Below are 112,984 nucleotides of genomic sequence, written 5' to 3'. Positions count from 1 at the left end.
CAGCGATTCACCGACCATAACCTTTGATATTTTTGCCATGCCAATTTCCTCCAAGACACAATTATGATGTCCACGGACGCTGCAACCGAGCAGGCGCTCGATGGACAGCTATCCTTGTTGGCAGCGTCCGGATTTGCCCGGACCGGTTGGCTAGATAGCCGCGGAAGCACAGCTTCCGCTTTTGGAAGTCAAGCACCAACGCCGCGATTATGCAAGGTGAGGGCGAGGGTGTGGACTAAAAGAGTAGCCACGGTGAGGTCGGCCGAGGTGCCGGGGTTGATGTTGTCGGCCTTCAGCCGGCGGTCGAACTCCATGAGCAGACGAATGCGCGACGGTTCGTCGCCCTCGGCATGGAGCGCCGCCTGAACGGCAACGGCTTCCTGCCGCGCCTGATTTGCGACGTGAACGCCGTGCTTGCGCATCACATGGCTGTCGGGGAAGCCGGCGAGAAACGCCATGTAGACGAACACCGTCGGCCACATGCCGTCTTCTTCACGTGCCAACGCTCCATCCAGCGCGGCGAGCCCGACCCCGAACACGTCGCCGAAACAGTTGCTGTACTGGCGAGCGATCATGTCGCGGTCGGCAGCCTCCCTCATCGCGTCCAGCAAATGGACCTTCGGCTCCTGCCGCACATCGTTGGCGGCTTCTCCGAGGCCGCCTGGCGCGGCCGTGACGATCGCCTCGAACACCGCCTTGGTATCCTGCACGCTCAAAGCCCGAAGCAGCGAATCGAGATTGTCACGCAGTCTGTCACCGCCCATTTCGGCGGCGCATATCAGAGGCCCTGCCAGAAGGATGATTCCGAGATTGGTATTGGTTGCGACCGCCAGTCGTGTCGCGCGCACCGCCTCCAGCATCCGCTGCCCGACCGGCAGACGAGGATCGGTCAGCGGCCCGGAGGAAACCTCCGCACTTGTCATGAACTGGGCGGCGGACATGCCGTGTCCGTCGGCGAACAGATGGACGTTGCCCGGCTTTAGGGCTTCGATCTCCATCCTGCAGGCATTCTTATAGCTGGCCCGGAGGCGTTCACGCGAAAGCGCCAACTTGCCCGCCCTCACGAATTCGCAGGCGCGGCAAAACGGTAGGGCCGCGGTGCGGCGGCCGCCTCGGCGCGATCGGCCAGAAGTTTCAGCAAGGCATCGGCGATTGCTTCGGCGATGTTCACGGCGACCACCGACTGCAATCCCGACCATGCGGGCATGCTGTTCACTTCGAGTATGAACAGATTGCCGTCGTCAGCCCGCACGATGTCCACGCCGGCAAAATCCGCGCCGACCGCGGCTGACGCAGCGACGGCCAGCGATGCCAGTTCCGCCTTGCCATGTTCGGAAACCTGTTCCGGCACGCCACCCCGGTTGACGTTCGTGATCCAGTCGTCGCTGATGCGGCTCATCATCGCCACGGTCTCTCCGGCGCAGACAAACACGCGGAAATCCTGGAAAGGCGGACCGGCACGCGACACATATTGCTGAAGGTAGTAGACGCTGTTCACCTCTTCTGCGGCCGGCAGGTCCGAGAGCGTGCGGATCAGCTTTATGCCGCGGCCTTGCGCCCCGAACAATGGTTTCAGCACCAGCGGGCCCCGCGGAAGCTCTTGCGCCGCGACCTCCTCGGCGACGGCAAGTCCTTCTACGGCAAAGGTGCGTGGCGTAGGCAGGCCGGCATTTTTCAGGAGGAATGTCGTCATCGACTTGTCGACGCAGCGCTCGATCGCCTGCGCGGAATTCCATACGGGAACCGATAGTCTGCTTAACGCGTGCAGCACGCCGAGGCGCCGGGTTACCGCTTCGAACGATCCGGCGGCGATCGAACGGACAAGCACGGCGTCGGGCAGCGTGCCGCCGAAGCCGGGGATCGCAAGTCCGCTCGGGCTGCTGGTATCGAATGCGATCGCCGCCAGCGGCACGGCTGTAACGGCGGCGCCCCCCCGACCAAGTCCTGCCGCCAGGCCGTTGGAGCCGGTGTCCACTTTGTCGCTGACGATCAGGATGCGAGGGAGCATGTGGCCTCTCGGGTGCGGGAATGTCGGCGGCGCGAGCGATTCCACGCCCTCATGGCCGCGTCCGCGGCAGGGCTGCACGAACGGCAGTCGCCGGGCGGGCGAATGACAGACGAATCCCTTTGCACCGCCATGCCCTAGCCGAGACTCCGTTCGAGCATCTTCAGATCACGCCGACCGGCGCGAAACGTATCGCCGGTTTCGATCGCTGTCACGATCACTTCAGCCGGGCTGAACAGCAGCGGGTCGATGGCATAGAAATCGCCCTTGAACCGCGTGAAGATCTCGGCGAAGGGTTGGCCGTAGTCCCGTGAGGCGCTGCTGGGAAGTTTTTCCGCGAGTTTGCCAGCCTCCTTCGCCGATCCTTTGACGAAGAGCTGGACGCTGCCGCCATAGATGATGGCATCGTTGGTTCGGCCCATAGCGGTCAGGAAATCCGGATGGGGGGCGGGGATCGGCGCCGTTCCGATGCCGTCGACAACGTTTTCCAGCGGGAATTTGAGATCGTTGATCTTGTGCAGGGCAACCTCGAGCGCGCGCGCCACGATCTGCACGCCGCCGGCAAGGCTTTGTGTCGGCGCATAGAGGAAGGTGAGCTTTTCCGTCGCCAGTCCAGTTGCCTTGCCCACTTTCTCAACGGTCGCGCGGGGAGGCGGTTCGGCCGTCTCAAGGATAAGCACCGCGGACGATGCGATGTCATGATAGGAAAGTGTCTCGAACAGCGGTTCGACCCGGGCGAGGGCCCGCGCAGGCCCAGATCCCATCGCGAAATAGTCCTGGCCAGACAGGTTCCAGCCCGCATACTGGCTGCCCAGGCAGGCCAGCACCGGCTGCGAAGATCGCGCTTCGACGGTGAACGGCCATTGCTGTGACGCGCGATCCATGAACACCGAAACGCTGCCGAGACCGCCCATCGCAGCCTCAGCCATGCGCATCCCGGCCTCGACGCTGCCGACGGTCTTGGCGCCGGCATCGATCAGGCGCTCGCCCAATGGTCCCCTGGAAACGACGATACGCAGGCGTTCGGCGTCGCCGATCATGCCGTCAACGATGCGCTGTGCATTGTCGTTCAGGAATGCCGAACCGTCTTTCATGTCCGGTCTCCTTCCCATTGGAGTTGCAATTGGCTGGCTTGTCCCTTGATGAGCCGCTTGGTCGATTGGGCGCTCGGACCGCGCGCGAAGACCGTGCAGACAGGGTCGCCGGCAATCAGACGGGTGCCTGCCGACTGTTGGTCCGCTGTCCATTCAGGCCAGGCAATCGACGGAAAGTGAGTGATTGGCGTCGCGGCGTAGGCCACCATCGACGCCATCGAATCGACGAAGCGCGGCAAGCGGAAGACCTGACCCGTCGCGGCGCGCAGATGCGCTTCGATCAATGGCGCGTCAACATCGTCGAAAATGTCGAGGGTGGCGCCCGGCCTCGGATTGATCTCGATGAACGTGTAGCCATCTGGTCCGCGGATCAGATCGGCGCTGCACAATCCAACCAGGCCGGCGCGCCGCGTCAGACTTGAGAGCCAGCCGCCGATGACCGCCGCCTGTCTGCGATCGAATCGTCTCAACCGTACGGCGCCGCCGTAGCGATAGGGCGCTGTGGGGGCGGGAGACGTCCATTGTTGGCTGAAACCCACGAGGTGCGCGGTTTGACCATTGCCGACGAACAGGGCCGAGATGCTGCGACCGGCAACGAAGCGCTGGAAGTAGCGGCCGGCGGTCGGGCTTTCTCCGGCTGCTCGTCTGACGTGTCCGCCGCCGGCGCTGCCCGCGGTCTTGACCACCCAGTTCTCCGGGTCAGGCGGCTGGTCCCATCGCAGTTGCGGATGCGGGATGCCGAGTTCGGCGCAATCATCGGCCAGCAACTGCGGATCCTTGATCCTGCGGATCGCGGCGCCGCCATTGCCGGCGAGCCGAAAGTGTCGCGCGATTTCGTCCACGGTCTCAGGCATCCGCTCAAACCCTGAGCCCAGGACAATGGCGGCCGGCAGGTCGTCGCCAGCCAATCGCCGAAGCGTGTCGATGATGCGCTCGCCGTCGATGCCTCCTTGCAGGTCGCCTGGCAGCATTGTCGCGCGTTCTGCGAGCGCGACGGTGTCCGTATCGCAAAAGAAATCGGCGACCAGCGGACGATAGCCGGCGCGACGCGCGGCGGCGGCCAGCGCCCGGCCTGAAATTGCCGCGATCAAAAGAGATCCGGCGTTACTTGGCAATCTCGCGTGCAAGGGAAAACGCTTCCTGAAAACCGAGCGTGATCGTCTTTTCGGATTCGATCATTCTTTTGAAGAGACCGAATTCGACCTTATATTTGACATTGCCGATGGCAAGCGGACCAATGCCGACAGCTTTTGCCGCATCGAGTGGATCACCATTGGCATTGACGGCCAATCCTTCGATGCCGGCCGGGGGAACGGCATTGACGTCGGCCGCAATAAGCAGGTCATTGCCTTTCAATTGGGCTTTGGAGACCACCTGGACGCCAGCTTTGGCGCAAGCCAGGATAATTTCGTTGGCTTCGACCAGCTTTGTCTTGCGGGCGTCGCTCGATCCGTCAGCCGCATCGACGGTGAGGTGGAACCTGCTTTCGATCTCGGCCGCGATCTGCTTGACCCGTTCGATGCCGTCATGGCCGACAAGTGTGACCCGGGCACCTTCCCCTGCCGCGATGACGGCGGTGCAGAAGCCGACGACGCCGGTGGCGCCGAAAACAGCCACCCTCGCATCCCTGAGCGCACGCTGGAATTTCTTCTCCAGCGCCTTCTCGACCTTGGCCACCATCGCCGCGGCCGTGGTGAACGAGCCGGCTGGATCGGCAAATACCGAAACCTGGAAAGGCGGCACCATCGCCTTCTTCGCGGCGTCGAACATGTCGAGCGCCAACGAGGCATCCTTCCCGGCGATGAAGATGCCGGTGTCGACACCCGCATCCGGCGGGCGTGAAAAGATCGCGTCCTGGACCAGTCCCGTCACTTCGGCCAAGCCCACATCGACATAGGGGACGACGGCGTCGAAACCTGCGTCGAGCGCCATGTTCACGTCGAAGGGGCTCATCTGCTTCAACGGTGTCAGCATGTGCAGGATGTGTTTGCGGGCCATTTCTTGCCTTTCTGCCTGAAACTGAAGCGTCAGCTGCCGACGAGATCCAGCCTGGTTGAACTGATCTTCGCGCCGGAGTTCCTGCCCTTGACGATCTTGACCTCAAGGCCGCCCTCAACTGTCGTCTTCCGAACCGCGTCGACGAACTTGAGTGCGGCGTCCTGCGATGGCGCGAAGGCAAAGCCTGTCGGCCCCCAGGAACTCTGGCCGATGCCGACGGCGCCTGCTTCATTGAGACAGTGGGCCACCATCTCGACCCGCTTCGAGGTGAACACGCCGCCCTGGGCCGGGGCGAAATGGCTGCCGATCAGCATCTGTATCGCGGTGACGGCGGCGCCGAATGCCGGAAGGTCCCGCTCGACCAAAGCCGGCATTATGCCCATCAGCACCCTCCGGCAGATCTCCCCACTGCCTGCCGTTGGGAATGGCGGCAGCGAGCGAAACGCCGCAACCTCGGCTGCTCCATGCAGTCCATGCCCGGAATGGTCGAGGATGAGGAGGACGCGCCACTCTTCCGGAAACGGCAGCCGTGCGACGACCGGAGGCGTTCCGCCGCGGTCGTTCTTGCCGGCGTCGACTATGACGCCGCCGTCTTCGAAACTTGCGATGCCGATGCCGGATCGGCCGCCCCGCTCGAGCAGGTTAGCGTCGCCGGCGATGTCCAGAGGCAGATTGTGGAGCGTGCGCAACGCCGAGGCGACGGCAAGGGCAATCTGCGTGCCGGAGCCCAGACCCGCATGACTGGGGATCGACTGCTCGACCACCAGATGGTGCTGGCCGCGAATGCCGAGATGCTTGCAGAGCGTCGATAGATGCTCGCTGGCGCGGGTGCTCTCGGAGCCTTCGACGATGGTCTCGCTGGACCGCGACAGGGTGACGACGGTTTCGGGTTCGCTCAATGGAAGCCCGACGCTACCGAACCGCCGTCCGGCATCGCCATTGAGATCAAGGAAGCCAAGGTGCAGGCGAGCGGGCACTCGTATGGTAACAGAATTCGACATCTGCCCCCCGATGGGTGCATCATGGATGCATCATGGAAGTTTAGGTGCCCGGTACCATGATAACTGTTTTCGTCGATGGGGCAAGCCAAAGAGAACGCATACGTGTTTGCCGGCTCCGGCGTGTGACAGACCGAGCAATTCGCGGAGGTCGAGATGAACGAGACAGTCAAGGAAAAGGTCTATTCGGAAGCCGAGATCGCCGACCGGCTTGAGAAGGAGCTGCCGAAATGGCGTTATGAAAACGGCTGGATCCGGCGCAAATACAAGACCCACAGCTGGAAATCGACGCTCATGGTCATCAACACGGTTGGTCATCTCGCCGAGGCGGCGTGGCACCATCCTGATATCACCGCCTCCTATGCCTGGGTCGAGGTGCGCCTGACGAATCACGCGGCGAAAGGCATTACCGACAAGGATTTCGAGTTGGCGAAAAAGATCGAGGACGTTGTCCAGTGGCAGCCGGCCAAGGAAGGCGGGGCATTGGAGGGCACTCCACTGACCGATCAACGCTTCGCTTACGTCAAATATGACTAAGCAGGGTCGGAATTTGTTGACGCGTATGAAAACATTCGCTGATCCGCTGCAGGGTGGGGTTCACGGCCAATCCAGTTTCGTCTAGGATCGAGCCGGCACCAGAAAGTAGTTTAGCGAATGGCGGTTGCTTGGATCGGCAACCGGGAAGCGCTGATTGAGCACGCGGCTGCGCATGCCGCGTCGCTATTGTCGTCAAGTCGGTGCCCGGTTTTCAGCTTTGATACGGATATAGATGGCACGAGGGCGGCGATCGCGCTGGCTGAGCGGGCTGGCGCGGCATACGACCATGCCGATGGTGCGGCACTTGCCCGAGAGACCGCGCTTTTTACCGACAAGGGGGCAATGACCGTCGCCCCCGGAGAGACGCGCCGGCGTGCCGATGTCGTGGTGATCGTGGGCGAGCTCCCGCGGATCCATCATGGTCTTGTTGGCGAACTTGCCGGGACGGTTCCCGACCTCTCGACCGGCAACCAGCGCGCGTTCTTCGTGGTAGGCCCAAACGGGATGTCTGTGCCGCCGCTGAACGGCGGACGCAAGGCAACGCAACTTTCCTGTGGCCAAGCTAGCCTCGCCGCCACGCTGGCGGCACTGAGGGCACAGTACAAAGGGCGGCGTACATCGCAACCGGTGTCGAATTTCAATGATTTTGCCAAAGCTCTGGCGTCCGCGCATTTTCCCGTGTTCCTGTTTTCAGGCCACGCCGCCGAAGGCTTGGCATTGGAGATGCTGCAAGGACTGATCGCCGATCTCAATCGCAAATCGCGCGCATCCGGCCTTTATCTGCCGGCGAGCGAAAACGGGTGGGGAAGCGCGCTCGCCTCGGCCTGGATGACAGGTTTTCCGCTGCGCACCGGCTTTGCGCGGGGCCTCCCTGAATTCGATCCCTGGCGCTGCGATGTGGAGCGCATGATCGCTGCCGGCGAAGCTGACCTGCACCTGCGGATCTCCGCCGCAACGGCCCAACTACAGAAAAAAAGGGCACGCATGGCGCTGATTGTGCTGACGAAAACGGAAAAGCCGGTTGCCGGCGCCGCAGTCACCATGGCCATCGGCGAGGCTGGGGTCGATCACGATGCGGTTGTCTACTCCAGCCGCACGGGCTCGCTCAGGTCGATCGATGCGCAAGCGGACTCGCAATTGCCCTCCGCCGCGACGATCATCCGCCTGATCGCTACCCACGCTTTCGCCGAGGCACTGCCATGCTGACGAAAATCGCCGGCGGCGACATCATCGATCCCGTCAACGGCCGTCTCGACAAGGGCGACCTCTGGATCAAGGACGACAAGATCGTTCCGGCGCCGGCGGGAGGGGCGGCCGACCGGACCATCGAAGCCAGCGGCTGCATCGTGATGGCTGGCGCCATCGACATCCACTCCCACATCGGTGGCGGCAATGTGAACACCGCGCGGCTGCTCTTGCCCGAACAGCATGCCGCCCATCAGCTGCGGCCAGCAATGACGCCGCTCTCCAATGCCGGCTGGTCGACGTTCCAGACCGGCTGCCTCTACGCAAAGATGGGCTTTACGACGGTCGTCGAGCCGGCGATGTCGCCGGGAGCGGCGCTGCACACGCATCTCGAACTGGCCGACATCCCGATCATCGACAAAGCGACCCTTGCCATTCTCGGCAATGACGATTTCCTGTTGTCGATGATCCGCGACGACGCCCCCCAGACGATGATCGAGGACTATGTCGCCTGGACGGTCGCTTCGACGCGAGCGCTTGGGGTCAAGGTGATCAACGCCGGTGCGGCGGCCGCCTTCAAGGAGAACGTCCGCACCTTCTCGCTGGATGATGTCGTGCCTTCCTATGGCGTCAGTTCGCGCAAGATCGTCAAGACGCTGCAGGCCGCCGTCGACAGTCTTGGCTTGCCGCATCCCTTGCATGTCCATTGCAACAATCTGGGCAGCCCCGGATCGGCGGATACGGCGGCTGCGACGATTGCAGCGGCGGATGGACTGCCGCTTCATCTCGCCCACCTCCAGTTCTATGGCTATGGCACGGAAGGAAAACGCGGGTTTTCCTCTGCCGCCGCACGGCTTGCCGAACTGGTCAACGCGACGCCGGAAGTCACCATCGATATCGGCCAGGTGATGTTCGGCCAGACGGTCACGGTCTCCTCCGACGTCATGCGGCAGTTTTCGGCGCGTGGCAGCGCACACCCGAAAAAGACCGTCATTCATGACGGTGACGGCAATGGCGGCGGCATCGTGCCCTACAGCTATGGCAAGGACTTCTACGGCACGATGCAGTGGGCGATCGGGCTCGAGCTTTTTCTCCTGATCGACGATCCCTGGCGTGTGTTCTTCACCACCGATCATCCCAACGGTGCACCTTTTACCGCCTATCCGGCGCTGTTCGAACTGCTGATGAGCCGGGAAGCGCGCACCGAAATGGCCGCCGGACTTTCCCTATCCGCCCTGGCGCTCTCTACCCTGGCCGCAATCGACCGCGAATACACGTTCGAGGAAATCGCCATCATGACGCGCGCGGCGCCGGCCAAGCTGCTCGGCTTGACGGATCGAGGCCATCTCGGCGCCGGCGCAACAGCCGACGTCGCTGTCTATCGCAGGGACCGCAGTATCGCCAAAATGCTCGGAGAGGCGGCGTATGTTTTCAAGGATGGCGATCTCGTCGTGCAAGACGGGGAAATCATCCATTACCGCTGGGGCAAGGCATTGAGGCTCAAGCCGCCTGTCGACAAGGCAATGGTGCGACGGCTCGAGGACTATCACCAGCAGCGCTACGGCCTGTCGCTGGACTGGTTCAATTTCCCGGATTCCGCAATTGCGCGCGAACAGCCATTCGGCGAGGTGCCATGCCGAACATGAGCATCAATGGCGTAACGATCGACGATACCTTCGCGGAAGCCTTCGGCATGCGCGCAACCGCCATCGTCATCACCGCGCCGAGCCGGAAATGGGCTCGCCAGGCGGCGATCACAATGACCGGCTTCGCCACCTCCGTGATCGGTTGCGGCTGCGAAGCGGCAATCGATCTCGACCTGCCGCCATCGGCCACACCGGATGGCCGGCCGGGCTGCCGCGTCATGATTTTCGCGATGGGAACGGACGAATTGCAGAAACAACTGCTCAATCGTGTCGGCCAGTGCGTTTTGACCTCGCCGGGTTCCGCCTGCTTTGCCGGGCTGCAGGGCAGCGCCGAGCTCAAGCTCGGTTCGGCACTGCGTTATTTCGGCGACGGCTGGCAAATCTCCAAGAAGATCGGCGATAGGCATTTCTGGCGTATTCCCGTCATGGATGGCGAGTTCCTGTGCGAAGCAACGACCGGACTGACGAAGGAAGCTGTCGGTGGCGGCAATTTCTTTGTCATGGCGCAAAGCAGCGCCAACGCTTTGGCCGCTGCCGAGGCCGCCGTCGGTGCGATCGGCATGGTGCCTGGCGCCATCGTGCCGTTTCCGGGCGGCATTGCCCGTTCGGGTTCCAAGATTGGTGGCAAATACAAAGGCATGATCGCCTCGGCCAACGAAGCCTACGCGCCGACACTGCGCGGCGTCGTCGCGAGTGAACTCGGTCCCGACATCAACGCCGTCCTGGAAATCGTCATCGATGGTGAGACCAATGATGCAGTTGCCGCCGCGATGAAGGCCGGCATTAAGGCTGTCATAGAGCTCGGCCCGAAAAGAGGCGCGGTTCGGATCAGCGCCGGCAATTACGGCGGCAAGCTCGGAAAATTCATCTACTCGCTGAAGGATATGCTGCCATGAAGGCGCTGACCTTCACCCTGGTTGCCGAGCCGCCGGAGCGCCTTGACCTGTCGCCGCTGACGCCGGAGCGGCTGGCCGGGATCGACAGGCGCGACGTTGAAAGAATCCAGATCGGCATGACGAAGCACGGCTCGAAGGTGGGCGACATTTTTCGCGTCGCCGGCAGCGATCCGACAAACATCGTGTTCGAGGGCGGAAGCACGCGCCTCGACCTTGTGGCGCAAGGCATGCGGGGTGGGTCGGTTCGCCTCGTTGGCAATGCCGGCGCCCAGGCCGGGCGCGCTATGCGCGGTGGCAAGCTCACGATCGAAGGCAATGCGGGTCCACACGCCGGCTCCGGCATGCGCGGCGGCAGGCTTGAGATAACGGGCAATGCCGGCGACCACCTCGGTGCGCCGCTCGTCGGGGAACTGGCCGGCATGAACGGCGGTGTTTTGATCGTCAGGGGCAAAGCGGGCGCCTTCGCCGCGGACCGCATGCGGCGCGGCCTGATCGCGGTGCTGAAAGGCTCCGGTGACCATGCAGGCAGCCGTATGATCGCCGGCACCCTGGTGGTGGCCGGTGGCACCGGTGAGATGCCCGGCTATCTGATGCGTCGCGGTTCGATCCTTCTCGATCGCGCGCCGGCACGCATGTCGCCGAGCTTCGTCGAATGCGGCGCACCCGAAAGCGTCTTCGCCGCCATCATCGATCGTTATCTGATCGCCGAGGGCATTTTGAAACGGCCGCTTCTGGGGAGCGCACCGCGCAAATATGGCGGGGATAACGCAGTGCTCGGAATGGGCGAGGTTCTTTTTCCGCGCTGAGATCCGTCGACACAGGAACCATACGATGGCAGGACGCAAGTGCTTGCCGCTGGGGTAGTGGTGGGCCGACCGTCATTCGACCTGCAACGTGGAGAACACATGAAAATCATCTCTCAAACGAAAGCCCATGGCGGCGTGCAGGGCGTCTATTCCCATTTGTCGACGAGTTGCCGTTGCGACATGACTTTTGCCGTTTTCATACCTCCGCAGGCGCGGGAGGCGCCTTGTCCCGTTGTGTGGTATCTCTCAGGCCTGACGTGTACCCACGCCAATGTAATGGACAAGGGCGAGTACAGGCGCATGGCCGCCGAGCTCGGCCTGATCGTCGTTTGTCCCGACACCAGCCCGCGCGGGGCCGACATTCCGGATGAAAAAGACAACTGGCAGTTCGGCTCCGGCGCCGGCTTCTATCTCGATGCGACGCAAGAGCCTTATGCGAAGAACTATCGTATGTATTCCTATGTCGCCGAGGAGTTGCCGGCCCTCATCGCGGCTGAATTTCCAGCCGATATGGCACGCCAGGCAATCTTTGGCCATTCGATGGGCGGGCATGGCGCGCTGACGATTGCCTTGAAGAATCCGCAGCGGTTCAAGAGCTGCTCGGCGTTCGCCCCGATCGCCCAGCCAAGCACCGCCGGCTGGTCGAGACCGGCTTTTGAGAAGTATCTCGGCAAGGATGAGGCCTCGTGGCGAAGCTGCGACGCGACGTCGCTCATCGACGACGGATACCGTTTCCCCGAATTTTTGGTGGATCAGGGAACGTCGGACGGATTTCTTGACGACGGGCTGAGGCCTTGGCTGCTTGAAGCGGCCTGCGCCAAAGCAGGTATTCCGCTAAAGCTGCGGATGCAGGATGGATACGATCACTCGTATCTTTTCATCTCCAGCTTCATGGACGACCATCTGAGATGGCATGCTGAGAGGCTTTGATCTGGGCAGGCCGAAGGCATGGCCAGATGCAAACAAGTTTATTGCGACGCCTTACACTGAGAGCGCCGCGCTTGCCGCCGTCAAACGCTACACATCCCTGGATTGCGAAAATACTGAAAGCACTGGCCAGCCCCGATGAGGTTCCCGACCCACCCTGCGGCTGCTGGGGCGAAATGCCTGATGGCATCCAGTATTTCGAAGTGCCCTTGGGCGAGGGTCGGAAGCTGCTGTTCGTCCGCATCGGCCAGGACGAGCCGCTGTTTGACAAGCAGACGCTAAGGGTGTTGCCGGCGAGTTAGACGCCCGGACCAGAGCCTGATCCGGATCGAGTGGAGGCCTGCCTCTATGCCTCTACGTATTCCGCGAGGCTGACACCCTTGGGCACATCCAGCCCATCGGCTCGCAAACCTTCGATGTGAAAGCGTATTGCATCGCGAATCTCGGTTTCCACTTCAGCCACAGTGGCACCTGTCGCGATGCAGCCGGGTAGGTCCGGCACATAGGCGGAGAAATTATTTCCTGCTTTTTCAATCACCACCGCGTAACGCATGTCATCATTCCTTCAAACCTGACTGCTTGAGGATGCTGTTCAGTGTTCCTGGCGCAACCTCTTCAGACGGCTTGCCAGCCACGGTGACGCGGCCGGCTTTGACTTCATGCTTATATTGGCGATGGCTGCCCTTGGTTGCAACCAGATACCAGCCATCGGCCTCCAGCAGGCGAATGATCTCGCGAACTGTAAGCCGAGGTGGCACTAGATCTCAGCTGCACCCGCTCGTCGAGCCGCACGTGTCGCACTTCTCGCAGGTCCCGTTCCGCACCATGGTAAAATTCTGGCACTCGGAGCAGGAATTGCCAGTGTAGCCCTGGAGCAGCGATTTGGCGCGGCGGTCGTTGGCGAGTTTTTTTGCTTCGGCCGCCTCGACGGCCGCCGCGTCGGTGAACAATCCTGCCGTGGCGTCGGAGGCAGCACCCGCCGCTTCCTCGAAGGCGATGTCCTCGGCCAATTCCTTTGCCCGCTCCTCATAGTCGCGCTTGTAGGCGACCGCTTCGTCGCTGGCGGGTTTCAGCGCCAGCACGTTGGAGCCGGAGAAGGCGGTCGGTGCCGAGCGGGCAGGGGCGCCCGAGGGGGCCGCAAAGCCTTTCGGATCGTTGCCGCTGACGCGCGACACCAGCTTCACCGGCGAGGCGCCACGGGTCAGGCCCTTGGAGACCGCATCGGTCTTGCCTTCGCTGATGCCACGGCCAAGTGCGGTGTTGGAAAAGTCCGACTGGTCGACATGGGCGAGATCGTTGCGGCCGAGGTAGGAGATCGCCAGCTCGCGGAACACGTAGTCGAGGATCGACGTCGCGCTCTTGATGGCGTCATTGCCCTGCACCATGCCGGCCGGCTCGAACTTGGTGAAGGTGAAGGCGTGCACATATTCGTCGAGTGGCACGCCATATTGCAGGCCCAGCGAGATGGCGATGGCGAAGTTGTTGAGAAGGCCACGCAAGGTAGCGCCTTCCTTGTTCATGTCGATGAAGATCTCGCCGAGACGGCCATCGTCATATTCGCCGGTGCGCAGGAAGATGGTGTTGCCACCGATCTTGGCTTTCTGCGTGTAACCCTTGCGGCGGCCGGGCAGCTTTTCCTGCTCGCGCGACACGCGCTCGATGATGCGCTCGACGATCCGCTCGGTGATCTGTGCGGCACGCGCTGCCGCAGGTGCGGCGAGCAGCTGCTCGACGGCTTCATCCTCGTCGTCCTCGCCATCGGCGAGCAGCGAGGAATTGAGCGGCTGCGACAGTTTCGAGCCGTCGCGGTAGAGCGCGTTGGCCTTCAGCGCCAGCTTCCACGACAGCATGTAGGCGCCCTTGGCATCTTCCACCGTCGCATCGTTGGGCATGTTGATGGTCTTCGAGATGGCGCCGGAAATGAAGGGCTGTGCAGCCGCCATCATCTGAATGTGGCTGTTGATCGAAAGCGAGCGCTTGCCGATCTTGCCGCACGGGCTGGCGCAATCGAACACGGCGAGGTGTTCGGCCTTGAGGAAGGGCGCGCCTTCCAGCGTCATCGCACCGCAGACATGGATGTTGGCGGCCTCGATGTCCTTGCGGGAGAAGCCGAGCGCCGGCAGCATCTCGAACGAGAAATCGTTGAGCTGCTCGTCGGTGAAGCCGAACGTCTCCTTCACCCAGTCGACGCCAAGCGTCCACTGGTTGAAGACGAACTTGATGTCGAAGGCCGACTTCAAGGCTGCGTTGAGCGCCGCGATCTTCTCGTCGGTGAAGCCCTTGGCCTTGAGCGCGCCGGGGTTGATCGCGGGCGCCTGGTTGAGGTTGCCGTGGCCGACCGCATAGGCTTCCATTTCGGCGATCTGGGCTTCGGAATAGCCGAGCGTGCGCAGCGCTTCCGGCACGGCGCGGTTGATGATCTTGAAATAGCCGCCGCCGGCCAGCTTCTTGAACTTCACCAGCGCGAAGTCGGGCTCGATGCCGGTGGTGTCGCAATCCATGACCAGGCCGATCGTGCCGGTCGGCGCGATGACGGTCGCCTGCGCGTTGCGGTAGCCATGCTCCTCGCCGAGTTCGATGGCGCGGTCCCAGGCGGCCTTGGCGTGGGTCGCAAGGTCCTGCTGCTTCAGGTCGGAAGCGACGAGCGGCACCGGGTTGACGGCGAGCTTCTCGTAGCCCTGCTTCTCGCCATAGGCGGCACGGCGATGGTTGCGCATGACGCGCAGCATGTTCTGCGCATTGCGGTCGTAGTCGGCGAAGGCGCCGAGTTCGCCGGCCATCTCGGCCGAGGTGGCATAGGCCATGCCGGTCATGATCGCGGTGAGTGCGGCGCAGATCGCGCGGCCTTCATCGGAGTCGTAGGGAATGCCCGACGTCATCAGCAGGCCGCCGATATTGGCATAGCCGAGGCCGAGCGTGCGGTATTCGTAGGACTGCTTGGCGATCTCCTTCGACGGGAACTGCGCCATCATGACCGAGATTTCGAGCACGATGGTCCACAGCCGCACCGTGTGCTCGTAGGCTGCGATGTCGATCGTGCCGTCGGCGTTGCGGTAGGGCAGCAGATTGATCGAGGCGAGATTGCAGGCCGTGTCGTCGAGGAACATGTATTCGGAGCACGGGTTGGACGCCCGGATCGCACCGGCGGAAGCGCAGGTGTGCCAGTCGTTCATCGTCGTGTTGAAATGCAGGCCCGGATCCGCGGACGCCCAGGCGGCATAGCCGATCTTTTCCCAGAGATCCCTGGCCTTCAGCGTCTTCAGCACCTTGCCGTCCTTGCGGGCGGTCAGGTGCCAGTCGGCATCGTCCTCGACGGCGCGCAGGAAATTGTCCTTCAGCGACACCGAATTGTTGGAATTCTGGCCCGAAACCGTGAGGTAGGCGTCCGAATCCCAGTCTGTGTCGTAGGTCTTGAACGACATCGAGCTATAGCCCTGCTTGGCGAACTGGATGACGCGGTAGATGTAGTTCTCCGGCACGGCCGACTTCTTGGCCGCCTTGATCTCGCGCTTCAGCGCGGAGTTGATCGACGGATCGAAGCAGTCGTCGCCATTGCCTTCGCAGTTGACGCAGGCCTTCATGATCGCTTCGAGATGCTTCTTCACGATCTTGGAGCCGGTCACCAGCGAGGCGACCTTCTGCTCTTCATTGACCTTCCAGTCGATGAATTCCTCGATATCGGGGTGGTCGGCGTCGACAATGACCATTTTCGCGGCACGGCGCGTCGTGCCGCCCGACTTGATGGCGCCCGCCGCGCGGTCGCCGATCTTGAGGAAGCTCATCAGGCCCGACGAGCGGCCGCCACCGGACAGTTTTTCGCCTTCGCCGCGCAGCAGCGAGAAGTTGGAGCCGGTGCCGGAGCCGTATTTGAACAGGCGCGCTTCACGCACCCACAGATCCATGATGCCGCCCTCGTTGACGAGGTCGTCCTGTACGCCCTGGATGAAGCAGGCATGCGGCTGCGGATGCTCGTAGGAGGATTTCGACTTGGTCAGCTTGCCGGTGAACGGGTCGACATAGAAGTGGCCCTGGCTCGGGCCGTCGATGCCATAGGCCCAGTGCAGGCCGGTGTTGAACCATTGCGGCGAGTTCGGCGCGACGCGCTGGGTGGCCAGCATGTAGGCAAGCTCGTCACGGAAGGCGCGTGCGTCTTCTTCCGACGCCTTGAAGTAGCCGCCCTTCCAGCCCCAATAGGTCCAGGTGCCGGCAAGGCGGTCGAAGACCTGGCGGGCGTCGATCTCGGAACCGTAGCGCTCGGCTTCCGGCAGCTTGGCGAGTTCCGCCTCATCGGCGACGGAGCGCCACAGGAAGGAGGGGACGTCGTTCTCTTCGATCTTCTTCAGGCGTGCCGGAACACCGGCCTTGCGGAAATATTTCTGTGCCAGGATATCGGCTGCGACCTGGGAGAACTGCGCCGGCACGTCGATATTGTCCAAGCGGAACACCACCGAGCCATCCGGATTCTTGATCTCCGAAAGCGCCTTGCGGAATTCGATCTCCGCATAGGCGGACTGTCCTGGCTTGGTGAAACGACGCTCGATGCGCATTGGTCCGGTCCCTTTTGTCTATATGTAGCGCTTTTCCCCAGGGATTTCTGCCCCCGATGCGAAACGCGCATGTCCGCCGTCTGCCGGCGTTCGAAAACGGCCGGCTCTCCATTTCGCAGCCTCCGCCGGCCCTGCTGGTCAAACTCCTTGCGAAGTGCCTGTCCAACGTGCCGACGAACCCACGGGTCCCTCAAAACTGATTTTTTCCGATTCCCTCGGTCGAGGGAAATTCACACTATCTAGCGTCGAACCTACCTGCAAACACTAAATATAGTATTAACAGACAATTTATTCAAGCCCGACAATTGTCCCTATCGACCCCAACCGCCCCACAGTTCCAACGCTTCCGCCGGCCTCGTAACCAGGCGGAAATGCGAGCAAAACGCACATAATCCGGGAAAAAGACCGGGCTCAGAACTTTCCGGTCGCACTCTCAACAGGAGCGCATGGCCTATAAAAGGCGACTCGTTTTGCGCCGTCAAGGATTCGTTTGCGTAGCTTTTGTGACCCCAACATCTTGTGTGTCACATATGTGGATAACGGGGATAGAATGCGGTGCGGCGATCGCAATTTTGTCGCCACCAGGCAATCCGGACGCGGCAACGATCCAAAGCGTCGTGCCTGAATGGATCAGCCGTAGTGCAGCCTGGGTTTTGGCTCGGTGCCGGTGAACTGCACCCCGATACGGTCATTGCGACGCCAGCGGACCTCACACCGATAGGCAATGCCGTCGAGCGGCACATAGAGAAGGAAGCGATCGGGAACCCGGGCTTCCAGCGGTATCTTCAGTTCGGCTCCGCCTTCGTGTTGATTGCGCAGCGTGCAGCCGACTTCCGAATTCGAAATTCCGGTGATGATCGACCCGCCCTTGAGCACGCGCGGACGATGCTCGCGCTCAGGCTCGTCGGACTCGTTTGGAATTGGATTTGCGGGATTCGCCATCGATCAAAAAATACCAGAGCTGCCGAATCCTACCTTTGATTCCTTAGCAAAGCATTCATGTCGATGCGCGGCAACGCGTGTCCAGCCTTTGCAAGCCAGTCCCATTTTGCAAAGAGCGCGGTGTGGCCGCCCGTCAGGAGAAGCTGTGCGGGTCGGCGCAGAAATAGGCGATGATCTGGCAAAGGTCGGGTTCGTTGACCATGCGCACCGCTTCGCTTGCACGGACCCATTTGCGGGTGCGTGAGCGTTTTTCCTTCCAGCGGTCCGCGACTTTGTCGACATGCAGCGGAAACACCAGGACCTCGCACGGCACTTCTTCGCCGGAAGCCAGCGCCTTGGCGTAGAAGTAACGGCCGGCTTCAAGATGAGAGACACGGCCGCGCAGCCCGGCCTCCTCGCCGGCTTCGCGCGCGGCGGCCTGGCAGAGCGGCTCCCTGGCCTCTGGCCAACCCTTGGGCAAAACCCAACGGCCGGTATCGCGGCTGGTGATCAGCATGATTTCGACGCCGTCTCCCGTGTCGCGCCAGGGCAGGGCGGCAACCTGCAGGCGGCACGGCGCGGTGCCGAAGAGCCGTCGGACCCTTTCGGCCAGATGATTGTGTGTCGTTGGCCTCGTCAACATCGAAGAAGCTAGCCCCAGCCTCCGGAATCGTTTGCCGTCTCACGAATCTTACGGCTAATTGTCGGCAATAAAAGTAAAAAATTTCATTCGCCTGGCCAATTTCCGCCAATAGACGTCGATTTCGCGAAATATCCGGCTCTGCCGGACGTGTTTGCGAAAGCAAATCCATCCCCGGTGCAAGCTGCTGGTCTGTAACAGGGTAGTTGCGAATCAGCCGGCGTGGTCGTCGGCGATCGGCTTCTGGTAGGTGAAGCCCATATCCCACGGGAAATAGATCCAGGTGTCCTGGCTGACTTCGGTGACGAAAGTATCGACCAGCGGCCTGCCTTTCGGCTTGGCATAGACGGTGGCGAAATGCGCCCTGGGCATCATCGCGCGCACGATGCCCGCCGTCTTGCCGGTGTCGGTCAGGTCGTCGATGATCAGCACGCCGGCGCCGTCTTCGGCGAGCAGGGCAGGGGTGATCTCCTTGAGGACCTGCAGCTGCCCCTGGCTGGTATAATCGTGATAGGAGGCGACGCAGACGGTTTCGATGACGCGGATGCCAAGTTCACGCGAGATGATCGCCGCCGGCACCAACCCGCCTCGCGTGATGCAGACGATCGCTTTCCATTGCCCCTTGTTGGCACCGGCAAGCCGCCAGGCGAGTGCGCGAGCGTCGCGATGGAACTGGTCCCAGGAGACCGGAAAGGCTTTTTCGGGAAGGGACATGTCGCGCACTCCACAGCACGCGGGGATCGCGCGCAAGAAAACAGGGGAATGCGCGCGGAATTAGCTGGAAAGCCCCCATCTTGGCAAGAGCAGGGGCCTTGGCAAGGCAAGGGCCAGCGATCGCCGTGGGCTTACCGCGACAGGAAGGCTGCCACCGGCGCGGTGCGCAGCACGCTGCGCGTCACGCCGCCGAACAGAAGCTGGCGCAGCCATGAATGGCTGTAGGCGCCGAGCACCAGCAGATCGGCGCCGGTCTCCGCGATCCTGGTCTGGATGATGTCATCGACCGAACTGCCGCCCGACTGCTGCACCGAGACGCTGACGGTGGCGCCGTGGCGCGACAGCGCCGCCGCGATTTCGGCGCCGGCGGCCTCCGGGCTGTCGTCGAGCGTTTCAGGAGGGTCGATAACCAATATGTCGGTCTTCTCGGCTTCGATGATGAAGGGCAGCGCGTCGAAGGCGGCGCGCGCCGCTTCCTTGCTGCCGTTCCAGGCGAGCAAGACGCGTTTGAAGGTGGTGATCAGCGGACCCTCGTGCGGCACCACCAATACCGGCCGGCCGGCATCGTAGACCAGCGTGTCAACGTCCGCGCTGGAATCGCCGCCCGTTTCGCGCTGCGCTGCTATGATCAGGTCGGCGGCCCGCACGCTCGAAATCCCGGTCAGCGCACTGTCACCCGAAAAGCTCTCCAGGCTTCGCCACTCGAAGGAAAGACCGGAATCCTCGATACGCCTGAGAAACAGCGTCCTCAACTTCTCGGCCCGTTCCCGGTTCATGTCTGCCGAAACCTGCAGGAATTCGGTGTCGGGAAAGCCTGTGGCAGAGGTGTAGGGCACGGGAAGCGTTTCGGCGTGGATGCCGACCAGATGGCTCTGGAACCGGTTGGCGAGCGGAATGGCGCAGTCGAGCACGCGCTCGGCGTCCTGCTCGTTCTGCAGAATGGCGACGATGGTTTTGAATCGCATGACAATCCCTCAGTTCACGAGCTGGCGAACTCGTGCCGGGGAAACGTTGCAGCGTCGTGCTTTGTTCCGGTCTGGACCAGATCAGCCGGGATTGCTGGCGAAGCCGGCGACCATCGCCTCGACATCGGCGCGGGCAGCGTCCAGCGCCTCCTGGCTGCGGGCACGCACGACCAGTTCGGTCCAGAACTTGCCATCGCCATATTTCGGATAGGAGCCGATGATCGTATCGGGATGCGCTTTCTGGATATCACCCAGCGGCCCCCCGATGAGGCCTTCGCCGAACGGGCAGGGCACGGTCGCCGACAGCATCTTTGTGCCGGCCTTCAGCGTCGGCACGACATTGTCGAGCATGGCCTGGAAAATCGACGGCACGCCAGCCATGACGTGGACGTTGCCGATGCGGAAGCCAGGCGCGACCGACACCGGATTGTCGATGAGATCGGCGCCGCGCGGCATCCGTGCCATGCGCTTGCGGGCCTCGGTATATTCGATGCCGCGCGCGGCATAGCTTGCTTCCAGCATCGCATAGGCCCGGGCATCGTATTCGCAAGGCACGCCAAAGGCCTTGGAGATGGAATCGGCCGTGATGTCGTCATGCGTCGGCCCGATGCCGCCGGTGGTGAAAACATAAGTGTAGCGCGCGCGCACGGCGTTCACCGCCGCGATGATCTCGTCTTCCTCGTCCGGGACGATGCGCACTTCCTTCAGGTCGATGCCGATCGCCGTCATGATGTCGGCGAGATGGCCGATGTTCTTGTCCTTGGTGCGGCCGGACAGAATCTCATCGCCGATGACGAGCATGGCGGCGGTCACGATTTCAGGCATGGGAAGCTCCGGCAAGCGAGTGGCCCGGGAAGGCGAGTGGTCTGAGATAGCGCGGCGCGGCGGTGGCCGCAATGTCATCTCCGCGGCGCCGGCTTCCCTGCCCGACTACATGACCGCCGGAGGTGGATGGCTCGGTCGAAGCCAACTCGTTTCCACACCATGTTCTGCGATGACGTGGCGGTCGAGCAAGATCTCGGCCGCATCGACGGGTGCTATGGCAAGGGGCACTTGCCGGAATTCATGGCCCAGGAGCGAACCGCCGCATCCATCGAGCGCATCGCCGGCCGGGCTGATCGGGGCCTCACCTCAGCTTCACGACAATTTCAAGGAACCATTCGGCTGACTACCGGGTTTTATGAGTGTCGCACCAAGGCGGCTAAGATACGGAGTGATTCAATGGTTACAAAACTTCTCGCAGCATCCGTCCTGACGATTGGTCTCGCCACATCGGCGATGGCGCAGTCACTGGACGACAGGTACTCAAACAATCATGACTGGTGGCTGTTCGGTAACAACGACCAGACAACTGTCGACCCCTACACCACGGGAAGCATCAGTGACGGCTCCGGGTTGAACACCCAAGGCAACACCGGCGCTATTGGCCCATGTGCCCACAACACACCAGGCCCGGACGCTAACGCAGGGCAAAACGTCAACGATCAGTATTGCGGCAAATAGCCAGAACGTGATTTCCGAAAAGCGCACGCCGATTTTCCAGAAATCCATGTTCGAGGGCTAGTCCGCAAGGACAGCCGCTGGCCGCTGGCGCGTCCTCTCTCCGGACGGCGCTGCGGTCGGCGCTCCGTCGAACCGCTCCACGTCAACCGCGATACCGAATCAGTCCGAGACTTCTGTCTGCGGCCGGTCGCGGCCGTCGGCCAGTTCCTCATGCCATTTTCCCTCGGCGTCCTCATACTGGATGCCGTCCGTCGCTCCGGCGACCTGCTGCTCGGCCGAGGCGATTTCGGCGGCGCGCAACGCGTCCTGATGCGTCGGAAACGTCTCGGAAAAGGTCGCTCCGACCTTGTAGGCCCACCCGCCGTCATGTTCGACGATCTTGTAAGTCAGCTTCGCCATGAAAAACCTCCGGTTGAAAGGTCCGTCTGCTCAATGCAGTCGGTCGTCGGGCAGTCTGTCGTCGGGCACCAGCACTTCCGATTCCTTGGCGGCTTCAATCAGCGCCCGGCGCGCATCTGCTGTCGAACGATAACCTTCCAGCACTTTGAGGCAAGTGTCGAGGGCATCACGATGGCGCGGGCCGCGATTGAGCGGCCACACCGTCATCAGGCACTCCGCGGCCTCCTGGGCGCTGCGGATGTGGCGATATTTGCCGACGTGGCCAAGTTCGACGACGACCGGCACTTCAAAAGGTTTGTTGTCCATCATGGCCGCAACGCAAAGCAGCCAATTTGGTTGCAACCATGGCCGTCAGCCTGCGCCCAAACGTCTCAGAGGCTGTTTGAAGGCTCTACAGCGCCGTGTCGGGAGCGCGAACCGTTCAGCCCCCCGCCTTCATCCAATGCTGCATCGTGGTCACCGAACGGGCAAGTTGTGGCGCCGGGTGGATTGTCTCGCTGAATGTCGCCGCCGCACGCCACCCCCAGCGCGGATCAGCCAGGAAGGCCCGCGCCAGCGCCACCATGTCGGCGCGGCCCTCGGTGACGATCGCTTCGGCCTGCTTGGGGTCGTCGATCAGGCCGACGGCGCGGGTCGGAATATCAGCGCCCTTGCGCACCGCCTCCGCCAGATGCACCTGATAGCCGGGGCCGGTGGGCAATTTCTGCAACGGCGAATTGCCGCCGCTCGAACAGCAGAGATAGGCAACGCCCTCGTCCTTCAGCGCTTTGGCCACTTCGATCGCGTCCGCCACGTCGAAGCCGCCGTCGACCCAATCCTTCACCGACAGCCTTGCGCCGAGCATCAGCTTTGGCACCGCCTTGCGCACCGCCTTGGTGATTTCGACGGCAAAACGCATGCGGTTTTCCAGCGAGCCACCCCAGCGGTCCGTGCGCTGGTTGGACAAGGGCGACAGGAACTGGAAGATCAAATAGCCATGCGCGGCGTGCAGTTCGAGGAAATCGAAGCCGGCGCGTTCGGCTCGCCTTGCCGCCTCGGCGAAGCGCTCGATCAGCTGTAGGATCTCCTCGTCCTCCAGAGCGTGCGGCACGTTCCAGCCGGTGTCGTAGGGGATGGCCGAGGCGGAGACGGTCTGCCAGGGATCCTCGTTTGGCTTCAGTGGCCCGCCGCCCTCCCACGGCTTGCGGTTCGAAGCCTTGCGGCCGGCATGGGCGAGTTGGGAGCCGAATTTCGTGCCGGGTGCGGCGACGCGTCGTGCAGCGTCCAGCGCGCGGCGGGCGGCCGCTTCATTGTCTTCAGAGTAAAGGCCGAGGCAGCCATGGGTGATACGCCCGCGCCGCTCGACATCGGTCATCTCGACCGTGACCATGCCGGCGCCGGACATTGCGAGGTTCATCCAGTGATGGAGATGCCAGTCGCTGGCAGAGCCGTCCTCGGCGGAATACTGGCACATCGGCGCGACGGCGATGCGGTTGGGGAAGGTGAGGCCGTCGAGAGTGATCGACTGGAAAAGCGACGCTGTCATGAGAAACTCCGGGAGGGTTCGCAGCTATTTAGGCGACCGATGGCGCCTGCGCCAGACACGAGGCGGTGAAAGGGCTTCTGGACCAATCACGGGCGGGATTGCCGAAATGCCGGTTCGCGGCTACGCCTCGGCCAGGCATGTCTCCCAAAAGTGGCTCCGGTTTTGGGAGAACGACAGGCATAAACAGGAGCATGAAGTGCGACGCGCTTCAGCATGGAGACCGGGATGGAAGATCGTATTCGCGTCCGTTCGGAGGAAATCCTCTCCGACGACTGGGCCATCCTGAAGAAGACCGTCCTCGACTACCGCCGGCGCGACGGTCAGTGGGAGACGCAAATCCGCCAGACCTATGATCGCGGCGATGGTGCGGTGATCCTGCCTTACGACCCCTTGCGTTCGACCGTGCTTCTGGTGCGCCAGTTCCGCTATCCCGCTTACGTCACCGGCCACCGCGAGCCGCTGATCGAGGCCTGTGCCGGCCTGTTGGACGAAAACGATCCGGAGACCGCCATCCGCAAGGAAGCCGAGGAAGAGCTGGGTTATCGCTTGAAGGATATCGAGCGGCTGTTTTCGCCCTATATGAGCCCCGGCAGCGTCACCGAACGGCTCTGGTTTTTCATCGGCCGCTATTCACCCGCCGACCGCATCTCGGCCGGCGGCGGCGCGCAAGAAGAGGGCGAGGACATCGAGGTTCTGGAAATGCCGCTCGACGAGGCGCTGGCCGGCATCGCCGATGGCCGTATCGTCGACGCCAAGACCATCATCCTGATCCAGCATCTGAAGCTCAATCCGATGCCTGCCTGAACGGCGCCGGTCCTCCTTCGCCAGGGCTTTCGGGTGGCCCGCCACCCGAAGCTCGAAGGGTGGTGCGGATGAAGGGACTCGAACCCCCACGCCTTTCGGCACTGGAACCTAAATCCAGGGCGTCTACCAGTTCCGCCACATCCGCATGGACCGGCAATCCCATGTGGCCATCATTCTGTCAATGTCAGAGACAAGATGTGGCCCAGCGACAAGATGTGGGGCAGGCCCCGAATGCTGGTTATTCGCTGGGATGCGAAGACTGTTGAAAATTGGCCTCGCCTGTGACAAAAGGCGTGTCAAATGTGACGGGACGCGACGATCCGCTTCTGCAGAATGTGATAAGAAGTAGGAAAAACAAGAACTTATTCACATTTTGGAACGCAGTTTGGGAGAGTTTGAGCCGGGTTTCGGTCAAATCGCCAGGTTCCGTACCAAAAGCCATTCCCGGCAAGAATATACCGGCAGGCTGTGAACGGCAGAGGCCGTGGCAGTCTCATTGGTGAAAACAAAGGTTTTACGATGCAGGTCACCGAAACGCTCAACTCCGGTCTCAAGCGAGAGATCAAGATCACCGTGCCGGCCGGTGACATGGAAGCCAAGCTGATGGCGCGGCTTTCGGATGCCCGCAACAAGGTCCGCATCAACGGCTTCCGTCCTGGCAAGGTGCCGGTGCAGCACCTGCGCAAGGTCTACGGCAAGTCGTTCATGGCCGAAGTGGTCAACGAAATCCTCAACGATTCGACCCGTTCGATCATTACCGGGCGTGGTGAAAAGGCTGCCATGCAGCCTGAAGTCATCATGACCGAGGACGAGAAGGAAGCCGAGAAGATTCTGGCCGGTGGCGCCGACTTCGAATTCCGCCTCAACTACGAGATCATCCCGGCGATCGAGATCAAGGACTTTTCCGACATCAAGGTGACGCGCCAGGTGTTCGACGTGCCTGATGCCGAGATCGACGAGCAGGTCCAGCGCGTTGCCGAATCGGCGCGCAGCTACGAGCCGAAGACCGGCAAGGCCGCCAATGGCGACCGTGTCACCATCGACTATGTCGGCAAGATCGACGGCGAGGCCTTCAATGGCGGCGCCGGCACCGATCAGCCGCTGGTGCTAGGCTCGAAGGAATTCATCCCCGGCTTCGAGGATCAGCTTGTCGGCGCCAAGGCCGGCGACGAAAAGCAGGTCACCGTGACTTTCCCGGAAAACTACCAGGCGGCGCATCTGGCCGGCAAGGAAGCGACCTTCGATGTCACCGTCAAGGAAGTGTCCCAGCCCGGCGCGCTGGAAATCAACGACGAGACCGCCAAGAACCTCGGCCTGGAGTCGCTGGAGCGCCTGCGCGACGTCGTGCGCGGCCAGATCGAGAACCAGTTCGGCGCCATGACGCGCCAGAAGGTCAAGCGCCAGCTGCTCGACCAGCTCGACGCGGCTTATTCGTTCGAGGCGCCGTCGAAGCTCGTCGACGCCGAGTTCAACAACATCTGGGCGCAGGTCAATCGTGATCTGGAAGCAGCCGGACGCACCTTCGCCGACGAAGAGACGACGGAAGAAGAGGCGCGCGCCGAGTATCTGCGGCTTGCCGAGCGCCGCGTGCGCCTCGGGCTGGTGCTGGCTGAAATCGGCGAGAAGGCCGGCGTGACCGTATCGGACGAAGAGCTGCAGCGCGGCCTGTTCGAGCAGGTGCGGCGCTATCCAGGAAACCAGCAGCAGGAAGTCTTCGAGTTCTACCGCAACAACCCGGAAGCGTTGAACACGCTGCGGGCGCCGATGTTCGAGGAAAAGGTGGTCGACCATCTGCTCGGTCAGATTTCGGTCACCGACGTCAAGGTCAGCAAGGAAGAGCTGATGGCCGATGACGAAGAGGACGAGACCGCCGTCAAGGCGAAGCCGGCGAAGAAAGCCGCAGCCAAGAAGGCCGACGCCAAGACGGCCGACGACGCGGAAGAGCCCAAGAAGAAGGCCGCGCCGAAGAAGAAGGCCGCCGAATAACACCAGCGCTCCGCTGAAACAGGAAGGCCGCCCTCGAGGCGGCCTTTTTCGTTGCCAAACTGCAACAGCCGCCATGCTTCGCGAGCGACGGCCTGTGGCGACCAAGCTTTGATCATTATCTGCGCTTCTATTGCAAGCCGCTTGGTTGTTGGAGGGCGTGTTGAGACTGTTCGTCGAATTGGGACACGCTTCGGCAATCGCGCTGATCCTTATCTCGGTCTGCGGCATTGCCCAGGCCGGCACGGTGCCTGACAACTGGCGCTTCGGCACGAGTGAAGACGGCCTCGTGACGGCCTCGCTCTACGCCACCAACAAGCTGATCACCGGCGGCGGTGCCTTGAGCTACAGCCCGATCCTGACGATTGCCTGCCGGGCAAACGGCGAGCCGCATTGGACTGAATGGCTGCAACTGAACGACGCTGTTTCGGCCAGCCGCAAGATCACCATGTCGATTACGGTCGATCAGGAGAGCAAGTTCGACGAAAGCTGGTCGGTCGGGCCGCGCGGCCGGATGCTGGTGCGCGATGGCGCCGATGGCATCAGGCGCCTTGTCGCCGCGAACCGGCTCCAGCTTTCGTGGCGGTTCGGGCTGCTGGCGGGGCGCGGCGAGGCCGATTTCGACCTCGCCGGGTTCGGCGAAGCGGTCAGCCAGGTTGCCGGAAACTGCAACACCGATCCGCCGTGAACGACCATGAGGCGAAGGCGGCAACGGCCGAGCTCGCCGTTCCCGGTGATGCTGATCGGCTTCAAACCTTTGTTCTCATACATGTCGTCGCCTCAAAAACGCACTTTGGGGCGACATCATCAAACGGCGTTGCTGACCCAGCGGAGCACGTTGGTCCAAAGCCGCGCATAGCCGGGCCATTCGACAAAACTGTTCGGCAGCCAGTGCGGTCCGATGTCCGACGTCCAGACCAGCGTGCGCCCTTCGCCGTGACGCCCGGTGACCAGCAGGGGATGGCCGCCCTGGTCCTGCGGCAGCCGCGCCAGAACCTCGACATCGTCGCGATCGCGGGCGACGACCTCGTTGGCGCCGAGCAGCAGCGGCCATTCGCCCTCAATGCCGGCAAAAAGCGGATGGTCTCTTGAACCAGTGATCTCGGGACGAAAGCCCTCCGGAATTTCGAGCCGGTCATCATTGGGAAGGCAGGTCACCGGCAGCGCCTCCTCGACCGCCGTGCGATGCCAGCGCGCCTTGCCGTCAATGCCTTGGAAGCTGAAGTAACCGCCGATCATGATCAGGCCGCCGCCGGCCAGCGTCCAGTCGCGCAGGAGCTTGAGCCGGTTCGGCACTGTCTTGCCGTGCAGCCAGACATCGGGATGAAGCAGCAGCGAGTTTGCGCCAATGTCGGACAGGATGATCGTCCTGTATTGCGACAGCCCTTCCATGGTGAAAGGCAGCTTCTCGACGGCCTCATGAGCGGGCATGTAGTCGAGATCGAATTCGCTGTCCTTCAAGGCGTCGACCAGGGGCGTTGCCCCGAGATGGAAGGTGACGCTGCCGAACTGGTCGAACCCCTTGTAGTGGGTCGCCGAACTCACCCAGCTTTCGCCGACAAGAAGGACTTTTGTCTTCGCCATGATCGTGCTCTCCTGATTCCGCCAGTCGCTTGTTCCAGCCGGTTTCGCCCGCCCCGATCTCTGGGATCGTGTGGTCGGGGTCGATCGGCGTTGGCGCCGGCCCTGCCACCTCAGATCAGCAGCAGGCCCTTCATGCTGGCATATCCCTTCCGCCCGATGATGATGTGGTCGTGCACCGCGATGCCCAGCCGCTTGCCCGCGTCGATGATCTCCTTCGTCATCTCGATGTCGGCGCGCGATGGCGTCGGGTCGCCTGACGGGTGATTGTGGACCAGGATAATGGCAGTCGCCGAGAGTTCGAGCGCCCGCTTGATCACTTCTCGCGGGTAGACAGGCGTGTGGTCGACAGTACCCGTCTGCTGCACCTCGTCGGCGATCAGCGCGTTTTTCTTGTCGAGGAACAGGATGCGGAACTGCTCGCGCGCCTCGAAGGCCATTGCTGAGCGGCAATAGTCGAGGAGCTGCTGCCAGGACGAGAGGATCTCGCGGCCGTGGACCTCGCCGCGGGCCATGCGCTGCGCCGTTGCGGCGACGATTTTCAGGTCGAGTGCCACCGCAGGGCCGATGCCCTTGACCTCCTGCAGCAGGCCCACCGGGGCGCCAAGCACTTCGGCCAGCGTGCCGAAGCGTGCCAGCAGCGCCTTGGCCGCCGGTTTGGTGTCGGCACGAGGGATCAGGCGAAAGAGCAGAAGTTCCAGAAGTTCGTACTCGGGCAGGGCATCCGGACCCGCCAGGGCAAAGCGCTCGCGCAAGCGGTCGCGATGGCCGAGGTAATGCGGCTTTTCGTCGAGCGTCGCCTTGGCTTTCGCAGCAGGCCGCATCGGCGCTTCGGAGAAGAAACTCCGCTCGTCATCGTCGCTTGTGTTCCCCATACCCCGCCCACATTGCTCCGGCACAGACATTAGAGCTGTTCTGGCCTGGATTGAAACAGTTCCGTTCTCCGATCGCGAGACGATCCACGGCAGATCGTGGCAGCCCACTGTCAGCCTAGGGCCTCCCTATACGGCAAGATGAAACCACGATTGCGCAACAAAACTTAACATCACTTAACGCATGCGGCCACTTTCACCTGACATGGTGACGCCATCGGAGGCTCTTTGCCTCGCTATACTGGAGCACGCATGTTCGCCAAAATTGACTCTGGACTATTTGCCGGCCGGGCATCTCTTGCGGTCATGGCAATCCTGCTTTCAGCCCATTCGGACGGCGCGCTGGCGGCAGACGCCATTGCGGTGAATTCCGATGATTTTACCCTGCCGCCCGAGCCTTCCCGTTTCGGGCGCTTCGAACAGAAACTGTCCGACTGGCACGTCGTGCTCGGCGGCGGCGCCATCATCGTCCCCAAATACGAGGGCAGCAATGAATTCAAGATCATGCCGGTGCCTTTCGTCACGGCGACATTCCTCGACACGGTGACGATCGATCCGACTGGTGCCAACATCGCCGTTTATGAACAAGGACCGTTCGCCTTCAGCGCGCGGCTTGGCTATGAGATGGGCCGCAAGGAAGACGACTCCGACCATCTGCGCGGCGTGGGGGATGTCGACATGGGCGCGACGGTCGGCGTGAAGGCAGCGGCGAAGTTCGGTCCGGTCGAAATATCCGCGCAGCTGGACAAGACCATCGGCGGCAGCGATGGCCTGGAGGGCAGGGTGGGGATCGAGGTGACCCGGCCTCTGTCTCAATCGTTGATGATCGGCGCCAGCGCGTCCGCCGTGTTCGCCGACGAAAATTACATGCAGGCCTATTTTGGTGTCACGCCCGAGCAATCGGCTCGCTCGGGGCTGGCGCGCTATGATGCCGGCGCCGGTTTGAAGCGCGCCGATTTTTCGGTTTCCGCCACATATATGCTCGACGAGAACTGGATGGTGCGCGGCGAAGCGGGGGTCGGCGTTCTCTTGGGTGACGCTGCCGACAGCCCCGTCGTCGTCGAAAAGATCCAGCCTTCAGGGATGCTTCTCGTCGGATATCGGTTCTGACGCCTACCCAGGGCACCAAATGCAAGCTGGACAAGCTCCGGAATGGCACAGCAACGGCACCAAAGCGATTTGAGCGCCGAATCCACGTCGGCAAGGCAAGGTTCGCGCATCCTCATTGTCGAAGACGATCTGGAGATCGCACGCATGCTGGGCGACACGCTCACCGACAACGGCATGACTGTGGAAATTGCCGAGAGCGGCGTCCAGATGAATGCCGCGCTTCGCACCCAGAAATTCGATCTCATCGTGCTCGATGTCATGTTGCCGGGCGAAAACGGTCTCAACATCTGCCGCCGTCTTCGTGCCGCAACCAACATTCCGATCCTGATGCTGACCGCGCTCGGCGAGGAAATCGACCGCATCTTCGGGCTGGAAATCGGCGCGGACGACTATGTGACGAAACCGTTCAGCGCGCGTGAACTGACGGCCAGGATACGGGCGCTGCTGCGCCGTACATCCTATGATCCCGACGAGCGGGACTGGTCGAAGGTGCTTCGTTTCAACGGCTGGCGCCTTGATCCCATACGCCGGCAATTGCATGACCCCAACAATGCGCGGGTGACGACCACGACGCATGAATTCGACCTGTTGCTTGCGTTTTGTCGCAACGCAGGCCGGGTTCTCTCCCGTGAGGAACTTCTGGGCGTAACCCATGCCGGGCTCGCGGGGCCGATCGAGCGTAGCGTCGATGTCCATATCAGTCGAATCCGCAGGAAGATCGAAAAGGATGCGCGCGATCCGGTGCTTTTGAGGACCGTTCGGTTGGGTGGCTACATCTTCACCGCGACGGTGGAGGAAGCATGAGGGATTTCATCCGCCGTTTCTTGCCACAGTCCGTGCGTGGGCAGTTTGTGGCAATCATTTTCATCGCGGTGATCGTGATCATGTTCGTCGGTTCGGTCGTCGAGAGTTTCATAGAGAACGCCGATCTTCCCGCCGCGGAAGATAACGCCGGGCGTGCGGCCGTTGTTGCTGCCTTGTTGCAAGAAACCCCGGCGCAGGCGCGTGGCGCAATTCTGGCGACAGCAAAGCGGGCCGGCTTTGATTTCGAGATATTGCCCAAGGACCAGATACGCGGCATTGCCCAATCCTATCTGCAATGGCGAAGTGTCGAATGGCTTTTGCGTATCGACAGGGGGACGGTTGAGGGACGCTGGATAAGGGTCGGCGGCCGATACGCGTTTGTCATCGACCTCGACCAGCAGGACGTCCTGGCCCATTTCGGCATGCCCGATTCCTGGCTGACATCGGGCCTCGTCCGTGCCTCGTTCTACAGGTTCATGGCTTTCGTCGCCTTGCCCGTGCTGATCTGGCTGTTTGCGGTTTGGGCCGTGACGGATCCGTTGAAGCGCATCTCGGCGGCAGTCGGTTCGGCCGAGATCGAGAATGGCGACCAGCTCTTCGTCGAACACGGCTCCATTGAAATGGTGGGGTTGGCGCGCGCCCTGAACAGGATGAGGACGCGTATCCGCACGATGATCGAAAACCGCACGCGCATGTTGCGCAGCGTCAGTCATGATCTGCGCACGCCTTTGACGCGGCTGCGGCTTCGCGCCGAGCGCATGGATGATGGCCCAATCCGAACCGCAATCCTGTCCGATGTCCAGCACATCGAAATCTTGATCGACGAGACCCTTACCTACCTGCGCAACGATGTTTCGACGGAGAAGCTGCAGCGCGCCGATATTGCCAGCGTTCTGCAAACCGTCTGCGCCGAATTCTCCGATGTCGGATTTCCTGTCTCATATTCCGGGCCGGACCGGCTTCTGGGCTGGTGCAAGCCCAATGCATTGGCGCGTGCGATCGCCAATCTTTGCGACAACGGGGTCAAATTCGCCGGCAATGTCACGGTCGCCTTGACGGCGACCGGCACGGCGGCGCGCATCACGGTAGGGGACGACGGGCCGGGTATTCCGATGACGGCACGTGCCCGTGTTTTCGAACCATTCTTCAAGGAAGATGCGTCGCGCGGCATTGCGTCGAAGCATGGCTTCGGTCTGGGCCTCTCGATCGTTGCCGACATCGTCCAGGGGCACGGCGGCAGGATCGAATTGGAGGACAACCAGCCCAGCGGACTGGTCGTTACCATCGACCTGCCGAATGCCGCGGATGTGCAGTCGGCATAGACGGCCTCCCGCCGGGTAAGGTGCGCTCTAAGCCGGCAGGCCGGGGCGATCGAGCTTTTTGGGCGACAGCGTGAAAATCTCGCACCCTGTGTCGGTCACGCCGATCGTGTGCTCGTACTGCGCCGACAGCGAGCGGTCGCGCGTTACCGCGGTCCAGCCATCCGACAGAACCTTCACGTGCGGCCTGCCCAGATTGATCATCGGCTCGATGGTGAAGATCATGCCTGGCCGCATCTCGACGCCTTCATTGGCGCTGCCGTAATGCAGGATGTTCGGCGCGTCATGGAACAACTGGCCGACGCCGTGGCCGCAGAAGTCGCGCACCACCGAGCAGCGCTCGCCTTCGGCAAAGGTCTGGATGGCGGCGCCGATGGCGCCGGTGCGGGCGCCCGGCCTGACCGCCGCAATGCCGCGCATCAGGCATTCATGCGTGACTTCGAGCAGCCGCTCGGCGGCGCGCTTGATCGTGCCGACCGGATACATGCGCGAAGAATCGCCGTGCCAGCCGTCGAGGATGTAGGTGACGTCGATGTTGACGATGTCGCCATCCTTGAGCGGCTTGTTGTCGGGAATGCCATGGCAGACGACATGGTTGATCGAGGTGCAGGATGATTTCGTGTAGCCGCGATAGTTGAGCGTCGCCGGCAGCGCGCCGTGGTCCATGCCGAATTCGAAGACGAAGCGGTCTATTGCTTCGGTGGTGACCCCGGGCTGGACCATCGGCACCAGCTCGTCGAGGCAGCGCGCGGTGAGATCGCATGCCTTGCGCATGCCGGCAAAGCCGTCCTCGCCATAGAGGCGGATCTGGCCGGTATTTCTGAGCGGGGCCGTGGCAGCGTCGAGATAGGTGACCATTTTGTCCGTGTAGCGGGTAGGGCCCTGCAAGAGAGCCGACGTGAAGATCTCCCCAGATTTGGCACTTGAGGGCAAAAGGTTCAAGGAAGAACTGCCCGATGCACCCGCACAGTTCGAGATATTCGCCTTGCATGGGCGGTTCAGCGACCCAAGTGACGACACATTTCTGGGCCAAAAGCCGGTCAAAGCAACTTTTGACGACGAACGGCGTTGCTGCGGTGGCGCCAGTTCGGGAGACAGGAAATGGACAGACTGCAATTCGAGGTGCCGGTGCGCATAGCGCCCGCGCCCGGCCTGCCGGTCGAGGAGATCTACGGCGTCGAACAGGCGCTCGATTTTCTCCAGGACTGGCCTGCGCGCCGTCAGGGCCCGATCTACCAGAAAGCCTTCAACGCCTGCTTTGGGGCCACGGTAGACGTGGTCAAGACCGAGGATGCTTGCCGGGCGTTCATGGCGTTTTGCCGGGCCAGCGGACTGATGGCCAGGGATATGATGACGCCGCGCAAGCGCGGCGGTGAGGCGAGGGCGCTCCAGGCCTAAGGGCCGCCGCCGTTTCGCCTGCCCCCCACTGCAACCAATGAAGCGCGTTTGACGCACAGGCGATGTCGCGAGCGTATCGTTGCGTCCCAGCACCCACGTCAGCGCCGTTAAGCTTCCGTTTCCACCTTCCCGGCTACGCCATTGCTTGTTGGCAATGGTTGATTCGTTGCGTCAGTCTCATGGTTCGGAAGATGTCCCCAGAAAAAATCCGTGCATTCCCGATCGACCGTCAGGTATTCTTGGTCAGAGAGGTTGCTGCCAAGCTCGGCAACCTGCATGGCGAGACCGCCACCTCGTTCTGGAGGGCCAAGGCGTCGGAGTTGCTCGATCTTGTGGTCGGCTCCGGCAGGGACAGAACAGCAGCCAGCGATGAAGTGCGCAGGTTTTTCCAAGCCGTGCAAAGAGAGATGTCGGCCGGGGTGGTTGCGGAGCCGATGCCGATTCTTTCCGCTTGAAGAAAATCCTGCACAGCTTTGGCTTCCCACTGCATTCTCCAACAGTGCGAGCAGCAACACATCGGTGTTTGCTGCCTTCGACGGCAAGTTCGCTGATCGGGTGCGAACCCATGGCTGCCTATCGCAGGCGGATGCTCTAGGACATCGATGCTCTCTCTCGCCGCCTCCCGCTGGCCCTAGCCCTTCTCGCTTGCCAGGAAGTGCGCTCGCGCGTTGATCAGCCAGCGAAGCACTTCTTTTTTGAAGCCAATGGACCACTGCTCAAAAATGCACCGAACTTTTTAGCCATTCGTTCATTTATGCGTGCTTTCTAATCTAAGCCATGGCCTTGAATAGCTTCACCCGTGTTCGGCTTGTAATGGACGCCATGCGCCGGAGCACGGGCGCAAATGTCGCCACCATTTTTGCCCTCACCTTGCCGGTCGTTGTCGGCGCTGCGGGCTTCGGCGTCGAGACCTCCTATTGGTACTACAACAGCCTGAGATTGCAGGCGACGGCCGATGCAGCCGCCTATGCCGGAGCGCTCGAACAGATTTCGGGTTCCGACAAGCCGACGATCGTCGCGGCTGCGACCCAGTCCGCGGCGTCGAACGGGCTGGGCTCGGGCACGATCGTCGTCAATACGCCGCCCGCGTCCGGACCGAATACGGCGAAAAAAGCGGTCGAGGTGATCGTCGGCCAGAAGCTCGACCGGATGTTCACCCTGATCTTCACACAGGAAAAGGTTCCCGAACAGGCGAGGGCGGTGGCCGTCATTACCGATGCCTCGAGTGCTTGCATGCTCGCGCTCGATCCGTCCGCGTCGCAGGCGGTGCTGTTTTCCGGCAGCACCAGCGTTAAGCTCACCGGCTGCTCGGTCATGTCCAATTCCATCGCCTCCGACGCCATCAAGCTTCAGGGCGCGGCCGGTCTGCAGGCCGATTGCCTGATATCGGCGGGCGGTGTCTCTCTCAGCAATCCCGTCACCACCGTCTGCGCGGCCCCGATCACCCAGGCACTGCCCGCCGGCGATCCCTTTGTCGACCTGCCGGCCCCGGTGGCCGCGACCCCCTGCCTGAACGACAACAAGGCGACGCTCGGTCCAGGCACCTATTGCAGCGGCATGAACCTGAAGGGCAACGTCACGCTTTCGCCCGGCGTTTATGTCGTCCAGGGCAATCTCAAGATAAACGCCAACGCGGCCATCACCGGCGCCGGGGTGACCATCTTCATGTCCGGCAGCTCGACCGTCAGCATGAATGGCAATGCGTCCGTGAAGCTCAGCGCGGCGACTTCGGGCACCTACTCAGGCGTTCTGTTCTACGGCGACAGGACCGGCATGAGTGCATCCAGCACATTCAACGGCACAGCGGACTCGCTTTTGACCGGGGCCATCTATTTCCCCAAGCAGCAAGTGAGCTATCTTGGCAACTTCTCGGGCAATGGCGGCTGCACCAGGGTCGTCGCAAATACGATTCAATGGTCCGGTAATTCAACCATCAATCAGGATTGCTCGAGCCTCGGAGTGCCCAACATTCCAGCCGCGCGGTCCGTGGCACTGTCCGAGTAGCTCCGTGGGGCGCCGGTCGATGCCGATCCTTGGCGATGATTCGGGCGTTGCGGCGGTCGAGTTCGCGATGGTGCTGCCCATTCTGTGCCTGGTGCTGCTTGGTATTCTGGACGGCTGGTCCTACATAACGAGTTCACTGTCGATGCGCGCCGGTGTGAAGACGGCCGCGAACCTGGTCATGAGCGGATCGACCGATGATGCGGCGACCCAGGCCCTTGCCATTGCGAGCTGGGAAAATCGGCCGGAAGACGGCCAGGTCACGCTAAGCCACATCCGTATGTGCGGGACGACCGTGGTCGACGCTTCCACCATGTGCAGTGGGCCCAAGGTGCCGTCGATCTATGTCCAGATACAGGCATCGGGCACCTGGGTGCCGCCAATTGCCTTCGGCGCCTTTGCCGCTCCCACCGTCATCGGTCACCAGGAGATGATCCGTGTCCGCTAGGGTAAGCGCGTTGCGGCGGGATCGATCGGGCGGGGCCGGGCTGGAGTTCGCGCTGATCGCCCCCTTCCTTGTCATGCTGCTGTTCGGAATATTCGCCTTTGGCTGGTCGATGCACTCGGTCTCCAGTGTTCGCTACACGCTGGAGACGTCAGCGCGCTCGCTGCAGCTTAAGAACACGCTGACCCAAGCCGACATTCAATCGATCGCCACGCAGAAATTGCAGGCCTTGGGGTTCAAGGACGTGAACGTCACCATCGCCATCGACCCGGTGAGCGGCGGCTTCCGCATGGCGCATCTGACCGCCGCCTATGCCTTCGTCATCGACTTCCCCTACTTCAGTTCCTTCCCGATCAACTACGCGACAACCGTTACCGTGCCGCTGCTTGGCAGCGGCTAGGCTGTGGCCTGATAACCTCGCGCGCTGGGGCTCTGCCAATGCACCGGTTTGGCGGTCGTGGCGCAAGCTTGGCACTCGGCCTGCTTTTTATGGCGCGGGGCTAGCTAATATATTCGTTAGTGCTAATATTAAGATTACGTTACGTCATGTCCGACCATCTGTCGGGTGCAATGTGGGGGTTCCAATGAGAGTGGCTGTATTGTGCGCGGCTGTTGTTTTCGCTGCGACCGGTGTCGCTGTTGCCAAGGAAAAGAAGGCGGCGGTCAGTGACGCTGCCGCCTTGTGTTCCACGAAACCGTCGGCCAAGAAGCCCGTTGCAAATCTGGACTGCGGTTTCACCGGAACCGCCAAATCGGAAGATAGCGGCGCAAAGGCAGAGCCGCGTCTCGGATACGACTCCAATCCGTGGATCATAACAGGCTTTTGACTTTGCACTGTCGGATGCCGGTTGAAGCGCTGAAGAGGGTCGTCTTGAGCGGCGCGCGACCCGTTCTCAGGTAGGCTCCCGCACGCAAACCAGGCAAATAAATACGGACTTGCCACTCCGGGCTTCGCCCCGTTGTCGCAATGCCGTGAAAGCCCAACTCGACCGTGCAATAAAAAGCCCGCCACGGGGGCGACCTGCGGCGGGCTCTTGGAGCGGCTACATCCCTGAGGAATCGACCACTTTGTAGCAGGATTATGACCCGTGTGGCCGCGTTGGCCTATGGTGTGATCGCGGAAGACTGCGCGTCAGTTGAAGAGAGCAGCAGAGAGCCAAGCGAAATTGCCGACATTGGGAGGGAGGTTTGCGCCAAACGCAAATTTTTCTGGTACGCCCAAGGGGAATCGAACCCCTGTTACCGCCGTGAAAGGGCGGTGTCCTAACCGCTAGACGATGGGCGCGCTCAGACGAAGCGGCTTATACTGGCGTTGTGCGCAACCGGCAACCCGTCAGGTGCCACCTTGGACAACTTTTTTCCAGGCCTGCCAAATCAACGGTTTGCCGAGGGTTGGCAGGCTTTGACGATTAGCGGCGACACCCATCGTTTCGTCATCCACGGGCGGAGCAAGGAGCGCTCCGTCGCGAAGACCCGAGGATGACGAAGTTGGGGACGCTTCGGCCTATCTCGAATGTTCAGGAGGCTGGAACGATATTGCCGGAACGGCCTTGGCGGCTGACAGGCGTAGGCCGTCAAATAGCGCTGCTAGCCGTCACCGCCGCTGCGCCGGCGGCAGCGCCAGTTCCAGTCGCGCTCGGGACCGACGTCGACGTGAACCGATTCTGTGTGGCAGTATGTGCCGACACCGCCGCGACCGGGCATGCTTCTGATGTAGCTCGCCAGTTCCCATTTCGAAACGCCGGGAACCTGGATGTCGGCGGCGGCGCAATACATGTGCAGCGAATTCTTGGCGCCGTTGGCGCGCCGGTTGCGGGCCGGGTCGCGATAGCCTGACGTCACCGTCATCTTGCGGCCGTAGTGGCCTTCGATCGTCTTCAGCACGCGCACCAGCGACGGCTTCAGGCAGGCCACATCGACGCTTTCGTTCTGCTTGAGCAGCCCGTTGGGCGCCAGCCGGGCCATGCCGGCGGCGGACGCAACCTGATAGGAGCCGCCCACTGGCCCCTCATCCTCGTTGAGGTCGACGTCGCTTTCGTCATCGAGGCCCGACTTGCGCTTGATCTCGAACAGGGCCGTCTGGCGCACGCCGGGCAGGGCATCGCTGCCGGTGATGTGACCGCTATCGCCACCGAGCGAAGCCAGCTGTACCGGCTTGGCCGTGGAATTGGCCGAGGCAAGCGTGATGATCGGCTTTGCCGCTGCTGGCGTCGCTTTTGCCTGCGCCGGGGGCTGCTCGCCCGTCCGGGCGTTGCTGATGAGGGGGGCTGGTGTCGCCGAGGCTGGCGTTGCGCCAAACATCGAGGCGAGGAAGCCTTTCTTCTTTGGTGCTTCGGCCTGCGGCATCTCGCCAGCCGTCACATAGACCGGGTTGTTCATGGCCGGAGCGGCAGCGGGCTTCGGCGCCGCCACGTCGCCGTCGGCCGCGGCGATCTGCTGGGCGACCGCATCGGTCTGCTGCGCGGTCTGTGCCTGCTGCGTCAGCGACTGCGGCGTGTTTCCAACGATGGTTTCGGCGCCCGCCGGCATGGTCAGCGGAAAGGCAGCTCCCGGTTTGGACACAGGCACATAGGCGACCTTTTCAGGCAGCGCCGTGTCGCTTGCCGTCATCACGGTCGTCTGCTCCGTCGTGACATCAGACGAATCGGAGGCGGCGATCGCCTTGCCGCTGGAGGCCGCGCTTACGTCCGATGCGGTGGCATTGTAGCCGGGCATTCCGACCGACATTGCCGGGTCGCCAGCCGAAGTGCAGGAGGCCAGAAGCAAGGAGCAGAGCGCTGCCACAATGGCGCGGCGTTCTCCCTTTGCGAGGCTCCATCCTGCTGATTTCAAAGTCAAATTCCCCCTCGATGTCCGGTCGGTATATCTTGGCGCGGCATGCATGCGTCGCTGCCAAGGTGACCTTTGTCTCCGATCCGGAAACGAGACCTGTGTCAAATCCGCAAGCCTGGAAGTATTTTTGCAGTGATTGCCGAATTACGGCCGCTTGATGGTTGACGACACCATTTCGCCCGCTTTTGGCGGCCCGTCAACTCACCACACATTACAGTCCGTTACACACGGACCTTCACATAGGTGCCCGGAGCATCACCCAAAGTTTTCATATGCTTGCCCGGTTTGCGGGCAGGCACGCGGGTGTTGTCCTTGGCCTCTATCCAGCCTTGCCAGTGCGGCCACCAGGATCCTGGATGGTCGGTGGCATTGGCTATCCACTGGCTGAAGTCGCCCGTCGGCGTAGCCCCGGTCCAATACTGGTATTTGTTGGATGCCGGCGGATTGACGACACCGGCGATATGGCCCGACCCCGCCATCACATACTCGACCGTGCCGCCGAAATATTTCGAGCCGAGGAACACCGAAAGCGCCGGCGCGATGTGATCTTCCTTGGAGGCAAGGTTGTAGACCGGGATGGTGATGTCGCCGAGCGAGACCGTGCGGCCCGCCAGTTCCATCGTGCCTTGCGAAAGGTTGTTCTCAAGATAGCAGTTGCGCAGGTAGAAAGAGTGGTTGGCTGCGGCCATGCGGGTGGAATCGGCATTCCAGTAGAGCAGGTCGAAGGGCAGGGGATCCTTGCCGCGCATGTAGTTGTTGACGACATAGGGCCAGATCAGGTCGCCTGAGCGCAGCATGTTGAAGGCGGTCGCCATCTTGGTGCCGTCGAGATAGCCCTTTTCGCTCATCGACTTTTCCACTGCCGCGACCTGTTCTTCGTCGACGAACACCTTCAGGTCGCCGGCATAGGTGAAGTCGACCTGCGTGGTGAAGAAGGTCGCCGACTTGATGCGGTCGTCGCCCTCTTGCGCCATCAGCGCCAGGGCCGCCGCCAGGAGCGTGCCGCCGACGCAATAGCCGATCGCGTTGACGTCGCGTTCGCCGGTGGCCTTCTCGACCGTGTCGAGGCCGTATTGCAGACCCTCGCGGATATAGGCTTCCCAGCTCTTGGTGCCGTGGCGCTCGTCCGGGTTGACCCAGGAGATGACGAACACGGTGTGGCCCTGTTCAACCGCCCAGCGAATGAAGGATTTCTGCGGGTTCAGATCGAGGATGTAGAATTTATTGATCCATGGCGGGCAGATCAGCAGGGGCCGCTTGAGCACCGTCTCGGTCGCCGGTTCGTACTGGATGATTTCGGCGACGTCGCTGCGGCCGACCACCTTGCCGGGAGTGGTGGCGATGTTCCTGCCGATCTCGAAGGGCGAGTAGTCGGCCTGCCGCAGCTTCAGGTCGCCCTTGCCGGCGGCGATGTCCTCGGCCAGCATCTTCATGCCGCGCACCAGGTTTTCGCCGTTCGAGGCGACGGTTTCGCGGAACAGTTCCGGATTGGTCAGGATGAAATTCGACGGCGAGATGGCGTTGGACACCTGCTTGACGTAAAAGCCGGCCTTGTGGCGGGTGTGCTCGTCAAGACCTTCGGCGTGCTCGACCAGATCGGCCGCCCAGCGCGAGGTGACGAGATAGGCCTGCTTGAGGAAATCGAAGAAGGCGTTGCGGCCCCATTCCGGGTCGAGGAAGCGTTTGTCGCCGCGCTCCGGCTTGACCGCGTCTTCGGTGTCTTGCGCGGCGTTGCTGGTGCGCTGAATGGCGTTGGCCCAGACTGTCATATAGCCGGAGAACAGCCGCGTCTGCGCTTCCAGCGCGCGCTGCGGATCGGCAAGCCAGTATTCGCTGAGCTTGGAAAAGGTCTTCACCATATCGACGACGGGTTCGGCCACATGGTCGCGCACGTCGCCTTTTTCACGCGGCTCGGCCCAGGCGGAAGCGGCCTTGCCGGCCTGCTCGATCATGCGCGCCATGTTCAGGGCGAAGCGTTCCGGGTCCTTCACCAGATATTGCTCGACGGTCGAAGGCTGGTCATCTTCCGCTTTGCCCGAATCGGGTGTTTTGGACATGGTTGGCGGGGTTCCTCCCGAGGCCTTTTCTTGACATATTAACATGGGACATCCGACCGGGCCAATCTCGCTCTACCTCGGCTGCCAAGGAAACAATATGACGATTAATATTGGCGAGACTGTTTTTTTCGGTTCCGGACGTTTTTGCCGCATCGGCGCGGCGATCGTCCTCATCGGCATTGCCGGGTGCTCGAGCACCAACACGAATGGCCCGACGCCTGTCGCTGTGGGTGCGGGACCGAAGGATACCGGCACCTTCCCGAACCTGAACATCAAGCCGCAAGTGGCGGCGCCGCAGTTCACCGAAGCCGAGAAGAACGCCAAGCTCGCGCAATTGAAGGCGGATGAGAATGCGCAGGCGGCAAAGGGCGGCGGCCCCAAGGTCGCCAACCAGGCGGCGCTGACGGATCTGGCCAAGAAGCATGGCGACGAAACGCTGAAGCAGATCGAAGCCAAATGCGACCCCGCCCTCGACCCTACCTGCAAATAAGTATATAGCGCGCGCCCAACACCCCTTCGCTGTCTGGAACTGCCATGGAAGAATTTCACAAGGTTCGCCGGCTTCCGCCTTACGTGTTCGAGCAGGTCAACCGGCTCAAGGCCAGCGCCCGATCGCGTGGCGCCGACATCATCGACCTCGGCATGGGCAATCCGGACCTGCCGACGCCCAAGGCTATCGTCGACAAATTGTGCGAGGTCGTGCGCGACCCGCGCACGCATCGCTATTCCTCGTCGCGCGGCATTCCGGGCCTGCGCCGCGCCCAGGCCGCCTACTATGGCAGGCGCTTCGGCGTGAAACTCAATCCCGACACGCAAGTGGTGGCCACGCTTGGCTCGAAGGAAGGCTTTGCCAACATGGCGCAGGCGATCACCGCGCCCGGCGACGTCATCCTGTGCCCGAACCCGACCTATCCGATCCATGCCTTCGGCTTTATCATGTCGGGCGGCGTCATCCGCTCGCTGCAGGTGGAGCCGGACGACGGTTTCATCCCGGCGCTCGAGCGCGGTGTCAAGCATTCGATCCCGAAGCCGCTGGCGCTGATCCTCAACTATCCGTCGAACCCGACAGCGCTGGTCGCCTCGCTCGATTTCTACAAGGATGTGGTCGCCTTCGCCAAGAAGAACGACATCATCATCCTGTCCGACCTTGCCTATTCGGAGATCTATTTCGACGGCAATCCGCCGCCTTCGGTGCTGCAGGTGCCTGGCGCGATCGACGTTTGCGTCGAATTCACCTCCATGTCGAAGACCTTCTCCATGCCCGGTTGGCGCATGGGCTTTGCCGTCGGCAACGAGCGGCTGATCTCGGCGCTGACGCGGGTGAAGTCCTACCTCGATTACGGCGCCTTCACGCCGATCCAGGTGGCGGCGGCACACGCGCTCAACGGCGACGGCGCCGACATCGCCGAGGTGCGCGACATCTACCACAAGCGCCGCGACGTGATGGTCGACGCCTTCGGCCGCGCCGGCTGGACCATTCCGGCACCGGCGGCATCGATGTTCGCCTGGGCGCCGATCCCGGAGCCGTTCAAGCATCTCGGCTCGCTCGAATTCTCCAAGCTGCTCATCGAACATGCCGACGTGGCCGTGGCGCCCGGTGTCGGCTTCGGCGAGCATGGCGACGAATTCGTGCGCGTTGCTCTGGTCGAGAACGAGCACAGGATCCGGCAGGCGGCGCGCAACATCAAGCGCTTCCTGTCGACCAGCGCCAAGCAGCCCAACAATGTCGTGCCGCTCTCCGCTCACCGGTAAGCTTGCCGCACGCAAATTCGATCTGACTTTGAGGGACGTCGCCGGACATGGCTGAAGCATTGCGTGTTGGAATTGCCGGCCTCGGCACGGTCGGTGCATCGGTGGCGCGCGTGCTGCGCGACAAAGCGGTGGAACTGACCCGCCAGTGCGGCCGTGACGTGATCGTCACCGCCGTCTCCGCGCGCGACCAGAAGCGCGATCGGGGCGTCGATCTGAGCTCTGCAAAGTGGTTCGACGATCCGGTCAAGATGGCCCAGACCGCAGAAATCGACGTGTTCGTCGAACTGATCGGCGGCGACGAGGGCCCGGCGCGCTCATCGGTGAAGACGGCACTCGAAGCCGGCCGTCACGTCGTCACCGCCAACAAGGCGCTGCTGGCCAAGCATGGCGTGGCGCTGGCCGAGATCGCCGAGAAGAAGGGCGTGCTTCTGAACTACGAGGCGGCGGTGGCGGGCGGCATTCCCGTCATCAAGACGATGCGTGAGGCGATGGCCGGCAATTCGGTCACCCGCGTGTTCGGCATCCTCAACGGCACCTGTAACTACATCCTGACCCGCATGGAGGCCGAGGGCATCTCGTTCGATGCTTGCCTGAAGGACGCGCAGCGGCTGGGCTATGCTGAGGCCGATCCGACCTTCGACATCGAGGGCCACGACACGGCGCACAAACTGTCGATCCTGACCAGCCTTGCCTTTGGCACCAGGATCGCCGCCAACGACATCTACATGGAAGGCATTTCCAACATCACCCAGGCCGACATCCGCGCGGCCGCCGATCTCGGCTACCGGATCAAGCTGCTGGGTGTCGCCCAGCGCACCGAGAGCGGTATCGAGCAGCGCGTGCATCCGACGATGGTGCCGACCGCATCGGTCATCGCGCAGGTGCATGGCGTCACCAATGCGGTGGCGATCGAGACCGACATTCTGGGCGAGCTGCTGCTGTCCGGCCCCGGTGCGGGCGGCAACGCCACCGCATCGGCCGTCATCGGCGACATCGCCGACATCGCCAAGAGCCGGCCAGGCTTCCAGCATGGTCCGGTCTTCGGCCGGCCGGCCAAGGAGCTGAAACCCTACAAGAAGGCGCAGATGCGCAGCCATGCCGGCGGTTATTTCATCCGGCTGACCGTGCACGACCGCATCGGCGTGTTCGCGGCAATCGCCAAGCGCATGGCCGACAATGACATCTCGCTGGAATCGATCGTCCAGCATGCAGTCAACGGCGAGGCGGCGGCACAGAAGACGGTGATCCTTGTCACCCACGAGACGACGGAGGCCGCCGTGCGCAAGGCGGTAGACGGCATCACCAAGGACGGACATCTGACCGACAAACCGCAGGTCATCCGCATCGAACGGGCAGGGTAGCTTTGTCCGACACTCGCGCGGGACAAGAATTCCGCAGGCATTGAAGTCCGGTCTGGAGGCAGGCAGCCGCCACAGACCGGAACGAATTCGCGTCGACGCCGTTCTCTTGGTCACCAACCAGAGGAACCGCTTCATGGCTGACACCAACAAATCCGACACCCCCGATATCGACGACGTCCAGAAGACGCTGGAAAAGCAGATTGCCGAACTGCGCAAAGAGATCACCAAGATCAACAAGAGCATTTCGGCGCGGGGCGCGGAGATGCTCGATGACGCCAGCGAACAGGCGTCCGAGTTGTACGACACCGCGGCGAACCGCGCTTCGCGTACGGCGCAACAACTGCGCAGCCAGGCCCAGGCTGTTTCGGAAGTCGCGCGCGAGAATCCTGGTACGACGACAGCTTTGGTCGGCGTGATCGGCCTGCTCGGCTTTCTGGCCGGCTTCGCCATTGCTCAGTCGACGAACGATACCTCCCGCCGCTGGTATTGACCGCAGCGCAATAGGGCCGGGCTTCCGGCCTTTTCTATTGTTTTCAGCAAATCACTTTTAAGGAGGACACCATGGCTTCATCAGCGTTGATCGGCATCCTGATCACATTCCTCGTCATCATCCTCGTTCTCTATCTGGTCCAACGCCTGCCGCTCGATGGCCGGATGAGACAAATAGTTCAGGTCATCGTCATCATCATCGGCATCATTTCGTTGCTCAAATACCTCGCGGTTTTTTAGGCCGCGAAGGCCGCCATTCTCACCGTTTTAAGACTGGCCCGGCGCGTGGCGATCAGGCCGGTCGTGTTTCAAGACGTAGTTTAATCGATTGATATTGTTGGATATTCGATAATATTCGTGGCAGGTCTTGCCGTTGTCATGCTCGTTTGACAAAACAGGCCCGCCTCCGGCGGGAGGCCGCATTGCCAACGAGGAAATCACCAGATGAATGTGGCCCAGAACATCGTCGCCGGCCTTGACCGGATACTCACCATGGAACTGGTGCGCGTCACCGAACGGGCCGCCGTCGCGGCCGCCAGGCTGCGTGGGCGCGGCGACGAAAAGGCGGCCGACCAGGTCGCCGTGGATGCCATGCGCCAGGAACTCAACCGGCTTTCCATCAGGGGCACGGTGGTGATCGGCGAGGGCGAGCGCGATGAAGCGCCGATGCTCTATATCGGCGAAGAAGTCGGCTCCGGCAAAGGTCCGGCGGTCGATATCGCGCTCGATCCGCTCGAAGGCACGACGATCTGCGCCAAGAACCTGCCCAATGCGCTCGCCGTCATCGCCATCGCCGAAAAGGGCAGCCTGCTGTTTGCGCCCGATGTCTACATGGACAAGATCGCCATCGGTCCGGGCTATGCGGACGGCGTCATCGATATCGATGCCTCACCGGCCGAAAACATCGCCAGCCTCGCCCGCGCCAAGGGCGTGGCTATTTCGGACATCACCACCTGTATCCTCGACCGGCCACGTCATGCCAAGCTGATCGATGCCGTGCGCGCCACGGGTGCCGCGATCCGGCTGATCGGCGACGGCGATGTCGCCGGCGTCATCCACACCACGGATCCGGAAGAAACCGGCATCGATATCTATCTCGGCACTGGCGGAGCACCCGAGGGCGTGCTGGCCGCCGCCGCGCTGCGCTGCACCGGCGGCCAGATGCAGGGCAGGCTGATCCTCGACACACCGGAAAAGGTTGCTCGCGCGGCAAAGATGGGTATTTCCAATCCGAAACGGGTCTATCGGACGGAGGACATGGCGCGCGGCGATGTGCTGTTTGCGGCCACCGGTGTCACCGACGGCAACATGCTGGCTGGCGTCAAGTTCGGCCACAATTACATCACCACCCACACGATCGTGCTGCGCTCGTCGTCGCGGACGGTGCGCGAGATCAAGGCACGCCATCAGGACCTGGATAAGTTCTGACGCTTGCTTGCGAAGCCACCTTGCAATTGTTAGCCATTCGGGCGCACCCGATATTGGCTGCAAGGATTTGACGATGAAACCGTTCGACTGGCACGCGGATCCGATCTCGCGCGCCACCGCCATCACGCAGTCTTATCGCAACACCCAGAATGTGCGTCGCTTTCTCATCCGGGAATGCAGCGACGCATTCAGCTTCGACCGGCCTTTCATGGCCTGGCTCAAGGACGGTGTGGAAAAGACGATGGGCGATGCGGCCGACGAATGGCTTCGGCGCCAGGCTGAAAAGCGGAAAGCGCAGTTTTCTTGACACTTCCCGGACGGCGCACACCGTGAATCGCTTGGCTTTGCCTGCCTTTGGCCTATAGAGCGTCGCATGAACGTGACACGCTTTAAATTGTTGCCAATACAGGTCGTCGCCCCAAAACCGCTGCGCACTTTTGGGCGACATGCACTATCGTGCGGCCAACGATGAGTTGGCAAAGCGTATGACCGGCGAAAAGCGCCTCTTCCTCGATGTCAGGCAGTCGGTGTCAGGGGTTTCCTGGGAGCACCGGCTGACCGAGCGGCAGGACATGATCGCGCTCGCCATCGCGCAAGGCTACGGGGTACCCGATATCGTAGCACGGGTGCTTGCCGGCCGCGGCGTCACCGCCGAGCAGACCGAGCGGTTTCTCGATCCGACGATCCGCGATCTTCTGCCGGATCCGGCATCGCTGACCGACATGGACAGGGCGGCGGCCCGGATCGCCGCCGCGGTGATGGCCAGGGAAAAGGTGGCGATCTTCGGCGACTATGATGTCGACGGCGCCGCCTCGTCGGCCTTGCTGAAGCGGTTCCTCACGCATTTCTCGGTGCCGTCGGAAATCTACATCCCGGATCGTATTTTCGAAGGTTATGGCCCCAACCCCGACGCCATGCGCGAACTTGTTTCGCGTGGCGCGACACTGATCGTCACCGTCGATTGCGGCACCAACAGCGCCGCTTCCATCGATGCCGCCAATGAGGCCGGGGCCGATGTAGTGGTGCTCGACCACCACCAGGTCGGCGGTGCCTTGCCGGCGGCAATCGCTGTCGTCAATCCCAATCGCGACGACGACCTTTCCGGGCAGGGCCATCTCTGTGCCGCCGGCGTGGTCTTCCTCGCCCTTGTGCAGACGGCCAGGATCCTGCGTAGCCGCATGGCCGATGCTACGCCGCCGGACCTGCTTTCGCTGCTCGATATCGTGGCATTGGCCACCGTTTGTGACGTGGTGCCGCTGACCGGCGTCAACCGTGCCTTCGTGGTCAAGGGGCTGCAGATGGCGCGCCAGCAGAAGAACGAAGGGCTCGCGGCACTGGCACGGGTGTCGCGCATCGGCGAGCCGATCAGCACCTTCCATCTGGCCTATCTGATCGGCCCGCGCATCAATGCCGGCGGACGCATCGGCGATGCCGCACTTGGCAGCCGGTTGCTTGCGACCGACGACCCGGTCGAGGCGCGCACCATTGCCGAGACGCTCGACCGGCTCAACCAGGAACGGCAGCTGATGGAGCAGGAGATGCTCGCGGCGGCGCGCGCCGAGGCCGATGCAGAGCTCGCCGGCGGCAATGGCCCGGCGATCGTCGTCACCGCCAGCAACAGCTGGCATCCGGGCATCGTCGGTTTGCTCGCCTCACGGCTGAAGGATCATGCCCGCCGGCCGGCCTTCGCCATCGCCTTCAACGCCAACGGCATCGGCACCGGCTCGGGCCGCTCGGTCTCGGGTTTCGACCTCGGCCGGCTGGTGCGCGAGGCGGCCATTGCCGGTCTGATCGTCAAGGGTGGCGGGCATGGCATGGCGGCGGGCATCACCGTCGAGCGGGCGAGGCTTGGTGAGCTCAGGGCGTTTTTCGAAGAGCGGGCGGCAGCCGACGTGTTTCGCCTGCAGGGCGAGGAAAGCCTGGCCATAGACGGTGCGCTTGCCGCTGAAGGCGCGACACTCAGCCTGCTCGACGCGCTGGAACAAGCCGGACCTTTCGGTGCCGGGCACGTGGCCCCTGTTTTCGCGTTGCCGCGCCACCGGTTGGCCGATGCGCGGCCGGTCGGCACCAATCACATCCGCGTCGAGCTGCAATCGGAAAGCGGCGGCCGGATCCAGGCGATCGCCTTTCGCGCCGTCGATACCGCGCTTGGCGAATTCCTGTTCAAGAACCGGGGCAAGACAATCCACGTCGCCGGTTCGCTCTCAGGAAATTACTGGAACGGCAACCGCACCGTTCAGTTTCGTATCACCGATGCGGCTCGTGCGTAGGTTTTGATCAGGCGAGAACTGTCTGCAGCCGGGTCAGTTCGCCGATCTGCGCCATCGTCGCCTGATAGCCGAGCTTGATCGCCTCGTCGGCGCGGTGGAACTCGGTCAGGCCGATATGGCTGAGCTTCGGCTGCAGCGACATGTCGGGCGGGTCGCCGGCAAGCCTGGCGCGCGAAATGCGGTCCTGAATGATGTTGAAGGCCTCGACCATGACGCCGGTGATGCCGAGCCGCGTCTGATGCGACTGGCGCTCGGCGTCGATCTGGCCAGGCCGCGGCGCGTCCTTTTCGACGACCAGTTCGCCAGCGCTGTGCTTGATGACGGCGGCACGGCCGAACAGGTCATAGTGAAGGTTGACCGCCACGACGAGCGGCTGCTCGTAGGCGCGGCAGACCGAAACCGGTACGGGGTTGACCAGAGCGCCGTCGACCAGCACGCGGCCGTTGCAATTCACCGGCTCGAACACGCCGGGAAGCGCATAAGAGGCGCGCATGGCGGTGATCAATGAGCCGCTCGACAGCCAGATTTCGTGGCCCGTGCGGATTTCGGAAGTGACCGCGACGAACGGCTTGGCAAGGTCCTCGAAACGAATGCCGGCCATGTGCTCGCGCAGCCTTGCATCGAGCTTCATGCCGCCGAACAGGCCGCTGCCGCGCAAATTGAGATCGAGCAGGCCGAAGATGCGGCGCTTGGTCAGGCTGCGGGCGAATTCTTCGAGCTCGTCCAGTTTGCCGGCGAGATAGCAGCCGCCGACCAGCGCGCCGATCGAGGTGCCGGCGATCATCGATACTTCGATGCCGGCTTCATCCAGCGCGCGCAGCACGCCGATATGCGCCCAGCCGCGGGCGCACCCGCCACCCAAGGCGAGCGAAATGCCTGTTTTCTTCTGGGAGTTCGTTTCGGACGCGCCGCCTGACGAGGACAGGCCGTTGGCCTCCCTGACATCTGGTCTGTTACGCAATGACGCCCACTCGAGCATCATAATCTCCCTTGTCCCACGGCTACTATACGAGCGGGGCGTATCGAAATGATGAATCTGTGTCGTTGGTGTCAGGCAGAAGGTTCAAGCTGTTGGTTTCCGATACGTGTTTTCCGCATCGAACAGCGGCTTGCTGCCGTCGATGGCAAGCGTCCCTTTGCCGTCGACCAGCCCCACCGTCCGATAAAAGCATGAACGCCGGCCAGTGTGACAGGTTGCGTCGTGGCCCAACACTTTGACGCGCAACCATATGGCATCCTGGTCACAATCCGTGAGCATCTCGACGACATGCTGAAAATTGCCTGATGTTTCGCCCTTTTTCCAAAGCGCGCTGCGCGAGCGCGACCAGTAGTGGGCGATGCCGGTCTCAAGCGTCAGTGCCAGTGCTTGCGCGTTCATATGCGCAACCATCAACAGCATGCCGTCCGCGGCGTCTGTCACGACGACCGTGACCAGCCCGGCTGCATCGAAGCGCGGCGAAAACACCGCGCCTTCCTCGAGAGCCTTCTTGTCCGACGGAGCTTTTGGAAATTCCAGTGCCGACATCGCCGGTCCTTGTTTTGATGGCCGGCGAGGGCCGATCAGACCCCGCCGCCGCGCACCATGGTGACGAAACGGACCTGCTCTTCGGGCGTGTCCTTGAAAACGCCGGTGAAGGTCGAGGTCAGCGTGGTTGATCCCTGCTTGCGGATGCCGCGCATGGCCATGCACATGTGCTCGGCCTCGATCATGACGGCGACGCCGCGCGGATTGAGCACGTCCTGGATGACGCCGGCGATCTGCGCCGTCAGCGCCTCCTGGGTTTGCAGGCGGTGGGCGAAGATATCGACGACACGCGCGATCTTGGACAGGCCGACGACCTTGCCGTCCGGAAGATACCCGACATGCGCCTTGCCGATGATCGGCACCATATGGTGCTCGCAATGCGAATGGAATGTGATGTCCTTGACGATGACCAGGTCATCGTAGCCGGCGACCTCCTCGAAAGTGCGGCCGAGCTCGTCGGCCGGGCACATGTCGTAACCACCGAACATTTCGCGAAAGGCCTTTGCCACCCGCTTCGGCGTGTCGACCAACCCTTCGCGGTCCGGATTGTCGCCGGTCCAGCGCAAAAGCGTGCGCACGGCGGCTTCGACTTCGGCTTCGCTTGGCCGGTCGGTGACCGGCTTTTCCATATAGGCTGACTGTGGCATGAGCTTCTTGATGACGGCATCCATAAAGGCGTCTCCCGTAGTCCCTCTCGGCGGAGGAACGAGTTGAACGGACCACGACCTTTCGGTGTCGGAAACTCGCCCCGTTTCCAGCCCCGTAAGCGGCGTGAACTTCCCGGCAAGGACATTGGCTTTCGTCGTTCTTGTCGATACCGGACTGCCAGCATTATATAAGGTCATAGCGAGCGAAAGGAAGACACGACAGCGGCAATCGCTGTTCGCTTGGCGGCGACGGATTGGAAAATTATGATAAACGACGTCTACAACGCGAAAATTCTCGGTTTTGCCGGAAACATCGCCCGCATCGGCCGTCTTGATCATCCTGACGCGACCGCCAAGGCGCACTCCAAGCTATGCGGTTCGACCGTCACCGTCGACCTCAAGATGCAGGACGGCGTGGTCACGGATTTTGCCCATGACGTGAAGGCCTGCGCGCTCGGCCAGGCGTCGTCATCGATCATGGCGCAGCATGTCGTCGGCGCGAGTGCCGAGGAATTGCGCGCGGTGCGCGACACCATGCTGAAGATGCTCAAGGAAAATGGCGCCCCGCCGGACGGCCGCTTTGCGGATCTCAGATATTTGGAGCCGGTGCGCGACTACAAGGCGCGGCACGCTTCGACCATGCTGACTTTCGATGCCGTGGTCGACGCGATCGGCCAGATCGAGAAGAAGCGCGCCGAAGAAGCGGCCTGACCTTGGGATTTGGCCGTCCACGGTGCGCAGGCTTCGCGCAGGCGCTCCAAAATCTTTGCTGCCACGGCTTGGTATTTGGCTGGACAGGAACCGGGCCAGAAGGGTTTAAGCCTGCGCTTCCAGCGCCTGCCTGCTTTCGGCAAATTCACTTCTGAGCCAGTCGGCGAACGCGGCGGCCGGCTCCGAGAGGTCGTGCAGGTTTCTGGCCACCAGCCAATAGGCGCCGGATGCGACGTCGATGTCGAACGGCTTGACCAGCGCGCCGGATGCGATTTCCCCGCCGATCTGCAACAGATCGCCCAATGCCACGCCATGTCCGAGCAAGGCGGCCTGCTTTGAAAGCGACGCATCCGCCAGCATCGGCCCGCGCGCGGGCACGGCGTCGGCGGGCACGCCGGCCGCTTCGAACCAGCGCGCCCAGCCCTGGCGGTTCTCCTCGTGCAAAAGCGTGTAGCGGCCAAGATCGATTGGCTTCCTGAGGGCAGGGCCAGAAGCAAGCAGCGCCGGCGACAGGACCGGCGAATCGACCGTCCAGGCAAGCCGCTCGGCCTGGCTGCGCGGCCACGAGTCGGCATGCGCGCTGAAGCGCAAGGCAAGCTCCGGCTGATCGCTGCGGAACTCGATCAGCCTTGGATCGACTTCGAGGGAGACGTCGATGTCGGGCCGCAATTGGCGAAACCGGTTGAGCCGGGGAACCAGCCACACGGAGGCAAGCGACGGCTCGACACTGACGCGGACCACGGACTGTGCCGGTGTCGCCACCAGATCGCCAAGCAAGGTATCGATGGCGTCGAAACTTCTGACAAGCTGATCCAGCAGACGCCGGCCGGTGTCGGTCAGTTCGACTCGTCGATGGTGACGTTCGAACAAGGGTCGATGCAGGAAGATTTCGAGCTCGCGGATCTGCCGGCTGATCGCCGCCTGCGAGACGAAAAGCTCCTCGGCGGCCCGGCTGAAGCTCAGATGCCGGCCCGCCGCCTCGAAGCTCCTCAATGCCGTCAGCGGCAGGCGCCCACGCTTCATTTCGCATAACCCAGGATTATCCGAAGTGGAAATTATACTCGTTTGAAGGCGAAGGCCAGCGGCGGTCTAATCCATGTCAAAGGAGACCGACCATGATCCAGTTGCTGAGCATTTTTGGCGATGTCATGCGGATCGCGACGTTTCAATGGCGTGACGAAAAGCAGCATTCAAAGCGCCGCGAGGGGCCGGCCAGTCGTGGCCGCTGGGCGCCGTCGGCTGACAGGCAGCCGTTTCGCCGTTCCCGTCCGTGATGGCGGGGGCGCGAAAGGAGCGGGGATTGCGTTCTCCGGCGGAAGTCCACATCTATCGCCTGGGAAACGCGATACGGAGACTGTGGTGCGCGACCAGCATGGGCATGCGCATATAGACGGGTCGCAAAAACGCGGCCGCAACTGGCCCGGCCCCTGGCGCAAGACGCCAGGCCGTCTCCTCGGCACGTCGCTCGTGCGCCTCTACCAGCTGACGCTGTCGGGCTTTGTCGGCAATTCCTGCCGGCATCTGCCGACCTGTTCGGAATATGCGCATGAGGCGATCGCCCGCCATGGCCTGTGGGCCGGCGGCTGGATGGGATTCTTCCGCGTGCTGCGCTGCGGGCCATTCGGCACGCATGGCATAGACCTGGTGCCGGAGGCGCTTGCGGATCGCTATCTCTGGTTCATGCCCTGGCGGTACTGGCGGATCGGCAGCAAGCGCGGCAAAGCGCAGGAATGATGGCCGGGGGAGAGCAGGTTTACGATCCGGTAGGGTTAACAACAGCCTGCACAAAGACTGCGCATTTGAGACAAAATCGAGACAAGAGACCCCGCTAAGCCGCTCGCGAACCCCCTTCTGGAGCGAGCAGAAAATGCGAAATTTCGACCGTCTTCCCTTCATCTTTGCCGGGATTCTGTTCCTGCTCGCCTGGCTGCTGGGATTTCCGTTGCGCGCGCAATCGGCGCCGCTGGGGGATTTGCAGTGCACGGTGATCGCCGATGCGGCGAGCGGCAAGACGCTTTACCAGGACGGAGTGTGCGACCAGCGGTTCAGCCCGGCCTCGACGTTCAAGGTGCCGCTGTCGCTGATCGGCTATGACAGCGGGATACTGAGCGACGAGCATACGCCGGCGTGGGACTACAAGCCGGAGTTCAAGGCGGTGAAGCGGGACCAGAAGACCGTCGATCCGGTGATCTGGGAACGGGATTCGATCGTCTGGTTCTCCCGTGAAATCACCAGTCGGCTCGGGCCGGAAAAATTGGCTGGCTATGTCTCCAAATTCGGCTACGGCAATGCCGATGTTTCCGGCAATCCCGGCAAGAATGATGGTTTGACCCAATCCTGGATAAACTCCTCGCTCAAGATCACGCCGGTCGAGCAGGTCGATTTCCTGCGCAAGCTGCTGGCCCGCAAGCTGCCTGTCTCGGCCAGGGCCTACGACATGACATCAGCCATCATCCCGACCTTCCAGGCCGGAGGCTGGACGGTGCAGGGCAAGACCGGAAGCACCAGGCTGCGCAACGATGCCGACAAGGTTCAGGACAAGCGCTCGCTTGGGTGGTTCGTCGGCTGGGCGAACAAGGATGGCCGCCAGATCGTCTTTGCGCGCCTTGTCGTCGACACCGATCGGACCGATATGCCCAAAGGCCTCAAGACCCGGGCCGCGTTCCTGAAGGACCTGCCGCTGCTCATCAAATGAAGTCTGACATTTGAGCCGGGCTTTACGGCGGCGGAATCTGTCCATAAAAGACAGCCGCTGCCGGACGCATCCGGCCTACTCTTTGCATGTCGTAACCCCAAAATCGCCCACACACTTTTGGGGGACATGCATTTCAACCACCCGCGCTCGTTTGCGGGACTGGATAGGAGATATACATGCTGAATTCCGTTTCCCTGACATTTCCCGATGGCTCCGTCCGCGAATACGATGCGGCGATGACCGGTGCGGGCCTCGCCGAATCGATCTCGAAATCGCTGGCCAAGAAGGCGGTCGCCTATGCGATCGACGGCACCGTCCGCGATCTCAGCGATCCGCTTGGCAAATCCGGCAAGGTCGAGATCGTCACCCGCGACGACCCGCGCGCACTCGAACTGATCCGTCACGACGCCGCACATGTGTTGGCGGAAGCCGTGCAGGAATTGTGGCCGGGAACGCAGGTGACCATCGGGCCGGTGATCGAGAACGGGTTTTACTACGACTTCGCCCGCAACGAGCCGTTCACGCCTGACGATTTTCCCGTGATCGAGAAGAAGATGCGCGAGATCATTTCGCGCAACAAGCCGTTCACCAAGGAAGTCTGGTCGCGCGACAAGGCGAAGAAAGTGTTTGCCGACAAGGGCGAACGCTACAAGCTGGAGCTGATCGACGCCATTCCCGAGGATCAGGATCTCAAGATCTACGCGCAGGGCGACTGGTTCGACCTTTGCCGTGGCCCGCACATGGCCTCGACGGGGCAGATCGGCAACGCCTTCAAACTGATGAAGGTGGCCGGCGCCTATTGGCGCGGCGATTCGAACAATCCGATGCTGACCCGCATCTACGGCACGGCCTGGGCTGATCAGGCGCAGCTCGAAGCCTATCAGACGATGCTGGAGGAGGCCGAGAAGCGCGACCACAGGAAGATCGGCCGCGAGATGGACCTGTTCCATTTCCAGGAAGAGGGGCCTGGCGTCGTCTTCTGGCACGCCAAGGGCTGGAAGATGTTCCAGAACCTGGTCAACTACATGCGCCGCCGCCTCGACGAGCAGGGCTATCAGGAGGTCAACGCGCCGCAGGTTCTCGACAAGAGCCTGTGGGAGACGTCAGGCCATTGGGGATGGTATCGCGACGCCATGTTCAAGGTGACGGTGGCCGGCGACGATACCGATGACGACCGGATCTTCGCTCTGAAGCCGATGAACTGCCCGGGCCATGTGCAGATTTTCAAGCATGGGTTGAAGTCTTATCGCGATCTGCCTGTCAAACTTGCAGAATTCGGCAACGTCCACCGTTACGAACCATCCGGCGCGCTGCACGGGCTGATGCGTGTGCGCGGTTTTACGCAAGACGATGCGCACATCTTCTGCACCGAAGAGCAGCTGGCGGCGGAATGCCTGCGCATCAACGATCTGATCCTGTCGACCTATGCTGATTTCGGTTTCGACGAAATCAGCGTCAAGCTGTCGACGCGGCCGGACAAACGCGTCGGTACCGACGAGGCGTGGGATCACGCCGAGGCGATCATGGGCGGCGTGCTGGAGACGATCAGGACACGGTCCGGCAATCGCATCAAGACCTCGATCAATCCGGGTGAGGGCGCCTTCTACGGGCCGAAATTCGAATATGTGCTGAAGGATGCCATCGGCCGCGAATGGCAGTGCGGCACGACGCAGGTCGATTTCAACCTGCCGGAGCGGTTTGGCGCCTTCTATATCGGCTCGGATTCCGAGAAGAAGCAGCCTGTCATGGTTCACCGCGCCATCTGCGGCTCGATGGAGCGCTTCCTCGGCATCCTGATCGAGAACTATTCCGGCCATTTCCCGCTGTGGTTCGCGCCGCTGCAAGTGGTGGTGGCGACGATCACGTCGGATGCCGACGACTATGCGACCGAGGTGGTGGCAAAGCTGAAGGCCGCTGGGCTGTTGGCGGAAGCGGATCTGCGCAACGAGAAGATCAACTACAAGGTCCGCGAGCACAGCCTGGCCAAGGTTCCGGTCATCCTCGTCTGCGGCAAGCGCGAAGCGGAAGAGCAGACGGTCAACATGCGCCGACTGGGCTCGCGCGACCAGGAATCGCTTGGCCTTGACCAGGCGATCGCGCAACTGACCGAGGAAGCTGTTACACCCGACCGCCGGCGCAAACGCGCGGCCTGATTGGCATAATTTCGACCAAATGGCGGTGGAGCGATCCACCGCCATTTTCATATCCCTGTCACGCCTATCTTGTAACGAGCCCCTATGCTCAAGTTGAAATTGCGCGAACGACCCTTTCCCGAGCTTTCCTATGCCAATCCGCGCCAGCCGGCGCTGACGCGCTGGTTCATACATTCGGTCGAAGGCTTGTCGGGCCGCGACCGCTACACAGCACTTTATGATTTCTGGCGCCGCCAGATCGTGCCGACCGGCGAACGCGTGTTCAGCCGCATGCTCGACCTGATCGACGTGCGGGTGCGGACCGCTGATCAGTGGCCACCCGCGCAATTGCCGGACACGCCGCTGGTGATCGTCGCCAATCATCCGTTCGGCATCGGTGACGGTATCGCCGTGCTGTCGCTGGCCGAGCAGCTCGGCCGTCCGTTCCGGGTGATGATCCACAAGGATCTGCTCAAGATCCGCGAGATGGAGCCTTATTCGCTGCCGATCGACTTTTCGGAGACCAAGGATGCGCTGAAGAACAACATGGCCGTGCGCCATGAAGCGGTGCGCCTGCTGAAAGAGGGCGTCACCATCGTGGTATTTCCGGCCGGCGGTGTCGCCACCGCGCCAAAGGGTTTTGGCCGGGCGCGCGATCTGCCGTGGAAGATGTTTCCGGCCCGCCTCGTCCAGGACGCCAGGGCGTCGGTCATCCCGATGCATTTTTCCGGGCAGAACGGCAGGCTGTTCCATCTTGTCAGCGGGCCGATGAACATGGCCGAGCGCGACGGCCGGGTGGCCAAGTTCGTCGGCAAGGCCTCGCTGACGCTGCGCACGTCGCTGCTCATCCACGAATTCGCGCGGCTGTCGGGCAAGGCGATCGACGTGCGCGTCGGCGATGTGCTGAGCTGGAGCGAACTGGAGCCGTTGCGCGACCGCAAGGCCTTGCTCGACCGCCTCTATCGCGGCGTGTTCGACCTGGCGCCAGCTTTGCCACGCCGCCGGATCCCGTTCCTGCCGGCGCGGACCGAGCTGGCGGCTTGAACAATAAACGTCCGGCTCACAGGGCCGAGTCTTGGCTGGCCGTTGAGAAAAATAGTATGACACTGTAATGTCATGCGCTATATTGGGCAAGGAAAGAGCTTGCCATGAGAACCAGCAAACCGATCACCGTGACCCTCGGCCGCCAGCAGGCCAGCGTTGACGTACGCCTGGCGTCGGGTGCCTACGACTCCGCCAGCGAGGTCATGCGCGCCGCGCTGCGCGCCCTCGACCGCGAAGAGCAGACCATCACCGCGATCATGCGCGCCAAGGTCCAGGAAGCCCTTGACGACCCGCGTCCGGACATCCCGGCAGAAGACGTCTTCAAAGCGCTGCGCGCCCATCATGCGGATCGCATGAAGGCCTCCAAGCGTGACACATAAGGTCGTCTTCAGACCGGCGGCTCAAGCCGACCTCTTCGCCATCTACGACTACATCGAAAACGACAGCGGGAGCAGACGTGCCGACGACTATGTCGACCGCATAGAGGCCGCGTGCATGGCGCTGTCCAACTTCCCGGAGCGCGGGACCGTGCGCGACACCGTTGGCCCCGGCGTCCGCATCGTCGGCTTTGAACGCCGCGTGTCGATCATTTTCCGGGTCGACGGTGACACCGTGGTCATCCTGCGCGTGCTCTACGGCGGACAGGATTATCCTGCTGGTTCAGAGGATGACGCAGACACCTGATTCTTCTGGTGGAATTGCGAACTAATCCGCGCCTTCTTCAGGATCCATCGCCGCGGCCTCGGTGGCCAGAACCTCGATTTCCTGGTTCTGCCCGGCCACGACCGTAAAATCCTTCTGGTAGATGCGGTCGCGGTTCTTGGCGATGATGGTGTAGTCGCCCTCGGCCAGCACCATCGAGGCGAAAGCGCCGACGGTTTCCTTGATCGGATCGCCGGACTCGTTGAGCAGTGACCAGGACGTGTCGGCGATCGCCTCGCCACCGGTTTCGCGCACCAACTTCATCGTGATCTCGGCGGCGTGATGCTCGACGGTGGCTTCGGTCAGCTTGCCGGCCTCGACGCGGATGTCGGAGCGAATGACTGCATTGACCGCGCCATAGGTCGAGACGACATGGTAGATGCCGGCGTTGAGCCGCACGACGCTGTTGGGCTCGACATCGGGAATGATCAGCGCGCGGTCGCCATTGGCCTCGGCAGTGCCCTCGTAGATCGAAAAGCGCAGCTTCTTCGGTGGAATGCGCACGCCGCCGGACAGCACGGCGTCGAGCTTGAGGCCGCCGGCATCGAGCACGAGGCTTTCGCGCTTGGCGTCCTTGCCGACAGTGATGCGTTTGGTGGCGCCGGCCCGGCCGTAGGAGGCGTGAACCAGATAGCTGCCGGGTTCGAGTTGAAAGACGGCGGTGCCGCCATGCGAGGAGGCGACCATCGGCAATTTGCCGTTGACGGCTTCCGGCTTGAAGACCCGCCAGACGATGCCGCGCGTGATGTCGGAACCCTTGTCGGTCAACTGGGCAGAGAGTGTGATGGCACCGCCGCCGCTCAGCGCCAGTGACGTCTCGCCTTTCGGCGTCGCGTAGCTCGAAATTCCCGGAAGCTTCAGGTCGCTGACTCCGTCGACATTCTGCGCCATGGCGAACGAAACCGGCGCCATGAACAGCAGGGCGCCGAGCCAGACCAGGAAAAGACGGACAGTCCCCTCAAACATGCCTTGCGTTGAAGCCCATGGCGGTGGCAATTTCAAGGCTTAAGAGTCCGACCGATACGACTCTTCCGTCCGACGTATCCCGCGCCAATGCCCGAGCCGCCCGAATCCCCGATGGTGCGCTTCAGCTCAAAACAGAATGTCCAGGAGACTTGCGCCCATGGCGTCGCCGATCATCGACTTCCTGCTGACCCGAAACTCCGCACCGATTCCAGATCTGAAGGAGCCGGCGCCGAGCGATGCGGAGATCGCGACAATGATCACTGCTGCCTCCCGGGTGCCCGATCATGGCCGGTTGGAGCCCTGGCGCTTCATCCTCTACCGTGGCGACGCCCGCGTCGAGATCGGCAGGCAACTGGCAGCACTTGCCGAGCAGCGGGAGGGCCCATTGACGGAGGGCCGCCGCAATCAGGAACTGGCGCGGTTCTCGCGCGCACCGCTGGTGATCGGCGTCGTATCTGTCCCCAGGGAGAATCCAAAAATCCCGCAATGGGAAATGTTCCTGTCGGGCGGCATGGCGGCGATGAACCTGATGATATCAGCCAACGCGCTGGGCTTTGGCACCAACATGATCAGCAACTGGTATTCGGATGTGCCGGAGGGCAGGGCACTGCTGGGGCTGGCGCCGCAGGAGCGGGTCATCGGCTTCATCCATATCGGCTCCTATGCCGGCCCGGCGCCGGAGCGGCCCCGGCCCGATCCGGCAAAGCTGTACAGTGACTATTCGGGGCCGTGGGTCGGCTGAATGTTCTACGAGCCTTCAAAGGGCCACGGCCTGCCGCACGACCCTTCGAAGGCGATCGTGGCGCCGCGTCCGATCGGCTGGATTTCGACGCTGAACAGGGCTGGTGAGATCAACCTCGCGCCATATTCCTTCTTCAATGCCGTTTCGACGCGGCCTTTCATCGTCTGGTTCTCCTCCGAAGGCGAGAAGGACAGCGCCTCCTTCGCCCAGGAAACCGGCGAGTTCGTCGCCAATCTGGTCAGCCGCGATCTCGCGGAGAAGATGAACCGCACGTCGGTCAATGCTCCGCGCGGCGTCAATGAGTTCGTCTATGCCGATCTTGCCATGGCGCCGTCGCGCCTGGTCGCCCCGCCGCGCGTGGCGGCAGCGCCGGCCGCGCTCGAATGCCGGGTGACTGAAGTTTTTCGGCCAAAGGCCCTGGACGGGTCGCCGACAAGTGCCGTCATCGTCGCCGGTGAAGTGGTCGGCGTGCATATCGACGACGCCTTCCTGACGGACGGCCTGTTCGACATCACCAAGGCCGGCAATGTCGCTCGTCTCGGCTATATGGACTATGCCAGCGTCGACGAGGTGTTTTCGATGCGCCGGCCGCGCTGGGACAAGGACTAGATATCAGGCTCGGCCAGCTACCGCGCCTTGCCGGCACTCGTTCGCCGCCTGGCGGTCATGACGGTGCGCACATAGCCGGGCTCGCCGATCCGAATGCTTCCATCGGGCAGGCCCAGTATGCGGTCGAGGGCGATCTCGTAGAGCCTGACGCGTTTCTCCAGGACTTCGATCGCGGCCTCCATGTCGGCGTCGCTGCCGCCGGCAATGGCCTTGGCCACGACATCACGCGTGGCCATGCCGAATTGCATGACGATGTCGGCGACACCTTCCGGATCGAAGGTCCTGAAAGTGCCGTCTTCGATTCCTTGCCTGATGACCTTGACCAGCAGCGGTGAAAACGACGCGCTGGCGGCCAGATTGATACGGTGGAAAAGCACCAGATTCTCAGGCCGGAACATCGTCTCGAAAAGAGCCCAAGCTTCCGGCGCGGTTTCGATCTTGGCCCGCCGCGACTGGCTGAGCAGGCCATTCAGGCGGCCAAGCGGGTCGAGGCCGGGATCGTGGAGTATGTCCTGGACCCCAGCCAGTGCCTGTCTTGCAAAGCGATCGGCCAATGCCTCCAGGAGAGCCTCCTTGGAGGGGAAGTAATGATAGAAAGCACCCTTCGAGATGCCGGCGGACGCAATCACGTCATTGAGGCTCGCTTTGTCATAGCCCTGGGTCAGGAACAGGGTCTGGGCATGATCCAGAAGTTCTTCTCGCCTGAGTTCTGGATGCTTGATGACACGGGGCATGACGAACTTTCTGCACGTGATGGCTGCTCCCGTCCAGTCCCGACGTCGGCAGCCAGGGCAACGGATTTCGGGTTAACGGGTCCCTTCGGAGTCTCCGCTTGCGCGTTGGCTGACGGAGCATCAAACGAAAACCCGCCTGTGCGGCGGGTCACTGGCGCAAATCAGCACCATGGGCAAAAATGTACCATAGCTGAGATCACCGAGTCAAGAAAAAATTCCTATCACGGAGGCTGCCCGGCAAAAGCGGCCAACACAACCGACTGCTGCAAGCCTTTTGTTAAGCTGGAGTTCGGAGCCTCGGGTCGAAGGTTCGCTTGAACTATAGACCAGTAGTCTGTATGGTAGACCAATGGTCTAAAATACCAATCATCAGCGGATATCAAGGCAGGTCGATCATGATCGCGAAATTGGTTCTTCAGACATTCGTCTGGTTCGTCGTCATGGGCGCCTTGCTCTTCCTGTCGGCCGGCACGCTGCATTGGCCGGGGGCCTGGGTCTATCTGGTGGGGATGGTGGGCCTCAGTCTCACCTTGGGCGTGGCGCTGGCGAGGCGCGATCCCGGTCTGATGAATGAGCGGCTGAGCTCTCCCATCCAGAAGAATCAGGACGCGGCCGACAAGGTGCTGCTGTCCATACTTCTGCTCGCCATCTTTGGTTCTCAGATATTCATGGGATTCGACGTTCGTTTCGGCTGGTCGGCGGTTCCCGTCTGGGTGCAGGTGGTCGGCGCACTGGTCCTGCTGCTCGGAATCTGGATCTGCTATCTGACGATGCTGGAGAACAGTTTTGCGGCGCCCGTGGTCAAGATCCAGGACGAACGCGGACAACGTGTGATCTCCACCGGGCCTTACAGCTACGTCCGCCATCCTATGTATGCCGGCGCCATCCTCTTCTTCGCCGGCACGGCACTTCTGCTTGGTTCCTGGTGGGGGCTGGCGTCGGTGCTCGTGCTCGTCGTTCTCTTGGCCATCCGCACCTTCATCGAAGAGAAAACGCTTCGCGCCGGTCTGCGCGGCTATGACGACTATGTGGCCCGGGTCCGTTACCGCCTGATTCCATTGGTTTGGTAGCAGGCGCTCAGGCGGAAACACCTGCCGCCTTTGCCCGCGCCAGAAGCCGCTCGGCCAGCCGCAGGTGCGGGCGGTCGAACATCTTGCCGTCGATAGCGACGACGCCGGGGCTTCCCGCTGCCGCGAACGCAGCAACGATTGCCGCCGATTGTCTCACCGCCTCGGCCGACGGCGTGAAGGCTGCGTTGATGACCGGCACCTGATCGGGGTGGATCGCCATCTTGCCGGTGAAGCCATCGCGTTCGGCCTCGGCGCACTCCGCGGCGAAGGCCGCCATGTCGCGAAAATTCGGGAAGACGGTGTCGATCGCCGCGACCTCCGCCGCACCGGCGGCGAGTATGGTCATGGTGCGAGCGTGACGGAACACGTCCGTGTAGCGGCCATGCTCGTCGCGGGCGCTGCGCGCGCCGAGCGCCGCCGACAGGTCTTCCGCGCCCCAGGTGAGCCCGGCAAGCCGCGCGCTGGTCCCGGCATAGGTTGCCGCCGCCAGCACGCCTGCCGGCGTTTCGGTGATGATCGGCAGGATCTTGATCGCGCCGTCGGCCAGGCCGTTTTCGGCCTCGCGCACCCTGAGTTTTGCCGACAGGTGCTGCACATCCTGGCCGCCGTTCGACTTGGGCAGCATGATGCCGTCGGGTTTCGCCGGAACCAGCGCCGCCAGATCGTCATCCGTCAGCCCGGTCGCGAGGTCATTGACCCTGACATAGATGGCGGAAGTCGTTTGTGCCCGGCGTTCCAGGATGAAGCGCGCCGCTACGACGCGCGCCAGCGCCTTGTTGTGCGGCGCCACGGAATCCTCGAGGTCGACGATGACCACGTCGGCGCCGGCACCAAAACCCCTTTCCAGCTTCCTCTCGGAGTCACCGGGGACGAACAGCAGCGAGCGCATGATCAGGCCGCCTTCTTCAGCATCATCGCTTGCCTGGTGCATTTGGCGACGAGATCGCCATGCTGATTGTAGGCGCGATGCTCGAATTCGACGATGCCGCGATCGGGCTTCGACCTGGACTCGCGCACCGAGATGACTGTCGTTTCGACGCGAACGGTATCGCCATGGAAGACCGGATGTGGAAACACGGTTTCCTTCATGCCGAGATTGGCCACCGTGGTGCCGACGGTGATGTCATTGACCGAAATGCCGATCATCAGCCCAAGCGTGAACAGCGAATTGACCAGCGGCTTGCCCCATTCGCTCCTGGCGGCGAAATCGAAGTCGATGTGCAGCGGCTGCGGGTTCAGCGTCATCACCGAAAACAGCATGTTGTCGCTTTCGGTAACGGTCTTGCGCAGCGTGTGCTGGAAGACATGGCCGACGACGAACTCTTCGAGATAAAGTCCGGCCATTTCTTTCTCCTCAGGTGCTTGACGGTTGATAGGCGCTGCAAATCAGCCTCGCAAGCCAGTTAATAAACATGGTGAACGGTTCGTAAACCAATTCTGCCTACGGTCGTCAGTGGGGTCGGAACCTTCCGGCAAGGGGCGTAGCAGGCGGGCATGGTTGTTGTTTCGCATTTCCTGAAGTGGATCTACACGGCCAAGGTGTCGGAGCGCGCCGCGGCGGCGAGCGCTCTGGCCCGAGCCTACATCAATTCCGAATTGCCCTTCGAGGACCGCTGCGCCGCAGAGGCGGCGCTGACACTGTTGCTCGACGATGCCTCGTCAAAGGTGCGGCTGGCGATGGCCGAGGCGCTGTCGATGAGCCAACACGCGCCAATGCAGATCATCAGCGTGCTGGCCTCCGACCAGCCGGAAGTCGCCGGCGTGGTGCTGGCGCGCTCGCCGCTGCTCACCGACGCCGACCTGATCAACCGCGTGGCTTCGAGTCCGAAGGCGACGCAAAAACTGATCGCAGACCGGCCGCTCGTCTCGATGGCGCTGTCGGCGGCCATCGCCGAGATCGGCGAGGCGGACGCCTGCGCCGTGCTGCTCGCCAACAGCGGCGCCGACATCGCCTCGCTCAGCTTCCGCCGCATGGCCGAACGGCATGGGCACCTGCCGCTGGTGCGCGAGGCGCTGATATCGGATGTCAGGCTGCCGGCCGACTGCCGGCATATGCTGCTCGTCAAGCTTGGCGAAATGCTGAAAACGTCGCCACTGGTGATGGCGATGATGGGCGCGGCGCGAGCCGACCGCGTCATGCGCGACGCCTGCGTCAAGGCTTCGGTGACGCTGATCGAAGGCACGCGCACGGAAGAACATGCGGCCCTGATCGAGCATCTCAGGCTGCGTGGCGACCTCACCGCGAGCTTCCTCATCCGCACCATCGCGCATGGCAAGGTCGATTTCTTCGGCTCGGCACTGGTTGCGCTCAGCCAGCAGTCCGAACAAAGGGTTAGGGCGCTGCTGGCCGGCGGGCACGACGTGGCCTTGCAGGCATTGTTCCGCAGCGCCGGGCTCGCCGGCGCCACGCACGCCATCATCCTGCGTGCGCTGAAGATCTGGCGCGAGGTCGCCAACGGCAAGCGCGTCGCCGGTGTGCAGGAGGTAAGCTGGCTGATGCTCAAGGAAGTGGGCGGTCAATCCGCCGAGGGTGATCTCGCCGCCTTGGTCAAATCGATCCATCTCGACGCGCTGCGCGAAAACGCACGCGGCCACGCGCTGGCGATAGCGGCCGCCTAGCCTTTATCCCTGGCGAAAAAATCCGGAAAATCCTCCATCGCGGCGGCGATGATGCGCAGCGATGCCGCGATCTGCAGCAATTCCCCGGTACCGTTTCGCTGGGCAATACCAGCCGCATATTGCCGGGCGACGGTGACAGTGGATGTCTGCGGATCGCCGGGGGCGCGGAAGAGCAGTTCGCGCGCCAGCCCTCTCAGGAAGTTGGCGATCGAAAGCGCGGTCTCGGATGGGATGGCATGGCTTTGGCTCGCATCGCGCAGCCGAAGGACCTCCAGGCCGACGGTGACGGCGGCGACGCCGCCGCCCAGAACCGCATCGCCTTTCTGACCGGCATTCTGCACCAGCGGCATCAATTGGTTGATGCGGTCGTAGGCGAGGCTCTCGAAGGCCGACCGCCTCGGCACCCGCTCATGCAGGCAAAGCCGCGCCAGATCCTCACGCATGGCGCGCACGATGCGGTTGGCCGCGAGCCATGGATCGGCCGGCAGCACGACGATGAAGACACCGATCGCCAGCAGGATGCCGACCAGGATCGACGCCGAACCGGCAAAGAAGGGCCCGGGATCGTAGATCATCGCCTGGTGCGGACTGAGGAAGGCGAGAAAGTTGATGGCGAAAGCCGTCGCCACGCCGACGTAGCGTGGATTGGCCATGGCCAGCGCCGTCGGCACCAGGATCGGCACGACAAACAGCATGAACCAGCCGAAGCCGGGCAGGGCAGGCAATGCGATCTGGCCGACGAGAAAGGCAAACGGCAGCGCCAGCAGGGTTCCCTTGAAGAAGCCCCAGGCGACCTGCACTGGGTCGGGGCGAGCAGCAAACAGGCTCGATACGACGGCAACGAGAATGACCGTGCCGGCGGCTTCCGACCATTTCGTCGTCAACCAGAAGGCCGCGACCAGCAGCGTCGCAAGGGCAGCGCGCACCGCGTTGCGCGATGCGCCGGCGTAATCGCGATGCACCACCAGCGCAGGCTGCCTGCTGCCCCTGGCCGGGCGCGTGGCAGGCGCACGCAGGGCATCGAGGCCGCGCAGCACCTGCTTGAGCGCATCGGCGAAATCGGCGGCAATGGTCAGGCGGGTGATCGTGCCGACCCTGTCGTCGCCTTGGTCGGTCGAGGCATCGGGCATTTGCCGGGCCTTGGCCGAGATGGTGTCGAGCCGCGCCACCCAAGGCGTGGTGTCGTCCAGCGCGCCGGGCTTCGCAGCCATTTCACCGACAAGGGCCTGCAACTCCGAACGCACCGGAATGAGCGCCGCATTCTTCGGAGCGGCATGCGAATGCAACGCACGTGCCGCCGACAACGCCGAGAGCAGTTGTCCGATGGTGCGCCGGACCGGATGGGCGCGCGGCGCGAAGCTCGGCGCCTCGAGCCTGGCATAGGCGCGCATCTCGCCGAGCGTCTGGGCATCCGTGACCAGCTTTCGGTGCAGCGCGGACAGCGTTGCCGGGTCGCCGCCGGAGAACGCACCGCCGGCATAGGTGGCAAGATCGAGGATGCAGCGTTTCAGGCGCGAGACGATGGCGTCGCTGGCCAGTTTTGGCAGGATCAGCCGGCTGGTCAGGCCGGCGCAGACGATGCCGAGCACGATCTCGGCACAGCGCGCGACAGCGAGGTCGACGACGAGATGCGGCTGTCCGAAAGCGGGCAGGCCGATGATCATTGCGGTGTAGCCGGCCAGGGCGGCGCCATAGGCTTCCGGATTGCGCAGCAGCGACGAGACGAAGGTGCAGATGCCGATCCAGATGGCAAGCACAGTCACCAGCACCCAGGGGTTGGTGCCAAAAACGGTGGTGATGCCGATCGCGGCGATGCCGCCGACCAGCGTGCCCAGCAGCCGGTAGAAGCCCTTCGCCAGCACCATGCCGGCAACCGGCTGGGCGACGATGAACACCGTCATCATGGCCCATTGCGGATGGTCGAGCTTCAGCGCATAGGCTGCCAGCAGCGCGATCAAGCCGGCTGAAACGGTGCGCAAGGCAAAGATCCAGTCGGAGCGCGTCGGCTGCGTCAACCCGGCTAAACTCGTCTCGAAATAGCCTTTCAGCCGCGTCCTGGTCACATGCTCGTCTCCGCAACTGGAGCCTTGTTATGGACCGACTGGCGGCTAGATATCCAGCACTTCCGTCTCGGCGAATTCGGCGCGTTCCTGGATGAACCGGAAGCGGGCCTCCGGCTTCGTGCCCATCAACGCATCGACGGCGTCCTTGGTCGCCGTCTCGGCGTCGATTACATCGATCCTGAGCAGCGTTCGCTTCCTCGGATCCATGGTGGTTTCCTTGAGCTGGGCGGCCATCATCTCGCCCAGACCCTTGAAGCGGCCCAGTTCCACCTTGCCGCGCCCGGTGAATTCGGTGCGCAGGAGCTCGTCCTTGTGGGCGTCGTCTCGGGCATAGGCGACCTTGCCGCCTTGCCTGATCGAGTAAAGCGGCGGCACGGCGAGATAGAGATGGCCGCCACGCACCAGCGCCGGCATCTCCTGATAGAAGAAGGTGATCAGCAGCGAGGCGATATGGGCGCCGTCGACATCGGCGTCGGTCATGATGATCACGCGGTCGTAGCGCAGATCCTCATCGCGGTACTTCGAACGCGTACCGCAGCCGAGCGCCTGGATCAGGTCCGAAATCTGTTGGTTGGCCGCCAGCTTATCGTTGCCGGCGCTGGCGACGTTGAGGATTTTGCCGCGCAATGGCAGCACGGCCTGGCTGGCGCGGTCGCGCGCCTGCTTGGCCGAGCCGCCGGCCGAGTCGCCTTCGACGATGAACAGTTCTGCACCGGCCGCGGCATTCTGCGTGCAATCGGCGAGCTTGCCCGGCAGCCGCAATTTGCGCACCGCGCTCTTGCGCGACACCTCTTTTTCCTGGCGCCGGCGCACCCGCTCGTCGGCGCGTGCGATCACCCATTCGAGCAGCTTCGAGGCTTCCTGCGGGTTGTCGGCCAGCCAATGGTCGAACGGATCGCGGATCGCGGTCTCGACAATTCGAATTGCCTCGATCGTCGCCAGCCTGTCCTTGGTCTGTCCGACGAATTCCGGCTCGCGGATGAACACCGACAGCATGCCCGCCGCCGAGATCATGACGTCTTCCGAGGTGACGATCGAGGCGCGCTTGTTGCCGACGAGGTCGGCATAGGCGCGCAGGCCCCGCGTCAGAACGTTCCGGAAGCCGGCCTCGTGGGTGCCGCCTTCGCCGGTCGGGATGGTGTTGCAGTAGGAATTGATGAAGCCGTCGCCGCCGAACCAGGTCACCGCCCATTCGAGCGAGCCATGGCCGCCCTGTTTCTCGCTCTTGCCGGCGAAAATCTCGCGCGTCACCTGGAAGTCGTCGCCGAGCGATGCCTTGAGATAGTCCTTCAGGCCGCCGGGAAAATGGAATTCCGCCTTGGCCGGTGTCTGGTCTTTTTCCTTGATCAGCGACGGATCGCAGGTCCAGCGGATTTCGACGCCGCCGAACAGATAGGCTTTCGAGCGCGTCATACGGTAGAGCCGCGCCGGTTCGAACGCCGCGCCCTTGCCGAAAATCTGCTCGTCGGGGTGGAAGCGGATCTTTGTGCCGCGCCGGTTGTGGACCTCGCCCAACTGTTCCAGGCCGGTCACGGGAACGCCGCGCGAGAATTTTTGCCGATAGAGTTGCCGTCCCCGCGCGACCTCGACCTCGAGATGGTCCGACAGCGCGTTGACCACGGATACGCCGACGCCATGCAGGCCGCCTGATGTCTCGTAAACCTTGGAGTCGAACTTGCCGCCCGAATGCAGCGTCGTCATGATCACTTCAAGCGCCGGCTTCTTGAACTTCGGGTGCGGATCGATCGGGATGCCGCGGCCATTGTCGGTCACGGCGAGATAGCCGTCGGCCGAAAGCTCGACATCGATGAAGGTGGCGTGGCCGGCCACCGCTTCGTCCATCGAATTGTCGATGACCTCGGCGAACAGATGGTGCATCGCCTTGTCGTCCGTGCCGCCGATATACATGCCTGGCCGGCGGCGCACCGGCTCCAGCCCTTCCAGCACCTCGATGTCGGCGGCGCTATAGCCCTCGCTGCCGTCCTTGGTCGAGGCAGGACGCTTGGTGGCTTGCACCACCAGTGGATCCGCCGGGCGCGCAGCGGTACGCACCGGCTGCGGCTGCTTGTCCATATTGCCGAAGAGATCGTTGCTGTCGTCCATGCCTGCCATAGGTTCCGGTGCTGCGAATCACCTCGCGATACTGCCACGCTTTTCAGCGCCAAGCGACCGAGGTTCCTGTTCCGTTCGGGGATCTGGGCCCTCTTACCCCAAAACCATTCGATAACCAAGCCGGCGGAAATAGATCCGATACCAACGCCCGGGATTCCTGATTCTTTAACAATGCCGCCTAACGTGAGCCCAACTAAATAAGAAACTGCTGATATCAGGGGTTTAGGCGTGAGGGGCAAGGCCATATCGATGATCGGCATCGCCGCCGTTTTCGGCGCGATCTCGATCTTTGCCGCGGATTTCTGGGTCAAAAGCCAGGCCAAGGCCGATTCCGAAGAGAAGACGTCGTCGATTCCGGCACCTGTCGTGCCGAAAGTCGAATTCAAGACCATCGTGGTGGCGAATGCCCCGTTGCGCTACGGCATGGAGCTCGACCGCGCGCAGCTCAGCGAAATCCCGTGGTCGCAAGAGTCCGTGCCGCAGGGCGCCTTCACCACCATCAATGCGTTGCTCGCCGACGGCAGCCGCGTGGTGCTGTCGCCGATCGAGGTCAACGAACCGGTGCTGCTGACCAAGCTGTCCGGCCCGAATGGCCGCGCGACGCTCTCCAACATGATGACGCCCGGAATGCGGGCGGTCACCATCCGCACCGACGAGATCGCCGGAGTCGGCGGCTTCGTCACGCCCGGTGACCGCGTTGACGTGGTGCTGACGCGCGATGCCGGCGAAATCCAGGAAGTGGCCAAGAATGCGCAAGGCGCTGCCGGTTCCACCATCACCTCCGAGATCGTTGTCGCCGATGCCAAGGTGCTGAGCGTCGGGCAGGGCGCCGACGAGCGCCAGACGACGCCGCAGATTTCCAATTCGGTGACCATCGAGGTGACGACGGACGGCGCGCAGAAAGTAGCGCTGGCCCGCACCGTCGGCACGCTCTCGCTGTCGCTTCGGTCCGCCAGCGAAGGCGCTGACGGCAAGAGCGGCGTCACCACCATCTCCTCCTTCGGCGGATCGGTCGCCTCGAATGTGCAGGCCGCGGCCGGCTCGGTGTTCGACGCCGTCACCAAGGAGCCGGAGAAACCGAAGTTCAAGACGGTCATCGTAACGCGCGGCACGAAGGCCGAGGAATACCAGGTTCCTTCGCGGGACCAGAAATAAACCAGTGGGGACTGGGTGAGGGACGGGACAATGTTCGGGCTGTTCATATATCGGGTCATGACGCGGTTGCGCGTTTTGCGTGCCGTGGCTGTCGCGTCTTCGCTGGCCGCTGCGGCGATGCTGGCCTTGGGCGCCTCGGCGGCGAGAGCTGACAACGACGTCGTCTACGTGTCGTCGACCAAGAATGCCTCGATCAAGGTTGCCAAGGGCAAGCCGAAGACGATCATCACCAGTGCTGCCTTCTACCAGATCGTCATCGGCGATCCGGAGATCGCCAACGTCAATCCGCTGACCGACAAATCCTTCTATGTGCTCGGCAACAATCTCGGCACCACCGGGATTGCGCTGTTCGATGAGAAAAAGCAGCTTGTCGGCACTGTCGACATCGAGGTGACGCTCGACACCGACCAACTGGCCAGCACCATTCGCGCCAGCGTGCCGGATGCCAGGATCAAGGTCGGATCGGCCAATGGCCGTGTCGTGCTGTCGGGCGAGGCCGACGATGCCGTCGCCGCCGAAAAGGCAAACAAGATCGCGACGCGCTTTTCCGGTGCCGAGGAGGTGATCAACTCGGTCAACATCTCATCTTCGCAGCAGGTCCAGCTCAACGTCCGCTTTGTCGAGATCAACCGCCAGGCGGGCCAGGATCTGGGTGCCAAATACGCCGCCAATTTCGCCTATGGCCTTGGCGGCCGCGACGTCTCGATCGATCCGGGCACAGTGCCGACGGCCGGTACTGGCGAGATCATCGGTCGTCTCCTATCGAACGGCGTATCGATCGATATCGCCATCAAGGCGCTGGAAGAGCGCGGCTTGGCGCGGCGACTGGCCGAGCCGAACCTGATCGCCCGGTCCGGCCAGACGGCGAGCTTCCTCGCCGGCGGCGAGTTCCCGATCCCGGTCTCGGAGGACAACGGCAAGATCTCGGTCAGCTACAAGAAATACGGCGTCAGCCTGGATTTCACGCCTACGGTTCTGAAAGACGGGCTGGTCAGCCTTGATATCGCGCCGGAAGTCTCCTCGATCGACGCGTCGGCCTCCTACAATATCGGGACGATCTCGGTTCCTGGCTTCATCGTGCGCCGTGCCAGGACGTCGGTCGACCTGAAGAACGGCCAGAGCTTCATGATCGCTGGACTGCTGCAGTCGCAAAACGACATCACCACGTCGCGCATTCCGGGCCTCGGCAAGATGCCGGTGCTTGGGGCGCTGTTCTCGTCCAAATCCTATCAGCGGCGCGAGACCGACCTCGTCATCATCGTAACGCCCTATCTGGTCAAGCCGGTCGATCCGTCGAAGAAGCTCGTCGAGCCGACAGATGGCACGCAGCCGGCCAGCAATGCCGACTATTTTCTCAACAACACCGAGGAAGTGAAGGATTCCGATGCCGGTCGCACCGTGGCGCTGGCAGACGGCCGCGTCACTCAACCTGCAGCGGCCGCTTCGGCTGGGCATTTCCTCGACCTGCCGAAGGATTGAAGCCATGCGTCTGGTCTTTGGATCGAGCGTCGCCTTGCTGCTGGCCGGCTTTGCCGCTGGCTGCACCAGCGACGACTATGTGCGCAGCGAAGGGCCAACGGCCGGCGCCGGCAATGCGCAGGCCGCCAACACCGTCATGCAGATGGTCGATCCCTGGAAATACGGGGTCCAGAACACCAGGCTCCTGGTGCCGGCCCAACGAGGCAGTGCCGCGGCTGTCACACCCGATCAGGCGGCCGGTGCCAAGGCGTCGCAGTCGACCACAGGCAACTGATTCAACGGGCAACTGGTCAACGGGCGACCTGACAGGCTGACAGAATGGCAAACGGCATCAAGACCAGGAAGATCCTGCTCGTATCGACCGACAGGACGTTTGCGCAGGACACGCGCACCGCATTTTCCGCCTCCGAGATCATACAGCTCTCGACGGTGGAGAAGAACGTTACCGAGTTGCGCGGCGAGATCCAGGAAGCCGACTTCGGCGCCATCATCGTCGACATGGATGCGGCAAGGCTGGAGGAGGTCGAGTCGCTGCAGCGCATCATGCGCCGGCTGGAGGACAAGGTTCCGGTCGTCGTCGTCACCCAGGAGTTCAACGCGGCCGCGGTGCGTATTCTCGTGCAGCTCAAGGTCGCGGATTTCCTGGTCAAGCCGATCACCACGGCCGATCTGGTGCGCTCCGTGGTACGGGCGCTGCAAGGGCCCGGGCGCGAGGAAAACACCGAGTCGCAAATCTATACCTTCATGCCTGCGGCGGGCGGCGTCGGCACCACGACGCTGGCGCTGCAGACCGCCTTCCAGCTGCATCACTCGGTGACGCGCGGAGCCTCGACCTGCGTCGTCGATCTCAACTTCCAGCAGGGCGCCTGTGCCGAATATCTCGACCTCGAACCGCGTTTCGACATCACCGAGATCGAGAACCAGCCCGAGCGTCTCGACCGCCAACTGCTCGACGTGATGCTGTCCAAGCATGCCAGCGGGCTTTGCGTGCTGGCGGCACCGGCGCATCCAGCCGAGATGCGCTCGTTCAAGACCGATGTCGTGGTGCGCATGCTGGATCTCGTTTCGGCCTATTTCGACAATGTCGTCATCGACATGCCCCGCACCTGGTTTCCATGGACGGAGACCGTGCTGCTCGGTTCCAACAAGCTCTACATCGTCGCGGAAATGACGGTGCCGTGCCTGCGCCACACCCAGCGGCTGATCCAGGCGGTCTACGAGACGGCCGGCAAGGAAGTGAAGCCGAACGTCATCGTCAACCGTTTCGAACAGAAGATGTTCGATAACGGCATCAAGCAGGCGGACGTCCAGGAAATCCTTGGCGAGCATTTCGTCGGCGGCATCGCCAACAACTACCGGCTGGTGCGCGAAGCAGTCGATCGCGGCGTACCGCTGCACGAGATCGATCCCAACGCCAATGTCGTCAACGATCTGAAGAAGATCATCCTGCCGGAAGAAGCGGTCCCGACCCGGGCGAAATCGCGCTCGCTGTTTGGCATGGGCCGTGGATTGCTGAAGAGGAAAGCCGGATGACCAGCCGCTTCTCCACCCTGCAGAACCGCGATGCGCGTCCGCAGCGCGCGCATGAGACGACGCCGGTCGCCCATCATGCCGTCGTCATACCAACCAGCCGAAAGGCTTTGCCGGCAAAGCCGGAAGCAGCGCTGGCAAAGAATGCCAACAAGGTGCTCGATGCGCGCGTGCGTATCCACCGGCTGCTGCTCGAAGAGATCAATCTTGTCGCGCTGGAGCGTTTGCCGAAGGATGAGATGCGCCGGCAAGTGCATGACTTCGTTTCGGAAAAGACCAAGCAGGAGCGGATGGCGATCAACACCGTCGAGCTTGACGCGCTGGTCGACGACATCGTCGACGAGATGGTCGGCCTCGGTCCGCTCGAGCCGCTGCTCAAGGATCCCGACATCAACGATATCCTGATCAACGGCCACATGAACTGCTTTGTCGAAAAGAAGGGCAAGCTGCAGCCGGTCCACATTCCGTTCAAGGACGAGGCGCATCTCCTGCGCATCGTCAACAAGATCGTCGCCGCGGTCGGTCGCCGCGTCGACGAATCGCAGCCGATGGTCGATGCCCGCATGCTGGACGGCTCGCGCTTCAACGCGGCCATCCGCCCGGTTGCGGTCGACGGCCCGCTGGTGTCGATCCGCAAATTCTCCAAGAACAAGCTCGGCCTGCATAAACTGGTCGAATTCGGCGCCATCACCCAGAACATGGCCGAAGTGCTGGCGGCGGCCGTGCATGCCCGCAAGACGACGATCATTTCGGGCGGCACCGGCACCGGCAAGACGACCATGCTCAATGCACTGTCGGCCTTCATTCCGGAAGACGAGCGGCTGATCACCATCGAGGACGCGGCCGAGCTCCAGCTGCAGCAGCCGCATGTCGCGCGCATGGAAACGCGGCCGGCCAACATCGAAGGCCATGGCGAGCTGAAGCAGCGCGACCTGGTCAAGAACGCACTGCGCATGCGCCCCGACCGCGTCATCCTCGGCGAGTGCCGCGGCGAGGAGGCTTTCGACATGCTGCAGGCAATGAACACCGGCCACGAAGGGTCGATGGCGACCATCCATGCCAACACGCCGCGCGACGCCATTTCGCGGCTCGAGCAGATGCTTGGCATGACCGGCATGCCGATGACGGTGCAGTCGATCCGCAGCCAGATCGCCAGCGCGCTCGACCTGATCGTCCAACTGACGCGCCTGTCCGACGGCAAGCGCAAGGTGACCAGTGTCGCCGAAGTGACCGGCATGGAAGGCGATGTCATCCAGATGCAGGAGATCTTCCGCTTCGTGCGCACCGGCATGGAGGCCGACGGCAAGATTCTGGGCCACTACGAGGCGACCGGCATCCGGCCGCGCTTCCTCGAGGACCTGCGCGCCATGGGCATCGAGTTTCCCGGACGATATTTCGAACCCGGCCGGCCGCAGGAGTAGCCAAGTGTTCGATGGAATGAGCGCGATCTATGTCGTCTATACCGCGGCCGCGCTGACCGGCATCCTGATCGCCGAGGCCTGTTACCTGCTTTATGCCGGCCGCAGCGACAAGCGCACCGCCATCAACCGGCGCATGAAGCTGCAGGAAAACAAGATCAGCCAGGAGCAGGTGCTCGTCCAACTGCGCAAGGAGCGCGGCCTCGACGCGGGCACGCCGCTGTTTTCGGCGGACCGGTTTCGCGCTCTGCGAACCCAGTCGGGCATGATCATGCCGCTGTCGAAATTCCTGATGATCACCTGCGGCGTGGCGATGGCGATGGCCCTGGTCGCCATCTGGTACGGCTTGCCGCCGCTGATGGGGTTCGTCCTGTTCGTGGTGCTCATGCCGCTATTGCCGGTGCTGACGCTGCGTTTCAAGCGCAAGCGCCGGCTGAAGCGGTTCGGCATGCAGTTGCCGGAGGCGCTGGAACTGATCACGCGTGGCCTGAAGGCCGGCCACCCGGTGCCGGTGGCGATCGCCATGGTGGCGCGCGAGATGCCCGACCCGATCGGCAGCGAGTTCGGCGTCATCGCCGACGAAGTGACCTACGGATCCGATCTGGTTTCGGCGTTGAACTCGCTGTTCGACCGGGTCGGCCAGGAGGATCTGCCGTTGTTCGTCACCGCCGTCTCGATCCAGACCAGTTCGGGCGGCAATCTGCGCGAGATCCTCGACGGCCTGGCGACGACGATTCGCGAGCGTGGCAAGCTGCGCCGCAAGGTGCGCGCCATTGCGACAGAAGGCCGGATGTCGGCCTACATTCTGACGGCCGTGCCGGCGTTGCTGTTTGCCGCCATCATGGCACTGATGCCGGGCTTCTACAGCGACGTCTGGGGCGAGCCGAAGACCTGGTATCTGCTTGGCGCGTCGATCACCTGGCTGATGCTGGGCAATCTGATGATGTTCAAGATGTCGAATTTCAAGTTCTGACATGCAGGGTTTCATCGGATTCCTCGCCTCGCTTGCGCCGACCTCATTGATGCCGGTGGCCATCCTGCTGCTGGCGGTGGGTGCTGCCGCTGTTGCCTGGCCTGTTGTCATGGCGAAGGGCGATCGCAACGAGGTCATGCGCCGGCTCAGGGTCGACAACGGTCCCGTGGCCGCCAAACCGGAGCCGGTGCAAAAGAAGAATACCGGCATCGTGCGCGAGAAGGCGGTGAAGCGGGCGCAGGAATTCTACGCCAGGAGCGATCCGGAAAATGTCGCCCGGCTGCGCATGAAGCTTATCCAGGCGGGCTACATGGAGCCGCGCGCTGTCGGTACGTTCTTCCTGATCCGGTTCACCGCGATGATCGGCACGGCAATCGGTGTGTTTGTGCTCAACCGCTGGATGGCCAGTCCGGACGCAACGATGGCCAGCCGCTGGACATTCGTCATCCTGTCGGGTGCGGCCGGTTATTTCCTGCCCGGCCTGGTGCTGAGCCAGAAAGTGCGGGAACGCAGGCGTGAGTACCGCAACGGGTTTCCCGATTTCATGGACCTGATGATTGTCTGCTCGGATGCCGGCATGAGCATGGAGGCAGGCATAGAGCGCGTCTCCAAGGAACTCGCCAAGACTTATCCCGCGCTCAGCCAGAACCTGCAGCTGGTGTCGCTGGAGCTGAGGGCCGGGCGCAGCCTCGACGATGCGCTGAAGGCGCTCGCCGATCGCCTCAGCCTGGACGAGGTGCGTTCCTTCGCCACGCTGCTGCAGCAGTCCAAGGAACTCGGCACCAGCCTGTCGGGGGCGCTGCGCGTCTTCTCCGACGACATGCGCCATAAGCGTATGTCGTTGGCCGAGGAAAAGGCGCACGCTCTGCCTGCCAAGATGTCGGTGCCCGTGGTTGTGTGCATCCTGCCGGTGGTGCTGATGATCGCGGCCATTCCAGTCATCGTCAAAATGACGGCGCACTAGCGAGCGCTCCACAAAAGCCCTAGCAAGGGGCTGACAAACCATTGTTCTCGACCGAACCCGGCTTTGCAGGTGAGAAAGTCCATGCTGCTGCGCACCCTCTTCTTTGGCCTTGCCGCGGCCAGCCTGTCGCCCGCCTGGGCCGTGGCCGGCGATTGCGGCGATGCCGCCGCCTTGGTGCAGCAGGCCTATCCCAAAGCTCGAAAGAGCGCCGACGGCACCTCGTTCACACTCGAACCCCACACCAGCATTGCCCTGACATTCGCGTATGGCGATCCGCCAGGGCTGGTTTGCAAGATCTGGCCCGCCCATGACGACCTGCTGTTGGTCGCAGTGCCGCTGATGGACGGGTCCCAACCCAGCGACTACGCGCATGCCGGCGATATCGAGCTTTTGATTGTCGACAGGAAGAGCCGGCAGGTGCGCCAGCGCCTGCTCCAGCCCGGGCTGATGAATGATGATGCCATCGCCATCCGCCAGGTGGAACTTGATACCGGCCGCTATGCGCTGGCGCCCGATGTTACTGCCTTTGGCCTGCGCATCGAAATGGCAAACAATTCGCTGCCTAATCCGTTCAGTGAAACCGACCTGCGGCTCTATGCCGTCGATGGCGATTCCCTGAGGATGGTGCTCGATGGCCTGGTCGTGGCCGGCAATGGCGGCGAGGGTGATACCAATTGCGCCGGATCCTTCCATACCAGTCGGGTTAGCCTGGCGATGAGCCCGGCCAAACATCATGGCTACCACGACATAACGGTGGTCGAGCGAATGGATACCGACAATCCGTTGCCCGACAAGGATGGCGAGTGCCAGTCCCATCCCGGCAAGTCCGTGAGCCAAACCTACCGGCTGCGCTATGACGGCAGCCGGTATACGGCTCCTGCGGGGCTCAAAGCCCTGGAGCCGTGAGGACGCCGCTGGCTGCGACTGAAGCACCGCGGCCTGGTGGTTAATGGCTGGTGTGCCCGAAGCCGAATTTTGGCGGTGTTTCGGCACCGAAGTTTAATCGCCGCTGATATATTGTGTTTCCTGAAGAACGACCCGGCAAATCGGGCGATGAGGCAGGGGCATGCGTCACAATAATTTCCCGGCAATGGCCACGATGGCGGCCGTCTTGATGATGTCTGGCTGTTCGACGAGTGGCGTCGACACCACCAAGACCACCGCCATCCAACCGGCGGCTAAAGACACCGAAACCTCCGATCTGGCGCAAGGCAAGGCGCAGTTTCGCGACGCCAATTACGGCCTCGCCGAAAAGCACTTCCGCAAGGCCGTCGAGTTGAAGGCCGACAATGCGGAGGCCTGGATGGGGCTCGCCGCTTCCTATGATGAACTCGGCCGCTTCGACTTCGCCGACCGTGCCTACGGCCAGCTTTTGAAAGTCGCCGGTCGCAGGCCGCAGATCGTCAACAATATGGGTTATTCGCAACTGTTGCGCGGCAATCGCAAGAAGGCCAAGGCGCTGCTGCTCGAAGCGAAGGCCGGCATGGCCGATCCCACCGTCGTCAATGCCAATCTCGCTCTCCTGAACAAGGGTTGATCTCGCGTCCAATGGTCCGGTTTCGGGACACGTGCCATCGACGCTTTGTAAACCCTATCTGCAGGTTGCATCGATGGATCGCCTGAAAATCCGTATCTGGGGGCAGCCGCTGACCTAGAATGCAGCGCAACCGCCGACGCTCGAGAGGCCCTTGCCCGATATGCTGGACTTCAGTTCGCTCCTGCTCGCAGCCGCGCTGTCGGGCATATGCCTCAGCGTCACCATGTTTGCGATCTGGTTCACCGCACCCAAGGCAGGTTTCGTGCTGACGGTGGCGTGCGGAATTCTGGTGCTCGTCGCGCATGTGATCCTGTTCTGGCGGTACACCAAGGATCCCGATCCGCTGCTTTGCCAGATCGTGCTTGCGCTGCTCAGCCTGGGGTTCCTGATCCTCTGCTTGTCGGCCATGCAATATCTCGGCGTGCCCGGCTACAGGCGCGCCGTTGCACCGGCGCTTGCTGCCATGGCCATTTGTGCCATCGTGACCTTTATGGGCTTTGACGGCGTTGGTTTCATCATCACCTACACCACGGTGACGGCGCTGCTGTCGGCGATCGGCGCCATGTTCTGGATCAACGGCAGTCACGATCGCCGCATCCTTCTGGTGGTTTCGTTTCTGAGCGGCACCTGCGCGATGTCGTTTGCGCTTTGCGGCGTGGTTCTGCTGACCAAGGGGCAATGGACGCTCGCGATTGCGCCCGACAATTGGGCCGAACGATTGAATTCCGTCGTGGCGGTGGCCTGCATGACCGGGCTCGGAGCATTGACGCTCTCCCTCCATCATCTGCAGGCGCAGATCGAGCTCAAGGCCGAGACCATGACCGACCCGCTGACAGGGTTGCTGAACCGCCGGGCATTGACGTCGCTTTACGGCGAGCGGAGTTTCGGTCCATTCATGTCCATCGTCATGTTCGACCTAGACCACTTCAAGCGGACGAACGATGTCTACGGTCACCCGGTTGGGGATCAGGTCTTGTGCCGTTTTGCCGCCGTCATCAAGAAATATGCCCGGCCCGGCGTCGACGCTTTTCGCCTTGGCGGCGAGGAGTTCGCAGTCGTCATGTCGCGGATGACGGACGAGAAGGCCTACGATCTCGCCAGCAAGATCGGCGTGGCTTTCGGCGCCGAAATCGTCCCCACCCAGCTCGGCAAATTGCGCAGCACGGTCAGCGGCGGCATCGGCTTTGGCGAGGCAAGCGGCAGCAGCCTCGACAACGTGCTCACCGAGGCAGACGCGGCGCTCTATGCCGCCAAACGCGCCGGACGAAATTGCGTCATCAGCCGCAAGAGGATGGGCAAGGCCGAGCCGATCAAGCCGGCCTTGCGCTCAGCGTAAATTACTCCGCGGCCCCCAGATAGTCGGACAGCGGCGGGCACGAGCAGACCAGGTTGCGGTCGCCGGCGACATTGTCGATGCGTGACACCGGAGGCCAGTACTTGGCTGCCGTGTCGGCGTCGCCGGCCGGATAGGCCGCTTCCAGGCGCGAGTAGGGATGGTTCCACTGGCCGGCCAGCGCCTCGGCGGCGGTGTGCGGCGCGTTGACCAGCGGATTGTCGGCCAAAGGCCATTCGCCCCTGGCGACTTTTGCTGCCTCTGCCGATATCGCGATCATGGCCTCGCAGAAGCGGTCGATTTCCCGCTTGGGCTCGGACTCGGTCGGCTCCACCATCAGCGTGCCGGCGACCGGGAACGACATGGTCGGCGCGTGAAAACCATAATCGATCAGCCGCTTGGCGACATCGTCGACACTGATGCCTGCACTCTCCTTGAGCACACGGGTGTCGAGGATGCATTCATGCGCGACGCGTCCGTGCCTGCCCTTGTAGAGCACCGGGAAATGCGCACCGAGCCGCGTTGCGATGTAGTTGGCGGAAAGGATCGCTGTTTCGGTCGCCTGCTTCAGGCCCGAGGCGCCCATCATGCGGATATACATCCAGGTGATCGGCAGGATCGAGGCGCTGCCGAAGGGGGCGGCGGAGACGGCGTGCGCCGAGCCTTCGGTGACATGGCCGGGCAAATACGGCTTCAAATGCGCCTTGACGCCGATCGGCCCGATGCCGGGTCCGCCGCCGCCATGCGGAATGCAGAAGGTCTTGTGCAGGTTCATATGGCAGACATCGGCGCCGATGTCGCCGGGACGGGCAAGCCCGACCAGCGCGTTGAGGTTGGCACCGTCGAAATAGACCTGGCCGCCATGCTCATGGATCAGCGCGCAGAGATCGCGTGCGCCCTCCTCGAACACGCCATGCGTCGAGGGATAGGTGAACATCAGCGCTGCGAGATTTTGCGCATGCTCAGTCGCCTTGGCCTTCATGTCGTCCATGTCGATGTTGCCGTCTTCGGTGCAGCGCACGACGACGACGTTCATGCCGGCCATCGCCGCGCTCGCGGGATTGGTGCCATGCGCCGAGGAGGGGATCAGGCAGACGGTGCGGTGGTTGTCGCCGCGAGAGCGGTGATAGCCGCGGATGGCGAGCAGTCCGGCATATTCGCCCTGGCTGCCGGCATTGGGCTGCAACGTGACGGCGTCGAAGCCGGTGATCTCCGACAGCCAGCCCGCCAGCTCGCCGATCATGGCACGGTAGCCTGCCGAGTGCGCGGCCGGGGCGAAGGGGTGCAGATTGGCAATGCTCGGCCAGCTCACCGGCATCATCTCGGCGGCGGCGTTGAGCTTCATGGTGCAGGATCCCAGCGGGATCATGGCGCGGTCGAGCGCCAGGTCCTTGTCGGCCAGCCGGCGCAGGAAGCGCATCATCTCGGTTTCCGACTTGTTTTCGTGGAAAACAGGCTGGGTCAGGAACTCCTTGCCGCGCGGCTTGCCGGGCACCGTGCTGTCGGCGGAGGCACCAGCCTTGGCGCCGAACAGGGCCGCGATTGCGTCGAGATCGGCCTCGGTGGAGGTTTCGTCGAAGGCGATGCCGATGTGGTCGGCATCGACGGCACGCAGCAGTCTGCCGCCCTTTTCAGCGGCGGCGGCGATCGAAGCTGCCTTGCCCTTCACCTCGGCCGTCACCGTGTCGAAGCGGCTTGAACCGAGCACGGAGATGTTTGCTGCTTTGAGCCCGGCGGCAAGACGATTGGCCAACGTGTGGATGCGCCCGGCAATCGCCTGCAGCCCGGCGGGGCCGTGCCAGATGGCATAGGCGGTCGCCATATTGGCGAGCAGCGCCTGCGCGGTGCAGATGTTGGAGGTCGCCTTGTCGCGGCGGATATGCTGCTCACGCGTCTGCAAGGCAAGCCGGTATCCGGGCCGGCCCTTGCTGTCGGTGGACTGGCCGACCAGGCGGCCAGGCATCAGCCGCGTCAGCCTGTCGGAGACGGCGCAATAGGCCGCGTGCGGGCCGCCAAAGCCCATCGGCACGCCAAAGCGCTGCATCGGGCCGACGGCGATGTCGGCGCCAAGCTTGGCCGGCGCGTCGGTCAGCGTCAGGCCGAGCGGGTCGGCGATGAAGACGACGAGGGCGCCGGTCGCGTGTGCCTTGTCGATCGCTGCCTTGTGGTCGCCATAGACGCCAAATGTATCCGGCCAGGAGACAAGCAGGGCGGCGGTGTTGTCGTCGATCGTCTCGCCATCGATCTCGATGCCGAGCGGCTCGGCGCGGGTGCGCACCACGTCCAGCGTCTGCGGGTGCGGCGTGCCGGCAAGTGCTACCTTGGTGCGCTTGTCGCGGTGATGGCGCAGCGCAATGCCGACCGCCTCGGCCACGGCGGTTGCTTCATCCAGCAGCGACGCCGATGCCACCGGCAGGCCGGTCAGTTCGGTGACCAGGGTCTGGAAGTTGAACAGCATTTCCAACCGGCCCTGGCTGATCTCGGCCTGATAGGGCGTGTAGGCCGTATACCAGGCCGGGTTCTCGAACAGATTGCGCTGGATAACCGGCGGCACATGGACGCCGTGATAACCGGCGCCGATGAAGCTCTTCAGCACCGTATTCCCGGCCATGACAGCCGAAAGCTCAGCCAGCGCTTCCGCCTCGCTCGCTGGTGCCGGCAGGGCAAGCGGCCGATCGAGCCGGATCGACTTCGGGACGGACTGGCTGATCAGCGTCTCGATCGAGGGCACGCCGATGGCGGCCAGCATGGCTCTGGTATCGTTGAGGCCGGGACCGATATGGCGGGCCGAGAAGGGGTAGGGTGCTGCGGTCATCTCAATAAGTCCTGACTTCAACCGATATGGGCTTTGTAGGCGGCCTCATCCATGAGACCGGCGAGCTGGCTTTCGTCGGCAAGCTTCATCTTCCACAGCCAGCCGGCCCCTGTTGCGGCCGAATTGACCAGTGACGGATCCGACGACAGCGTGCCGTTGGCCTCGGTGATCTCGCCGTCGACTGGTGCATAGACATCGGACGCCGCCTTGACGGATTCGACCACGACGGCGGTGTCGCCCTTGGTCAATTTCTTTCCCGTCTCCGGCAGTTCGACGAAGACGAGGTCGCCGAGCTGCTCCTGCGCGTAGTCAGTGATGCCGACCGTGGCGATGCCGCCCTCGACGCGGAGCCACTCGTGATCTGATGTGAAATAGGTCGTTGCCATTGAGATCATCCTTTTCGGTAGCGATGCGGTGTGAAGGGCAGGGAGCTGATATCGACTGGGATTTTCGTGCCGCGCACATCGGCGAAAACCCGTGTTCCGGGCTTTGCCAGAGGTGTCGAGACATAGCCCATGGCGACCGGATGGCCGGCCGAGGGGCCGAAGCCGCCCGACGTGACATGGCCGGCCGGCTTGCCGTCGGCGTCGAAGAGCGCGGCACCGCCACGCACCGGCTGGCGGCCTTCCGGCTTCAAACCGACGCGCTTTTGCGCGGGTCCTCGTTCCACCGCGGCGCGGAGCGCATCGGCGCCGATGAAAGTGCCGGAAGCGCGGATGTCCTTTGGAATTGCCCACATCAAGGCGGCGCTGGCCGGGTCGGTTTCCGGTGTGATGTCCTGGCCATGCAGGCAGAGACCGGCCTCCAGGCGCAGGCTGTCGCGCGCGGCCAGGCCGATCCACAGCACGCGCTCGTCTCCGAGCAGCTTCGCGACGAGGTCGCGTGCATCGGCCTCCGGCAAGCCGATCTCGAACCCGTCCTCGCCGGTATAGCCCGACCGGCTCATGAACCAGTTCTTGCGCGGTTCGACCCCATGCATGAACAGCAGCGAGCCGGTCTCGATGCCGGCGCGGGAAAGGGCGGCCCAGGCTTCAGGACCCTGGATGGCCAGGAAGACGCGGTCGAGCGGCTCGATCCTGGCGTCGAAATCCGCGGCAAGTGCACGCAAATGCTTTTCGTCGGCTACGGCGTTGCCGGCATTGGCGACCACCATGAACCTGGCATCGCCAAGCCTGGTGACGATCAGGTCGTCGAGGATGCCGCCTGCTTCGTTGAGGAAAAAGGACAGTTTGGATTGCGAGATTTCGAGCGCGCCGGCATCCAGTGGGCAGGCACGGTTGAGCAGTGCCGCCGCTTCCGGTCCGCTGACCTCGAACAGCTTCATATGCGAGATGTCGAACAGGCCGGCCTGCTCGCGGGTGTGAAGGTGTTCCTTCATGACGCCGGCCGGATAGGTCAGCGGCATCGACCAGCCGGCAAAGGCGCCGAAGCGCGCACCGGCGGCCATATGGATATCTTCAAGGGGAAGGTGTTTTGTGTCGTCGCCCGTCATGTCGTCTCCAGAGTCGCACGCAATCGGTCGCGAATGGCGACCAGTCCGTGCCCCTCTGTCTGAAGCCTGAGAGACTCGCGCAGCCGGAACTCTGTCAGCGGCGCTTACACCTTCGGCGCGGGGGCAAGCCCCGACTTTCCAGAGTGTCTTTCCCGTCTACGGTTCTTTTGCCTGAGAGATTTCGGGCGATTTCCCCTTCGGCGACAGCTCTCGCTGTTCTCTCCCGCAAACAGGTAGGACTCAAGACCCTGAGTCCTCGACGCGCCATCCATAGCTTGCGCGCGACGGCTTGTCACCTGTCAGCAACATCTAAAGCGCGTGCATGTCGTTCTTCAAACCGCGGCACGCTGTCAGGCGACATGCGTTGGCGACAAGTCTTCACTAACCACGCCGTTTGCCGGTTTTTCAAGACACTGCTGATATGTTGGCTTGTGTGACGCTATGGGGCCGGCGCTTGGCGACGGCGGACGGGGACGACAAATGGGCGAATTGATCATGAGCGCGCCGGTGGCCGGGCTGACCTCGAAAAGCCGCATCGCCGCGGAGGACGTGGCGATATTGCGCCATGAAGTGTTCGGCGACGGCGTCGTGACGCGTGGCGAGGCCGAGGCGCTGTTCGCGCTCGATGCCACGGCGAAGGACAAATGCCAGGAATGGCCGCCCTTCTTCATTGAGGCGGTCACCGACTATATCGTCCACCAGGAAAAGCCATCGGGCTATATCTCGCAGGACAATGCCGACTGGCTGATCCGCACGATCTCGCGCGACGGCATGGTCGACAGCCGGACCGAACTCGAATTGCTGGTGCATGTGCTGGAACAGGCGAAATCGTCGCCGGCCCAGCTTTGTGTGTATGCGCTGGAGCAGGTGGCGCATGCCGTCATTGACGGCAAGGGGCCGCTGATGCTCGGCGGCGCGCTGGCTCCGGGCCTCGTCGCGCAGGCGGAGGTCGAGCTTTTGCGCCGGATACTCCATGCCCATGGCGGCGACGGCAACATCGCCATCACGCGCGCCGAGGCCGAGGTGCTGCTCAAGATCAACGAGCGGACTGCTCAAGGACAAAACGATCCGTCCTGGAACGAGCTGTTCGTCAAGGCGATCGCCAATTTCGTCATGTGCTCGGCCGGCTACGAAGCACCGACGCGCGACGTGGCGCTGCGCCATGACGCCTTCCTCGAACATGCCGATCCGGAAATCGGCGGCTTCTTCAGCCGCATGATCTCCGGCGGGCTTGCCGGCATCATGGAGGCCTACCGATCTCCTGGCGACATCGAAGCCGAATGGGAAGCCAAGAACAGGGCGGCCGAGGCCCTGGCCCGCCGTGCCGAGACGATCGATGCCGGCGAAGCCGGCTGGCTGATCGAACATATCGGCGTCGACAGGCCACTTTACGAGAACGAACGCGCGCTGCTGACCCTGATCAAGCACGCCTCGCCGGAAATTCACCCGGCGCTCAGGCCGCTGCTCGACAAGGTTGCCTGACCGGCCAGGGATTGCTTAATCGGATCCGGGATGCTGGTCAGATCTGATCGACGTCGACGTATATCCGGGCCAGGCCTTCCCGGACGGTCGACATGGCATCGGCGACACTGATGTCGATGTGGTCATGCATGAGCCTTGCGGCCGTGTCGGCATCGCGGGTTACCATGGCTCGGGCGATTTCGCTGTGTTCGGTGTAGGTTGTCGACAGTCGCCGGTGCTTCTCCACTTCGATCTTGCGAACGAAATGGATGCGCGTGTTGATGCCTTCGAGCATGCGCGCCAGTTCGGGATTGCCTGACAGCCTGGCGATGCGGATGTGAAACTCCTCGTCCCTGGTGGTCAGCTCGGCGCTGGAAAACGAGTCGGCGCGCGCCATGGTGAGCGTCCACCAGTCGACGAGCGCGGCGAGCTCTTCATTGGTCGCGCGCTGGATCGCCAGCCTGACGGAGCGCTCCTCGAGAACCGCCCGCACGTCGGAAAGATTGATGACCTCGTCGACATCGAAGCCGCGGCAAAAGAAGCCGCGATTGGTCTGGAAGGTGATGAGTTCCTCTGTGACCAGCCGCTGGAGGGCCTCCCTGATCGGGCTGCGGCTGACATTCAGCCTCGCGGCAAGCGCCACTTCGTTGATGCGCTCGTTCGGCTTGAAGCGATAGTCCATCGCCATGCGACGGATCTCTTCATAGACGCGCGGGCCGGTCTTGATCGGCTTGGATGCCAACGCCGCATCGTCGTCCTGGTTGCTGTGCCTGGTGGGTCGGAGCATGGCGTCGGTCAAGCCTTTGCGGCGCTTGGTTCGGCGAACCGCGCATGTGTGGGAAGGATACCGTCGAGGGCGATCGGCGCAGCCCGGCCGGCGATCAGTTCGGCGACGATGCGGGCCGATCCATGCGCCATCGTCCAGCCGATATGGCCGTGGCCGGTGTTCAGCCAGAGGTTCTTGATGTTGCGCAGGCCGAGGATCGGCAGATTGTCGGGCGTCATGGGTCTCAGGCAGGCCCGCATTTCGGCGCGATCATAGGCGATACCGCGCGGGAACAGGTCCTGCGTGACGCGCTTCATTAAGGCGAAATCCGAAGGCTTGTGGCTGCGATCATAGCCCGCGAATTCCGCGGTGGCGGTGACGCGGATGCGATCGCCCATCGGCGTGATGGCAACGAGATTGTGCTCATCGATGACGGGGAGTTTTGGAGCCAGCGCCGGGTCGACGATGGGAACGGTCAGGGAATATCCCTTGACCGGATAGATCGGCAGACCAAGGCCGATCTTGCGGGCTAGGATCGGGCTTTCGGCGCCGAGACACAGAACGTAGGCGTCGGCCAGAAATTCTCCCTTGTCGGTGACGACCCGGATGATCGCGTCATTCCTGCGTTCAATCCCGACGATCCTCGTGCTTGTCAGGATCTTGCCGCCCCTCGTTTCGACGATGGCCGCCAGCGCGCGCGTGAACTTGGCGGCGTCGCCGGTTTCATCGGTTGGACACATTATGCCGCCGGCAATGCTGCCGCGCGACGAAGCCAGCGCCGGCTCGCGGTCAATGATTTCCTGTGCGTCGACAATGCGGATCTCCTGGCCGTCGGCCTCCAGCAGGCGCATGTTGGCGACGCCCTTGTCGAGCGCCTGACGGCTGCGGTGGAAGTAAAGGATGCCGGCCGAGGTCCTGTCGTACTGGATCGCTTCCTCCCTGACGACCGCCTGCAGGACCGATTGGGAATGGACCGCAAGCCGATGTTTGAGGAGGGTATTGCGACGCGCTTTGGCGGCCGTGCATTCCCTGAGGAAGCGCAGCGACCAGCTGTAGAGATGCGGGTCGGCGGAAAGTTTGAAGCGAAGCGCCTGGTCTTTCAGGAACAGCGACTTCAGCAGGATTTTTGGCGCGGCTGGCGATGACCAGACGAAGGAGTGACCGGGCGCGATCATGCCTGCATTTGCCCAGCTCGCGCCCTCGGCCACCTGCGGTGCCTGCTCAAGAACAGTGACCGCGTGGCCGTCCTTTTGCAACTGATAGGCGGTGGTGATCCCGACCACGCCGCCGCCCAAGATCAATACGCGCATTGCTGTCCCGAAGGGCTGTGTTCCTATTGTCGACAATTCAATAGGAAGACGCCGATCCCTGTCAACGGTGAATGGGTCGGCGACGGACAAGCGATCCGCGCAAGCACAAAATTCAGGCGTTTACCGGTTCCCAGGATCTGCACAGAGCCCTTGACAGTTTCGGCAATATCGCCGTTTCTATTGTCGACAATTCTGATTGGCATCAGGAAGGGGACTGCGCCATGGACGCCCCGGTTAGCCGCGCCGACGACACGCTCGTCCTCGATAAGGAACACATTCCCTTCAAGACCGATGACGGTATCGGCACGCGCGCCAATCTCGGCCTGCTCGTGCTGCGGACCGACCAGACCATCGAGGATGAATTCCGGTATGCGCTGCCCGCGCGCGACATCGCGCTGTACGAGGCGCGGCTCTACAGCGATGTCGAGATCACACCGGAAAACCTGATGAAAATGTCGGCGGTAATCCCGGCAACGGTGGGACTCTTGCCCGACGTCAAGTTCGATGTGATCGGCTTTGCCTGCACGTCGGGAGCGCTGGTCATCGGCGAGGATAAGGTTGCCGAGCGCGTTCACGAGGTGCTGCCTGGTGTGCAGGTGACCAATCCGGTGACCGCGGCACGCGCCGCGCTGAAGGCCCTGGGGGTCTCGAGGATCGCGCTGCTCACCCCTTACTTGGCGAAAATCAATCATTCGCTGCGGGCATCGCTGATGGCGCGGGGGATGGATATTCCGGTCATGGGCTCCTTCAACGAGGCGGACGACAATGTCGTTGCACGCATCACGCCGGCATCGGTCAAGCAGGCCATCTTGGAAATCGGTGCGTCGAGCGACTGTGATGCGGTGTTCGTTTCCTGCACCAGCATGCGCGTTGCCCGCATCATCGAGGAGGTCGAGAAGGAGTTGGGGAAACCGGTCACCTCCAGCAACCATGCACTTGCCTGGCATATGCTGCGGCTTGGCGGTATTAGCGAGCAGATTGCCGGAAAAGGCGAGCTGTTTCGCCGCTCGCTAGGCTAGCATCTTCAGCGCCGGATTTGCGGTGTGCAGCTCAGATCCCGCCGTACCAGTCATAGCCATTGTCTTCCCAATAGCCGCCCCTGCCACCGCCGACATCGGCAAAGCCGTCGACCAGTTCGATCTTGTAGAGATATTTCGGCATCTTGTAGCCGAGCTGGCGCTCGACGCGAACCCGCAGCGGCGCGCCGTTCTCGACCGGCAGCGGCTTGCCGTTCAGGCCGTAGGCGAGGATCGTCTGCGGGTGACGGGCATCGATGAGGTCGATGGTGCCGTAATATTTGATGTCGCCCGACAGGCTGCGGTCGATCGTGTCGAGGCAATGGAACATGACATAGCGCGCCTGCGGTTTGACCACCGCCTGGTCCAGCACCAGCGACAGCGGCGTGCCGGTCCATTTGGCTATGCAGCTCCAGCCTTCGACGCAGTCATGGCGGGTGATCTGGGTGCGGCTTGGCATGTTCTGGAGCTGCTCGCGGCTGAGCGACAGCGGCTTTTCGACAAGACCCGTCACTTCCAGACGCCAGTCGGCGAAATTGTTGGCGAGCAGGCCCTTGTAGACGTCGTCATCGGGAGCGGTGACGCCGTTCGGCCGCTGCGGCTGGCGGATATCGGCCTCGGTGAATTCCGGCGCCAGCGCGTCGCGTCCGGCCAGCAGGCGCTGTGCGCGGTAGGTCAGGCCATTGGCGTTTTCGAGGAAACTGCGCAGGCCGCTGCCGACGCTTAGCTGGCTGTCGAAAGCGTCGCAGCCCGACAGCATGATACCGGAAGCGCCAAGGCCGGCAGCGGTCAGGAATTTGCGGCGGCTGATCTCAAACTTCGCCATATCAGGCACTCCTCTCGGCTGTATTGTCGTCCTGTGCGGGAGGATCGGTGCGGTACCAGCCGGTGATGATCGAGCGCAGCTCGTTGATCGGGCCGGCGGCCAGGATCATCAGGATATGGACGACGAAGAAGGCGACCAGCAGCACCATGACGGTGAAATGGATGGTGCGTGCCGTCTGCCGGCCACCGAGCAGATCGTTGAGGAAAGGCAGCACCGAGTTCATGCTTGGCGACATCGCCAGACCGGTGATGATCATCAGCGGCAACAGCACGAACAGCACGCCGCCATAGGCCATCTTCTGCAACGTGTTGTATTCGCGCGTGTGGTGGAATTTGAGCTTGGCGTGGTCGACGATGTCTTGCGGCAACCGCTTCAAATCGTCGAGGCGTGGCGCGAGATCGCGGCGGATGTGACCGTTGACGATGCTGGCGACCAGCCAGACGATCAACGTCGTGGTGAGTATCCAGGCAAAGAAGAAATGGATGACGCGCGCAGTGCCGAGATCATAGTAGGACGGGATGGTCGCCCAGGACGGGAAGGCGCGGGACGTCTCCTGGCCGGCCGGACCCGACCAGCCGAGCACCCCAGTGGTGTTGAAGCGTTTGCCGAAGATCTCCGTGTAGCCGCGCGGACCCGCATCGGAGTTCTCGGCGCCGATGGCGAAGATGGTGTTGTTGTAATCGAAGCCCGATTGCTTGCCGATATAGAGCTGCGGACGGGCATTGAAGATCTGCAGGCCTGAGAGCAGCATGAAGAACAGCGAGATGGCCCACAGCCAATGCGTCAGCCGCGTCCAGCGCGACTGCCGGTAAATCAGCGTTTTGTCGTTCGACGCCGAAGCGCCTGGATCGGCGGCGGATTGGCTTCTGGCAACGGATTCCATCGTGTTTCGTCTCCCGGCCTCGCGGCATGGCCTGCGCGCTCATTGTCCTCCTGATACGTCGCGATCCAAACCGATGTTTCATCCGATCACGGATTTATTACGGACCGCCCAGGCTGACGGCGAGATTGACGGCAGCGGCGACGATGACCGTGTTGAAGAAAAACGACAGGATCGAGTGGACAAGCACGACACGACGCATATGCGTCGTCGAGATGTTGGTGTCGGCGGTCTGCGCCGTCATGCCGATCACCGTCGAGAAATAGAGGAAGTCCCAACCCTCCGGCCGTTTGTCGCCCGGAAACAGCAGTCCGCCGACCGGGATTTTCTTCCTGGTCTCGGCATCCATCGCATCGCCATCCATCCAGTAGACATGGGCATAATGGAGCGCTGCCATGGCATGGATGGTGAACCAGCCGAGCGGGATCGACAGCAGCGCGAAGAAGAGCTCGATGGGATGGCTTCTGTCCTTCTGATTGATCAGCAGGAACAATGCGACAACGGCAACGCCGACGACGACAAGCGTCACGGCGAAGATGACCAGCACCGGCTGGTCGGTGGCGCGCGCATTCTTGCTCAGATACCTGCCGGTGAACTTCGGCATCTGGGCGACGACGAGAATGACATAGGCGGCAAAGAACGCGTTGGCGCCGATCGAATAGGCAAGCGGAGCGTGCAGCAGCAACGCCACCAGAAGCGCAAAGACGCCGAAGCAGGCAGACACAGCAAACAGCATGTGGCGCTGCATGGGTTTGTCTATCGGAGCTTCGGCGGCCATGGTGGTTCCAGCCCTGGATAGCGCTAATCCGGTGTGGCCGATTTCATGGCACGCCGCAAGATGCGATCGAGTTCGCCCAGAAACCGCGACCGGTCCTGCGGCGCGAAGCTGGCATTGTAGCCCTTGCTTTCGCCGGTCTCGCGCAGATGCTGCTTCAGGTCGCGCATCGCCACCGCCATGCCGATCGTTTCCGGCGTGAAGGGACGTCCGGTTGGCCCAAGCACATGGGCGCCAAGCGCCACCGCGCGGGCGGCCAGCGGAATGTCAGCGGTGATCACAATGTCGTTGGTGCGTGCATTGTCGACGATCCAGTCGTCGGCGGCATCAGCGCCCTTGGAGACCACGACATTGCGGACCATCGGATCGCGCGACGGCCGCAGGCCGCCATTGGAGACGTAGGTGACAAGGACGCCATGCCGGTTGGCCACTTTTTCGACCTCGGCCTTGACCGGGCAGGCATCTGCATCGACGAGAATGGCGGGGAGTTCGCTCATGTTTCTTTTCTCCTCCCATTGTGAACCACGGAGGCCGCGCGCCGGTTGGACCGCGGCCTGTGAGCTTCCTCAGTAAACCACGACGCTTCTGATCGATTTGCCCTCATGCATGAGATCGAAACCCTTGTTGATGTCCTCGAGCTTGAGCGTGTGGGTGATCATCGGGTCGATCTGGATCTTGCCGTCCATGTACCAGTCGACGATCTTCGGCACATCGGTGCGGCCGCGCGCGCCGCCGAAGGCGGTGCCCATCCAGGTGCGGCCGGTGACCAGCTGGAACGGCCGCGTCGAGATCTCCTGGCCGGCGCCGGCAACGCCGATGACCACCGACTTGCCCCAGCCGCGATGCGAGGCTTCCAGCGCCTGACGCATGACCTTGGTGCTGCCCGTGCAGTCGAATGTGTAGTCGGCGCCGCCGATCTGGTCGGCGCCACGCTTGGTCATGTTGACGAGGTAGGGCACGACATCGCCGTCGATCTCCTTCGGATTGACGAAATGCGTCATGCCGAAGCGCTCGCCCCACTCCTTCTTGTCGTTGTTCAAATCGACGCCGATGATCATGTCGGCGCCGGCAAGTTTCAGGCCCTGGATGACATTGAGGCCGATGCCGCCGAGGCCGAAGACGACCGCGGTGGCGCCGATCTCGACCTTGGCGGTGTTGATCACAGCACCGATGCCGGTGGTGACGCCGCAGCCGATGTAGCAGATCTTGTCGAAGGGCGCGTCCGGATTGACCTTGGCCAGTGCGATCTCGGGCAGCACGGTGAAGTTGGAGAAGGTCGAGCAGCCCATATAGTGAAAGATCTTGTCCTTGCCGATCGAGAAGCGCGACGAACCATCGGGCATGAGGCCCTGGCCCTGCGTGGCGCGGATCGCCGTGCAGAGGTTCGTCTTTCTCGACAGGCAGGACGGGCACTGGCGGCATTCGGGCGTATAGAGCGGGATGACGTGGTCGCCCTTCTTGAGCGAGGTGACACCCTTGCCGACATCGACGACGACGCCGGCACCCTCATGGCCGAGGATGGCCGGAAACAGACCTTCCGGATCGGCGCCCGACAGTGTGAATTCGTCGGTGTGGCAAATGCCTGTCGCCTTGATCTCGACCAGCACTTCGCCCTCGCGCGGGCCCTCGAGGTCGACCTCCATGATCTCCAGCGGCTTTCCGGCGGCAACAGCGACAGCGGCGCGGGTTTTCATCAGGCGTCCTCCAATGCGAATTTTTTTCCAAGGTTTCAGGTTTTGCCGACACGATCAACTGGCAGCTGGCTCCGCGACTGGGCCACAGCGATGAATTGGAATCGCAAGTCGATTGAAAGGCAGTGAATTGCATGGTCGGCTTGACCCTGCAAGCACAGGCCATAAAAGGAACGGCCGACCCGAGGGATGACATTTCGCATGTTCACCAAGATCCTGATCGCCAATCGCGGCGAAATTGCCTGCCGCGTCATCAAGACGGCGCGCAAGATGGGCATTGCCACGGTCGCGGTCTATTCCGATGCCGATCGCGACGCCGTGCATGTCGAGATGGCCGACGAGGCGGTGCATATCGGGCCTTCGCCAGCCGCGCTGAGCTATCTCGTCCCTGAAAAGATCATCGCCGCGTGCAAGGAGACGGGAGCCCAGGCCGTGCACCCCGGCTACGGGTTCCTGTCCGAGCGGGCGGCCTTCTGTGAGGCGCTGGAAGCGGAAGGCATCATTTTCATCGGCCCGAAGCCCAAGGCGATCAAGGCGATGGGTGACAAGATCGAATCGAAGAAGTTCGCCAACGCCGCCAAGGTTTCCACCGTGCCCGGCTGGCTCGGCGTCATCGAGAATGCCGATCATGCCGAAAAGATCGCCGGCGAAATCGGTTATCCCGTGATGATCAAGGCTTCGGCCGGCGGCGGCGGCAAGGGCATGCGCATCGCCTGGAGCGAAGCCGAAGTGCGCGATGGCTTCGACCGCGCGCGCTCGGAAGCCAAGAGTTCGTTCGGCGACGATCGTCTCTTCATCGAGAAATTCGTCGTCGATCCGCGCCACATCGAAATCCAGGTGCTGGCCGACGCGCATGGCAACGCGCTCTATCTCGGCGAGCGCGAATGCTCGATCCAGCGACGCAACCAGAAGGTCGCCGAAGAGGCGCCGTCGCCATTCCTGGACGCCGCGACACGCAAGGCCATGGGCGAGCAGTCTGTGGCGCTGGCCAAGGCCGTCGACTACCAGAGCGCCGGCACGGTCGAATTCATCGTCGACAAGGACAAGAACTTCTATTTCCTTGAAATGAATACACGATTGCAGGTCGAGCACCCGGTGACGGAGCTCATCACCGGCATCGATCTGGTCGAGCAGATGATCCGCGTCGCCGCCGGCGAAAAGCTTGGCCTGAAGCAAAGCGACATCGAGCTGAACGGCTGGGCGGTGGAAAGCCGGCTCTATGCCGAAGACCCTTACCGCAATTTCCTGCCTTCGATCGGCCGGCTGACGCGCTACCGGCCGCCGGAGGAAGGACAATTCGGCGATGTCGTCATCCGCAACGACACCGGCGTCACCGAAGGCTCCGAAATCTCGATGTTCTACGATCCGATGCTCGCCAAGCTGTGCACCTGGGCGCCGACGCGTCTGGAAGCCATCGATGCCATGTCGGAAGCGCTCGACAGCTTCGTCGTCGACGGAATCGAGCACAACATTCCGTTCCTGGCTGCCTTGATGCAGCATCAGCGTTGGCGGGAAGGGCGGATATCGACCGCTTTCATATCGGAGGAATATCCCGACGGTTTCGCGCCGGTCGTGCCGAACGACGACGAGAAAGCGGTGCTGGCGTCGATCGCGACCGCAGTGGAACTGCTGCGACGTGATCGGCTTGACCGGCTGGGCGGGCGCCTGGCGCCGCATTCGGGAGCGCTGAAGCGCGACTGGGTCGTGAAGATCGATGATGACTATCTGTCGGCGTCCATCATCGAGGGCATGATTTCCATTCCGATGGAAGTCGATCTGTCGATCGCGGGCGGCAAGGCGCTGACCGTTGCATCCGACTGGCGGCCGGGCGATCTGGTCTGGCGCGGTACGGTCGGCAAGCGCAAGGTTACGGCTCAGGTCAGGCCGGTCGCCAATGGCTTTCGCATCGCCTGGAAAGGCATGTCGGTGACCGCGCGCGCCATGCTGCCGCGCACCGCCGAACTGGAAAGGCTGATGCCCGAAAAGGTGGCGCCGGACACGTCGAAGCTGCTGCTTTGCCCGATGCCCGGCCTTGTCGTGTCGATTGCCGTTGCCGAAGGCCAGGAGGTCAAGGCAGGCGAGACATTGGCTGTGGTCGAAGCGATGAAGATGGAAAACGTGCTGCGTGCCGAACGCGACCTTGTCGTCTCCAAACTCAACGCCAAGCCTGGCGACAGCCTGGCTGTCGACGCCGTGATCATGGAGTTTGCTTAGGGCTAGCCGGGCAGGCAGCCGGTGATCAGCAGTGGTTTGTGCTGGACTGGCATCGCGCGGTCCCGGACAATACATCTCCATCGACTCAAGGACCTTCACGCAGCACCATGGCCGACGAAAAACTCCCCCGCGATCCCTTGAAGCGAGAAGCGGCGATTGCTGCGGCGCGGCCGGAGGCCCCGGCGCGGCCCTTCGTCCATTTGCGCGTGCATTCGGCCTATTCGCTGCTGGAAGGCGCCTTGCAGATCGGCAAGGTGGTGGCTCATGCGGTCAAGGACGAAGCCCCGGCCATCGCCGTTACCGACACCAACAACCTGTTTGGCGCGCTCGAATTCGCGCAGAAGGCGGTGAAGGACGGCATCCAGCCGATCATCGGCTGCCAGACGGCGCTCGCCTTTTCCGGCGAAAACAGCGATGGCCAGCGCGACCGCAGACGGCAAGGTCCCGATATGCGGCCGGTCGTTCTGCTTGCCGCGACCGAGGCGGGCTATTCCAATCTGGTCAGGCTGGTCAGCCGCGTCTACCTCGAAACGCCGCCGGGCGAAGCCGTGCACCTGACCACGGAAATGATGGAAGGCTATTGTGACGGGTTGATCTGCCTCAGCGGCGGACCGCGCGGACCGATCGGCACCGCGCTCAAGGAAGATCGCCGCGATCTGGCCGAAGCCCGGCTTCTGACTCTCAAGGAGATGTTCGGCGACCGGCTCTATGTCGAGCTTGATCGGGTTTCCGGTTATGATCGCGTGATCGAAAAATCCTCGATCGATCTGGCCTATGCCCATGAACTGCCGCTGGTCGCCACCAACGAGGCGTTCTTTTCCTCTCGCGACGACTATGACGCACATGACGCGCTGATTGCCATTGCCGAGGGATCGGTCGTTGCCGCCGACAACCGCCGCCGGCTGTCGCCCGACAATTTCCTGCGCAGCCAGGCCGATATGGCAAGGCTCTTTGCCGACCTGCCGGAGGCGATCGACAACACTGTCGAGATCGCGCTGCGCTGCTCCTATTACCCGAAGAACCGCAATCCAATCCTGCCGCGCTTCACGGGCGGCGATGTCGCCGACAATGACGCCGCCGTGCAGGCGGAAGCCGACGAACTGGCCCGCCAGGCCCATGAGGGGCTCGACGCGCGCCTTGCCATGCATGGCCCGACCGCGGGCTATACGGTCGAGCAATACCGCGAGCGGTTGAACTTCGAGCTTGGCATTATCACCAAGATGAAGTTTCCCGGCTACTTCCTGATCGTTGCCGACTTCATCAAATGGGCCAAGGCGCAAGGCATTCCGGTCGGGCCTGGCCGCGGTTCGGGCGCAGGCTCGCTGGTCGCCTATTCGACCACCATCACCGACATTGATCCGCTGCGCTTCTCGCTGCTGTTCGAGCGCTTTCTCAATCCCGACCGCGTGTCGATGCCCGACTTCGACATCGACTTCTGTCAGGATCGGCGCGAGGAGGTCATCCGCTACGTCCAGCAGAAATACGGCCGCGACCAGGTCGGCCAGATCATCACCTTCGGTACGCTGCAGGCGCGCGCCGTGCTGCGCGACGTCGGCCGCGTCCTGCAAATGCCCTATGGCCAGGTCGACAAGCTCTCCAAGATGGTGCCGCAGAATCCGGCCAATCCGGTCAAGCTCGCCGACGCCATCGCCAACGAGCCGCGCTTTGCCGAAGAGGCCGAGAGGGAGCCGATCGTCCAGACGCTGCTCGACATGGCGCAGAAGCTGGAAGGCCTCTACCGCCATGCCTCGACGCACGCCGCCGGCATCGTCATCGGCGACCGGCCGCTCTCGGAGCTGGTGCCGATGTACCGCGATCCGCGCTCGGACATGCCCGTCACCCAGTTCAACATGAAATATGTCGAGCAGGCCGGACTGGTGAAGTTCGACTTCCTCGGCCTGAAGACGCTGACCGTGCTGGAGACGGCGGTGAAGCTGATCCGCCGGCGCGGCATCGAGATCGACCTGGCAACCATCCCGCTCGACGATCCCGAGACCTACGCCATGCTGTCGCGCGGCGAAGTGGTCGGCGTGTTCCAGGTGGAAAGTGCCGGCATGCGCAAGGCGCTGATCGGCATGCGGCCCGACTGCATCGAGGACATCATCGCGCTGGTCGCACTGTATCGACCCGGCCCGATGGAAAACATCCCGACCTACAACGCCCGCAAGCATGGCGAGGAGGAGATGGCCTCGATCCATCCCAAGATCGACCATCTGGTGAAGGAGACGCAAGGCGTCATCGTCTACCAGGAACAGGTGATGCAGATCGCGCAGGAGCTGTCCGGCTACTCGCTCGGCGAAGCCGATCTGCTGCGCCGCGCCATGGGCAAGAAGATTCGCGCCGAGATGGACAAGCAGCGCGAGCGCTTCGTCTCCGGCGCGGTCGAGCGTGGCGTCGGCAAGCCGCAAGCCGACTTCATTTTCGACCTGCTGGCCAAGTTCGCCGACTATGGTTTCAACAAATCGCATGCCGCCGCCTATGCGGTGGTTTCATACCAGACCGCCTATCTCAAGGCGCATTATCCGGTCGAGTTCCTGGCGGCGTCGATGACGCTCGACATGGGCAACACCGACAAGCTCGCCGATTTCCGCCAGGACGCGCTGCGCCTCGGCATCGAGGTGCTGGCGCCGTCGGTGACATCGAGCTTTCGCCCCTTCGAGGTCGGTGAGAACCGCATCTATTATTCGCTGGCAGCGCTCAAGGGCGTCGGCGACGCGGCGGTCGAGCACATCGTTGCCCAGCGTGGCGAAAAGCCGTTCAAGAGCCTCGCCGATTTCTGCGAGCGGGTCGATCCCAAGATCGTCGGCAAGCGCGTCTTCGAAAGCCTGATCATGGCCGGCGCGCTCGACTGCTTCGGCCACGACCGCGCGTCGATGATGGCGGGCGTGGAACGCATGATGGGGCTGGCGTCGCTGGCGCAGCAGAACGCGGTTTCCGGACAGCACGACATCTTCGGCGCCTCGCTCGGCGCCCAGTCGCAGGCACTCAATCTGCCGGCGACAGAGCCGTGGCTCGCCGCCGACCGGCTGCACCGTGAATTCCAGGTGGTCGGCTTCTACCTCTCGGCCCACCCGCTCGACGAGTACAAGGCGGCCCTGCAGAAGATGCGGGTGCAAACGTGGGCCGAGTTCTCGGCGGCCGTCAAACGCGGTGCCGCCGCCGGCCGCCTGGCCGGCACGGTGACATCCAAGCAGGAACGCAAGACGCGCACCGGCAACAAGATGGGCGTCATCGCCTTTTCGGATACGTCAGGCCAGTACGAAGCCGTGCTGTTTTCGGAAGGACTGGCACAGTATCGCGACCTGCTCGAGGCCGGCCGCTCCGTCGTCATCACCGTTGCGGCCGAGGACAGGCCGGAAGGCGTCAATCTGCGCATCAACTCAGTGCAGTCGCTGGAGGATGAGGCAAGTCGCATCCAGAAGGCGCTGCGTATCTTCGTGCGCAACGCCACGCCGATCAACACGCTGGCCGGCCAACTGACCGTCAGGGGCGAAGGCCAGGTCAGTTTCGTGCTGATCAAGGAAGAAGGCGAGGGTGAAATCGAGATAGAGCTGCCGAACCGCTACCGTATCTCGCCGCAGATCGCCTCGGCGATGCGCGCGGTGCCGGGCGTGGTCGAAGTGGAATTGGTGTGACCCCCGCTCTTTTCGGCGCGCGGCAATCAGCCGGGCGGTCGCTGCCGCCAACGCCGGCGCAGTCAGCATGAAGCCGGCGCAGAGGAATGGGTCGCAGGCGGTTTCAGCCTTGGCGCGGCTGCGTGACCGGCTGCGCAGGCTTTATCATGGGCGCACGCCGGCCGCTTTCCGGTTCCAACTGGTGGCCGTCGTCATCGACCTCGCCATCATCGCCTTCTTCATCGCGACGCCGGTTCTCCAGGACAAGCCGTCATTCCTCTGGCTCGACTATTCGGCGGCCGCGCTGGTTGCCGCGGACCTCGCTGCCCGCCTGCTTGCCTCCAAGAACATGCTGCGGCTGATGAAGCAGCCGACGTCGTGGGTCGATGTCTTCATCCTCTTGACGCTGCTGATGCCAACGGCGTTCGCCAATCTCGCCTTCCTGCGCATCCTGCGGCTGTGGTCGCTGTCACGCAGCGGTTCGCTCTGGCGGCATTTCGAGATGCGAGGACTGCGGCCGTGGCGAGAGGCCAGCCACGCGGTCATCAACCTTTTGACCTTCCTGTTCGTCATCACCGGCTTCGTCTACACGTTCTTCTTTCGCACTGGCGCCGGTCTGGAAAACTATATCGACGCGCTTTATTTCACTGTCGCCACGGTGACGACGACCGGCTTCGGCGACATCGTGCTGCCGGGCATGGCCGGCAAGCTGACGGCAATCGTCACCATGATCATCGGCATATCGCTGTTTGTCAGACTGGCTCAGGCGATCTTCCGGCCAGCCAAGGTGTTGTTTCCCTGTCCGCAGTGCGGCTTGCGGCGGCACGAGCCGGACGCCGTGCATTGCAAGGCCTGCGGCCATCTTCTCAACATACCCGACGAAGGGAACTGACGGCCGGCGGGACTACGACGCCGCCACTTCGGCCGGCTTTATCTGCCTGCGCTGCAGATTGAGCAGATTGCCCATCAGGATCAGCAGCGCGCCGCCGGCGGTGAAGGCGTCGATCTGCTCGCTATAGAGCAGCCAGCCGATCAGTGCCGATAGCGGCACGCGTAGAAAATCCATCGGCGAGACGATGGTCGCGTCGGCATAGCCAAGCGCTCGGGCCATACAGAAATGCGACGACATGCCGGTGAAGGCGATCAGCACGATCCATGGCCATAGCTCCAGTGGCGGGTTGCGCCACGTATAGAGCGCCGGGATGAGACCGACCACCGACTGGACAATCAGCATCCAGCAGATGATGCGTACGACGCTGTCCGTCCGGGTCAGCGACTTGACGGTGACCACCGAGATGCCGAAGCATGCCGCGGCGCCCAGCACGACCAGATGTCCAGGATCGACCGAGCCGACACCGGGGCGCACGATGATCACCACGCCGATCAGCCCCAGCCCGATCGCTGCCAACTTGGGCCGGTTCAGCCTTTCGCCCAGAAAGATCACCGCCAGGATAGCTGTCCAGATCGGAGTGGTGAATTCGATCGAGATCAACACGGCCAGCGGAATCAAGGTGAGGGCGTAGAGCCATGCCGCTTGGCCCGTGTAATGGATGACGTTGCGGGCGATATGGGCAACCGGGCGCTGCGTGCGCATGGCTTGAAAGCCGCCACTCATCATCACCAGCGGCAGCAGGATGAAGAAGCCGATCACGGAGCGCAACTCCAGCACTTGGAAGACGTTGAGCTCCGCTGTCGTGGCCCGGCCGGCGACCGTCATGCCAAGGAACGAGGCGATAGACAGCGCCATCCAGAACGCGGCCTTGGGGATCGAGGGGGTGGGTGCCATTCGCGCTATGTCGCAGGCCAGCACCTCTGCCGCAACCGCTAGCCAAGGCATTCTTCTGGGCCAGTCGCGACTGGCCCGATGTTGTAAAACAGTCATGTGGCGGGCGGAACCTGAAACGGTAGGTGGCGTTGAGTCCCGATGGTCAGCCGTGCTCGTGGACCGCCCCGTCTTTTTTCGAAAACGACAAGGAGAGCTTCGATGAGATCCTTCGCGCAATTCGCGCTTACCGGCGGTCTATTGGTTGCGGCAGGCGCAGCACACGCCGACGAGACCCAATTTCTCCAGTCGTTCAAGGGCAATTTCGCCGGCAAGGGCACTGTCCAGGTAACCACGGATGCTCCGAACGTCAGCGTATCGTGCAGCTTCAAGTCGAATGCGACCTCAACCTCGCTATCGCTGGATGGAAATTGCCGCGGTCTCATTGTGGTGTCGCGGGCCATCAGCGCCAATCTGAAAGTTACAGGTGCCAAATACAGCGGCACCTATGTTGGCTCTCGCACGGGACCGGCGCAACTCAACGGCAGCCGTTCGGGCAATGCGATCAACCTGGGCATTCGCTGGGCCAAGGAGGTCAATGGCGACCGAAGGGCGCAGATGAAGGTCGAGAAACGCGGCGAGAACGGCATGCGGCTGACCGTCATCGACACCGACCCGAAAACCGGCAAGAGCGTGGTGACGAGCAGGATAGACTTGCAGCGCACCTAATCCTCGAGCGGCTCCGGCGGATGGGCATCGCGGCCCTTGCCGAATGTGTAGCCGGTTTCCACCGCCTTGCGGCCGAACTTGTCGCGCAAGGCATCGATGGCGCCTTCGGCCATGGCGCGCTTGCGCGACTGGATGTCGACCAGATCGGGCGGGTCGGCCTTGTCGTCGTCCGAGAGGTCGCTGACGCCGATGCCGAGCAGCCGATACTTCGTGCCGTCGGTTTCCTTGCGCAGAAGCTCCACCCCAGTCTGAAAGATGCGGTCGGCGAGCCGGGTCGGGTCGCCGAGCTGGCGATTGCGCGTGCGCAGCTTGAAATCCTGGCTCTTCAGTTTCAGCACCACGGTGCGCCCGGCAATGCCTGACTTTTTCAGCCGTGCCGAAACCTTTTCCGAAAGACCCCTGAGAACCGCGATCAGTTCCTCCAGCGACGCGATGTCGGTGTCGAAGGTGGTTTCGGCCGATACGCTCTTGGCGTCCTGATCGGGATCGACGCGGCGGACATCCTCGCCGCGCGAAAGGTGGTAGAGCCGGTCGCCCATCGTGCCATAGCGGCGCATGAGGTCGCCGCGATCCATCTGCTGCAGCTGGCCGATGGTGCGGATGCCGTCACGCTCCAGCGTTGCGTTGAACGCCTTGCCGACACCCCAGATCATGGTCACCGGCTGCGCCGCCAGGAAGCCGACCGCCTCGGCTTCGCCGATGACCGAGAAGCCGCGCGGTTTACGGAAGTCCGACGCTATCTTGGCGAGGAACTTGCAGTAGGACAGGCCGGCCGAAACGGTGATGCCGATCTCCTTCTCGACCGCCAGCGCAAAGCGCGCCAGCACCACAGCGGGTGGCAGGCCGTGCAGCCGTTCGGTGCCGGCGAGGTCGAGAAACGCCTCGTCGATCGACAGTGGCTCGACCAGCGGCGTCAGCGCCTGCATCATGGCGCGCACTTCGCGGCCGACGCGGACGTATTTTTCCATGTTGGGGCCGATGACCACCGCCTCCGGGCAGGCTTCGAGCGCCTTGAACATCGGCATGGCCGAGCGCACGCCCTGGATGCGGGCGATGTAGCATGCGGTGGAGACGACGCCGCGCTTGCCGCCGCCGATGATCAACGGTTTGTCCTTGAGCGCCGGATTGTCGCGCTTTTCGATTGCCGCATAGAAGGCGTCGCAATCGATATGGGCCAGATGCAGCCGGTAAAGCTCGGGATGACGCGCAAGCCGGGGGCTGCCGCAGCGCTCGCAGCGGCGCGTCTGGCTGCGCTGAAGCATCAGGCAGTCGCGGCAAAAACCGTGATCGGGATTGTTGACAGAGGCCGCCATCGCTGCGAACATAAAGAGAACAGAAGCAATGGTACGACAGTGCAAGGCCAGCGACAAGGCTGGCCTGGGGAGAACGCATGAGCACGACCATAGCGCCGCTTGCGCCCGAGCTTTGGGCTGAATTCGAGGACCTCTTCGGCAAGCAAGGTGCCTGCTACGGTTGCTGGTGCACGCATTTCCGGCTGGCGCCGGCGATGCGCCGCGAGAGCAGCCGGGAACGCAACAAGGACCACATCAAGGCGCGCATCGAGGCCGGCCCGCCGCCGGGCCTGCTGGCATTCGAGGACGGTCAGGCGGTTGGCTGGATGCAGATCGGACCGCGCGCCGACGTGCCCGAATGGAACAACCAGGGCAGGGGGTCGGCACCGGTCGATCCTGCCGACGCCACGGATCCGGCCGTCTGGGCGATCTCCTGCTTCTTCATCCGCGGCAAGGCGCGCGGCAGGGGCATCACGCATCGCCTCGTCGAAGGCGGCATCGATTTTGCCCGCCAGAACGGTGCACGGCTGCTCGAGGCTTGTCCGATAGATCTGTCTCGCGATTCGCGTTCGATCGGCCTGTTCGTCGGCTCGTCGCGGGTCTTCGAGAAGGCTGGTTTCGAGAGGCTGTTGGAACGCAAGGCCGGTCGGCCGCTGATGCGGCTGGTGCTTTGATCGAGATTGCCTGCCCGGATGCCGTTGTCGATCTCACCTTGCGGTTGCAGCGGTAATTTCATACCAGACGGACAAAGCCTTTCTTCTCGGTCAAACGGAGAATTCGCGTGAACCGTGCCCTGCCATTCGTGTTCCTTCTTGCGTTGAGTGCCCCTGCTCTCAGTCAGACCGTCGACAGTCAGGGTGCGAAGCAATTGTCCGACGACTTGTCCCGCTATGTCGGCAAGCAGGCGATCGACAAAGGCATTTTGAAGGTTTCGCTGGAAGGTGGTGCTTACAAGATCCTGTTCGATTTCAAGGCACTTGCCGCATCATTTCCGGACCAGAAACTGCTGAAGTTCGACTTCGCGCCCTATGCCCTGATGGTCAAGCCGCGCAGCGACGGATGCTGGGATGTCTCGATGGATTTCTCCCAGAGCGCCTCCTTCGAGTTCAACGGACCCGAAGGCCTGCAAAGCACTCAGTTTTCGATCAAGGACGGCAAGGGCTCGGGCGTCTACGATCCAAATCTGGCGGCCTTCACCAGCGGCACCAGTTCGATGGCCGGCATGACGATGGCGTCGAAGGATGCCAAGCAGCACATGGAGGCCAGCACCGGCGCTGGCATCGCGACCGTTGCCGCGACCAAGTCGGCGACCGGAGGCGTCGATTTCACAACCTCGCAGAAGGTGTCGAGTTTTGTCGAAGCGATCAATTTCGATGACCCCGAGAGCGGGCTGAAATTCCCGGTCACCGTCAGGTCGCCGGAATTGTCGGTCGAAGCCAGCGGCAAGGGCGTGCAGACCAAGCCATTGCTCGATCTCCTGGCATTTGCTGTGGCCAACGAGGACGAGGCGACGCTGAAGGCCAACCAGGCGCAGCTCAAATCGCTTTTGTTCGCCGCCTTACCGCTTTGGCAGCGTATCGACGGGACCTATGGTTTCAAGGATTTCGCGGTGGAAAGCCCGGTCGGCAATTTCGGCGCCACCCAGCTCAGCACCGTGTTCGGCTCCGACGGCGTCGCCCAAAATGGCACGATCACCTACGGCATCAAGGCATCGGGACTGACCGTGCCGACCCAGCTTCTCCCGAGCTGGAGCGTGGGGTTGTTGCCCACCGATGTCGATTTGAACTTTGGCGGCGCCAATATCGATCTCGACAGCATGGCGAAGAAGGCGATCGAAGCCTTTGATCTCAATAAGAATCCGCCGCTGTCTGCCGAATTCGGCCAGCAGCTTAAGGCCGACTTCATGGCCAAGTCGCCGAAGGTCGTGCTTGGCCACAGCACCGTGAAGAACAAGGATACGGAGATCGCCCTGGAAGGCGAGATGACATTCCCAGGCGAAAAGCCCGAAGGTAGCGTGACCGTCGATGTCGCCGGCTTCGACAAGCTTGTCGAAGGCCTGCAGGAAGCGGCAAAGTCGGAACCGGAGGTGGCCCAATACGTGCCAGTCGCTCTCATGGCGAAGGGCTTTGGCAAGACGCTGCCCGATGGCCGGCTGGAATGGATCGTCAACGCCAAGGCCGACGGTTCGGTCACCGTCAATGGCGTCATGCTGAAGCCTGCCGATCCGGCCGTGGACGACAGCGTGGACGATGGTGACGGCGACGATGACAGCGGGGACGACAGCGGCGGCGCAGGTGCGAAACTGAACCCTTGAAGGCTGGAGTTTAGAGCCCCAGCGCGCTTGCGATCTTCGGCGCGGCTTCGTGCCAGTCCTGGACGACGACCACATCGTCCGTCACCGGGGGCAGGAATGCGCGCAGCGAATTGTCGGCCATCAGGTGGAACAGTTCGGCGTCGGCGACCGATTCCCGCACCGACGCCAGATTGTGCGGCTGATCGTCGACGAAGACCACCGGTCGGCCGGCCTTGCCGCGAAGCTTGGCCACTGCCGGTCCTTTGGCCATTTCAGTGGTCAGAAGCGGGTAGCTCAGTCCAAGCGCGTCGAGATGGACACGACGCACGGCACGGTGTTTGTGCGGCATGGCCGTCAGCAAGATGATTTCCGCGCGGTCGCCAAGCCCTGCCAGGGCCTCTGCCGCGCCGTCCGTAATGTTTTGCCAATCGGCTTGCGTGTCAAAGAAATCGCCCAGCAGTGCCGTGACTTCGGGCTGTTCGATCAGGCGGCCGCTGGCCGTCTCTGCGATGTTGCCGGTCAGCCGGAACGAGGCCAGCGTCAGGCCATAGCCACGCGTCTTGAGGAAATTCGGAAACGGGCGGATGAATTCGAGCACGACATCGTCGACATCGAGCACCAGCAACGGCCGGTTGTCGGCTGCCAGTTCTTCGATCTGGCGCGCTGTTTCTGGATCATCGCTCATATGGAATGCTCGTGGTTGTCATCGCCCAGCGGCAGCGACCGCAGGGCCTTGCCGACAGCAGCCGGCGGGGTGCCTGTTTCCTCGGCAAAGCGCATCAGCGTCGGCTCGTGGGCGAGGATGAATTGCAGGACACCAGCCAGGAAACCTGGCTCACTGGCGGCTTTGCGGATCGAATGGACCTCTATGCCGGTGATAGCCAGAAAGCGCGGCAAAAGCTCCGGATCGGAGGCGACAAAGCCCAGGGCCTTCACGGCAATCGATTCCGCTTCTTCGCGCATTGACGCTGCGTTTGCCATCACTACCTTCGGTGTGTGGAATGAGTCTCTCCCGCAGTAATGGCAAGAGTTGCTTGCGGCAAGCCATTAGAGCGTGGCGCGCCCTTTGGACGCGCAGGCGACGAGGTGGAATTCGCGCTGTTTTCCAGCCGCGGATTTCCGTTTCGTCAATCATATTGCCGTAAAGTGAAGCAGGGTTTGGTGCGTTCAGACATGGGCGCATGACGGTCGCCTTCGAAGCGGAAGGGCGGCCGGGACGGGATATCGATGCCGAAGAAGGTTATGATCGTCGAGGACAATGAGCTCAACATGAAGCTCTTTCGGGACCTCATCGAGGCAAGCGGTTACGAGACCGTGCGCACCCGCAACGGTCTGGAAGCGCTCGATCTGGCACGCCAGCACCGGCCGGATCTCATCTTGATGGATATCCAATTGCCTGAGGTGTCGGGGCTTGAAGTGACCAAATGGCTGAAGGAGGACGACGAACTGCACGTCATCCCCGTCATCGCCGTGACCGCCTTCGCCATGAAAGGCGACGAGGAACGTATCCGCCAGGGTGGCTGCGAGGCTTATATTTCGAAGCCGATTTCGGTGCCGCGTTTCATCGAAACCATCAAATCCTATCTGGGCGATGCGTGATGTGCCCCTTCAGCCGAGTCGGAGCGTTATGAAATGACTGCGCGGATCCTCGTCGTCGACGATATCCCTGCCAATGTGCGGCTGCTGGAAGTGCGGCTGCTGGCCGAATATTTCGAAGTGTTGACCGCCACCAACGGGCCGGATGCGATCGAGACCTGCGAGAACGGCAAGGTCGATGTCGTGCTGCTCGATGTGATGATGCCTGATATGGACGGCTTCGAGGTCTGTCGGCGGCTGAAGAGCGATCCGGCGACATCGCACATTCCGGTGGTGATGATCACCGCGCTGGACCAGGTTTCCGACCGCGTCCGCGGGCTTGAGGCCGGCGCCGACGACTTCCTGACCAAGCCGGTCAACGACCTGCAGCTGATGACGCGCGTCAAGAGCCTGGTTCGGCTGAAGTCGCTGACCGACGAGTTGCGGCTGCGCGCCTCGACGACGCGCAACATCGGCATCGAGGAGTTGCTCAGCCGCAATTTCGCATCCGAGGACACGACGCCGAAAGTGCTTTTGATCGACGAGCGCAAAACATCCGTCGAGCGCATCCAGAAGATGCTGCGTGATCGGGCCGACCTCGACGTCACACATGATCCGCATGCCGGTTTCTTCCAGGCCGCCGAGACATCCTATGAATGCGTGATGATCTCGACCGCGTTCGCCGATTTCGATCCGCTGAGGCTCTGTTCGCAGTTGCGCTCGCTCGATCGCACCCGCTTCGTTCCGATTATCCTGCTGGCGGAGGAGGGCGAGGAGGAACGTATCATTCGCGGCCTGGAACTCGGCATCAACGACTATCTCATGCGGCCGATCGACCAGCAGGAACTGACGGCACGGCTGCGCACGCAGGTGCGCCGTAAGCGCTACAACGACCAGCTACGGGCCAGCGTCACCCAGACCATCGAAATGGCGGTGACCGACGGTTTGACCGGGCTGCACAATCGCCGCTATCTGGACAGCCATCTGCAGACGCTGTTCGATCGCGCCGTGGCACGGCGCCGGCCGCTGTCGGTGATGATCACCGACCTCGATCGCTTCAAGGCGATCAACGACGCGCACGGTCATGATGGCGGCGACGAGGTGCTGCGGGAATTCGCACGGCGGCTGCGCAAGAATGTCAGGGGTATCGACCTTGCCTGCCGCTTTGGCGGCGAGGAATTCGTCGTGGTGATGCCGGATACCGAGGGCGCGGTGGCCGAGAAGGTGGCCGAGCGCATTCGCGCCGAAATCGCCCAGGCGGCTTTCGCCATCGGCCAGGACGGCAAGGCGATCGAAGTCACGGTCAGCGTCGGTGTGTCGTCGGTGCTGAAGGGCGTGGACACGGTGGCGGCGCTCATGAAGCGTGCCGATCTCGCGCTCTACGAAGCCAAAAGCGGCGGCCGCAATCGGGTCGTCGCCAAGGCGGCGTAGTGATCCAGCCCCGATTATCCAGTCAACCCGACAGGGTTACCCGTTTACCTTAATCCAAGCGATTCGCGAGCCTTGGTTAAGAAACTGTTGATTTTTATAAGCTCTTGCGCGACTGTGCAGGCCAAGACGAAGCCGGCACGAGGATAGACCGCCGGCTCCGGTCCCTGGGAATACCCCATGATGCTCAGGTCCGCCGCATCTCCTGGGTTCGTGGGGTCGGCCGGCCGGCGCTGGCACATAGTGGCCTCCTCGTACCGCTGCCAAACGCCGACCGGCCCCCTTCTTTCCAATGAACATCAGAGCTCCGTGCCAAAGCACGGAAGACTCTGGGTTTTTGCGCCTGAAAATCTGGATATCGTTACGGGAAACTGCCCCGAGCGCTTGTTCCGCGGCAACCAACAGGGGGAACAATACCGTTCCCTTCCATTTCATACATATGGCGCACAAGGGGCTTGCGGCAAGACCCGGCTCCTCCCGTAAAACCGACCCGAACCAAGGTGCGGAAAACGGGAGTGATGATAATGGTTTCAGATCATGCGGTGGTGATCGCCGGGGGTGGTCCGACGGGATTGATGCTGGCGGGCGAACTGGCGCTAGCAGGCGTCGACGTTGCCATTGTCGAAAGGCGGCCGGATCAGAAACTTGCCGGCCTGCGCGCAGGCGGCCTCCATGCACGCACCATCGAGGTGCTCGACCAGCGCGGAATTGCCGATCGGTTCCTCTCGCAGGGCCAAGTGAGCCCGGCCGTAGGTTTTCACATGATCCGCCTGGACATCAGCGATTTCCCAACCCGGCACAATTACCTGTTGGCGTTGCGGCAGAACCACATCGAGCGCATCCTGGCCGACTGGGTCGGCGAGTTGAAGGTGCCGATCTATCGTGAACACGAGGTTGCGGGGTTTATCCAGGACGACAGCGGCGTCGACGTCGAACTGTCCACCGGTCACCGCCTGAGGGCCGCATATCTGGTCGGCTGCGACGGAGGCCGCAGCACCATTCGCAAGGCGGCCGGTATCGAGTTCGCCGGATGGGATCCGACGATGAGCTGGATGATTGCCGAGGTCGAAATGTCGGAAGAACCGCCATGGGGCTTCCGCAGCAACGCCTCCGGAATTCATGCCCTGGGTAAGATCGAGGACGGCAAGAAGGTTGGCGTCGTGCTGACGGAGCCCCGCCTGGAGGCGCGCGGCGAACCGACGCTACGCGAGCTCAGCGAGGCGCTGGCTGCCATCTATGGCACCGATTTCGCGGTCCACAGCCCGACCTGGCTCTCCCGCTTCACCGACATGACGCGCCAGGCTGCCGCATATCGCGACAGACGCGTGCTGCTGGCCGGCGATGCCGCCCACGTCCATCCGCCGATGGGTGGACAGGGCCTCAACATCGGCGTGCAGGATGCGGTGAACCTTGGATGGAAGCTGGCCCAGGTCATCAAGGGGATATCGCCGGAAAGCCTTCTCGACAGTTATCACGCCGAGCGCCATCCGGTTGCCGCCCGCGTGTTGCGTAACACGATGGCGCAGGTCGCGCTTCGCCGCACGGATGACCGCAGCAAGGCCTTGGCCGACACCGTTGCCGAGTTGCTCGGCATGGATGAACCCCGCAAAAAGATCGCAGCCGAGATGTCCGGCCTGTGTGTCCACTACGACCTCGGCGAGGGGCACCCGCTGCTTGGGCGGCGAATGCCCGATCTCGATCTGACCACCGCCGGCGGACCGTTGCGGGTCTTCACCTTGCTGCACGACGCGCGGCCCGTGCTGCTCAACCTCGGTGAGCCCGGCAGACTGGACATCGCGCCCTGGGCAGAACGGGTTCGGCAGATCGACGCCGGTTACGCCGGTATCTGGGACCTGCCGGCTCTCGGGAGTGTCGTTGCGCCCGACGCGGTCTTGATCCGGCCCGATGGTTATGTGGCTTGGGCCGGGGCGGGAACCCAACGGGGCCTTGTGGACGCGCTGACCACCTGGTTCGGGCCGCCTGCTGCCGCAGGTTAGCAGACGCGATCGAAGCGATCGCGCGACCGCCTTGAGAATATTGCGTCGCTTCCTCCGACAGTGCTCCTGACAGTCGGTTGACAGGAGTTTTCAACTGTGCAGAATTGGTTGGACCATTGGACCACTCGGAGGAAATGTGGACCAGAACAGCCTGCCACCCATTCAAATCACGGCGCGCGACGACGCCGTGTTGAAAGCGTTGGTGGGATTTGTTCGCGCCGAAGCCCTGCAGCTGGGCGACAGACTCCCAACCGAACGCATTCTCGCCGAGCGGCTGAAGGTCAGCCGCAACACCGTGCGCGAGGCTCTGACACGCTGGGAAGGGCTCGGCCTCGTCGAACGCCGGCAAGGCAGCGGCACCTATCTCAAGGCGGCTGTTTCGCCTGATATGCTGCACATGCCGCTGACACTGGCCGGCGGCAATGATTTCACCAGCCTGATGCAGACGCTGGAGATCCGCCGCGCGCTGGAGGCGGAGGCAGCAGCCCTTTGCGCCGAACGCGCCAGCCAAGCCGATATTGCCGAGATCGCACGCAAGCTCGACATCATGGAACAGGCGTTCCGCACGCGCGAGGGCATGTCGTCGGAAGAGGATTGGGAGTTCCACCAGGCGATCTACCGGGTCTCGGGCAATCCGCTGTTCGAGCAGATCATCGCCGCCATGCATGAGCTGTTTCACCGCTTCTGGGAGCATCCGCTCGGCGTGCGTGACTTCGGCCACGCCAGCTTTCCCTATCACCGGACCGTCTACGAACGCATTGCTGCCCGCGATCCGCAGGGCGCTCGCGCCGAGGCGCTCAAGCTGATCGCCACCGTCGAGGACGACCTCAAGCGCGGCGCGGCCAAACTCAAACTCTCGAGCCAGACATGAACGAGCATCCATCAGGTTTCGATTACGACTATCTCGCCGAAGCGGCGACGCTTTTGGCGCATGACGAACCGTTCCCCGGCGGTGCGGTGGTGCCGCCGATCTACCAGACCTCGCTGTTCACCTTCGCCAACTATGCCGAGATGGCCGAAACCTTTGCCGGCAAACGAAGGCAGCCGATCTATTCGCGCGGCGACAATCCCACGGTGATGGAGTTCGAGGCGCGCGTGGCAGCGCTCGAGGGCGCAGAAGCCGCGCGCGGCTTTTCCAGTGGTATGGCGGCGATCAGCGCCACGGTGCTTGCGTTCGTCGGTGCGGGCGAGCGCATCGTGGCGGTGCGCAATTGCTATGGCGATGCCTACCGTTTGTTCGAGCGGCTGTTGCCGCGGCTCAACATCAAGGTCGATTATGTCGACGGCTCCGACCCGGATGCGGTCGCGGCGGCACTTCCCGGTGCCAAGCTGCTTTATCTGGAAAGCCCGACCTCGATGATGTTCGAGCTGCAGGACATCGCGCATCTGACACGGTTGGCCAAGGAACAGGGCATCGTCACCACGATCGACAATTCCTGGGCGACGCCGGTGTTCCAGAAGCCGATCACGCATGGCGTCGACCTGGTGCTGCATTCGGCCTCGAAATACCTTGGCGGCCACAGCGATACGGTCGCGGGCGTCGTGGCGGGTTCGGCTGCCCACATCAAGCACATCAACGAGCAGACCTATTCCTATCTCGGCGGCAAGCTGTCACCGTTCGAGGCGTGGCTTTTGCTGCGCGGCCTGCGCACGCTGCCGCTGCGCCTGCCGCACCACATGAAGAGCGGCCTGACCATCGCCGAACGCCTGAAGGCGCATGCCGCTGTCGAGCGGGTCAACCATCCCGTCTATTCGAACCACCCGGGCAAGGCGACGCTGGCCGGCTATGCCGGGCTGTTCTCCTTCGAGGTTACGGACGAGATCGACATCGCCGTCTTCGTCGACGCGCTGAAATATTTCCGCATCGGCGTCAGCTGGGGCGGGCATGAAAGCCTGGTCGTGCCGGCCAAGGCGTCGCTGGAGCAGACGCCGGGCCTGAATTCGATGGCGCGCTTCGGCGTCAGCCCCCGAACCATCCGCTTCAATGTCGGATTGGAGAGTGTCGAAGACCTGTGGGCGGATGTCGCCCAAGCCTTCGAAAAAGCCAGAAAATAACAAGCGGGTTCAAAATGGGAGTCTTGAACATGAAAAAACTGACCGTCATGCTTGCCACCGTTGCGGGACTGGCGATTTCCGCCGGAAATGCTGTGGCCGATTCGACCCTGAAAATGGTCGAAGTCATCACCAGCCCGCCACGCACCGAATTCCTGAAGAAGCAGATCGCCGAGTTCGAAACGGCCAATCCAGGCATCAAGGTCGAGCTGATCTCGCTGCCCTGGGGGCAGGCGTTCGAGAAATTCCTGACCATGGTGCAGGCCGGCGATACGCCCGACGTGGTCGAGATGCCGGAGCGCTGGATGGGCCTCTATGCCAACAATGCCCAACTCGAGGATCTCGGCCCGTATATGGCCAAATGGGATGACGCCAAGACGCTTGGCGACCGCGCCAAACAGTTCGGCTCGACCGTCAACAACACCCAGTTCATGATCCCCTACGGCTACTATGTGAACGCGCTGTTCTGGAACAAGAAACTGTTCAAGGAGGCCGGCCTCGATGGCCCGCCGGCGACGCTTGAAGATTTCGTCGCCGATTCCAAGAAGATTTCCGCGCTCCCGGGCAAGTACGGCTACTGCCTGCGCGGCGGGCCGGGCGCCTTCAATGGCATGCACATGTTCATGAACATCGCCGCCGGCAAGGGCGGTTACTTCAACGAGGACGGCACTTCGACGATCAACGAGGAGGGCTCGGTCAAGGGCCTGCAGATGCTGGCCGACATGTACAAGGACGGACTGGCGCCGAAGGATGCGGTGAGCTGGGGTTTCAACGAAACGGTCACCGGCTTCTATTCCGGCACCTGCGCCATGCTCAACCAGGATCCGGACGCGCTGCTCGGCATCGCCGACAAGATGAGCGCCGACGATTTCGCGGTGGCGCCATTGCCGGTCGGGCCGAGCGGCAAATCCTATCCGACACTCGGCTATGCCGGTTGGGCCATGTTCGCCAACTCGCAGCACAAGGACGACGCCTGGAAGCTGATGGCGACCCTTTTGTCGCCGAAGGACAATCTGGAATGGGCCAAGGAAGTCGGCGTCGTCCCGATCCACAACGGTGCCGACCAGGATCCCCATTTCAAGACCGAGCAGTTCAAGGGCTGGTTCACGGAGCTCAGCGACAGCTCCAAATATGAAATGGTCACCCCGCCGACGCATCTGGAGAACCTCGGCAATTTCGTCGACCAGGTGGCGATCAAGAATTTTCAGGAAGTGCTGCTTGGCCAGAAGACGGCCAAGGACGTCGCCGACCAGTGGGCTGCCTTCCTGACCAAGGAACAGCAGGACTGGCTGGCGAAGAACAAGAAGTAGTTTTTCTTCCCTTCTCGCCGTTTGCGGGGAGAAGGTGTCACGAAGTGACGGATGAGGGGCGGCGCTATGCCTCGATAGGTTCGCGCTGCCCCTCATCTGCCCGCCCGTCTTCCGCAGCAGCTGCGGAGGGTGGACCGGCATCTTCTCCGCGTGAAACGGGGAGAAGGACGCTTGTCATCAGCCCCGACGCCGTTCCAGGAGCGCCCCCGAGCCAATGACCTACGCCGTGTCCGAAATACGATCCGTCGGCAAGCCGCGTCGCAAGCGGCTATCCCATGCCGCTATCGAGCCATGGCTCTATCTCAGCCCGGCGATCATCCTGCTGGTCGTGGTGCTTCTGGTGCCGCTGGTCATCGGCATCAGCTACTCCTTCCGCAAGTTCTCGGCGTTCAAGTCCGAATATGTCGGGCTCGGCCAGTATCAGGCGATGCTGTCGGATCAGGTGCTGGGCCAGGCGCTGGTCAACACGTTGTGGTGGACGGTCGCCAGCCTTTTCTTCCAGTTCTTCCTCGGCCTTGGCCTGGCGCTTCTGCTCGACAAGCCGTTTCGCGGCCGCAAGGCTGTACAAGCCCTGGTGTTCCTGCCCTGGGCGGTGCCGTCCTTCCTGTCGGGCCTGACCTGGGCCTGGCTGTTCAATCCGATCATCGGCCCGCTGCCGCACTGGCTGTTTGCATTGGGTCTGAAGGCCGAGCCGACCAATGTGCTGTCCGATCCGTCAACCGCCATGTGGGGGCCGATCGTCGCCAATATCTGGTTCGGCATTCCGTTCTTCGCCATCACGCTCCTGGCGGCGCTGAAGTCGATCCCGTCGGAACTGCATGAGGCTGCGGCCATCGATGGAGCCTCGCCCTGGCAGCGCTTCACCAAGGTGACGCTGCCGTTTCTGGCGCCGACCATCGCCATCACCGTGATGTTGCGCACCATCTGGATCGCCACCTTCGCCGACCTGATCTTCGTCATGACCGAAGGCGGACCGGCCGGCTCGACCAACACGGTGCCGGTCTACATCTATGTCAGCGCCTTCAAATCGCTGGACAAGGGCTATGCCTCGGCGGTGGCCGTGCTGCTATTGGTCCTGCTCATTGCCTATGCGATTGCGCTGATCGGTATCCGC

The 112,984-nt window shown here is 62.6% G+C and carries 111 protein-coding genes, 2 tRNA genes and 1 riboswitch (2 of these 114 only partly in view); of the genes, 64 read left to right on the top strand and 49 right to left on the bottom strand.

Annotation, left to right across the window (positions count from 1 at the left end):
* From fae to LB559_RS01620, 7 genes are all read right to left on the bottom strand, one after another.
* A protein-coding gene (fae, locus tag LB559_RS01650; RefSeq protein WP_013532036.1) for a formaldehyde-activating enzyme crosses the window boundary here: on the bottom strand, window positions 1-39 show its beginning. Its footprint begins 468 nt before the window's first position; only the first 39 of its 507 coding nucleotides appear in the window; the start codon lies at window positions 37-39; its stop codon lies beyond the left edge, outside the window.
* A gap of 149 nt (window positions 40-188) precedes the next feature.
* Complete coding sequence (locus LB559_RS01645; protein WP_318014143.1) at window positions 189-1,064, bottom strand: triphosphoribosyl-dephospho-CoA synthase; 876 nt, start codon at window positions 1,062-1,064, stop codon at window positions 189-191.
* Window positions 1,061-2,008, bottom strand: a complete 948-nt coding sequence (locus tag LB559_RS01640) for a RimK family alpha-L-glutamate ligase (protein WP_224672908.1) — start codon at window positions 2,006-2,008, stop codon at window positions 1,061-1,063. Before LB559_RS01640 ends, LB559_RS01645 begins: the two co-directional genes overlap by 4 nt.
* A gap of 134 nt (window positions 2,009-2,142) precedes the next feature.
* Window positions 2,143-3,099, bottom strand: coding sequence for a methenyltetrahydromethanopterin cyclohydrolase (gene mch, locus LB559_RS01635; protein WP_224672907.1), 957 nt, complete (start codon window positions 3,097-3,099; stop codon window positions 2,143-2,145).
* On the bottom strand, window positions 3,096-4,190 hold the full coding sequence (locus tag LB559_RS01630) for an ATP-grasp domain-containing protein (RefSeq protein WP_224672906.1): 1,095 nt from the start codon (window positions 4,188-4,190) through the stop codon (window positions 3,096-3,098). Before LB559_RS01630 ends, mch begins: the two co-directional genes overlap by 4 nt.
* Window positions 4,191-4,203: 13 nt before the next feature.
* On the bottom strand, window positions 4,204-5,097 hold the full coding sequence (locus LB559_RS01625; protein WP_224672905.1) for an NAD(P)-dependent methylenetetrahydromethanopterin dehydrogenase: 894 nt from the start codon (window positions 5,095-5,097) through the stop codon (window positions 4,204-4,206).
* Between the two features lie 29 nt (window positions 5,098-5,126).
* Window positions 5,127-6,098, bottom strand: coding sequence for a beta-ribofuranosylaminobenzene 5'-phosphate synthase family protein (locus tag LB559_RS01620; RefSeq protein ID WP_024504393.1), 972 nt, complete (start codon window positions 6,096-6,098; stop codon window positions 5,127-5,129).
* Window positions 6,099-6,251: 153 nt separating this feature from the next.
* On the opposite strand from LB559_RS01620, the gene LB559_RS01615 reads away from it, so the two are divergent.
* The 7 genes from LB559_RS01615 to LB559_RS32810 all read left to right on the top strand — a co-directional run bounded on the left by LB559_RS01615 (window position 6,252) and on the right by LB559_RS32810 (window position 12,394).
* Window positions 6,252-6,632 carry a 4a-hydroxytetrahydrobiopterin dehydratase gene (locus LB559_RS01615; protein WP_013532029.1) on the top strand — a complete coding sequence of 127 codons (381 nt, stop codon included), beginning with the start codon at window positions 6,252-6,254 and terminating at the stop codon, window positions 6,630-6,632.
* Window positions 6,633-6,749: 117 nt separating this feature from the next.
* Complete coding sequence (locus LB559_RS01610) at window positions 6,750-7,838, top strand: tungsten formylmethanofuran dehydrogenase (protein WP_224672904.1); 1,089 nt, start codon at window positions 6,750-6,752, stop codon at window positions 7,836-7,838.
* A complete protein-coding gene (locus LB559_RS01605) occupies window positions 7,832-9,463 on the top strand; it encodes a formylmethanofuran dehydrogenase subunit A (RefSeq protein ID WP_224672903.1) in 1,632 nt (543 codons plus the stop codon). The genes LB559_RS01610 and LB559_RS01605 overlap by 7 nt, the downstream gene beginning before the upstream one ends.
* Window positions 9,451-10,359: a formylmethanofuran--tetrahydromethanopterin N-formyltransferase gene (gene fhcD, locus LB559_RS01600; RefSeq protein ID WP_063172014.1), complete on the top strand. Its 909-nt coding sequence runs from the start codon at window positions 9,451-9,453 to the stop codon at window positions 10,357-10,359. Before LB559_RS01605 ends, fhcD begins: the two co-directional genes overlap by 13 nt.
* The gene (locus tag LB559_RS01595; protein WP_027162602.1) at window positions 10,356-11,165 is read left to right on the top strand and encodes a formylmethanofuran dehydrogenase subunit C; all 810 of its coding nucleotides are present in this window, start codon (window positions 10,356-10,358) and stop codon (window positions 11,163-11,165) included. The genes fhcD and LB559_RS01595 overlap by 4 nt, the downstream gene beginning before the upstream one ends.
* Window positions 11,166-11,264: 99 nt before the next feature.
* Window positions 11,265-12,095 carry an S-formylglutathione hydrolase gene (fghA, locus tag LB559_RS01590; protein ID WP_013532024.1) on the top strand — a complete coding sequence of 277 codons (831 nt, stop codon included), beginning with the start codon at window positions 11,265-11,267 and terminating at the stop codon, window positions 12,093-12,095.
* A gap of 173 nt (window positions 12,096-12,268) precedes the next feature.
* Window positions 12,269-12,394: a hypothetical protein gene (locus LB559_RS32810; RefSeq protein WP_263498927.1), complete on the top strand. Its 126-nt coding sequence runs from the start codon at window positions 12,269-12,271 to the stop codon at window positions 12,392-12,394.
* A 44-nt stretch (window positions 12,395-12,438) separates the two neighbouring features.
* Here LB559_RS32810 and LB559_RS01585 read toward each other — a convergent pair whose 3' ends face one another.
* The 8 genes from LB559_RS01585 to LB559_RS01550 form a co-directional block, all read right to left on the bottom strand.
* Entirely contained in the window at window positions 12,439-12,645 is a 207-nt protein-coding gene (locus LB559_RS01585) for a type II toxin-antitoxin system HicB family antitoxin (protein ID WP_013532022.1), read from the bottom strand.
* A 4-nt stretch (window positions 12,646-12,649) separates the two neighbouring features.
* A complete protein-coding gene (locus tag LB559_RS01580; protein WP_013532021.1) occupies window positions 12,650-12,850 on the bottom strand; it encodes a type II toxin-antitoxin system HicA family toxin in 201 nt (66 codons plus the stop codon).
* 6 nt (window positions 12,851-12,856) lie between these two features.
* Window positions 12,857-16,639, bottom strand: a complete 3,783-nt coding sequence (locus LB559_RS01575) for a vitamin B12-dependent ribonucleotide reductase (RefSeq protein WP_224672902.1) — start codon at window positions 16,637-16,639, stop codon at window positions 12,857-12,859.
* A gap of 630 nt (window positions 16,640-17,269) precedes the next feature.
* Complete coding sequence (locus LB559_RS01570) at window positions 17,270-17,581, bottom strand: PilZ domain-containing protein (RefSeq protein WP_013532019.1); 312 nt, start codon at window positions 17,579-17,581, stop codon at window positions 17,270-17,272.
* Between the two features lie 133 nt (window positions 17,582-17,714).
* On the bottom strand, window positions 17,715-18,203 hold the full coding sequence (locus tag LB559_RS01565; RefSeq protein ID WP_224619517.1) for an NUDIX hydrolase: 489 nt from the start codon (window positions 18,201-18,203) through the stop codon (window positions 17,715-17,717).
* Window positions 18,204-18,413: 210 nt separating this feature from the next.
* A complete protein-coding gene (gpt, locus tag LB559_RS01560) occupies window positions 18,414-18,914 on the bottom strand; it encodes a xanthine phosphoribosyltransferase (RefSeq protein ID WP_013532017.1) in 501 nt (166 codons plus the stop codon).
* A 131-nt stretch (window positions 18,915-19,045) separates the two neighbouring features.
* Window positions 19,046-19,879, bottom strand: coding sequence for a universal stress protein (locus tag LB559_RS01555; RefSeq protein ID WP_224672901.1), 834 nt, complete (start codon window positions 19,877-19,879; stop codon window positions 19,046-19,048).
* Window positions 19,880-19,960: 81 nt separating this feature from the next.
* The gene (locus LB559_RS01550) at window positions 19,961-20,704 is read right to left on the bottom strand and encodes a competence/damage-inducible protein A (protein WP_063167866.1); all 744 of its coding nucleotides are present in this window, start codon (window positions 20,702-20,704) and stop codon (window positions 19,961-19,963) included.
* Window positions 20,705-20,830: 126 nt separating this feature from the next.
* Between LB559_RS01550 and LB559_RS01545 the strand changes: the two genes are divergently transcribed.
* A complete protein-coding gene (locus LB559_RS01545; protein ID WP_224672900.1) occupies window positions 20,831-21,382 on the top strand; it encodes a hypothetical protein in 552 nt (183 codons plus the stop codon).
* 159 nt (window positions 21,383-21,541) lie between these two features.
* On the opposite strand, the gene LB559_RS01540 is transcribed toward LB559_RS01545, so the two are convergent.
* From LB559_RS01540 to LB559_RS01530, 3 genes are all read right to left on the bottom strand, one after another.
* Complete coding sequence (locus tag LB559_RS01540; protein ID WP_013532013.1) at window positions 21,542-21,781, bottom strand: DUF2188 domain-containing protein; 240 nt, start codon at window positions 21,779-21,781, stop codon at window positions 21,542-21,544.
* Between the two features lie 30 nt (window positions 21,782-21,811).
* Window positions 21,812-22,090 carry a DUF982 domain-containing protein gene (locus LB559_RS01535; protein WP_013532012.1) on the bottom strand — a complete coding sequence of 93 codons (279 nt, stop codon included), beginning with the start codon at window positions 22,088-22,090 and terminating at the stop codon, window positions 21,812-21,814.
* Between the two features lie 112 nt (window positions 22,091-22,202).
* On the bottom strand, window positions 22,203-23,306 hold the full coding sequence (locus LB559_RS01530) for an NADH:flavin oxidoreductase/NADH oxidase (RefSeq protein ID WP_224672899.1): 1,104 nt from the start codon (window positions 23,304-23,306) through the stop codon (window positions 22,203-22,205).
* Between the two features lie 225 nt (window positions 23,307-23,531).
* Here LB559_RS01530 and LB559_RS01525 point away from each other — a divergent pair, with 225 nt between their 5' ends.
* Window positions 23,532-24,110, top strand: coding sequence for an NUDIX domain-containing protein (locus LB559_RS01525; RefSeq protein ID WP_024504405.1), 579 nt, complete (start codon window positions 23,532-23,534; stop codon window positions 24,108-24,110).
* A 60-nt stretch (window positions 24,111-24,170) separates the two neighbouring features.
* Here the strand turns inward: LB559_RS01525 and LB559_RS01520 are convergent.
* Window positions 24,171-24,255, bottom strand: a tRNA-Leu gene (locus tag LB559_RS01520).
* A gap of 374 nt (window positions 24,256-24,629) precedes the next feature.
* Here LB559_RS01520 and tig point away from each other — a divergent pair.
* Both tig and LB559_RS01510 read left to right on the top strand, forming a co-directional pair.
* On the top strand, window positions 24,630-26,096 hold the full coding sequence (tig, locus tag LB559_RS01515) for a trigger factor (protein WP_013532009.1): 1,467 nt from the start codon (window positions 24,630-24,632) through the stop codon (window positions 26,094-26,096).
* 160 nt (window positions 26,097-26,256) lie between these two features.
* Window positions 26,257-26,781, top strand: a complete 525-nt coding sequence (locus LB559_RS01510; protein ID WP_013532008.1) for a hypothetical protein — start codon at window positions 26,257-26,259, stop codon at window positions 26,779-26,781.
* Between the two features lie 119 nt (window positions 26,782-26,900).
* Here LB559_RS01510 and LB559_RS01505 read toward each other — a convergent pair whose 3' ends face one another.
* Entirely contained in the window at window positions 26,901-27,677 is a 777-nt protein-coding gene (locus tag LB559_RS01505) for a glutamine amidotransferase (protein WP_013532007.1), read from the bottom strand.
* A 110-nt stretch (window positions 27,678-27,787) separates the two neighbouring features.
* Window positions 27,788-28,549, bottom strand: a complete 762-nt coding sequence (gene radC, locus LB559_RS01500) for a RadC family protein (protein WP_224672898.1) — start codon at window positions 28,547-28,549, stop codon at window positions 27,788-27,790.
* Between the two features lie 249 nt (window positions 28,550-28,798).
* Between radC and LB559_RS01495 the strand changes: the two genes are divergently transcribed.
* From LB559_RS01495 to LB559_RS01485, 3 genes are read left to right on the top strand one after another with little or no spacing between them, the layout of a single operon-like run.
* Entirely contained in the window at window positions 28,799-29,656 is an 858-nt protein-coding gene (locus LB559_RS01495; RefSeq protein ID WP_224672897.1) for a MipA/OmpV family protein, read from the top strand.
* 42 nt (window positions 29,657-29,698) lie between these two features.
* Window positions 29,699-30,460 carry a response regulator gene (locus LB559_RS01490; RefSeq protein WP_063172019.1) on the top strand — a complete coding sequence of 254 codons (762 nt, stop codon included), beginning with the start codon at window positions 29,699-29,701 and terminating at the stop codon, window positions 30,458-30,460.
* The gene (locus LB559_RS01485) at window positions 30,457-31,782 is read left to right on the top strand and encodes a sensor histidine kinase (RefSeq protein WP_063172020.1); all 1,326 of its coding nucleotides are present in this window, start codon (window positions 30,457-30,459) and stop codon (window positions 31,780-31,782) included. Before LB559_RS01490 ends, LB559_RS01485 begins: the two co-directional genes overlap by 4 nt.
* 27 nt (window positions 31,783-31,809) lie before the next feature.
* Here the strand turns inward: LB559_RS01485 and map are convergent, their stop codons facing one another.
* Window positions 31,810-32,637, bottom strand: a complete 828-nt coding sequence (gene map / locus LB559_RS01480) for a type I methionyl aminopeptidase (RefSeq protein ID WP_013532002.1) — start codon at window positions 32,635-32,637, stop codon at window positions 31,810-31,812.
* A gap of 243 nt (window positions 32,638-32,880) precedes the next feature.
* On the opposite strand from map, the gene LB559_RS01475 reads away from it, so the two are divergent.
* The 5 genes from LB559_RS01475 to LB559_RS01455 all read left to right on the top strand — a co-directional run bounded on the left by LB559_RS01475 (window position 32,881) and on the right by LB559_RS01455 (window position 36,023).
* Window positions 32,881-33,177, top strand: coding sequence for a DUF982 domain-containing protein (locus LB559_RS01475; protein ID WP_013532001.1), 297 nt, complete (start codon window positions 32,881-32,883; stop codon window positions 33,175-33,177).
* Window positions 33,178-33,368: 191 nt separating this feature from the next.
* Window positions 33,369-33,632 (top strand): DUF6074 family protein, encoded by a 264-nt coding sequence (locus LB559_RS01470; RefSeq protein ID WP_013532000.1) that lies wholly within the window; start codon window positions 33,369-33,371, stop codon window positions 33,630-33,632.
* A gap of 322 nt (window positions 33,633-33,954) precedes the next feature.
* Window positions 33,955-35,181, top strand: coding sequence for a pilus assembly protein TadG-related protein (locus tag LB559_RS01465; protein ID WP_063167868.1), 1,227 nt, complete (start codon window positions 33,955-33,957; stop codon window positions 35,179-35,181).
* 19 nt (window positions 35,182-35,200) lie between these two features.
* A complete protein-coding gene (locus LB559_RS01460) occupies window positions 35,201-35,626 on the top strand; it encodes a TadE/TadG family type IV pilus assembly protein (protein ID WP_064995340.1) in 426 nt (141 codons plus the stop codon).
* On the top strand, window positions 35,616-36,023 hold the full coding sequence (locus tag LB559_RS01455; protein WP_013531997.1) for a TadE/TadG family type IV pilus assembly protein: 408 nt from the start codon (window positions 35,616-35,618) through the stop codon (window positions 36,021-36,023). The genes LB559_RS01460 and LB559_RS01455 overlap by 11 nt, the downstream gene beginning before the upstream one ends.
* 810 nt (window positions 36,024-36,833) lie before the next feature.
* On the opposite strand, the gene LB559_RS01450 is transcribed toward LB559_RS01455, so the two are convergent.
* From LB559_RS01450 to phaC, 3 genes are all read right to left on the bottom strand, one after another.
* Window positions 36,834-36,908, bottom strand: a tRNA-Glu gene (locus LB559_RS01450).
* 302 nt (window positions 36,909-37,210) lie between these two features.
* The gene (locus tag LB559_RS01445; RefSeq protein ID WP_224672896.1) at window positions 37,211-38,461 is read right to left on the bottom strand and encodes a YcbK family protein; all 1,251 of its coding nucleotides are present in this window, start codon (window positions 38,459-38,461) and stop codon (window positions 37,211-37,213) included.
* Window positions 38,462-38,676: 215 nt separating this feature from the next.
* Complete coding sequence (phaC, locus tag LB559_RS01440) at window positions 38,677-40,512, bottom strand: class I poly(R)-hydroxyalkanoic acid synthase (protein ID WP_063167870.1); 1,836 nt, start codon at window positions 40,510-40,512, stop codon at window positions 38,677-38,679.
* A gap of 97 nt (window positions 40,513-40,609) precedes the next feature.
* Here phaC and LB559_RS01435 point away from each other — a divergent pair, with 97 nt between their 5' ends.
* The 8 genes from LB559_RS01435 (at window position 40,610) to recJ (ending at window position 47,812) form a co-directional block, all read left to right on the top strand.
* Window positions 40,610-41,002 (top strand): hypothetical protein, encoded by a 393-nt coding sequence (locus LB559_RS01435; RefSeq protein WP_013531992.1) that lies wholly within the window; start codon window positions 40,610-40,612, stop codon window positions 41,000-41,002.
* Window positions 41,003-41,046: 44 nt separating this feature from the next.
* Window positions 41,047-42,264, top strand: coding sequence for an LL-diaminopimelate aminotransferase (locus LB559_RS01430; protein WP_013531991.1), 1,218 nt, complete (start codon window positions 41,047-41,049; stop codon window positions 42,262-42,264).
* A 47-nt stretch (window positions 42,265-42,311) separates the two neighbouring features.
* Window positions 42,312-43,625 carry a homoserine dehydrogenase gene (locus LB559_RS01425; RefSeq protein WP_224619397.1) on the top strand — a complete coding sequence of 438 codons (1,314 nt, stop codon included), beginning with the start codon at window positions 42,312-42,314 and terminating at the stop codon, window positions 43,623-43,625.
* 133 nt (window positions 43,626-43,758) lie between these two features.
* Window positions 43,759-44,115 carry a hypothetical protein gene (locus LB559_RS01420; protein WP_064995483.1) on the top strand — a complete coding sequence of 119 codons (357 nt, stop codon included), beginning with the start codon at window positions 43,759-43,761 and terminating at the stop codon, window positions 44,113-44,115.
* 71 nt (window positions 44,116-44,186) lie between these two features.
* On the top strand, window positions 44,187-44,354 hold the full coding sequence (locus LB559_RS01415) for a Thivi_2564 family membrane protein (RefSeq protein ID WP_013531988.1): 168 nt from the start codon (window positions 44,187-44,189) through the stop codon (window positions 44,352-44,354).
* Between the two features lie 204 nt (window positions 44,355-44,558).
* Window positions 44,559-45,542: a class II fructose-bisphosphatase gene (gene glpX, locus LB559_RS01410; RefSeq protein WP_013531987.1), complete on the top strand. Its 984-nt coding sequence runs from the start codon at window positions 44,559-44,561 to the stop codon at window positions 45,540-45,542.
* A 73-nt stretch (window positions 45,543-45,615) separates the two neighbouring features.
* Window positions 45,616-45,849 carry a DUF6434 domain-containing protein gene (locus LB559_RS01405; protein WP_127367031.1) on the top strand — a complete coding sequence of 78 codons (234 nt, stop codon included), beginning with the start codon at window positions 45,616-45,618 and terminating at the stop codon, window positions 45,847-45,849.
* 178 nt (window positions 45,850-46,027) lie between these two features.
* The gene (recJ, locus tag LB559_RS01400) at window positions 46,028-47,812 is read left to right on the top strand and encodes a single-stranded-DNA-specific exonuclease RecJ (RefSeq protein WP_013531985.1); all 1,785 of its coding nucleotides are present in this window, start codon (window positions 46,028-46,030) and stop codon (window positions 47,810-47,812) included.
* 7 nt (window positions 47,813-47,819) lie between these two features.
* Here the strand turns inward: recJ and LB559_RS01395 are convergent, their stop codons facing one another.
* From LB559_RS01395 to folE, 3 genes are all read right to left on the bottom strand, one after another.
* Entirely contained in the window at window positions 47,820-48,791 is a 972-nt protein-coding gene (locus LB559_RS01395) for a patatin family protein (protein ID WP_063173662.1), read from the bottom strand.
* Between the two features lie 84 nt (window positions 48,792-48,875).
* Window positions 48,876-49,337, bottom strand: coding sequence for a phosphoribosyl-AMP cyclohydrolase (hisI, locus tag LB559_RS01390; protein WP_013531983.1), 462 nt, complete (start codon window positions 49,335-49,337; stop codon window positions 48,876-48,878).
* 35 nt (window positions 49,338-49,372) lie between these two features.
* A complete protein-coding gene (gene folE / locus LB559_RS01385) occupies window positions 49,373-50,008 on the bottom strand; it encodes a GTP cyclohydrolase I FolE (RefSeq protein WP_013531982.1) in 636 nt (211 codons plus the stop codon).
* A gap of 240 nt (window positions 50,009-50,248) precedes the next feature.
* Between folE and LB559_RS01380 the strand changes: the two genes are divergently transcribed.
* Window positions 50,249-50,695, top strand: a complete 447-nt coding sequence (locus LB559_RS01380; protein ID WP_013531981.1) for an iron-sulfur cluster assembly scaffold protein — start codon at window positions 50,249-50,251, stop codon at window positions 50,693-50,695.
* Between the two features lie 105 nt (window positions 50,696-50,800).
* Here the strand turns inward: LB559_RS01380 and LB559_RS01375 are convergent, their stop codons facing one another.
* A complete protein-coding gene (locus LB559_RS01375; RefSeq protein WP_224672895.1) occupies window positions 50,801-51,718 on the bottom strand; it encodes a LysR substrate-binding domain-containing protein in 918 nt (305 codons plus the stop codon).
* A 92-nt stretch (window positions 51,719-51,810) separates the two neighbouring features.
* Between LB559_RS01375 and LB559_RS01370 the strand changes: the two genes are divergently transcribed.
* From LB559_RS01370 to LB559_RS01340, 7 genes are all read left to right on the top strand, one after another.
* Window positions 51,811-51,969 (top strand): hypothetical protein, encoded by a 159-nt coding sequence (locus LB559_RS01370; protein WP_082827388.1) that lies wholly within the window; start codon window positions 51,811-51,813, stop codon window positions 51,967-51,969.
* Window positions 51,970-52,054: 85 nt separating this feature from the next.
* Window positions 52,055-52,429, top strand: a complete 375-nt coding sequence (gene yidD, locus LB559_RS01365) for a membrane protein insertion efficiency factor YidD (protein WP_027162584.1) — start codon at window positions 52,055-52,057, stop codon at window positions 52,427-52,429.
* A 133-nt stretch (window positions 52,430-52,562) separates the two neighbouring features.
* Window positions 52,563-53,390, top strand: coding sequence for a class D beta-lactamase (gene blaOXA / locus LB559_RS01360; protein ID WP_013531977.1), 828 nt, complete (start codon window positions 52,563-52,565; stop codon window positions 53,388-53,390).
* A 176-nt stretch (window positions 53,391-53,566) separates the two neighbouring features.
* Complete coding sequence (thrS, locus tag LB559_RS01355; RefSeq protein WP_027162582.1) at window positions 53,567-55,543, top strand: threonine--tRNA ligase; 1,977 nt, start codon at window positions 53,567-53,569, stop codon at window positions 55,541-55,543.
* An 84-nt stretch (window positions 55,544-55,627) separates the two neighbouring features.
* Window positions 55,628-56,566, top strand: a complete 939-nt coding sequence (locus LB559_RS01350; protein WP_027162581.1) for a lysophospholipid acyltransferase family protein — start codon at window positions 55,628-55,630, stop codon at window positions 56,564-56,566.
* A gap of 104 nt (window positions 56,567-56,670) precedes the next feature.
* Entirely contained in the window at window positions 56,671-56,946 is a 276-nt protein-coding gene (locus LB559_RS01345; protein WP_127366467.1) for a type II toxin-antitoxin system ParD family antitoxin, read from the top strand.
* Window positions 56,936-57,250 carry a type II toxin-antitoxin system RelE/ParE family toxin gene (locus tag LB559_RS01340; RefSeq protein ID WP_224672894.1) on the top strand — a complete coding sequence of 105 codons (315 nt, stop codon included), beginning with the start codon at window positions 56,936-56,938 and terminating at the stop codon, window positions 57,248-57,250. Before LB559_RS01345 ends, LB559_RS01340 begins: the two co-directional genes overlap by 11 nt.
* 21 nt (window positions 57,251-57,271) lie before the next feature.
* Here the strand turns inward: LB559_RS01340 and LB559_RS01335 are convergent, their stop codons facing one another.
* Window positions 57,272-58,234, bottom strand: a complete 963-nt coding sequence (locus LB559_RS01335; RefSeq protein WP_013531974.1) for a hypothetical protein — start codon at window positions 58,232-58,234, stop codon at window positions 57,272-57,274.
* A gap of 157 nt (window positions 58,235-58,391) precedes the next feature.
* Between LB559_RS01335 and LB559_RS01330 the strand changes: the two genes are divergently transcribed.
* Window positions 58,392-58,976: a nitroreductase gene (locus tag LB559_RS01330; protein WP_024505355.1), complete on the top strand. Its 585-nt coding sequence runs from the start codon at window positions 58,392-58,394 to the stop codon at window positions 58,974-58,976.
* Window positions 58,977-59,585: a flavin reductase family protein gene (locus LB559_RS01325; RefSeq protein WP_024505354.1), complete on the top strand. Its 609-nt coding sequence runs from the start codon at window positions 58,977-58,979 to the stop codon at window positions 59,583-59,585.
* A 17-nt stretch (window positions 59,586-59,602) separates the two neighbouring features.
* Here LB559_RS01325 and LB559_RS01320 read toward each other — a convergent pair whose 3' ends face one another.
* On the bottom strand, window positions 59,603-60,319 hold the full coding sequence (locus tag LB559_RS01320) for a TetR/AcrR family transcriptional regulator (protein ID WP_224672893.1): 717 nt from the start codon (window positions 60,317-60,319) through the stop codon (window positions 59,603-59,605).
* A gap of 395 nt (window positions 60,320-60,714) precedes the next feature.
* Here LB559_RS01320 and LB559_RS01315 point away from each other — a divergent pair, with 395 nt between their 5' ends.
* Complete coding sequence (locus LB559_RS01315) at window positions 60,715-61,389, top strand: methyltransferase family protein (RefSeq protein WP_224672892.1); 675 nt, start codon at window positions 60,715-60,717, stop codon at window positions 61,387-61,389.
* Window positions 61,390-61,396: 7 nt separating this feature from the next.
* Here the strand turns inward: LB559_RS01315 and LB559_RS01310 are convergent, their stop codons facing one another.
* Window positions 61,397-62,278: an HpcH/HpaI aldolase/citrate lyase family protein gene (locus tag LB559_RS01310; RefSeq protein ID WP_224673099.1), complete on the bottom strand. Its 882-nt coding sequence runs from the start codon at window positions 62,276-62,278 to the stop codon at window positions 61,397-61,399.
* A gap of 2 nt (window positions 62,279-62,280) precedes the next feature.
* Complete coding sequence (locus tag LB559_RS01305) at window positions 62,281-62,733, bottom strand: MaoC family dehydratase (protein ID WP_024505350.1); 453 nt, start codon at window positions 62,731-62,733, stop codon at window positions 62,281-62,283.
* Between the two features lie 150 nt (window positions 62,734-62,883).
* Here LB559_RS01305 and LB559_RS01300 point away from each other — a divergent pair, with 150 nt between their 5' ends.
* Window positions 62,884-64,008 carry a DUF2336 domain-containing protein gene (locus tag LB559_RS01300; protein WP_063167881.1) on the top strand — a complete coding sequence of 375 codons (1,125 nt, stop codon included), beginning with the start codon at window positions 62,884-62,886 and terminating at the stop codon, window positions 64,006-64,008.
* Here LB559_RS01300 and LB559_RS01295 read toward each other — a convergent pair.
* A complete protein-coding gene (locus LB559_RS01295; protein ID WP_224672891.1) occupies window positions 64,005-66,071 on the bottom strand; it encodes an FUSC family protein in 2,067 nt (688 codons plus the stop codon). The two genes, LB559_RS01300 and LB559_RS01295, sit on opposite strands and share 4 nt — an antisense overlap.
* Window positions 66,072-66,116: 45 nt before the next feature.
* On the bottom strand, window positions 66,117-68,174 hold the full coding sequence (gene parE, locus LB559_RS01290) for a DNA topoisomerase IV subunit B (RefSeq protein ID WP_013531965.1): 2,058 nt from the start codon (window positions 68,172-68,174) through the stop codon (window positions 66,117-66,119).
* Window positions 68,175-68,411: 237 nt separating this feature from the next.
* Between parE and cpaB the strand changes: the two genes are divergently transcribed.
* The 10 genes from cpaB to LB559_RS01240 all read left to right on the top strand — a co-directional run bounded on the left by cpaB (window position 68,412) and on the right by LB559_RS01240 (window position 78,575).
* Entirely contained in the window at window positions 68,412-69,338 is a 927-nt protein-coding gene (gene cpaB, locus LB559_RS01285; protein WP_245268555.1) for a Flp pilus assembly protein CpaB, read from the top strand.
* 30 nt (window positions 69,339-69,368) lie between these two features.
* The gene (locus LB559_RS01280; protein WP_013531963.1) at window positions 69,369-70,817 is read left to right on the top strand and encodes a type II and III secretion system protein family protein; all 1,449 of its coding nucleotides are present in this window, start codon (window positions 69,369-69,371) and stop codon (window positions 70,815-70,817) included.
* A gap of 4 nt (window positions 70,818-70,821) precedes the next feature.
* Window positions 70,822-71,091 (top strand): hypothetical protein, encoded by a 270-nt coding sequence (locus tag LB559_RS01275; protein ID WP_013531962.1) that lies wholly within the window; start codon window positions 70,822-70,824, stop codon window positions 71,089-71,091.
* A gap of 44 nt (window positions 71,092-71,135) precedes the next feature.
* On the top strand, window positions 71,136-72,350 hold the full coding sequence (locus LB559_RS01270) for a CpaE family protein (protein WP_013531961.1): 1,215 nt from the start codon (window positions 71,136-71,138) through the stop codon (window positions 72,348-72,350).
* Window positions 72,347-73,768, top strand: coding sequence for a CpaF family protein (locus tag LB559_RS01265; protein WP_024505345.1), 1,422 nt, complete (start codon window positions 72,347-72,349; stop codon window positions 73,766-73,768). Before LB559_RS01270 ends, LB559_RS01265 begins: the two co-directional genes overlap by 4 nt.
* Window positions 73,769-73,772: 4 nt before the next feature.
* A complete protein-coding gene (locus tag LB559_RS01260) occupies window positions 73,773-74,738 on the top strand; it encodes a type II secretion system F family protein (protein ID WP_063172032.1) in 966 nt (321 codons plus the stop codon).
* Window position 74,739: 1 nt separating this feature from the next.
* On the top strand, window positions 74,740-75,702 hold the full coding sequence (locus tag LB559_RS01255) for a type II secretion system F family protein (RefSeq protein WP_224619381.1): 963 nt from the start codon (window positions 74,740-74,742) through the stop codon (window positions 75,700-75,702).
* Window positions 75,703-75,783: 81 nt separating this feature from the next.
* Complete coding sequence (locus LB559_RS01250) at window positions 75,784-76,608, top strand: hypothetical protein (RefSeq protein WP_224619380.1); 825 nt, start codon at window positions 75,784-75,786, stop codon at window positions 76,606-76,608.
* A gap of 160 nt (window positions 76,609-76,768) precedes the next feature.
* A complete protein-coding gene (locus LB559_RS01245) occupies window positions 76,769-77,239 on the top strand; it encodes a hypothetical protein (RefSeq protein ID WP_013531956.1) in 471 nt (156 codons plus the stop codon).
* 160 nt (window positions 77,240-77,399) lie between these two features.
* Window positions 77,400-78,575, top strand: a complete 1,176-nt coding sequence (locus LB559_RS01240) for a GGDEF domain-containing protein (protein ID WP_224673098.1) — start codon at window positions 77,400-77,402, stop codon at window positions 78,573-78,575.
* Between the two features lies 1 nt (window position 78,576).
* On the opposite strand, the gene gcvP is transcribed toward LB559_RS01240, so the two are convergent.
* Genes gcvP through gcvT form a run of 3 tightly spaced genes read right to left on the bottom strand, consistent with a single transcriptional unit; the run spans window position 78,577 to window position 82,879 of the window.
* Window positions 78,577-81,387 carry an aminomethyl-transferring glycine dehydrogenase gene (gcvP, locus tag LB559_RS01235; RefSeq protein WP_224672890.1) on the bottom strand — a complete coding sequence of 937 codons (2,811 nt, stop codon included), beginning with the start codon at window positions 81,385-81,387 and terminating at the stop codon, window positions 78,577-78,579.
* Window positions 81,388-81,404: 17 nt separating this feature from the next.
* Window positions 81,405-81,773: a glycine cleavage system protein GcvH gene (gcvH, locus tag LB559_RS01230; RefSeq protein WP_013531953.1), complete on the bottom strand. Its 369-nt coding sequence runs from the start codon at window positions 81,771-81,773 to the stop codon at window positions 81,405-81,407.
* 5 nt (window positions 81,774-81,778) lie between these two features.
* Window positions 81,779-82,879, bottom strand: coding sequence for a glycine cleavage system aminomethyltransferase GcvT (gene gcvT, locus LB559_RS01225; protein ID WP_224672889.1), 1,101 nt, complete (start codon window positions 82,877-82,879; stop codon window positions 81,779-81,781).
* Between the two features lie 149 nt (window positions 82,880-83,028).
* A riboswitch (glycine riboswitch) is annotated at window positions 83,029-83,115 on the bottom strand.
* Window positions 83,116-83,359: 244 nt separating this feature from the next.
* Between gcvT and LB559_RS01220 the strand changes: the two genes are divergently transcribed.
* Window positions 83,360-84,361 carry a hypothetical protein gene (locus LB559_RS01220; protein ID WP_224672888.1) on the top strand — a complete coding sequence of 334 codons (1,002 nt, stop codon included), beginning with the start codon at window positions 83,360-83,362 and terminating at the stop codon, window positions 84,359-84,361.
* 37 nt (window positions 84,362-84,398) lie between these two features.
* Here LB559_RS01220 and LB559_RS01215 read toward each other — a convergent pair whose 3' ends face one another.
* Window positions 84,399-85,127, bottom strand: coding sequence for a GntR family transcriptional regulator (locus LB559_RS01215; protein ID WP_224672887.1), 729 nt, complete (start codon window positions 85,125-85,127; stop codon window positions 84,399-84,401).
* Between the two features lie 8 nt (window positions 85,128-85,135).
* Window positions 85,136-86,416, bottom strand: coding sequence for a D-amino acid dehydrogenase (locus tag LB559_RS01210; protein WP_224672886.1), 1,281 nt, complete (start codon window positions 86,414-86,416; stop codon window positions 85,136-85,138).
* A 221-nt stretch (window positions 86,417-86,637) separates the two neighbouring features.
* Between LB559_RS01210 and LB559_RS01205 the strand changes: the two genes are divergently transcribed.
* On the top strand, window positions 86,638-87,435 hold the full coding sequence (locus tag LB559_RS01205; protein WP_063173665.1) for an aspartate/glutamate racemase family protein: 798 nt from the start codon (window positions 86,638-86,640) through the stop codon (window positions 87,433-87,435).
* A 31-nt stretch (window positions 87,436-87,466) separates the two neighbouring features.
* Here the strand turns inward: LB559_RS01205 and LB559_RS01200 are convergent, their stop codons facing one another.
* From LB559_RS01200 to LB559_RS01180, 5 genes are all read right to left on the bottom strand, one after another.
* Entirely contained in the window at window positions 87,467-88,258 is a 792-nt protein-coding gene (locus tag LB559_RS01200; protein WP_024505336.1) for a molybdopterin-binding protein, read from the bottom strand.
* 1 nt (window position 88,259) lies between these two features.
* The gene (locus LB559_RS01195; protein ID WP_224672885.1) at window positions 88,260-89,141 is read right to left on the bottom strand and encodes a cytochrome b/b6 domain-containing protein; all 882 of its coding nucleotides are present in this window, start codon (window positions 89,139-89,141) and stop codon (window positions 88,260-88,262) included.
* 97 nt (window positions 89,142-89,238) lie between these two features.
* The gene (locus LB559_RS01190) at window positions 89,239-89,916 is read right to left on the bottom strand and encodes a DUF1345 domain-containing protein (RefSeq protein WP_013531945.1); all 678 of its coding nucleotides are present in this window, start codon (window positions 89,914-89,916) and stop codon (window positions 89,239-89,241) included.
* Window positions 89,917-89,939: 23 nt separating this feature from the next.
* The gene (locus LB559_RS01185) at window positions 89,940-90,410 is read right to left on the bottom strand and encodes a YaiI/YqxD family protein (protein WP_224672884.1); all 471 of its coding nucleotides are present in this window, start codon (window positions 90,408-90,410) and stop codon (window positions 89,940-89,942) included.
* A gap of 69 nt (window positions 90,411-90,479) precedes the next feature.
* Entirely contained in the window at window positions 90,480-91,607 is a 1,128-nt protein-coding gene (locus tag LB559_RS01180; protein ID WP_063172038.1) for an S-(hydroxymethyl)glutathione dehydrogenase/class III alcohol dehydrogenase, read from the bottom strand.
* A gap of 198 nt (window positions 91,608-91,805) precedes the next feature.
* Here LB559_RS01180 and LB559_RS01175 point away from each other — a divergent pair, with 198 nt between their 5' ends.
* From LB559_RS01175 to LB559_RS01165, 3 genes are all read left to right on the top strand, one after another.
* The gene (locus LB559_RS01175; RefSeq protein WP_013531942.1) at window positions 91,806-93,818 is read left to right on the top strand and encodes an acetyl/propionyl/methylcrotonyl-CoA carboxylase subunit alpha; all 2,013 of its coding nucleotides are present in this window, start codon (window positions 91,806-91,808) and stop codon (window positions 93,816-93,818) included.
* A gap of 107 nt (window positions 93,819-93,925) precedes the next feature.
* Window positions 93,926-97,453 (top strand): DNA polymerase III subunit alpha, encoded by a 3,528-nt coding sequence (gene dnaE / locus LB559_RS01170; RefSeq protein WP_224672883.1) that lies wholly within the window; start codon window positions 93,926-93,928, stop codon window positions 97,451-97,453.
* Window positions 97,454-97,520: 67 nt separating this feature from the next.
* On the top strand, window positions 97,521-98,324 hold the full coding sequence (locus LB559_RS01165; protein ID WP_063167892.1) for a potassium channel family protein: 804 nt from the start codon (window positions 97,521-97,523) through the stop codon (window positions 98,322-98,324).
* 12 nt (window positions 98,325-98,336) lie between these two features.
* Here LB559_RS01165 and LB559_RS01160 read toward each other — a convergent pair whose 3' ends face one another.
* Window positions 98,337-99,218: a DMT family transporter gene (locus tag LB559_RS01160; protein WP_063173666.1), complete on the bottom strand. Its 882-nt coding sequence runs from the start codon at window positions 99,216-99,218 to the stop codon at window positions 98,337-98,339.
* A gap of 198 nt (window positions 99,219-99,416) precedes the next feature.
* On the opposite strand from LB559_RS01160, the gene LB559_RS01155 reads away from it, so the two are divergent.
* Window positions 99,417-99,923 (top strand): hypothetical protein, encoded by a 507-nt coding sequence (locus LB559_RS01155; RefSeq protein WP_024503586.1) that lies wholly within the window; start codon window positions 99,417-99,419, stop codon window positions 99,921-99,923.
* On the opposite strand, the gene LB559_RS01150 is transcribed toward LB559_RS01155, so the two are convergent.
* Window positions 99,920-101,248, bottom strand: coding sequence for a DNA polymerase IV (locus tag LB559_RS01150; protein WP_224672882.1), 1,329 nt, complete (start codon window positions 101,246-101,248; stop codon window positions 99,920-99,922). The genes LB559_RS01155 and LB559_RS01150 overlap by 4 nt on opposite strands.
* Before the next feature lie 65 nt (window positions 101,249-101,313).
* Here LB559_RS01150 and LB559_RS01145 point away from each other — a divergent pair, with 65 nt between their 5' ends.
* Window positions 101,314-101,889, top strand: coding sequence for a GNAT family N-acetyltransferase (locus LB559_RS01145; RefSeq protein WP_024503584.1), 576 nt, complete (start codon window positions 101,314-101,316; stop codon window positions 101,887-101,889).
* A 107-nt stretch (window positions 101,890-101,996) separates the two neighbouring features.
* Complete coding sequence (locus LB559_RS01140; RefSeq protein WP_224672881.1) at window positions 101,997-103,529, top strand: hypothetical protein; 1,533 nt, start codon at window positions 101,997-101,999, stop codon at window positions 103,527-103,529.
* A gap of 10 nt (window positions 103,530-103,539) precedes the next feature.
* Here the strand turns inward: LB559_RS01140 and LB559_RS01135 are convergent, their stop codons facing one another.
* A complete protein-coding gene (locus LB559_RS01135; RefSeq protein ID WP_013531934.1) occupies window positions 103,540-104,193 on the bottom strand; it encodes a hypothetical protein in 654 nt (217 codons plus the stop codon).
* Window positions 104,190-104,489, bottom strand: a complete 300-nt coding sequence (locus tag LB559_RS01130; RefSeq protein WP_024503583.1) for a DUF3572 domain-containing protein — start codon at window positions 104,487-104,489, stop codon at window positions 104,190-104,192. The genes LB559_RS01135 and LB559_RS01130 overlap by 4 nt, the downstream gene beginning before the upstream one ends.
* Window positions 104,490-104,735: 246 nt before the next feature.
* On the opposite strand from LB559_RS01130, the gene LB559_RS01125 reads away from it, so the two are divergent.
* The 7 genes from LB559_RS01125 to LB559_RS01095 all read left to right on the top strand — a co-directional run.
* A complete protein-coding gene (locus tag LB559_RS01125) occupies window positions 104,736-105,107 on the top strand; it encodes a response regulator (RefSeq protein ID WP_013531932.1) in 372 nt (123 codons plus the stop codon).
* 33 nt (window positions 105,108-105,140) lie between these two features.
* Window positions 105,141-106,514, top strand: coding sequence for a PleD family two-component system response regulator (locus LB559_RS01120; protein WP_024503582.1), 1,374 nt, complete (start codon window positions 105,141-105,143; stop codon window positions 106,512-106,514).
* A 521-nt stretch (window positions 106,515-107,035) separates the two neighbouring features.
* A complete protein-coding gene (locus LB559_RS01115) occupies window positions 107,036-108,508 on the top strand; it encodes an FAD-dependent monooxygenase (RefSeq protein WP_224673097.1) in 1,473 nt (490 codons plus the stop codon).
* A 136-nt stretch (window positions 108,509-108,644) separates the two neighbouring features.
* Window positions 108,645-109,379: a FadR/GntR family transcriptional regulator gene (locus tag LB559_RS01110; RefSeq protein ID WP_224672880.1), complete on the top strand. Its 735-nt coding sequence runs from the start codon at window positions 108,645-108,647 to the stop codon at window positions 109,377-109,379.
* Complete coding sequence (locus LB559_RS01105) at window positions 109,376-110,563, top strand: PLP-dependent transferase (RefSeq protein WP_224672879.1); 1,188 nt, start codon at window positions 109,376-109,378, stop codon at window positions 110,561-110,563. The genes LB559_RS01110 and LB559_RS01105 overlap by 4 nt, the downstream gene beginning before the upstream one ends.
* Before the next feature lie 29 nt (window positions 110,564-110,592).
* A complete protein-coding gene (locus LB559_RS01100) occupies window positions 110,593-111,870 on the top strand; it encodes an ABC transporter substrate-binding protein (RefSeq protein WP_013531926.1) in 1,278 nt (425 codons plus the stop codon).
* A 214-nt stretch (window positions 111,871-112,084) separates the two neighbouring features.
* A protein-coding gene (locus LB559_RS01095; protein ID WP_013531925.1) for a carbohydrate ABC transporter permease crosses the window boundary here: on the top strand, window positions 112,085-112,984 show its 5' portion. The gene runs 24 nt beyond the window's last position; the window shows 900 of its 924 coding nt (coding positions 1-900); the start codon lies at window positions 112,085-112,087; its stop codon lies off the right edge, out of view.

This window comes from Mesorhizobium sp. BR1-1-3, assembly GCF_020165455.1.
Taxonomy (GTDB): domain Bacteria; phylum Pseudomonadota; class Alphaproteobacteria; order Rhizobiales; family Rhizobiaceae; genus Mesorhizobium; species Mesorhizobium ciceri.
Note: the sequence above shows the minus strand (reverse complement) of the source record. Positions and strands in the feature narration are given on the sequence as shown.

Bases quoted from the DNA above. Each gene is read 5' to 3' on its own strand.
- LB559_RS01100 (WP_013531926.1), top strand. From the start codon at position 110,593: ATGAAAAAACTGACCGTCATGCTTGCCACCGTTGCGGGACTGGCGATT.
- LB559_RS01155 (WP_024503586.1), top strand. From the start codon at position 99,417: ATGAGATCCTTCGCGCAATTCGCGCTTACCGGCGGTCTATTGGTTGCG.
- LB559_RS01215 (WP_224672887.1), bottom strand. From the start codon at position 85,127: ATGCTCCGACCCACCAGGCACAGCAACCAGGACGACGATGCGGCGTTG.
- dnaE (WP_224672883.1), top strand. From the start codon at position 93,926: ATGGCCGACGAAAAACTCCCCCGCGATCCCTTGAAGCGAGAAGCGGCG.
- LB559_RS01415 (WP_013531988.1), top strand. From the start codon at position 44,187: ATGGCTTCATCAGCGTTGATCGGCATCCTGATCACATTCCTCGTCATC.
- LB559_RS01195 (WP_224672885.1), bottom strand. From the start codon at position 89,141: ATGGAATCCGTTGCCAGAAGCCAATCCGCCGCCGATCCAGGCGCTTCG.
- LB559_RS01310 (WP_224673099.1), bottom strand. From the start codon at position 62,278: ATGCGCTCGCTGCTGTTCGTCCCCGGTGACTCCGAGAGGAAGCTGGAA.
- LB559_RS01115 (WP_224673097.1), top strand. From the start codon at position 107,036: ATGGTTTCAGATCATGCGGTGGTGATCGCCGGGGGTGGTCCGACGGGA.
- LB559_RS01165 (WP_063167892.1), top strand. From the start codon at position 97,521: ATGAAGCCGGCGCAGAGGAATGGGTCGCAGGCGGTTTCAGCCTTGGCG.
- LB559_RS01305 (WP_024505350.1), bottom strand. From the start codon at position 62,733: ATGGCCGGACTTTATCTCGAAGAGTTCGTCGTCGGCCATGTCTTCCAG.
- LB559_RS01465 (WP_063167868.1), top strand. From the start codon at position 33,955: ATGGCCTTGAATAGCTTCACCCGTGTTCGGCTTGTAATGGACGCCATG.
- hisI (WP_013531983.1), bottom strand. From the start codon at position 49,337: ATGTCGGCACTGGAATTTCCAAAAGCTCCGTCGGACAAGAAGGCTCTC.
- LB559_RS01220 (WP_224672888.1), top strand. From the start codon at position 83,360: ATGGGCGAATTGATCATGAGCGCGCCGGTGGCCGGGCTGACCTCGAAA.
- LB559_RS01350 (WP_027162581.1), top strand. From the start codon at position 55,628: ATGCTCAAGTTGAAATTGCGCGAACGACCCTTTCCCGAGCTTTCCTAT.
- thrS (WP_027162582.1), top strand. From the start codon at position 53,567: ATGCTGAATTCCGTTTCCCTGACATTTCCCGATGGCTCCGTCCGCGAA.
- LB559_RS01430 (WP_013531991.1), top strand. From the start codon at position 41,047: ATGGAAGAATTTCACAAGGTTCGCCGGCTTCCGCCTTACGTGTTCGAG.
- LB559_RS01280 (WP_013531963.1), top strand. From the start codon at position 69,369: ATGTTCGGGCTGTTCATATATCGGGTCATGACGCGGTTGCGCGTTTTG.
- LB559_RS01585 (WP_013532022.1), bottom strand. From the start codon at position 12,645: ATGCGTTACGCGGTGGTGATTGAAAAAGCAGGAAATAATTTCTCCGCC.
- LB559_RS01575 (WP_224672902.1), bottom strand. From the start codon at position 16,639: ATGCGCATCGAGCGTCGTTTCACCAAGCCAGGACAGTCCGCCTATGCG.
- LB559_RS01270 (WP_013531961.1), top strand. From the start codon at position 71,136: ATGGCAAACGGCATCAAGACCAGGAAGATCCTGCTCGTATCGACCGAC.
- LB559_RS01490 (WP_063172019.1), top strand. From the start codon at position 29,699: ATGGCACAGCAACGGCACCAAAGCGATTTGAGCGCCGAATCCACGTCG.
- LB559_RS01200 (WP_024505336.1), bottom strand. From the start codon at position 88,258: ATGGCGAAGTTTGAGATCAGCCGCCGCAAATTCCTGACCGCTGCCGGC.
- gcvH (WP_013531953.1), bottom strand. From the start codon at position 81,773: ATGGCAACGACCTATTTCACATCAGATCACGAGTGGCTCCGCGTCGAG.
- mch (WP_224672907.1), bottom strand. From the start codon at position 3,099: ATGAAAGACGGTTCGGCATTCCTGAACGACAATGCACAGCGCATCGTT.
- LB559_RS01550 (WP_063167866.1), bottom strand. From the start codon at position 20,704: ATGCCTGAAATCGTGACCGCCGCCATGCTCGTCATCGGCGATGAGATT.
- LB559_RS01265 (WP_024505345.1), top strand. From the start codon at position 72,347: ATGACCAGCCGCTTCTCCACCCTGCAGAACCGCGATGCGCGTCCGCAG.
- LB559_RS01210 (WP_224672886.1), bottom strand. From the start codon at position 86,416: ATGCGCGTATTGATCTTGGGCGGCGGCGTGGTCGGGATCACCACCGCC.
- LB559_RS01180 (WP_063172038.1), bottom strand. From the start codon at position 91,607: ATGAAAACCCGCGCCGCTGTCGCTGTTGCCGCCGGAAAGCCGCTGGAG.
- LB559_RS01625 (WP_224672905.1), bottom strand. From the start codon at position 5,097: ATGGCCCGCAAACACATCCTGCACATGCTGACACCGTTGAAGCAGATG.
- phaC (WP_063167870.1), bottom strand. From the start codon at position 40,512: ATGTCCAAAACACCCGATTCGGGCAAAGCGGAAGATGACCAGCCTTCG.
- LB559_RS01245 (WP_013531956.1), top strand. From the start codon at position 76,769: ATGCGTCACAATAATTTCCCGGCAATGGCCACGATGGCGGCCGTCTTG.
- LB559_RS01275 (WP_013531962.1), top strand. From the start codon at position 70,822: ATGCGTCTGGTCTTTGGATCGAGCGTCGCCTTGCTGCTGGCCGGCTTT.
- LB559_RS01240 (WP_224673098.1), top strand. From the start codon at position 77,400: ATGCTGGACTTCAGTTCGCTCCTGCTCGCAGCCGCGCTGTCGGGCATA.
- LB559_RS01395 (WP_063173662.1), bottom strand. From the start codon at position 48,791: ATGCTCGAGTGGGCGTCATTGCGTAACAGACCAGATGTCAGGGAGGCC.
- LB559_RS01205 (WP_063173665.1), top strand. From the start codon at position 86,638: ATGGACGCCCCGGTTAGCCGCGCCGACGACACGCTCGTCCTCGATAAG.
- LB559_RS01255 (WP_224619381.1), top strand. From the start codon at position 74,740: ATGCAGGGTTTCATCGGATTCCTCGCCTCGCTTGCGCCGACCTCATTG.
- LB559_RS32810 (WP_263498927.1), top strand. From the start codon at position 12,269: ATGCCTGATGGCATCCAGTATTTCGAAGTGCCCTTGGGCGAGGGTCGG.
- LB559_RS01545 (WP_224672900.1), top strand. From the start codon at position 20,831: ATGGCTCGGTCGAAGCCAACTCGTTTCCACACCATGTTCTGCGATGAC.
- glpX (WP_013531987.1), top strand. From the start codon at position 44,559: ATGAATGTGGCCCAGAACATCGTCGCCGGCCTTGACCGGATACTCACC.
- gcvT (WP_224672889.1), bottom strand. From the start codon at position 82,879: ATGACGGGCGACGACACAAAACACCTTCCCCTTGAAGATATCCATATG.
- LB559_RS01130 (WP_024503583.1), bottom strand. From the start codon at position 104,489: ATGGCAAACGCAGCGTCAATGCGCGAAGAAGCGGAATCGATTGCCGTG.
- LB559_RS01105 (WP_224672879.1), top strand. From the start codon at position 109,376: ATGAACGAGCATCCATCAGGTTTCGATTACGACTATCTCGCCGAAGCG.
- fghA (WP_013532024.1), top strand. From the start codon at position 11,265: ATGAAAATCATCTCTCAAACGAAAGCCCATGGCGGCGTGCAGGGCGTC.
- LB559_RS01380 (WP_013531981.1), top strand. From the start codon at position 50,249: ATGATAAACGACGTCTACAACGCGAAAATTCTCGGTTTTGCCGGAAAC.
- LB559_RS01125 (WP_013531932.1), top strand. From the start codon at position 104,736: ATGCCGAAGAAGGTTATGATCGTCGAGGACAATGAGCTCAACATGAAG.
- LB559_RS01605 (WP_224672903.1), top strand. From the start codon at position 7,832: ATGCTGACGAAAATCGCCGGCGGCGACATCATCGATCCCGTCAACGGC.
- LB559_RS01435 (WP_013531992.1), top strand. From the start codon at position 40,610: ATGACGATTAATATTGGCGAGACTGTTTTTTTCGGTTCCGGACGTTTT.
- map (WP_013532002.1), bottom strand. From the start codon at position 32,637: ATGGTCACCTATCTCGACGCTGCCACGGCCCCGCTCAGAAATACCGGC.
- LB559_RS01325 (WP_024505354.1), top strand. From the start codon at position 58,977: ATGTTCTACGAGCCTTCAAAGGGCCACGGCCTGCCGCACGACCCTTCG.
- LB559_RS01555 (WP_224672901.1), bottom strand. From the start codon at position 19,879: ATGCGATTCAAAACCATCGTCGCCATTCTGCAGAACGAGCAGGACGCC.
- LB559_RS01460 (WP_064995340.1), top strand. From the start codon at position 35,201: ATGCCGATCCTTGGCGATGATTCGGGCGTTGCGGCGGTCGAGTTCGCG.
- LB559_RS01190 (WP_013531945.1), bottom strand. From the start codon at position 89,916: ATGGCCGCCGAAGCTCCGATAGACAAACCCATGCAGCGCCACATGCTG.
- LB559_RS01495 (WP_224672897.1), top strand. From the start codon at position 28,799: ATGTTCGCCAAAATTGACTCTGGACTATTTGCCGGCCGGGCATCTCTT.
- LB559_RS01610 (WP_224672904.1), top strand. From the start codon at position 6,750: ATGGCGGTTGCTTGGATCGGCAACCGGGAAGCGCTGATTGAGCACGCG.
- LB559_RS01370 (WP_082827388.1), top strand. From the start codon at position 51,811: ATGATCCAGTTGCTGAGCATTTTTGGCGATGTCATGCGGATCGCGACG.
- radC (WP_224672898.1), bottom strand. From the start codon at position 28,549: ATGGGGAACACAAGCGACGATGACGAGCGGAGTTTCTTCTCCGAAGCG.
- LB559_RS01135 (WP_013531934.1), bottom strand. From the start codon at position 104,193: ATGAGCGATGATCCAGAAACAGCGCGCCAGATCGAAGAACTGGCAGCC.
- LB559_RS01375 (WP_224672895.1), bottom strand. From the start codon at position 51,718: ATGAAGCGTGGGCGCCTGCCGCTGACGGCATTGAGGAGCTTCGAGGCG.
- LB559_RS01470 (WP_013532000.1), top strand. From the start codon at position 33,369: ATGTCCCCAGAAAAAATCCGTGCATTCCCGATCGACCGTCAGGTATTC.
- LB559_RS01345 (WP_127366467.1), top strand. From the start codon at position 56,671: ATGAGAACCAGCAAACCGATCACCGTGACCCTCGGCCGCCAGCAGGCC.
- LB559_RS01570 (WP_013532019.1), bottom strand. From the start codon at position 17,581: ATGGCGAATCCCGCAAATCCAATTCCAAACGAGTCCGACGAGCCTGAG.
- recJ (WP_013531985.1), top strand. From the start codon at position 46,028: ATGACCGGCGAAAAGCGCCTCTTCCTCGATGTCAGGCAGTCGGTGTCA.
- LB559_RS01145 (WP_024503584.1), top strand. From the start codon at position 101,314: ATGAGCACGACCATAGCGCCGCTTGCGCCCGAGCTTTGGGCTGAATTC.
- LB559_RS01615 (WP_013532029.1), top strand. From the start codon at position 6,252: ATGAACGAGACAGTCAAGGAAAAGGTCTATTCGGAAGCCGAGATCGCC.
- LB559_RS01175 (WP_013531942.1), top strand. From the start codon at position 91,806: ATGTTCACCAAGATCCTGATCGCCAATCGCGGCGAAATTGCCTGCCGC.
- LB559_RS01315 (WP_224672892.1), top strand. From the start codon at position 60,715: ATGATCGCGAAATTGGTTCTTCAGACATTCGTCTGGTTCGTCGTCATG.
- folE (WP_013531982.1), bottom strand. From the start codon at position 50,008: ATGGATGCCGTCATCAAGAAGCTCATGCCACAGTCAGCCTATATGGAA.
- fhcD (WP_063172014.1), top strand. From the start codon at position 9,451: ATGCCGAACATGAGCATCAATGGCGTAACGATCGACGATACCTTCGCG.
- LB559_RS01620 (WP_024504393.1), bottom strand. From the start codon at position 6,098: ATGTCGAATTCTGTTACCATACGAGTGCCCGCTCGCCTGCACCTTGGC.
- LB559_RS01485 (WP_063172020.1), top strand. From the start codon at position 30,457: ATGAGGGATTTCATCCGCCGTTTCTTGCCACAGTCCGTGCGTGGGCAG.
- LB559_RS01595 (WP_027162602.1), top strand. From the start codon at position 10,356: ATGAAGGCGCTGACCTTCACCCTGGTTGCCGAGCCGCCGGAGCGCCTT.
- LB559_RS01425 (WP_224619397.1), top strand. From the start codon at position 42,312: ATGGCTGAAGCATTGCGTGTTGGAATTGCCGGCCTCGGCACGGTCGGT.
- LB559_RS01160 (WP_063173666.1), bottom strand. From the start codon at position 99,218: ATGGCACCCACCCCCTCGATCCCCAAGGCCGCGTTCTGGATGGCGCTG.
- gpt (WP_013532017.1), bottom strand. From the start codon at position 18,914: ATGTCCCTTCCCGAAAAAGCCTTTCCGGTCTCCTGGGACCAGTTCCAT.
- LB559_RS01120 (WP_024503582.1), top strand. From the start codon at position 105,141: ATGACTGCGCGGATCCTCGTCGTCGACGATATCCCTGCCAATGTGCGG.
- LB559_RS01150 (WP_224672882.1), bottom strand. From the start codon at position 101,248: ATGTTCGCAGCGATGGCGGCCTCTGTCAACAATCCCGATCACGGTTTT.
- LB559_RS01250 (WP_224619380.1), top strand. From the start codon at position 75,784: ATGCTGCTGCGCACCCTCTTCTTTGGCCTTGCCGCGGCCAGCCTGTCG.
- LB559_RS01335 (WP_013531974.1), bottom strand. From the start codon at position 58,234: ATGTTTGAGGGGACTGTCCGTCTTTTCCTGGTCTGGCTCGGCGCCCTG.
- LB559_RS01525 (WP_024504405.1), top strand. From the start codon at position 23,532: ATGGAAGATCGTATTCGCGTCCGTTCGGAGGAAATCCTCTCCGACGAC.
- LB559_RS01320 (WP_224672893.1), bottom strand. From the start codon at position 60,319: ATGCCCCGTGTCATCAAGCATCCAGAACTCAGGCGAGAAGAACTTCTG.
- LB559_RS01565 (WP_224619517.1), bottom strand. From the start codon at position 18,203: ATGTTGACGAGGCCAACGACACACAATCATCTGGCCGAAAGGGTCCGA.
- LB559_RS01505 (WP_013532007.1), bottom strand. From the start codon at position 27,677: ATGGCGAAGACAAAAGTCCTTCTTGTCGGCGAAAGCTGGGTGAGTTCG.
- LB559_RS01475 (WP_013532001.1), top strand. From the start codon at position 32,881: ATGGACAGACTGCAATTCGAGGTGCCGGTGCGCATAGCGCCCGCGCCC.
- LB559_RS01540 (WP_013532013.1), bottom strand. From the start codon at position 21,781: ATGGCGAAGCTGACTTACAAGATCGTCGAACATGACGGCGGGTGGGCC.
- LB559_RS01185 (WP_224672884.1), bottom strand. From the start codon at position 90,410: ATGAGCGAACTCCCCGCCATTCTCGTCGATGCAGATGCCTGCCCGGTC.
- tig (WP_013532009.1), top strand. From the start codon at position 24,630: ATGCAGGTCACCGAAACGCTCAACTCCGGTCTCAAGCGAGAGATCAAG.
- gcvP (WP_224672890.1), bottom strand. From the start codon at position 81,387: ATGACCGCAGCACCCTACCCCTTCTCGGCCCGCCATATCGGTCCCGGC.
- LB559_RS01330 (WP_024505355.1), top strand. From the start codon at position 58,392: ATGGCGTCGCCGATCATCGACTTCCTGCTGACCCGAAACTCCGCACCG.
- LB559_RS01420 (WP_064995483.1), top strand. From the start codon at position 43,759: ATGGCTGACACCAACAAATCCGACACCCCCGATATCGACGACGTCCAG.
- LB559_RS01640 (WP_224672908.1), bottom strand. From the start codon at position 2,008: ATGCTCCCTCGCATCCTGATCGTCAGCGACAAAGTGGACACCGGCTCC.
- LB559_RS01300 (WP_063167881.1), top strand. From the start codon at position 62,884: ATGGTTGTTGTTTCGCATTTCCTGAAGTGGATCTACACGGCCAAGGTG.
- LB559_RS01530 (WP_224672899.1), bottom strand. From the start codon at position 23,306: ATGACAGCGTCGCTTTTCCAGTCGATCACTCTCGACGGCCTCACCTTC.
- LB559_RS01405 (WP_127367031.1), top strand. From the start codon at position 45,616: ATGAAACCGTTCGACTGGCACGCGGATCCGATCTCGCGCGCCACCGCC.
- LB559_RS01535 (WP_013532012.1), bottom strand. From the start codon at position 22,090: ATGATGGACAACAAACCTTTTGAAGTGCCGGTCGTCGTCGAACTTGGC.
- parE (WP_013531965.1), bottom strand. From the start codon at position 68,174: ATGGACGACAGCAACGATCTCTTCGGCAATATGGACAAGCAGCCGCAG.
- blaOXA (WP_013531977.1), top strand. From the start codon at position 52,563: ATGCGAAATTTCGACCGTCTTCCCTTCATCTTTGCCGGGATTCTGTTC.